This window comes from Salmonella sp. SAL00670 (genome assembly GCF_046552235.1).
Lineage (GTDB): Bacteria > Pseudomonadota > Gammaproteobacteria > Enterobacterales > Enterobacteriaceae > Salmonella > Salmonella enterica.
The window spans coordinates 1-115,343 of record NZ_JBGDUO010000001.1; the positions used below are offsets into that span (position 1 = coordinate 1).

At 52.7% G+C, this 115,343-nt stretch carries 108 protein-coding genes, 5 pseudogenes and 1 riboswitch; of the genes and pseudogenes, 65 read left to right on the forward strand and 48 right to left on the reverse strand.

Features of this window, described 5'->3' with window-relative positions; genetic code table 11:
• From ACLJRS_RS00005 to ACLJRS_RS00020, 4 genes are all read left to right on the forward strand, one after another.
• Positions 1-216: sodium ion-translocating decarboxylase subunit beta (locus tag ACLJRS_RS00005; RefSeq protein ID WP_020979010.1), on the forward strand; the 216-nt coding region annotated here is incomplete at its 5' end.
• 118 nt (positions 217-334) lie between these two features.
• A complete protein-coding gene (locus ACLJRS_RS00010; RefSeq protein ID WP_001005993.1) occupies positions 335-1,033 on the forward strand; it encodes a triphosphoribosyl-dephospho-CoA synthase in 699 nt (232 codons plus the stop codon).
• A 379-nt stretch (positions 1,034-1,412) separates the two neighbouring features.
• The gene (locus tag ACLJRS_RS00015; RefSeq protein WP_000128337.1) at positions 1,413-2,492 is read left to right on the forward strand and encodes a FecCD family ABC transporter permease; all 1,080 of its coding nucleotides are present in this window, start codon (positions 1,413-1,415) and stop codon (positions 2,490-2,492) included.
• On the forward strand, positions 2,492-3,268 hold the full coding sequence (locus tag ACLJRS_RS00020) for an ABC transporter ATP-binding protein (RefSeq protein ID WP_001214706.1): 777 nt from the start codon (positions 2,492-2,494) through the stop codon (positions 3,266-3,268). Before ACLJRS_RS00015 ends, ACLJRS_RS00020 begins: the two co-directional genes overlap by 1 nt.
• A 90-nt stretch (positions 3,269-3,358) precedes the next feature.
• Here ACLJRS_RS00020 and gpmA read toward each other — a convergent pair whose 3' ends face one another.
• The 8 genes from gpmA to modE form a co-directional block, all read right to left on the reverse strand.
• Entirely contained in the window at positions 3,359-4,111 is a 753-nt protein-coding gene (gene gpmA / locus ACLJRS_RS00025) for a 2,3-diphosphoglycerate-dependent phosphoglycerate mutase (protein WP_000301554.1), read from the reverse strand.
• 223 nt (positions 4,112-4,334) lie between these two features.
• Positions 4,335-5,375 (reverse strand): galactose-1-epimerase, encoded by a 1,041-nt coding sequence (gene galM / locus ACLJRS_RS00030; RefSeq protein ID WP_000931428.1) that lies wholly within the window; start codon positions 5,373-5,375, stop codon positions 4,335-4,337.
• Positions 5,369-6,517 carry a galactokinase gene (galK, locus tag ACLJRS_RS00035; protein WP_001049367.1) on the reverse strand — a complete coding sequence of 383 codons (1,149 nt, stop codon included), beginning with the start codon at positions 6,515-6,517 and terminating at the stop codon, positions 5,369-5,371. Before galK ends, galM begins: the two co-directional genes overlap by 7 nt.
• 2 nt (positions 6,518-6,519) lie before the next feature.
• Positions 6,520-7,566, reverse strand: coding sequence for a galactose-1-phosphate uridylyltransferase (galT, locus tag ACLJRS_RS00040; RefSeq protein WP_000187473.1), 1,047 nt, complete (start codon positions 7,564-7,566; stop codon positions 6,520-6,522).
• Positions 7,567-7,576: 10 nt separating this feature from the next.
• Positions 7,577-8,593, reverse strand: coding sequence for a UDP-glucose 4-epimerase GalE (gene galE / locus ACLJRS_RS00045; RefSeq protein ID WP_001265427.1), 1,017 nt, complete (start codon positions 8,591-8,593; stop codon positions 7,577-7,579).
• Positions 8,594-8,815: 222 nt separating this feature from the next.
• Positions 8,816-9,724, reverse strand: coding sequence for a DUF2167 domain-containing protein (locus tag ACLJRS_RS00050; RefSeq protein WP_000885513.1), 909 nt, complete (start codon positions 9,722-9,724; stop codon positions 8,816-8,818).
• Between the two features lie 170 nt (positions 9,725-9,894).
• Positions 9,895-11,370, reverse strand: a complete 1,476-nt coding sequence (gene modF, locus ACLJRS_RS00055) for a molybdate ABC transporter ATP-binding protein ModF (RefSeq protein WP_410957730.1) — start codon at positions 11,368-11,370, stop codon at positions 9,895-9,897.
• 67 nt (positions 11,371-11,437) lie between these two features.
• Positions 11,438-12,226 carry a molybdenum-dependent transcriptional regulator gene (modE, locus tag ACLJRS_RS00060; RefSeq protein ID WP_001147416.1) on the reverse strand — a complete coding sequence of 263 codons (789 nt, stop codon included), beginning with the start codon at positions 12,224-12,226 and terminating at the stop codon, positions 11,438-11,440.
• Positions 12,227-12,354: 128 nt separating this feature from the next.
• Between modE and ACLJRS_RS00065 the strand changes: the two genes are divergently transcribed.
• The 4 genes from ACLJRS_RS00065 (at position 12,355) to modC (ending at position 15,194) form a co-directional block, all read left to right on the forward strand.
• Positions 12,355-12,504, forward strand: coding sequence for an AcrZ family multidrug efflux pump-associated protein (locus ACLJRS_RS00065; protein ID WP_000891513.1), 150 nt, complete (start codon positions 12,355-12,357; stop codon positions 12,502-12,504).
• Positions 12,505-12,670: 166 nt separating this feature from the next.
• A complete protein-coding gene (gene modA, locus ACLJRS_RS00070) occupies positions 12,671-13,444 on the forward strand; it encodes a molybdate ABC transporter substrate-binding protein (protein WP_000951416.1) in 774 nt (257 codons plus the stop codon).
• A complete protein-coding gene (modB, locus tag ACLJRS_RS00075; RefSeq protein ID WP_000604026.1) occupies positions 13,444-14,133 on the forward strand; it encodes a molybdate ABC transporter permease subunit in 690 nt (229 codons plus the stop codon). The genes modA and modB overlap by 1 nt, the downstream gene beginning before the upstream one ends.
• Positions 14,134-14,135: 2 nt before the next feature.
• Positions 14,136-15,194 (forward strand): molybdenum ABC transporter ATP-binding protein ModC, encoded by a 1,059-nt coding sequence (gene modC / locus ACLJRS_RS00080; RefSeq protein ID WP_000891706.1) that lies wholly within the window; start codon positions 14,136-14,138, stop codon positions 15,192-15,194.
• Here modC and ACLJRS_RS00085 read toward each other — a convergent pair whose 3' ends face one another.
• Complete coding sequence (locus tag ACLJRS_RS00085; protein ID WP_001670695.1) at positions 15,195-16,013, reverse strand: pyridoxal phosphatase; 819 nt, start codon at positions 16,011-16,013, stop codon at positions 15,195-15,197. It abuts the gene before it with no gap.
• A 163-nt stretch (positions 16,014-16,176) separates the two neighbouring features.
• On the opposite strand from ACLJRS_RS00085, the gene pgl reads away from it, so the two are divergent.
• Complete coding sequence (gene pgl, locus ACLJRS_RS00090) at positions 16,177-17,172, forward strand: 6-phosphogluconolactonase (RefSeq protein ID WP_000815468.1); 996 nt, start codon at positions 16,177-16,179, stop codon at positions 17,170-17,172.
• A 143-nt stretch (positions 17,173-17,315) separates the two neighbouring features.
• Here pgl and ACLJRS_RS00095 read toward each other — a convergent pair whose 3' ends face one another.
• Positions 17,316-18,599: a putative acyl-CoA thioester hydrolase gene (locus ACLJRS_RS00095; protein WP_001094776.1), complete on the reverse strand. Its 1,284-nt coding sequence runs from the start codon at positions 18,597-18,599 to the stop codon at positions 17,316-17,318.
• Between the two features lie 237 nt (positions 18,600-18,836).
• Here ACLJRS_RS00095 and hutI point away from each other — a divergent pair, with 237 nt between their 5' ends.
• From hutI to hutH, 5 genes are all read left to right on the forward strand, one after another.
• Complete coding sequence (gene hutI / locus ACLJRS_RS00100; RefSeq protein WP_001249506.1) at positions 18,837-20,060, forward strand: imidazolonepropionase; 1,224 nt, start codon at positions 18,837-18,839, stop codon at positions 20,058-20,060.
• Positions 20,057-20,998 carry a formimidoylglutamase gene (hutG, locus tag ACLJRS_RS00105; protein ID WP_410957731.1) on the forward strand — a complete coding sequence of 314 codons (942 nt, stop codon included), beginning with the start codon at positions 20,057-20,059 and terminating at the stop codon, positions 20,996-20,998. Before hutI ends, hutG begins: the two co-directional genes overlap by 4 nt.
• A gap of 44 nt (positions 20,999-21,042) precedes the next feature.
• The gene (locus ACLJRS_RS00110) at positions 21,043-21,768 is read left to right on the forward strand and encodes a histidine utilization repressor (RefSeq protein ID WP_000287405.1); all 726 of its coding nucleotides are present in this window, start codon (positions 21,043-21,045) and stop codon (positions 21,766-21,768) included.
• A gap of 196 nt (positions 21,769-21,964) precedes the next feature.
• Positions 21,965-23,650 carry a urocanate hydratase gene (hutU, locus tag ACLJRS_RS00115; protein WP_001115210.1) on the forward strand — a complete coding sequence of 562 codons (1,686 nt, stop codon included), beginning with the start codon at positions 21,965-21,967 and terminating at the stop codon, positions 23,648-23,650.
• Between the two features lies 1 nt (position 23,651).
• A complete protein-coding gene (hutH, locus tag ACLJRS_RS00120) occupies positions 23,652-25,172 on the forward strand; it encodes a histidine ammonia-lyase (RefSeq protein ID WP_001095242.1) in 1,521 nt (506 codons plus the stop codon).
• Between the two features lie 84 nt (positions 25,173-25,256).
• Here hutH and ACLJRS_RS00125 read toward each other — a convergent pair whose 3' ends face one another.
• Both ACLJRS_RS00125 and bioA read right to left on the reverse strand, forming a co-directional pair.
• Complete coding sequence (locus ACLJRS_RS00125) at positions 25,257-25,733, reverse strand: kinase inhibitor (RefSeq protein ID WP_000767403.1); 477 nt, start codon at positions 25,731-25,733, stop codon at positions 25,257-25,259.
• Between the two features lie 57 nt (positions 25,734-25,790).
• Entirely contained in the window at positions 25,791-27,080 is a 1,290-nt protein-coding gene (bioA, locus tag ACLJRS_RS00130; protein ID WP_000205503.1) for an adenosylmethionine--8-amino-7-oxononanoate transaminase, read from the reverse strand.
• A gap of 86 nt (positions 27,081-27,166) precedes the next feature.
• On the opposite strand from bioA, the gene bioB reads away from it, so the two are divergent.
• From bioB to slrP, 7 genes are all read left to right on the forward strand, one after another.
• On the forward strand, positions 27,167-28,207 hold the full coding sequence (gene bioB / locus ACLJRS_RS00135; RefSeq protein ID WP_000090729.1) for a biotin synthase BioB: 1,041 nt from the start codon (positions 27,167-27,169) through the stop codon (positions 28,205-28,207).
• The gene (gene bioF / locus ACLJRS_RS00140) at positions 28,204-29,361 is read left to right on the forward strand and encodes an 8-amino-7-oxononanoate synthase (protein ID WP_000118945.1); all 1,158 of its coding nucleotides are present in this window, start codon (positions 28,204-28,206) and stop codon (positions 29,359-29,361) included. Before bioB ends, bioF begins: the two co-directional genes overlap by 4 nt.
• Positions 29,345-30,100, forward strand: coding sequence for a malonyl-ACP O-methyltransferase BioC (gene bioC, locus ACLJRS_RS00145; RefSeq protein WP_000079906.1), 756 nt, complete (start codon positions 29,345-29,347; stop codon positions 30,098-30,100). Before bioF ends, bioC begins: the two co-directional genes overlap by 17 nt.
• A complete protein-coding gene (gene bioD, locus ACLJRS_RS00150; RefSeq protein WP_000167217.1) occupies positions 30,093-30,779 on the forward strand; it encodes a dethiobiotin synthase in 687 nt (228 codons plus the stop codon). Before bioC ends, bioD begins: the two co-directional genes overlap by 8 nt.
• Positions 30,780-31,429: 650 nt before the next feature.
• Positions 31,430-33,451 carry an excinuclease ABC subunit UvrB gene (uvrB, locus tag ACLJRS_RS00155; protein WP_000042502.1) on the forward strand — a complete coding sequence of 674 codons (2,022 nt, stop codon included), beginning with the start codon at positions 31,430-31,432 and terminating at the stop codon, positions 33,449-33,451.
• 308 nt (positions 33,452-33,759) lie between these two features.
• Positions 33,760-33,933: a hypothetical protein gene (locus tag ACLJRS_RS00160; protein WP_001539544.1), complete on the forward strand. Its 174-nt coding sequence runs from the start codon at positions 33,760-33,762 to the stop codon at positions 33,931-33,933.
• A 7-nt stretch (positions 33,934-33,940) separates the two neighbouring features.
• Positions 33,941-36,208 (forward strand): SPI-1 type III secretion system effector E3 ubiquitin transferase SlrP, encoded by a 2,268-nt coding sequence (slrP, locus tag ACLJRS_RS00165; protein WP_410957732.1) that lies wholly within the window; start codon positions 33,941-33,943, stop codon positions 36,206-36,208.
• Positions 36,209-36,299: 91 nt separating this feature from the next.
• Here the strand turns inward: slrP and yvcK are convergent, their stop codons facing one another.
• Positions 36,300-37,208, reverse strand: coding sequence for a uridine diphosphate-N-acetylglucosamine-binding protein YvcK (yvcK, locus tag ACLJRS_RS00170; RefSeq protein ID WP_001246037.1), 909 nt, complete (start codon positions 37,206-37,208; stop codon positions 36,300-36,302).
• 264 nt (positions 37,209-37,472) lie between these two features.
• Positions 37,473-37,617: riboswitch (molybdenum cofactor riboswitch) on the forward strand.
• Between yvcK and moaA the strand changes: the two genes are divergently transcribed.
• From moaA to ACLJRS_RS00215, 9 genes are all read left to right on the forward strand, one after another.
• Positions 37,605-38,594: a GTP 3',8-cyclase MoaA gene (gene moaA, locus ACLJRS_RS00175; RefSeq protein WP_023258600.1), complete on the forward strand. Its 990-nt coding sequence runs from the start codon at positions 37,605-37,607 to the stop codon at positions 38,592-38,594. (Overlaps the previous riboswitch by 13 nt.)
• A gap of 21 nt (positions 38,595-38,615) precedes the next feature.
• Positions 38,616-39,128 carry a molybdenum cofactor biosynthesis protein B gene (gene moaB, locus ACLJRS_RS00180; protein WP_000084604.1) on the forward strand — a complete coding sequence of 171 codons (513 nt, stop codon included), beginning with the start codon at positions 38,616-38,618 and terminating at the stop codon, positions 39,126-39,128.
• Positions 39,129-39,130: 2 nt separating this feature from the next.
• Positions 39,131-39,616, forward strand: a complete 486-nt coding sequence (gene moaC / locus ACLJRS_RS00185; protein ID WP_000080894.1) for a cyclic pyranopterin monophosphate synthase MoaC — start codon at positions 39,131-39,133, stop codon at positions 39,614-39,616.
• A complete protein-coding gene (gene moaD, locus ACLJRS_RS00190) occupies positions 39,609-39,854 on the forward strand; it encodes a molybdopterin synthase sulfur carrier subunit (RefSeq protein ID WP_000598596.1) in 246 nt (81 codons plus the stop codon). The genes moaC and moaD overlap by 8 nt, the downstream gene beginning before the upstream one ends.
• 1 nt (position 39,855) lies before the next feature.
• Entirely contained in the window at positions 39,856-40,308 is a 453-nt protein-coding gene (moaE, locus tag ACLJRS_RS00195) for a molybdopterin synthase catalytic subunit MoaE (protein WP_000545202.1), read from the forward strand.
• Positions 40,309-40,355: 47 nt separating this feature from the next.
• Positions 40,356-41,060, forward strand: a complete 705-nt coding sequence (locus tag ACLJRS_RS00200; protein ID WP_000373611.1) for a Bax inhibitor-1 family protein — start codon at positions 40,356-40,358, stop codon at positions 41,058-41,060.
• A 145-nt stretch (positions 41,061-41,205) separates the two neighbouring features.
• Entirely contained in the window at positions 41,206-41,913 is a 708-nt protein-coding gene (locus ACLJRS_RS00205; RefSeq protein WP_000529065.1) for a Bax inhibitor-1 family protein, read from the forward strand.
• Positions 41,914-41,936: 23 nt separating this feature from the next.
• Entirely contained in the window at positions 41,937-42,545 is a 609-nt protein-coding gene (locus tag ACLJRS_RS00210) for a hypothetical protein (protein ID WP_077906102.1), read from the forward strand.
• Positions 42,546-42,552: 7 nt separating this feature from the next.
• Positions 42,553-43,113 (forward strand): hypothetical protein, encoded by a 561-nt coding sequence (locus tag ACLJRS_RS00215; protein ID WP_001052196.1) that lies wholly within the window; start codon positions 42,553-42,555, stop codon positions 43,111-43,113.
• Positions 43,114-43,115: 2 nt separating this feature from the next.
• Here the strand turns inward: ACLJRS_RS00215 and ACLJRS_RS00220 are convergent, their stop codons facing one another.
• From ACLJRS_RS00220 to ACLJRS_RS00230, 3 genes are read right to left on the reverse strand one after another with little or no spacing between them, the layout of a single operon-like run.
• On the reverse strand, positions 43,116-44,078 hold the full coding sequence (locus ACLJRS_RS00220; RefSeq protein ID WP_001129817.1) for a YbhN family protein: 963 nt from the start codon (positions 44,076-44,078) through the stop codon (positions 43,116-43,118).
• Positions 44,078-45,319 (reverse strand): cardiolipin synthase ClsB, encoded by a 1,242-nt coding sequence (clsB, locus tag ACLJRS_RS00225; protein ID WP_000649639.1) that lies wholly within the window; start codon positions 45,317-45,319, stop codon positions 44,078-44,080. The genes ACLJRS_RS00220 and clsB overlap by 1 nt, the downstream gene beginning before the upstream one ends.
• Entirely contained in the window at positions 45,316-46,074 is a 759-nt protein-coding gene (locus tag ACLJRS_RS00230) for an endonuclease/exonuclease/phosphatase family protein (RefSeq protein WP_000192039.1), read from the reverse strand. Before ACLJRS_RS00230 ends, clsB begins: the two co-directional genes overlap by 4 nt.
• 132 nt (positions 46,075-46,206) lie before the next feature.
• Here ACLJRS_RS00230 and ACLJRS_RS00235 point away from each other — a divergent pair, with 132 nt between their 5' ends.
• Positions 46,207-46,617, forward strand: a complete 411-nt coding sequence (locus ACLJRS_RS00235; RefSeq protein WP_000871970.1) for a YbhQ family protein — start codon at positions 46,207-46,209, stop codon at positions 46,615-46,617.
• On the opposite strand, the gene ACLJRS_RS00240 is transcribed toward ACLJRS_RS00235, so the two are convergent.
• The 5 genes from ACLJRS_RS00240 to cecR form a co-directional block, all read right to left on the reverse strand.
• Complete coding sequence (locus tag ACLJRS_RS00240) at positions 46,579-47,685, reverse strand: ABC transporter permease (RefSeq protein ID WP_000469050.1); 1,107 nt, start codon at positions 47,683-47,685, stop codon at positions 46,579-46,581. The two genes, ACLJRS_RS00235 and ACLJRS_RS00240, sit on opposite strands and share 39 nt — an antisense overlap.
• A gap of 115 nt (positions 47,686-47,800) precedes the next feature.
• Positions 47,801-48,931: an ABC transporter permease gene (locus tag ACLJRS_RS00245; protein WP_000045765.1), complete on the reverse strand. Its 1,131-nt coding sequence runs from the start codon at positions 48,929-48,931 to the stop codon at positions 47,801-47,803.
• Positions 48,924-50,660 (reverse strand): ATP-binding cassette domain-containing protein, encoded by a 1,737-nt coding sequence (locus ACLJRS_RS00250; protein WP_001287612.1) that lies wholly within the window; start codon positions 50,658-50,660, stop codon positions 48,924-48,926. Before ACLJRS_RS00250 ends, ACLJRS_RS00245 begins: the two co-directional genes overlap by 8 nt.
• Positions 50,653-51,648, reverse strand: a complete 996-nt coding sequence (gene hlyD / locus ACLJRS_RS00255) for a secretion protein HlyD (RefSeq protein ID WP_000743431.1) — start codon at positions 51,646-51,648, stop codon at positions 50,653-50,655. Before hlyD ends, ACLJRS_RS00250 begins: the two co-directional genes overlap by 8 nt.
• Positions 51,648-52,322: a transcriptional regulator CecR gene (gene cecR, locus ACLJRS_RS00260; RefSeq protein ID WP_001027526.1), complete on the reverse strand. Its 675-nt coding sequence runs from the start codon at positions 52,320-52,322 to the stop codon at positions 51,648-51,650. The genes hlyD and cecR overlap by 1 nt, the downstream gene beginning before the upstream one ends.
• Positions 52,323-52,551: 229 nt before the next feature.
• On the opposite strand from cecR, the gene rhlE reads away from it, so the two are divergent.
• From rhlE to ybiB, 3 genes are all read left to right on the forward strand, one after another.
• Positions 52,552-53,913, forward strand: a complete 1,362-nt coding sequence (rhlE, locus tag ACLJRS_RS00265) for an ATP-dependent RNA helicase RhlE (protein WP_410957733.1) — start codon at positions 52,552-52,554, stop codon at positions 53,911-53,913.
• A 207-nt stretch (positions 53,914-54,120) separates the two neighbouring features.
• Positions 54,121-56,265: an ATP-dependent DNA helicase DinG gene (gene dinG / locus ACLJRS_RS00270; RefSeq protein WP_001218675.1), complete on the forward strand. Its 2,145-nt coding sequence runs from the start codon at positions 54,121-54,123 to the stop codon at positions 56,263-56,265.
• Between the two features lie 29 nt (positions 56,266-56,294).
• Entirely contained in the window at positions 56,295-57,269 is a 975-nt protein-coding gene (gene ybiB, locus ACLJRS_RS00275) for a DNA-binding protein YbiB (RefSeq protein ID WP_000386483.1), read from the forward strand.
• A gap of 155 nt (positions 57,270-57,424) precedes the next feature.
• Here the strand turns inward: ybiB and ybiJ are convergent, their stop codons facing one another.
• Both ybiJ and ACLJRS_RS00285 read right to left on the reverse strand, forming a co-directional pair.
• Entirely contained in the window at positions 57,425-57,685 is a 261-nt protein-coding gene (gene ybiJ / locus ACLJRS_RS00280) for a DUF1471 family protein YbiJ (protein WP_000849089.1), read from the reverse strand.
• 284 nt (positions 57,686-57,969) lie between these two features.
• Positions 57,970-58,236, reverse strand: coding sequence for a DksA/TraR family C4-type zinc finger protein (locus ACLJRS_RS00285; RefSeq protein ID WP_000146330.1), 267 nt, complete (start codon positions 58,234-58,236; stop codon positions 57,970-57,972).
• A 204-nt stretch (positions 58,237-58,440) separates the two neighbouring features.
• On the opposite strand from ACLJRS_RS00285, the gene rlmF reads away from it, so the two are divergent.
• Entirely contained in the window at positions 58,441-59,367 is a 927-nt protein-coding gene (rlmF, locus tag ACLJRS_RS00290) for a 23S rRNA (adenine(1618)-N(6))-methyltransferase RlmF (protein ID WP_001275967.1), read from the forward strand.
• On the opposite strand, the gene ybiO is transcribed toward rlmF, so the two are convergent.
• The 6 genes from ybiO to rhtA all read right to left on the reverse strand — a co-directional run bounded on the left by ybiO (position 59,364) and on the right by rhtA (position 66,143).
• Positions 59,364-61,586, reverse strand: coding sequence for a mechanosensitive channel protein (ybiO, locus tag ACLJRS_RS00295; protein ID WP_001267714.1), 2,223 nt, complete (start codon positions 61,584-61,586; stop codon positions 59,364-59,366). The two genes, rlmF and ybiO, sit on opposite strands and share 4 nt — an antisense overlap.
• 118 nt (positions 61,587-61,704) lie before the next feature.
• A complete protein-coding gene (glnQ, locus tag ACLJRS_RS00300; protein ID WP_000569093.1) occupies positions 61,705-62,427 on the reverse strand; it encodes a glutamine ABC transporter ATP-binding protein GlnQ in 723 nt (240 codons plus the stop codon).
• The gene (glnP, locus tag ACLJRS_RS00305; RefSeq protein ID WP_001159076.1) at positions 62,424-63,083 is read right to left on the reverse strand and encodes a glutamine ABC transporter permease GlnP; all 660 of its coding nucleotides are present in this window, start codon (positions 63,081-63,083) and stop codon (positions 62,424-62,426) included. Before glnP ends, glnQ begins: the two co-directional genes overlap by 4 nt.
• Before the next feature lie 143 nt (positions 63,084-63,226).
• Positions 63,227-63,973 (reverse strand): glutamine ABC transporter substrate-binding protein GlnH, encoded by a 747-nt coding sequence (gene glnH, locus ACLJRS_RS00310; protein ID WP_000838671.1) that lies wholly within the window; start codon positions 63,971-63,973, stop codon positions 63,227-63,229.
• 476 nt (positions 63,974-64,449) lie between these two features.
• On the reverse strand, positions 64,450-64,953 hold the full coding sequence (gene dps, locus ACLJRS_RS00315; RefSeq protein ID WP_000100805.1) for a DNA starvation/stationary phase protection protein Dps: 504 nt from the start codon (positions 64,951-64,953) through the stop codon (positions 64,450-64,452).
• A gap of 302 nt (positions 64,954-65,255) precedes the next feature.
• The gene (gene rhtA, locus ACLJRS_RS00320; RefSeq protein ID WP_001119551.1) at positions 65,256-66,143 is read right to left on the reverse strand and encodes a threonine/homoserine exporter RhtA; all 888 of its coding nucleotides are present in this window, start codon (positions 66,141-66,143) and stop codon (positions 65,256-65,258) included.
• A 353-nt stretch (positions 66,144-66,496) separates the two neighbouring features.
• Between rhtA and ompX the strand changes: the two genes are divergently transcribed.
• A complete protein-coding gene (gene ompX / locus ACLJRS_RS00325; RefSeq protein WP_000716763.1) occupies positions 66,497-67,012 on the forward strand; it encodes an outer membrane protein OmpX in 516 nt (171 codons plus the stop codon).
• 62 nt (positions 67,013-67,074) lie between these two features.
• On the opposite strand, the gene ACLJRS_RS00330 is transcribed toward ompX, so the two are convergent.
• Both ACLJRS_RS00330 and mntS read right to left on the reverse strand, forming a co-directional pair.
• A complete protein-coding gene (locus ACLJRS_RS00330; RefSeq protein WP_001089322.1) occupies positions 67,075-68,655 on the reverse strand; it encodes a phosphoethanolamine transferase in 1,581 nt (526 codons plus the stop codon).
• 264 nt (positions 68,656-68,919) lie between these two features.
• Positions 68,920-69,048, reverse strand: coding sequence for a manganase accumulation protein MntS (gene mntS, locus ACLJRS_RS00335; protein ID WP_001670439.1), 129 nt, complete (start codon positions 69,046-69,048; stop codon positions 68,920-68,922).
• A 185-nt stretch (positions 69,049-69,233) separates the two neighbouring features.
• Here mntS and mntR point away from each other — a divergent pair, with 185 nt between their 5' ends.
• Both mntR and ACLJRS_RS00345 read left to right on the forward strand, forming a co-directional pair.
• Entirely contained in the window at positions 69,234-69,707 is a 474-nt protein-coding gene (mntR, locus tag ACLJRS_RS00340) for a manganese-binding transcriptional regulator MntR (RefSeq protein ID WP_000533542.1), read from the forward strand.
• Complete coding sequence (locus ACLJRS_RS00345; protein ID WP_000050086.1) at positions 69,704-70,816, forward strand: anion transporter; 1,113 nt, start codon at positions 69,704-69,706, stop codon at positions 70,814-70,816. The genes mntR and ACLJRS_RS00345 overlap by 4 nt, the downstream gene beginning before the upstream one ends.
• Before the next feature lie 43 nt (positions 70,817-70,859).
• On the opposite strand, the gene ldtB is transcribed toward ACLJRS_RS00345, so the two are convergent.
• Complete coding sequence (ldtB, locus tag ACLJRS_RS00350; protein ID WP_001056405.1) at positions 70,860-71,780, reverse strand: L,D-transpeptidase; 921 nt, start codon at positions 71,778-71,780, stop codon at positions 70,860-70,862.
• Between the two features lie 218 nt (positions 71,781-71,998).
• Here ldtB and ACLJRS_RS00355 point away from each other — a divergent pair, with 218 nt between their 5' ends.
• Positions 71,999-73,591 (forward strand): ABC-F family ATPase, encoded by a 1,593-nt coding sequence (locus ACLJRS_RS00355; RefSeq protein WP_000961479.1) that lies wholly within the window; start codon positions 71,999-72,001, stop codon positions 73,589-73,591.
• A gap of 608 nt (positions 73,592-74,199) precedes the next feature.
• Positions 74,200-74,943, forward strand: a complete 744-nt coding sequence (locus ACLJRS_RS00360; RefSeq protein WP_077905610.1) for a DUF4261 domain-containing protein — start codon at positions 74,200-74,202, stop codon at positions 74,941-74,943.
• Positions 74,944-74,971: 28 nt separating this feature from the next.
• Here the strand turns inward: ACLJRS_RS00360 and ACLJRS_RS00365 are convergent.
• A pseudogene (locus ACLJRS_RS00365) lies at positions 74,972-75,700 on the reverse strand (Cof-type HAD-IIB family hydrolase); the annotation flags it as partial.
• On the opposite strand from ACLJRS_RS00365, the pseudogene ACLJRS_RS00370 reads away from it, so the two are divergent.
• A pseudogene (locus tag ACLJRS_RS00370) lies at positions 75,691-75,774 on the forward strand (hypothetical protein); the annotation flags it as partial. The pseudogenes ACLJRS_RS00365 and ACLJRS_RS00370 sit on opposite strands and share 10 nt — an antisense overlap.
• A 121-nt stretch (positions 75,775-75,895) precedes the next feature.
• On the opposite strand, the gene ACLJRS_RS00375 reads toward ACLJRS_RS00370, so the two are convergent.
• Positions 75,896-77,161 carry a DUF1479 domain-containing protein gene (locus ACLJRS_RS00375; RefSeq protein ID WP_410957734.1) on the reverse strand — a complete coding sequence of 422 codons (1,266 nt, stop codon included), beginning with the start codon at positions 77,159-77,161 and terminating at the stop codon, positions 75,896-75,898.
• A gap of 261 nt (positions 77,162-77,422) precedes the next feature.
• On the opposite strand from ACLJRS_RS00375, the gene ACLJRS_RS00380 reads away from it, so the two are divergent.
• Positions 77,423-78,232 (forward strand): Cof-type HAD-IIB family hydrolase, encoded by an 810-nt coding sequence (locus ACLJRS_RS00380; RefSeq protein ID WP_000217910.1) that lies wholly within the window; start codon positions 77,423-77,425, stop codon positions 78,230-78,232.
• 77 nt (positions 78,233-78,309) lie between these two features.
• Here ACLJRS_RS00380 and ACLJRS_RS00385 read toward each other — a convergent pair whose 3' ends face one another.
• The 4 genes from ACLJRS_RS00385 to moeA form a co-directional block, all read right to left on the reverse strand.
• Entirely contained in the window at positions 78,310-80,742 is a 2,433-nt protein-coding gene (locus tag ACLJRS_RS00385) for a glycyl radical protein (protein WP_000192661.1), read from the reverse strand.
• A gap of 5 nt (positions 80,743-80,747) precedes the next feature.
• Positions 80,748-81,647, reverse strand: a complete 900-nt coding sequence (locus ACLJRS_RS00390; protein ID WP_000576954.1) for a glycyl-radical enzyme activating protein — start codon at positions 81,645-81,647, stop codon at positions 80,748-80,750.
• A 277-nt stretch (positions 81,648-81,924) separates the two neighbouring features.
• Positions 81,925-82,674 (reverse strand): molybdopterin-synthase adenylyltransferase MoeB, encoded by a 750-nt coding sequence (gene moeB, locus ACLJRS_RS00395; protein ID WP_000829278.1) that lies wholly within the window; start codon positions 82,672-82,674, stop codon positions 81,925-81,927.
• Positions 82,674-83,909 (reverse strand): molybdopterin molybdotransferase MoeA, encoded by a 1,236-nt coding sequence (gene moeA / locus ACLJRS_RS00400; RefSeq protein WP_000395782.1) that lies wholly within the window; start codon positions 83,907-83,909, stop codon positions 82,674-82,676. The genes moeB and moeA overlap by 1 nt, the downstream gene beginning before the upstream one ends.
• A gap of 202 nt (positions 83,910-84,111) precedes the next feature.
• On the opposite strand from moeA, the gene iaaA reads away from it, so the two are divergent.
• From iaaA to gsiD, 5 genes are read left to right on the forward strand one after another with little or no spacing between them, the layout of a single operon-like run.
• Positions 84,112-85,053: a beta-aspartyl-peptidase gene (gene iaaA / locus ACLJRS_RS00405; protein ID WP_001030503.1), complete on the forward strand. Its 942-nt coding sequence runs from the start codon at positions 84,112-84,114 to the stop codon at positions 85,051-85,053.
• Positions 85,054-85,063: 10 nt separating this feature from the next.
• Positions 85,064-86,935 carry a glutathione ABC transporter ATP-binding protein GsiA gene (gsiA, locus tag ACLJRS_RS00410; RefSeq protein ID WP_001120582.1) on the forward strand — a complete coding sequence of 624 codons (1,872 nt, stop codon included), beginning with the start codon at positions 85,064-85,066 and terminating at the stop codon, positions 86,933-86,935.
• A 32-nt stretch (positions 86,936-86,967) separates the two neighbouring features.
• The gene (gsiB, locus tag ACLJRS_RS00415) at positions 86,968-88,506 is read left to right on the forward strand and encodes a glutathione ABC transporter substrate-binding protein GsiB (RefSeq protein ID WP_000191442.1); all 1,539 of its coding nucleotides are present in this window, start codon (positions 86,968-86,970) and stop codon (positions 88,504-88,506) included.
• Positions 88,507-88,566: 60 nt separating this feature from the next.
• Positions 88,567-89,487 carry a glutathione ABC transporter permease GsiC gene (gsiC, locus tag ACLJRS_RS00420; RefSeq protein WP_000936064.1) on the forward strand — a complete coding sequence of 307 codons (921 nt, stop codon included), beginning with the start codon at positions 88,567-88,569 and terminating at the stop codon, positions 89,485-89,487.
• A 2-nt stretch (positions 89,488-89,489) separates the two neighbouring features.
• On the forward strand, positions 89,490-90,401 hold the full coding sequence (gene gsiD, locus ACLJRS_RS00425; RefSeq protein WP_001236024.1) for a glutathione ABC transporter permease GsiD: 912 nt from the start codon (positions 89,490-89,492) through the stop codon (positions 90,399-90,401).
• 90 nt (positions 90,402-90,491) lie between these two features.
• On the opposite strand, the gene rimO is transcribed toward gsiD, so the two are convergent.
• Positions 90,492-91,817 (reverse strand): 30S ribosomal protein S12 methylthiotransferase RimO, encoded by a 1,326-nt coding sequence (rimO, locus tag ACLJRS_RS00430; protein ID WP_000073317.1) that lies wholly within the window; start codon positions 91,815-91,817, stop codon positions 90,492-90,494.
• A 230-nt stretch (positions 91,818-92,047) separates the two neighbouring features.
• Here rimO and bssR point away from each other — a divergent pair, with 230 nt between their 5' ends.
• From bssR to ACLJRS_RS00470, 8 genes and pseudogenes are all read left to right on the forward strand, one after another.
• Positions 92,048-92,431, forward strand: a complete 384-nt coding sequence (gene bssR, locus ACLJRS_RS00435) for a biofilm formation regulator BssR (protein ID WP_000259648.1) — start codon at positions 92,048-92,050, stop codon at positions 92,429-92,431.
• Between the two features lie 102 nt (positions 92,432-92,533).
• Positions 92,534-92,819 (forward strand): annotated as a pseudogene (locus tag ACLJRS_RS00440) (IS4 family transposase); the annotation flags it as partial.
• Between the two features lie 325 nt (positions 92,820-93,144).
• A complete protein-coding gene (locus ACLJRS_RS00445) occupies positions 93,145-93,660 on the forward strand; it encodes a CoA ester lyase (protein WP_001521476.1) in 516 nt (171 codons plus the stop codon).
• Positions 93,661-93,682: 22 nt separating this feature from the next.
• Positions 93,683-94,432, forward strand: a complete 750-nt coding sequence (locus ACLJRS_RS00450; protein WP_001521753.1) for an electron transfer flavoprotein subunit beta/FixA family protein — start codon at positions 93,683-93,685, stop codon at positions 94,430-94,432.
• A gap of 10 nt (positions 94,433-94,442) precedes the next feature.
• Positions 94,443-95,390: an electron transfer flavoprotein subunit alpha/FixB family protein gene (locus ACLJRS_RS00455; RefSeq protein WP_000157776.1), complete on the forward strand. Its 948-nt coding sequence runs from the start codon at positions 94,443-94,445 to the stop codon at positions 95,388-95,390.
• A gap of 32 nt (positions 95,391-95,422) precedes the next feature.
• Complete coding sequence (locus ACLJRS_RS00460) at positions 95,423-95,620, forward strand: hypothetical protein (RefSeq protein ID WP_001200424.1); 198 nt, start codon at positions 95,423-95,425, stop codon at positions 95,618-95,620.
• A gap of 63 nt (positions 95,621-95,683) precedes the next feature.
• On the forward strand, positions 95,684-96,847 hold the full coding sequence (locus ACLJRS_RS00465) for an acyl-CoA dehydrogenase family protein (protein ID WP_000835399.1): 1,164 nt from the start codon (positions 95,684-95,686) through the stop codon (positions 96,845-96,847).
• A gap of 448 nt (positions 96,848-97,295) precedes the next feature.
• Positions 97,296-98,981 (forward strand): electron transfer flavoprotein-ubiquinone oxidoreductase, encoded by a 1,686-nt coding sequence (locus ACLJRS_RS00470; RefSeq protein ID WP_001000302.1) that lies wholly within the window; start codon positions 97,296-97,298, stop codon positions 98,979-98,981.
• A 5-nt stretch (positions 98,982-98,986) separates the two neighbouring features.
• Here the strand turns inward: ACLJRS_RS00470 and ACLJRS_RS00475 are convergent, their stop codons facing one another.
• The gene (locus ACLJRS_RS00475) at positions 98,987-99,877 is read right to left on the reverse strand and encodes a LysR family transcriptional regulator (protein WP_000545335.1); all 891 of its coding nucleotides are present in this window, start codon (positions 99,875-99,877) and stop codon (positions 98,987-98,989) included.
• Positions 99,878-100,141: 264 nt separating this feature from the next.
• Entirely contained in the window at positions 100,142-100,567 is a 426-nt protein-coding gene (locus tag ACLJRS_RS00480; RefSeq protein ID WP_000287110.1) for a GntP family permease, read from the reverse strand.
• 346 nt (positions 100,568-100,913) lie between these two features.
• On the opposite strand from ACLJRS_RS00480, the pseudogene ACLJRS_RS00485 reads away from it, so the two are divergent.
• Positions 100,914-101,117 (forward strand): annotated as a pseudogene (locus ACLJRS_RS00485) (IS1 family transposase); the annotation flags it as partial.
• Positions 101,103-101,605 (forward strand): annotated as a pseudogene (locus ACLJRS_RS00490) (PQQ-dependent sugar dehydrogenase); the annotation flags it as partial. The pseudogenes ACLJRS_RS00485 and ACLJRS_RS00490, both read left to right, overlap by 15 nt.
• Here ACLJRS_RS00490 and ACLJRS_RS00495 read toward each other — a convergent pair.
• Positions 101,602-102,228 (reverse strand): glutathione S-transferase family protein, encoded by a 627-nt coding sequence (locus ACLJRS_RS00495; protein WP_000631905.1) that lies wholly within the window; start codon positions 102,226-102,228, stop codon positions 101,602-101,604. The pseudogene ACLJRS_RS00490 and the gene ACLJRS_RS00495 sit on opposite strands and share 4 nt — an antisense overlap.
• 243 nt (positions 102,229-102,471) lie before the next feature.
• On the opposite strand from ACLJRS_RS00495, the gene dacC reads away from it, so the two are divergent.
• Entirely contained in the window at positions 102,472-103,674 is a 1,203-nt protein-coding gene (gene dacC / locus ACLJRS_RS00500) for a serine-type D-Ala-D-Ala carboxypeptidase (protein WP_000195712.1), read from the forward strand.
• A 45-nt stretch (positions 103,675-103,719) separates the two neighbouring features.
• On the opposite strand, the gene deoR is transcribed toward dacC, so the two are convergent.
• A complete protein-coding gene (gene deoR / locus ACLJRS_RS00505; RefSeq protein ID WP_000450104.1) occupies positions 103,720-104,478 on the reverse strand; it encodes a DNA-binding transcriptional repressor DeoR in 759 nt (252 codons plus the stop codon).
• A 71-nt stretch (positions 104,479-104,549) separates the two neighbouring features.
• Positions 104,550-105,158, reverse strand: coding sequence for an undecaprenyl-diphosphate phosphatase (ybjG, locus tag ACLJRS_RS00510; RefSeq protein ID WP_001531378.1), 609 nt, complete (start codon positions 105,156-105,158; stop codon positions 104,550-104,552).
• A 312-nt stretch (positions 105,159-105,470) separates the two neighbouring features.
• Between ybjG and ACLJRS_RS00515 the strand changes: the two genes are divergently transcribed.
• Positions 105,471-106,703: an MFS transporter gene (locus tag ACLJRS_RS00515; RefSeq protein WP_001181284.1), complete on the forward strand. Its 1,233-nt coding sequence runs from the start codon at positions 105,471-105,473 to the stop codon at positions 106,701-106,703.
• A 53-nt stretch (positions 106,704-106,756) separates the two neighbouring features.
• Here ACLJRS_RS00515 and ACLJRS_RS00520 read toward each other — a convergent pair whose 3' ends face one another.
• Together ACLJRS_RS00520 and ACLJRS_RS00525 are read right to left on the reverse strand one after the other, a co-directional pair.
• Positions 106,757-107,572: a Cof-type HAD-IIB family hydrolase gene (locus ACLJRS_RS00520; RefSeq protein ID WP_000023548.1), complete on the reverse strand. Its 816-nt coding sequence runs from the start codon at positions 107,570-107,572 to the stop codon at positions 106,757-106,759.
• On the reverse strand, positions 107,569-108,780 hold the full coding sequence (locus tag ACLJRS_RS00525; protein ID WP_000217420.1) for an MFS transporter: 1,212 nt from the start codon (positions 108,778-108,780) through the stop codon (positions 107,569-107,571). Before ACLJRS_RS00525 ends, ACLJRS_RS00520 begins: the two co-directional genes overlap by 4 nt.
• 167 nt (positions 108,781-108,947) lie before the next feature.
• Between ACLJRS_RS00525 and ACLJRS_RS00530 the strand changes: the two genes are divergently transcribed.
• Entirely contained in the window at positions 108,948-109,568 is a 621-nt protein-coding gene (locus ACLJRS_RS00530) for a TetR/AcrR family transcriptional regulator (RefSeq protein ID WP_000661871.1), read from the forward strand.
• Between the two features lie 116 nt (positions 109,569-109,684).
• Here the strand turns inward: ACLJRS_RS00530 and ACLJRS_RS00535 are convergent, their stop codons facing one another.
• Positions 109,685-111,370, reverse strand: coding sequence for an aspartate:alanine antiporter (locus ACLJRS_RS00535; protein ID WP_001024853.1), 1,686 nt, complete (start codon positions 111,368-111,370; stop codon positions 109,685-109,687).
• A gap of 270 nt (positions 111,371-111,640) precedes the next feature.
• Between ACLJRS_RS00535 and ACLJRS_RS00540 the strand changes: the two genes are divergently transcribed.
• Positions 111,641-112,018, forward strand: coding sequence for an inner membrane protein YbjM (locus ACLJRS_RS00540; protein WP_000680850.1), 378 nt, complete (start codon positions 111,641-111,643; stop codon positions 112,016-112,018).
• Between the two features lie 31 nt (positions 112,019-112,049).
• Here the strand turns inward: ACLJRS_RS00540 and ACLJRS_RS00545 are convergent, their stop codons facing one another.
• Positions 112,050-112,313, reverse strand: coding sequence for a GrxA family glutaredoxin (locus ACLJRS_RS00545; protein WP_000495513.1), 264 nt, complete (start codon positions 112,311-112,313; stop codon positions 112,050-112,052).
• Between the two features lie 169 nt (positions 112,314-112,482).
• On the opposite strand from ACLJRS_RS00545, the gene ACLJRS_RS00550 reads away from it, so the two are divergent.
• The 4 genes from ACLJRS_RS00550 to ACLJRS_RS00565 all read left to right on the forward strand — a co-directional run bounded on the left by ACLJRS_RS00550 (position 112,483) and on the right by ACLJRS_RS00565 (position 115,011).
• Positions 112,483-112,773, forward strand: a complete 291-nt coding sequence (locus tag ACLJRS_RS00550; RefSeq protein WP_001259137.1) for a YbjC family protein — start codon at positions 112,483-112,485, stop codon at positions 112,771-112,773.
• Positions 112,757-113,479 (forward strand): nitroreductase NfsA, encoded by a 723-nt coding sequence (gene nfsA / locus ACLJRS_RS00555; RefSeq protein WP_000075300.1) that lies wholly within the window; start codon positions 112,757-112,759, stop codon positions 113,477-113,479. The genes ACLJRS_RS00550 and nfsA overlap by 17 nt, the downstream gene beginning before the upstream one ends.
• Positions 113,480-113,536: 57 nt before the next feature.
• On the forward strand, positions 113,537-114,439 hold the full coding sequence (rimK, locus tag ACLJRS_RS00560; RefSeq protein WP_000684361.1) for a 30S ribosomal protein S6--L-glutamate ligase: 903 nt from the start codon (positions 113,537-113,539) through the stop codon (positions 114,437-114,439).
• Between the two features lie 95 nt (positions 114,440-114,534).
• Positions 114,535-115,011: a YbjN domain-containing protein gene (locus ACLJRS_RS00565; RefSeq protein WP_000624810.1), complete on the forward strand. Its 477-nt coding sequence runs from the start codon at positions 114,535-114,537 to the stop codon at positions 115,009-115,011.
• Positions 115,012-115,343 lie beyond the last annotated feature (332 nt).

A 115,343-nucleotide genomic window follows, 5' to 3' on the forward strand; every position in this document is an offset into this window, starting at 1 on the left:
CTGCTGAACCTGTGCAGTAAGAACAAAATCAACCCGCTGATTGGCTCCGCCGGCGTGTCGGCAGTGCCGATGGCGGCCCGCGTATCGAACAAGGTGGGGCTGGAGTCGGACCCGCAGAACTTCCTGCTGATGCACGCGATGGGCCCGAACGTGGCGGGGGTGATTGGTTCGGCCATTGCGGCGGGCGTGATGCTGAAGTACGTGCTGGCGATGTAAATCTGTTCCTTTCCCGGAGGCGGCGCGTTGCGCCTGTCCGGGCTACCGGATTGCATGGATCTGTAGCCCGGACAGATGCGCAGCATCGCCTCCGGGAATGTCCCATAAGGAGACTTTGATGAATGAAACCATAGCATTTCGTCCGGAAGGCCGGGCGTCGACAAAAGATGTGGTTGTCAATTATACGCTGGCGTCACTGGACGAGCTTGAACAACTGCACCCGGCGCTGAATCTGCTGGCGCACCCGTCAATCGTCCGTGGCAGCCATGATTTCTTTGTCCGTTGTTATGACGCGGGCGTACAGCATGCGCAGGCCGGGGCGGCTGAAACGGTAGCGGTTTTGCCTGATTCGCTGCCACAAGAACGGCAAAGGAGCGGGCTGCTGTGTGCCGCAGCAGGTCGTCTGGATGCCCTGCGCCAGCCGCTGACGCACAATCGTTTATGTGACCTGGCCAGTCAGTTCTGTGCTGGCATGGCAGATGTTGACAGCGAAACCCGCAGCGGTTTTTATACCGTGCGCAGCATATCGCTGCCGGTTTACCGGCGGCTGTTGCGGGATCAACATTCTCACGGTGTCTGCCTGCAGCAGGCTCTGCTGCACCTGCTGGCCTGGAAGAGCGATTCTCCCTGGGCGCGGCAGCAGGCGCAGCGGCTGCTCTGGCAGGGCGGCGTGCTGGGCGATAAAGGTGAGTTTGCGCTTATGACGCTGGATGATGAACTGCGGGAGCGCCAGATTGAGTGGCCCGGGTTGTGGTCGCTGCTGGCCGTCACCGGGTTTCTGGCGAAATTCCCTGCCGGGCCGATATTTGCTGACTGAAAAATGAGGACTGCTGACAATTATCTATTGTGTTGGCATTTCTGCGAGAGGCAGCTAGCGCTTTGCCTGACTTACGAAATGAGAATATCAACAGATTACGTACTTTTTGTAGGTCCGTGGTTGGAACATTGCCACCTGGTTACACGTTGTCAGCAGCCTCAAGCGTGGATGGCTCCACGCTTTTTTTGTCTATGGAAAACCCCCAGCCAGGCCCTGTCTCTTGATCAGGAGATCTGATCAAGAGACAGGGCTATGCCGGAGGATATTTATTGGAAACCGGTGAGATAGGCCACCGTGTCATTAATCGAAATATAAATAAATATATAACGAAATAATTCGGCGCTATAATTCTCCTCTGATTAATAACGTAGCCCGAACCATGACCTGTCAGGACAAATCACTTTTAGCCCCCGGTTTCGCTTCCACGCCCGTCATTCCGCGCTATCGCCAGCTCATACGCAAACGGGCCGTGCTCATGTTAGCTATTGCGCTGGCGATGATGGCTTCACTGATGGTGGATGTAACCTGTGGGTCTTCTGGTTTACCGCTCAGTGCGCTGTGGCAGGCGTTTTTTCAGCCGGAAAAGGTGAATGCGGGCATACACGTTATTGTCTGGGATATCCGCTTACCCTATGCCCTGATGGCCCTACTGGTTGGCATGGCGTTAGGGTTAGCGGGCGCCGAAATGCAAACCATTTTAAATAATCCGCTGGCGACGCCGTTTACCCTCGGCGTATCGTCCGCGGCGGCTTTTGGCGCTGCGCTGGCGATTGTGCTGGGGATCGGTATTCCCGGTATTCCTGCCGCCTGGTTTATCCCGGCCAATGCGTTCATCTTTGCGCTTTTATCCGCGTTACTCCTGGACGGTATTACCCGTTGGACAGGCGTCGCCGCATCCGGAGTGGTGTTGTTCGGTATTGCGCTGGTATTCACCTTTAACGCGTTGGTCGCCATTATGCAGTTTGTGGCTGATGAAGATACGCTGCAGGGGCTGGTATTCTGGACGATGGGGAGCCTGGTCCGCGCGTCGTGGGAAAAATTGGGCGTACTGGCCGTGGTGTTTATTGCTGTGCTTTTTTGCGCGTTACGAAGCGCCTGGCAACTCACGGCATTACGTCTGGGCGAAGAGAGGGCGATGAGCTTTGGGATTCATGTCCGCCGTTTACGCCTGCTGTCATTGTTGCGTATCAGCTTGTTATCAGCGCTGGCGGTAGCTTTCGTCGGGCCGATTGGTTTTATTGGTCTCGTTGCACCGCACATTGCACGAATACTGTTGGGGGAAGATCACCGTTTCTACCTTCCGGGCAGCGTGCTGATAGGCGGGCTGGTGTTATCGCTGGCCTCTATTGCGGCGAAAAATAGTATTCCGGGCGTCATGGTGCCGGTGGGGATTGTCACCTCGCTGGTCGGGGTTCCGTTCTTTTTAAGCATTGTATTGCGACATCGGGGGAGTCTCTGATGCGCGGGTTAATGCTCCGCTCATTTAGCGCCGGCTATTCCACTCAGCCGGTTATTGCAGATCTCAACGTTCCCTTACTGCCGCGCGGGAAAATTACCATTTTGCTGGGGCCGAACGGCTGTGGTAAATCGACGTTACTACGTTCGCTGGCCGGGCTGAATAACGCCGACGGCGAGGCGCTGCTTGATGGCGAAGATCTCATGTCGTTATCGTTTGCCGAGCGGGCGCAGAAAGTTGTGTTTTTGCCGCAGTCATTACCGCAGGGCGTACATCTGCATGTACTGGAGTCGATTATCGTGGTACTGCGGGCATCAGGCGGCAGAGACAATGCGCAGGGCAGAGCGCAGATACTGGCTATCCTTGAGCAATTGGGCATAACGCATCTGGCGTTGCAGTATCTCGACCAGCTTTCCGGCGGTCAGCGGCAGTTAGTGGGTCTGGCGCAATCACTGATTCGTCGCCCTGAACTTCTGTTGCTGGATGAGCCGCTCAGCGCGCTGGATTTAAACTATCAGTTTCACGTAATGGATCTCGTGCGTCGGGATACCCTGGCGCAAAATAGGGTGACGATAGTCGTGGCGCATGACATTAATATTGCACTGCGTCATGGTGACCATGTCCTGATGCTAAAAGACGGCAGGCTGGTCGCCAGCGGCGCGCCGGAGACGATGATTACTGCGGAGCGTCTGGCTGAAGTGTACCGGGTACGAGGACGCGTGGAGCGCTGTTCGCAGGGGAAATTGCAGGTGGTGCTGGACGGCGTGATCGCTGTTTAAGACATATTGCCTGATGGCGCTGCGCTTATCCGGCCTACCCATTGCTCGTAGGCCGGATAAGGCAGTTATACCGCCATCCGGCAAAGGTGATTACTTCGCTTTACCCTGATTCGCCACGGCAGCCGCTTTCGCAGCGATCTCGTCAGCGTTGCCCAGATAGTAATGTTTGATCGGCTTGAAGTTTTCGTCGAACTCATACACCAGCGGCACGCCGGTCGGGATGTTTAACTCAAGAATCTCATCTTCACTCATGTTATCCAGGTATTTCACCAGCGCACGCAATGAGTTACCGTGAGCGGCGATGATCACGCGCTCACCGCTCTTCATACGCGGCAGGATGGTGTCGTTCCAGTAAGGAATAACGCGGTCGATGGTCAGCGCCAGACTTTCGGTCAACGGCAGCTCTTTCTCGCTCAGTTTGGCATAACGTGGATCGTGACCCGGATAACGCTCATCATCTTTGGTCAGTTCCGGCGGCGTCACGGCAAAACCGCGGCGCCACTGCTTAACCTGCTCGTCACCATATTTTTCTGCCGTTTCCGCTTTATTCAGCCCCTGCAACGCGCCATAGTGACGTTCATTGAGTTTCCAGGATTTTTCCACCGGTAGCCACGCCTGATCCAGTTCATCCAGTACGTTCCACAGCGTATGGATAGCGCGTTTCAGTACGGAAGTGTAGGCAAAATCAAAGCTGAAACCTTCTTCTTTTAGCAGTTTACCCGCTGCTTTTGCTTCGCTTACGCCTTTTTCAGACAGGTCAACATCATACCAGCCGGTGAAACGGTTCTCTTTGTTCCATTGACTTTCACCGTGACGTACCAGAACCAGCTTAGTTACAGCCATACTCTCACTCCTATAAATCATATGTAATGATAATAATTCTCATTATATTGCCGCGAGGTGTTGGCGGCAATGCTTACGCATAACCATAGCGAAAATAGTGGCGCAGTGTAAGGTTCTTGTGAACTCAGAGTTGCGATTTTGTCTTTAAGTGGTGGAGGTTTGAGCAGGGCAATGGCGCGTAGGCCCGATAAGCTTGCGTCATCGGGCATGTAGCGGCATATCGTTAGAACGGAATAAACTGATACTCGGTCAGGCTGGCGTACTCCTCGCCAGGGCGAAGGATACAGTCAGGCTGCGGCCATTCAGGATGATTCGGGCTGTCCGGCAGCAGTTCGCTTTCCAGCGCCAGCCCTTGCCAGTCGGCATAAGGTTCCGGTCCGCGGGAAGGTGTACCCGCCAGATAATTGCCGGAATAAAACTGTAACGCCGGGGCGGTGGTGTAAACCATCATTTGTAGCTTTCCATCCTGTGACCACAGACGGGCCGCCGGCTTTTTGCCATCACCCTGCGTCTGTAGCAGGAAAGCATGATCGTAGCCTTTAACCTTGCGCTGATCGTCATCGGCGAGAAATTCACTGGCAATGACTTTTGGCATCCGGAAGTCAAACGAGGTATTGGCTACCGATTTTAGCCCCTGGCGTGGAATACCGGATTCATCTACCGGCAGATACTCATCCGCCAGAATTTGCAGCTTATGCTGGCGCACGTCGGTCCGATCGCCGTCCAGATTAAAATAGACGTGGTTGGTCAAATTCACCGGACAGGGCTTATCGACCGTTGCCCGGTAGGTGATGGAGATTCTATTGTCATCGGTCAGACGATATTGCGCCGTGGCGCAAAGATGGCCAGGAAAGCCCTGGTCGCCGTCATCAGAGGTGAGCGCGAATAATACCTGGCGATCGTTCTGGTTCACAATTTGCCAGCGGCGCTTGTCAAAGCCTTCCGGTCCGCCGTGTAGCTGGTTCTCGCCCTGGCTTGGGCTTAACTGTACGGTTTCGCCGGCAAACGTATAGCGGCTATTGGCGATACGGTTCGCGTAACGGCCAATAGAGGCGCCGAGGAACGACGTCTGTTCAGGGTAGTGTTCCGGGCTGGCGCAGCCCAGCAATGCTTCCCGAACGCTGCCGTCAGACAGCGGAATACGGGCGGAAAGAAGAGTGGCTCCCCAGTCCATCAGCGTTACCACCATCCCTGCGCTGTTGCGCAGGGTTAGCAGGCGGTACGGTTGACCATCGGGGGCCAGTGCGGGCGTTTCATTTAGCACTGTCCTGCTCCTTGTGACGGTTTGCATACATAAAAGGTTTCTTTGATTCCGGTTTTCGCTTCGTACTGTTGCGCAACGGCCTGCCGAACAGCGGGAACCAGATCTTCCGGGATCAGTGCGACAACACAGCCGCCAAAGCCGCCGCCGGTCATGCGCACGCCGCCTCGATCGCCGATGGTCGCTTTGACAATGTCTACCAGCGTGTCTATCTGCGGGACGGTAATTTCGAAATCATCGCGCATTGAGGCATGGGACTCCGCCATCAGTTGGCCCATACGTTGCAAATCACCTTTCTCCAGCGCGCTTGCCGCTTCAACGGTGCGCGCATTTTCGCTCAATACATGGCGAACGCGTTTTGCGACTACCGGGTCCAGTTCGCTGGCGACGGCATTGAACGCCTCAAGGCTGACATCGCGCAGGGCCGGCTGCTGGAAGAAACGGGCGCCGGTTTCGCACTGTTCACGACGGGTATTATACTCGCTGCCTACCAGCGTGCGCTTAAAGTTACTGTTGATGATCACCACGGCGACACCTTTCGGCATGGAAACCGCTTTGGCGCCGAGCGTACGGCAATCAATCAGCAACGCATGATCTTTTTTGCCGAGCGCAGAGATGAGCTGATCCATAATGCCGCAGTTACAGCCGACAAACTGGTTCTCGGCCTCTTGTCCGTTGAGCGCAATTTGCGCGCCGTCCAGCGGCAGGTGATAAAGCTGCTGGAAGACTGTGCCCACCGCCACTTCCAGCGAGGCGGAGGAGCTTAACCCGGCGCCCTGCGGCACATTGCCGCTGATGACCATATCCACGCCGCCAAACGCGTTGTTACGCTGTTGCAGGTGTTTCACTACGCCGCGCACATAGTTAGACCACTGCTGGCTATCGTGGGTCACGATCGGCGCATCCAGTGAAAATTCGTCCACCTGATTGTCGTAATCGGCGGCAATCACCCGTACGGTACGATCGTCGCGCGGCGCACAGCTAATTACGGTCTGGTAATCGATAGCGCAGGGCAGAACAAAACCATCATTGTAATCAGTGTGCTCGCCGATCAGATTGACGCGGCCTGGCGCCTGAATCGTGTGGGTAGCAGGGTAGCCGAAAATTTCAGCAAACAGCGCGCGCGTTTTCTCTTTCAGATTCATTTTTATACTCCGGATTCGCGAAAATGGATGTCGCTGACCGCGCGCAGGCGTTCAGCCGCTTGTTCTGCGGTTAAATCACGCTGGGTTTCCGCCAGCATTTCATAGCCGACCATAAATTTACGGACGGTCGCAGAGCGCAGCAGCGGCGGGTAAAAGTGTGCGTGCAACTGCCAGTGTGCGTTTTCTTCACCGTTAAACGGCGCGCCGTGCCAGCCCATTGAGTAGGGGAAGGAACACTGAAACAGGTTGTCATAACGACTGGTCAGCTTTTTCAACGCCAGCGCCAGAGAGTCGCGCTGCTCGTCGCTTAAATCGGTAATGCGCAGGACATGCGTTTTGGGTAACAGTAGCGTTTCGAACGGCCACGCCGCCCAGTAAGGCACCACCGCCAGCCAGTGTTCGGTTTCGACCACGGTGCGGCTGCCGTCCGCCAGTTCTCGCTGGACATAATCCACCAGCATTGGCGAACGCTGTTCGGCGAAATAGGCTTTTTGTAAACGATCTTCGCGTTCGGCCTCATTCGGCAGGAAGCTGTTGGCCCAGACCTGTCCATGCGGATGCGGGTTCGAACAGCCCATCGCCGCGCCTTTATTTTCAAAGACCTGCACCCACGGATAGGTTTTGCCTAACTCGGCGGTCTGCGTCTGCCAGGTTCTGACGATTTCCGTCAGCGCGGGCAGGCTCAACTCCGGCAGCGTTTTACTGTGATCGGGAGAAAAGCAGATCACGCGGCTGGTGCCGCGCGCGCTCTGACAGCGCATCAGCGGATCGTGGCTGTCCGGCGCATCCGGCGTATCGGCCATCAGCGCCGCGAAATCGTTAGTAAAGACGTAAGTCCCTTTGTAATCGGGATTTTTATCGCCGGTGACACGCGTATTGCCCGCACACAGGAAGCAGTCCGGATCGTGGGCCGGCAGCATTTGCTGAGACGGCGTTTCCTGCGCCCCCTGCCAGGGGCGTTTTGCGCGATGCGGCGAAACCAGAACCCACTGGCCGGTAAGCGGGTTATAACGGCGATGCGGATGATCGATGGGATTAAATGGGGTCATAACAACGTCCTTAATCTGGGTATCCCTGCGGATGGCGTGACTGCCAGTGCCAGGTGTCCTGCGCCATTTCGTCAAGCGTGCGGGTGACGCGCCAGTTCAGCTCGCGATCGGCTTTGCTGGCATCCGCCCAATACGCCGGGAGATCGCCGTCGCGACGCGGCGCGAAGTGGTAATTAATGGGTTTACCGCAGGCTTTACTAAAGGCGTTGACCACATCCAGGACGCTACTGCCGACACCCGCGCCGAGGTTATAAATATGTACGCCGGATTTGTCCGCCAGTTTTTCCATCGCCACGACGTGCCCGTCGGCTAAGTCCATAACGTGAATGTAATCGCGTACGCCGGTGCCATCCTCGGTCGGGTAATCGTTGCCGAAAACGGCGAGCGATTCGCGACGACCCACGGCGACCTGGGCGATATAGGGCATCAGGTTATTCGGAATACCTTGCGGATCTTCTCCCATGTCGCCCGACGGGTGCGCGCCGACCGGGTTGAAATAACGCAGCAGCGCAATACTCCACTCCGGCTGGGCTTTTTGCAGATCGGTGAGGATCTGTTCTACCATCAATTTACTTTTGCCGTAGGGGCTTTGCGGCGTGCCGGTAGGAAAACTTTCGACGTAAGGAATTTTGGGCTGATCGCCATAAACGGTGGCAGAGGAGCTAAAAATAAGGTTTTTAACGTTGGCCGCACGCATGGCGCTGACCAACCGTAGCGTACCGTTGACGTTGTTGTCATAGTACTCCAGCGGCCTGGCGACCGATTCGCCGACGGCTTTCAGGCCGGCAAAGTGAATCACGGTATCAATCGCGTGATCGTGCAGAATTTCGGTTATAAGCGCTTCGTTGCGAATATCGCCTTCGACAAAGGTCGGGTGCTTACCGCCCAGACGTTCAATAACGGGCAGCACGCTGCGCTTGCTGTTGCAGAGGTTATCGAGGATGACGATGTCATGACCATTTTGCAGCAATTGTACGCAGGTATGACTTCCAATGTAACCGCTACCACCTGTAACCAATACTCTCATAATTCGCTCCGTTAAGCCTATGGTATGGAATAACCATAGCATAACAAAGATGCGAAAAGTGTGACATGTAATAAATTAGTGGAATCGTTTACACGCTGGTGATTTTACGCATTTATATCAATTAAATGATTACAAATCATCTGGCTTGAGAATGCTTCTGCTTTTTATCCGAAAAAAAGGCGCGTTACGCGCCTGGGAATAAAACGGACGGGGCAGGAGCTGTCAGTCTTTTTTACGCGAGAGTAGCTTCCTGGCGAGCGCCCCGACAGCGACGACGCCGATGGCGGTCACTTTCCAGAATTTAAGCAACGCGATACCGAGCATAGCAAGCAGTCCTACTTTCTTGGCCGCGATACCGCCAATCAGCGCGGCGAGCCCATACTCCGCTATTTTGTCCGTTGATTCGTTGAAGTCAGCGTAGCGTTGTCCAGCGTTGAACTTGACGGAACTGAGAATTCTTTTCGCCAGAGGGATTTCGTGGTCAACAGAACCTCTGTCGGTCACCAGATTTAAAGAAAAATAGCCTTCACGTCCCAGCAGATAGGTGTTGTAGTTCACGCCTTGTTCATTCAGTGGTTCGTTGGTGCCGATATCCTGGATGGCGGCGGACCAGATCAGACGATGATTGGTTGCATCGTAGGTAGGCTTCTCGATCCAGCCAATAATTTCTATCGGCTCAATGCCTTTTGCAATACGATCTTTATTCGCTTCTTTTGTGCCTTTGCGCAGGTTATCCATTAATTCATCGGCATCCCAATTTTTTGCATCATCATCTTTTACATAACCAGAATCATCATATTCGATAGAAATAAATCCATTCATTTCCTTTTTAAATACGAGACCGTAAAAATATTCATCGTCAACATAGTTACCAATTTCACGCATAAATACCGCCGCTTCTTTTGCGGGTATCCAGGTAAATCCTTCCGGCAGATTAAGCGTGGCTTTATCACCTAAACTAATCTTTGTCGGACCCGCAACGGCGGCGCGACTCATGCCTTCAACAGCGACCTCAACAGCGGTTTTACGCGCTTCCTGCGCAGCGGTCGGCTTTTGCTCAGCATAACTGCTGGGGCAAAATAAAATAGCTGCCAGTAAAAATAGTATTATTTGTGGAAAACGAAAAGCCATAATGAATCCCTTATATTCACATACGACATCATTATCGAAAATTTCAGGATTATTATGACAATGAGGCGGTCAGCGATTCAAGAGATAGTAAGCTTATCGACCGTTATTATTATTCTTAATAAAAGGAGAGTGGTTCCAGAATGGCGCGCGGCGCCATTCTGATAATACATTTAATTATTGCATCGTCCGGAAACGTACTTATAACGTTCGCCCTCTGGTACAAATTCCAGCCGGTGGGTAATACAGGCAGGCGCATCCTCTGCATGATGGGAAACGAACAGCAGTTGGGTCTCTCCCTGGCGAATTAATACATCTACAAAACGGCGTACCAGTTGGCGGTTCAGCGGGTCCAACCCTTGCAGCGGCTCATCCAGAATCAACACTGTCGGATGCTTAACCAGCGCGCGCACGATCAGCGCCAGCCGCTGCTGTCCCCAGGAGAGACTGTGGAAGGGGGTATCCGCCGTACGCTTATCGATTCCCAGAATATCCAGCCACTGTTGCGCCAGTTTTCGTTGCCTGTCTGAAACGGCCTGGTAAATGCCGATAGAATCGAAATAGCCGGAGAGAATGACATTGCGCACCGTGGTACTGACGCGGTAATCCAGATGTAAACTGCTGCTGACGTAGCCGATATGTTTTTTGATATCCCAGATTGTTTCGCCGCTTCCTCGCCGCCGCCCGAACAGCGTAAGATCGTTGCTGTAGCCTTGCGGATGATCGCCAGTAATAAGGCTAAGCAACGTAGACTTACCCGCTCCGTTAGGACCGACGATCTGCCAGTGTTCGCCCGGATTGACTCGCCAGCTTAGGTGGTGGAGGATAGGGCGATCGTTATACGAGACTATGCCATCGTTAAGTACGATCCGTGGTTCGCCATCGGGTAACGCATGGCGGGCGGAAGGTTCGTCCGGTTCGGGTAATTGTACGTCGGTCAGACGCTCGCTGTGCGCGAGTTGAGCGACCAACGCCCGTTGCAGTAACTCTGTCGTCGTTCCGGTCTCCGCCAGCGTACAGTCGGCAAGCACGCCGGCAAACTGCACGAAGTCCGGGATTTCATCAAAACGGTTGAGTACCAGCGCCAGGGTCATACCCGCCTGGTTCAACGCCGTCAGGCGTTGCGCCAGTTGTTGACGGGCGGTCACGTCAAGCCCGTCGAACGGTTCATCAAGGATCAATAACTCCGGCTCAGACATCAGCGCCTGACACAGCAGCGCTTTTCGCGTCTCGCCGGTAGAAAGGTATTTAAAACGCCTGTCGAGTAAAGCGGAAATGCCGAACTGCTGCGCCAGTATCGCACAGCGGGCAGGATGGTGAACATCATCCTGAATAATTTCCGCGGTAGTGCGCCCGGTATCGTCTTCGCCAGGACTGAGCATATCGGTGTTATTACGTTGCCATTCATCGCTGACCAGCTTTTGCAATTGTTCAAAGGACAGACGAGTAATGCGGGTAAACCGACACTGGCGCTCGCCTGTTAATAATGGCAGTTCACCCGCCAGCGCGCGGGCGAGCGCCGACTTTCCGCTCCCGTTAGCCCCAACGAATGCCCAGCTATCGCCCGCATTGAGCGTCAGCGAATCCAGATGAAGTGTTTTTGTATCGCTCAGACGAAACGTGCCTTGCGAAATTTGCAACGATGACATTTTGCATCCCATTTTTTGCAGCGATGAATGACAGGGATACGTCTTTCGGCAACGGATGTCAATGTGCTTAGCACAACGTTGCAATAATCACTCTGTCCGCATTAAACCAGGCAATCACGTCATCGCCTTCCTTTAACGTGGCGGCATCCGCAGTCGGTATCGTGGCGCACAGCGTCTGGCCGTCCGGCAGCGCCATCAACACTTCACACTGTTCCGCGCCGCGCTCGATATGGCTGATCGTTCCCGACAACTGATTGTCAGCGGCGCGCGCAACGGCTGCATCCCGGGTAATGCCAACCCATGGCGCTTTTAGCAGGATCAGCACTTCTTTACCTTCCTCCAGGCCGAGACGCTCGCCGCTTTGCGCCGTCAGCGCGACTTTGAGCCGCGTTTTGCCGTCGGCCAGCAGCACGTCGACATGCTGTTGCACCTGATCGCGATCGCGGGCGGTAATGGTGCCGAACCACTGATTTCGGGCGCTGGTTTGCAGTGAAAAGCGGGAGATAGCGGCCAGCAGACTGTCAAGCGGCAGGGCGTCATCGTCGCTTAACACATCGAACGCTTTTTGCTGAATTTGACCCAGCAAATCGTAAAGCTGGATCAGACGCTGGCCATAGCGGGTTAATACCGCGCCGCCGCCGCCTTTGCCGCCCGTTGCGCGTTCAACCAGCATATGTTCGCTAAGCTGGTTCATGTCGTTTATCGCATCCCAGGCGCTCTTATAGCTGATTCCCGCGTCTTTCGCGCCCTGACTAATCGAGCCGGAAAGAGCAATGTGTTTCAGCAGAGAGATACGTCGGGGATCGGCAAAAAGCTTTTGCTGAAGTTTCAGGGTAAGAAGGATTTCGGCCTGCATAACCAGCTCCTGGTAAAAAGACTATTGTGACTGAAAAGCGCGTCAGCGCAAAGCCGACCGCACAAAAGGGGAGTGCTTTTCTGTGTGATGCGGTTAAAATACAAAAAGGACTATATCTGGAGTTGCCCATGTTAGAGTTATTAAAAAGTCTGGTATTCGCCGTCATCATGGTACCGGTAGTGATGGCCATCATCCTCGGTCTGATTTACGGTCTGGGTGAGGTGTTCAACATTTTTTCCGGTATCGGTCAGAAAGACCAGTCCAGACAGAACCGCTGATTTCCCCAAACGCCCGCTCAGTCGGGCGTTTTTGTTACTCAAGATCCTGCTTTTCCTGCCGATATTTTCTGTGTTTAATCGTTAATGGGTATGAATAACCGCTGGGAAACCCCTGAGATTATCGTTATATTGTCGTTTACATAACGAAACGCACAAGGAGTTACAGATGGCGCATTCCTGGTTACGCCTGGTCGCAGGGGCAACATTATCTTTCGTCATCGCCGGTCATGCGCTGGCGGATGAAGGCAAGATCACCGTATTTGCCGCCGCGTCGCTAACGAACGCGATGCAAGACATTGCGGCAGAATATAAAAAAGAGAAAAATGTGGATGTGGTCTCCTCATTCGCTTCCTCTTCAACGCTGGCGCGCCAGATAGAAGCGGGCGCGCCGGCGGATCTGTTCATCTCTGCTGACCAGAAATGGATGGATTACGCCGCCGATAAAAAAGCGGTGGATACCACGACGCGCGAAACATTGCTTGGCAATAGCCTGGTGGTGGTGGCGCCGAAAGCCAGCGAGCAGAAACCGTTTACCATCGACAACAAAACGGACTGGATTCGTCTGTTGAACGGCGGGCGTCTGGCAGTGGGCGATCCGCAACACGTACCGGCGGGAATTTATGCCAAAGAAGCGCTGCAAAAGCTGGGCGCATGGCAAACGCTTGAACCGAAACTGGCGCCGGGCGAGGATGTGCGCGGCGCGTTGGCGCTGGTCGAACGTAACGAAGCGCCTTTGGGCATTGTATACGGTTCTGATGCGGTTGCCAGCAAGGGGGTCAACGTGGTGGCGACGTTCCCGGAAGATTCACATAAAAAAGTGGAATACCCCATCGCTATCGTGGAGGGGCATAAAAATGCGACCGTCAGCGCGTTCTATGATTACCTGAAAGGACCGCAGGCCTCGGCAATCTTTAAACGTTATGGATTTACGACGAAGTAATGATACTGACCGATCCAGAATGGCAGGCTGTCCTTCTTAGCCTGAAAGTGTCTTCCCTGGCCGTGCTGTTTAGCCTGCCGTTTGGGATCTTTTTTGCCTGGTTACTGGTGCGATGCCGGTTTCCGGGCAAAGCCTTACTTGATAGTGTCCTGCATCTGCCGCTGGTGCTGCCGCCGGTGGTGGTCGGCTATCTGCTGCTGGTGTCGATGGGGCGACGCGGGTTTATTGGCCAGTGGCTGTATGACTGGTTCGGTCTCACGTTTGCCTTTAGCTGGCGCGGCGCCGTGCTGGCGGCGGCGGTGATGTCCTTCCCGCTGATGGTGCGGGCCATTCGGCTGGCGCTGGAGGGGGTGGATATCAAGCTTGAACAGGCCGCCAGAACGCTGGGCGCCGGGCGCTGGCGCGTTTTTCTGACTATCACCTTACCGCTTACCCTGCCGGGCATTATTGTCGGTACGGTGCTGGCGTTTGCCCGTTCGCTTGGCGAATTTGGCGCGACCATTACCTTTGTTTCTAATATTCCGGGCGAAACCCGCACCATACCTTCCGCCATGTATACCTTGATCCAGACGCCGGGCGGGGAGAGCGCGGCGGCGAGGCTGTGCGTGATTTCGATTGTATTAGCGCTGATTTCGCTGTTGATTTCTGAATGGCTGGCGCGGATTAGCCGTGAACGGACGGGGCGCTAACCATGCTGGAGCTTAATTTTTCCCAGACGCTGGGAACGCACTGTTTAACCCTCAACGAAACGCTGCCAGCCAGTGGGATCACGGCTATCTTTGGCGTCTCCGGCGCGGGAAAAACCTCGCTGATTAATGCCATCAGCGGTTTGACTCGCCCGCAAAAAGGACGCATCGCGCTGAATGGCCGGGTGTTGCATGACGCGGAAAACGGTATCTGTTTAACGCCGGAAAAGCGCCGCATCGGTTATGTTTTCCAGGATGCGCGCCTGTTCCCTCATTACAAAGTACGCGGCAATTTGCGCTACGGCATGGCGAAAAACATGACCGGTCAGTTTGATAAGCTGGTGTCGCTGCTGGGAATTGAAGCGTTGCTTGATCGCCTGCCGGGGAGCCTGTCCGGCGGAGAAAAACAGCGCGTAGCGATAGGCCGGGCATTGCTCACCGCCCCGGAGTTGCTGCTGTTGGACGAACCGTTGGCCTCGCTGGATATCCCGCGTAAACGCGAATTACTGCCGTACCTGCAACGGCTGGCGCGAGAAATCAATATTCCCATGCTGTATGTCAGCCATTCTCTCGATGAAATTCTCCACCTGGCGGATAAAGTCATGGTGCTGGAGGATGGACAGGTTAAAGCGTTTGGCCCGCTGGAGGAGGTCTGGGGAAGCAGCGTTATGCACCCGTGGCTGCCGAAAGAGCAACAGAGCAGTATTCTGAAAGTCAGCGTGCTGGAGCATCACCCGCATTATGCCATGACCGCTCTGGCGCTTGGCGACCAGCACCTGTGGGTAAATAAACTCAATCAGCCGCTGCAATCCACACTGCGTATTCGTATACAGGCGTCGGATGTCTCGCTGGTACTACAGCCGCCGCAGCAGACCAGTATCCGCAACGTATTGCGGGCAAAAGTGGCGAATTGTTATGACGATAACGGACAGGTGGAAGTCCAGCTTGAGATAGGCGGCAGAACGCTGTGGGCGCGAATAAGCCCGTGGGCCAGGGATGAGCTGAATATCAAGCCTGGCCTGTGGCTTTACGCGCAGGTGAAAAGCGTTTCTATCACCGCCTGACTATAGCAGGTGGGTGTAAATAAATTTGGCGATGCTATCGGTAGTGTTATCGCCGATCACGACGTCAGCGCGCGCTTTCACCGCCTCATCGGCGTTGCCCATCGCAACGCCGGTGCCTGCCGCCTCCAGCATACTGATGTCGTTGTAGTTATCGCCGAAAGCGATCACATTTTTCATTGACCCTCCCTGCGCTTCTATCCACTGGGTAAGGCGCTTGCCTTTACTGTTGCCTTTGCGCGCGATATCCACCTGATCGTGCCATGACCATTCGCACTCCAGGCCAAGCGCCTGTTCAATATGCTGACCGAACCGCTGTAGCCTGGGAATATCTTCATCGGTAAGCGCAAACTTCCACACGGCATTCACGTCGCGCGCCGCCTGCGCCAACGAAGAGACCTGTGCAAAGGTCGGACGTTGCTCCGGAGGCAAGGTCTGCGCCCACCGGGAGGTACGCACGACGTGACCGGTTGGGTGTTCGTAAAGCATAGCGTCATCAACATACATCAGGCCGTGAATCTGATGCTCATCCAGTAAATCAATCAACTGCAACGCCTTATCCACGGGCATAGGATCGGCATCCAGGACAGTTTTAGCTTGATAATCATACAAATAGGTGCCGTTGCAGCAAATAGCAGGTGTTTCCAGCGCCAGCGCCTGATAAAAAGGATGAATAGCAACGTGATGGCGACCCGTGACAATGATAAGTTGAAAGCCCGCCTCTTTGGCGCGTGATAGCGCTTCAAGCGAGGAGGGGAGTAAGGTTTTATGCGGGGTTAATAATGTTCCGTCTAAATCGAGGGCAATCACGCGTGCAGTCATAATTTTTTCCAGATTAAGAGTAATAATTCCGTCTGTCGGCATGGTACACCGGGACGGTAAGCAGACAAAATTCTGCGTCTGAATTCAGCATTCGCCGTCAAAAGCGACTACGTTAAGCTGTGTCCTGTTATTGCAGCTACATGCCATATGCAAAGGAGTATTCATGAAACAAACAGTCTATACCGCCAGCCCTGAGAGTCAGCAAATTCACGTCTGGAGCCTGAACCACGAAGGGACGCTGACGCTGGTGCAGGTCGTGGATGTGCCCGGTCAGGTTCAGCCGATGGTGGTCAGTCCGGATAAACGCTACCTCTATGTCGGCGTGCGCCCGGAGTTTCGTGTCCTGGCGTATCGTATTGCGCCGGATGATGGCGCGCTGACGTTTGCCGCCGAATCCGCCCTGCCGGGTAGCCCGACCCATATTTCTACCGATCATCATGGTCGTTTTGTCTTTGTCGGATCGTATAACGCCGGTAATGTCAGCGTGACGCGCTTACAGGATGGCCTGCCGGTTGAGTTGGTGGATGTGGTGGAGGGGCTGGACGGCTGCCACTCGGCAAATATTACGCCTGATAACCGTACCCTGTGGGTGCCTGCGCTAAAACAGGATCGCATTTGTCTGTTTACGCTAAGCGATGACGGCCATCTGGTGGCCCAGGAGCCGGCGGAAGTAAATACGGTTGAAGGGGCAGGCCCGCGTCATATGGTCTTCCACCCGAATCGACAATATGCGTATTGCGTCAATGAACTGAACAGTTCGGTGGATGTCTGGCAGCTTAAAAATCCGCATGGCGAGATAGAGTGCGTGCAAACGCTGGATATGATGCCCGCCGATTTTTCCGATACCCGCTGGGCGGCGGATATTCATATTACGCCGGATGGACGGCATCTGTATGCCTGTGACCGCACCGCCAGTCTGATTACCGTCTTTAGTGTCTCCGAAGATGGCAGCGTACTGAGCGTTGAAGGCTTCCAGCCGACGGAAGCCCAACCGCGCGGCTTTAATATCGACAATAGCGGAAAATACCTGATTGCAGCGGGTCAAAAATCACATCATATCGCGGTCTATGAAATTACGGGCACTCAGGGGTTGCTGACGGAAAAAGGCCGTTATGCCGTCGGCCAGGGGCCAATGTGGGTTGTAGTGAACGCGTACTAAAGCGCTGTGTGCCGGAGGGCGGCGGGCTGGAGCTCATCAAGGCGGGATGCCTGATTAATTTCAATAAACATCGCTTGCAGTAAAACCACGGGCCGCCACATCTGCTGCGGCGGCCCGTTTATAAGCCTGAACCGGAACGGCGATTACTGCTTAGGTTCCGCCACCACTTTACTGCCTACACCGCGGTTGTTGTATTCCCACATGCGGTTGTAGTTCGTGTCGTTCAGATTACGCTGCACCTCGTCTTTGTCATCCACGGTTCCCGTATTTCCGGCAAACGGACGTTTCGAGATGACCGCGTCGGCCCACGGTTTGGCAACGTTGAAGCCCTCGTTAATCACGCTGTCGCGGATCACGACCTGACCGTTGGTGTTGGCGTCGACATCCAGCGAGCGGCCAAGCTGCGCAACGCCATCGCCGGAGGCGTTAAAGCGGCTGTTGATCGCCAAAAAGCCATAGTAAATATTGGACAGCGTCGCCGGGGCGAAGACGTAGGCTTCCTGCTGTGTGCGGGAGTTGACGACCTGGAAGTTGGTGTTATCGAACACCACGGCGCCGCGTCCGGAAACCATATCCACATCGCCTTCAATATAGCTGTTCGTCACCAGCGTACGTGGCTGGCGATCGGTTTGCAGACGGTTCTGCACGCCGCTGTTGGTCACAAAGAAGGTGTTCTGGCGGCCAAGGATATTGACCTTGTTAATCTGGACTTTGTCGCCATCGGTACGCAGCGCCACCGCCGGATGGTTTCCGGCATCGACGCTGTCGCCCAGCGTGTTCTCGATGGTCAGATTTTGTAGCTGCAGACCGTTATTCTGCGACCAGAACGCGGCAGAACACATCACACCGATCGTCGCGGCGTGTTTGCTTTGGCAGTTATCGAACATATACCAGGCGGGTTTACCAGGCATATATTTCCCGCCGGGATTCACCGCGCGGCGCCAGTCAGCGACACTCATTTCACCATCAATCGCCATCCCAATTTTCACATCGATCGGTTTTTCACCGGTCCCGTACAGGGTCAGACTTCCCGGCGCGGCGGGAACATACACGGTCCCCTGATAGTCGCCCGGCATAATAGCAATGTACTGGCGTTTGTTCGTACGTTTCACCATTGCCGCATCGACCGCGGCCTGAATTGAGGTGTGCGTAACGCCTGGCGTACCTGCCGGCCCCACCACAAAGTCAGGCTGTGCGGGCAGGGTAATCGGCGACGGCGACCACGGGGCGGTATTCGGCGTCAGGGAGGCAAAATAGCGCGCCGCAACGAAGTTTTTCGCTTCATTTGCCGACAGAATTGGGCGCGAGGCGGTGCCAGGCGCGGTTTGATCGGAAGGGATCTGATCGGGTGGCGTAGAGCTACAGGCGCTCAGCGTCACGCCAAAAGCCAGTGCCAGCGCCAGACGGGAAACCGATAATGTATTCACAGGTTGCTCCGGGCTTGAAAAAGTTAAATGACATCCATTGAAGCCTGCTTTTTTATACTAAGTTGAACGAAACGGGAAGGCGAAAAGGTAAAAAGTTCCTTTTCAGGCTGGAAACACCTGTCGCATCAGATAGTTTTATCACAATTAAGCAACAACTTTCGCGCTTTGAGTTGACAATCCGGAGCAGAAAGAAAATAAATGTCTATACAACCCATGACAGGCAAGAGAGCGACAGGAATGCGGCAACTTTTACGGGGCGATACTGTCTGGCGAAACATCAGGCTGGCGACAATGGACCCGCAGCGGCAAGCCCCGTACGGGCTGGTGGATAACCAGGCGCTGATTGTACGCGAAGGGCATATTTGCGATATCGTGCCAGAGACGCAGCTTCCTGTCAGTGGGGACAATATCCATGATATGCAGGGACGACTGGTAACCCCGGGACTTATCGATTGCCACACGCATCTGGTGTTTGCCGGTAACCGCGCCGCAGAGTGGGAGCAGCGGCTTAACGGCGCGTCATACCAGCATATTAGCGCTCAGGGCGGCGGCATTAACGCGACGGTATCAGCAACCCGCGCCTGTGCGGAGGAGACGCTCTACCTGCTGGCGCGCGAACGCATGATGCGCCTTGCCAGCGAAGGCGTTACGCTGCTGGAGATTAAATCCGGCTATGGCCTGGAGCTGGCGACAGAAGAAAAGCTGTTGCGCGTTGCTGCAAAACTTGCCGCCGAAAACGCTATCGACATTAGCCCCACGCTATTGGCCGCTCATGCTACGCCAGCGGAGTATCGTGACGACCCGGACGGCTACATCACTCTGGTCTGCGAGACGATGATTCCGCAGCTCTGGCAAAAAGGGTTATTTGATGCGGTAGACCTCTTTTGCGAGAGCGTCGGCTTTAATGTGGCCCAGAGTGAGCGCGTGTTGCAGACGGCGAAGGCGTTAGGTATTCCCGTTAAAGGCCATGTTGAGCAGCTTTCGCTGTTGGGCGGCGCGCAGCTGGTGAGTCGTTATCAGGGTTTATCGGCGGATCATATCGAATATCTTGATGAAGCGGGCGTCGCGGCGATGCGTGACGGCGGTACTGTCGGCGTGTTGTTGCCCGGCGCGTTTTATTTTCTGCGCGAGACGCAGCGCCCGCCGGTTGAACTGCTGCGCCGCTATCAGGTGCCTGTCGCCGTCGCCAGCGATTTCAATCCCGGCACCAGCCCGTTTTGCAGTTTGCATCTGGCGATGAATATGGCCTGCGTACAGTTTGGTCTGACGCCGGAAGAGGCATGGGCGGGCGTTACGCGCCATGCCGCTCGCGCGCTGGGAAGACAGGCGACGCATGGGCAGATCAGGGCCGGCTACCGGGCGGATTTTGTGGTGTGGGATGCTGAACAGCCGGTAGAGATAGTGTATGAGCCGGGGCGTAACCCTTTATATCAGCGGGTATACAGAGGAAAAATCTCATGACGCAATGGTATCCGGCTTCTCCGGCGCTCTGGCAGGGGCGCGATGACAGTATAGAAGCGCCGGATGCGCGGCGTCTGTTTCAGACCGTCACGCGCAGCGAGACCTTTTCCCCCGAAAACTGGCAGCAAAAGATAGCGTTAATGGGATTTGCCTGCGACGAGGGGGTAAAACGCAATGCAGGGCGTCCCGGCGCGGCAGGCGGCCCGGACGCGTTGCGTAAAGCGCTGGCGAATATGGCCAGCCACCAGGGACATGAACGGCTGGTGGATTTAGGCAATTGGGTTGCGCCGACGCCCGATCTGGAAGGCGCGCAGCAGGCCTTGCGCAATGCGGTAAGCCGCTGTCTGCGGGCCGGGATGCGCACGCTGGTGCTGGGCGGCGGGCATGAAACCGCGTTTGGACACGGCGCGGGGGTGCTGGACGCGTTTGCGCAGGAAAGCGTAGGGATCATTAATCTTGATGCGCATCTGGATCTCCGTCAGACCGACCGGGCAACATCCGGGACGCCGTTTCGTCAACTGGCGCAGCTATGCGACGCGCAGAGCCGCGCGTTTCATTATGCCTGTTTCGGCGTGAGCCGTTCGGCGAATACGCAGGCGTTGTGGCGGGAAGCGCAGTGGCGGAATGTTACCGTGGTGGAGGATCTTGACTGCCATGACGCGCTGGCGCAGATGACGCAGTTTATCGACAAGGTGGATAAAATTTATCTAACTATCGATCTCGACGTATTGCCTGTCTGGGAAATGCCGGCCGTCTCCGCTCCCGCAGCGCTGGGCGTGCCGCTGATACAGGTTCTGCGTTTAATTGAGCCGGTTTGCCGCAGCGGAAAATTACAGGCGGCGGATCTGGTTGAATTTAATCCACGCTTTGATGAAGATGGCGCAGCGGCGCGCGTGGCGGCGCGGCTTGGCTGGCAAATCGCGCACTGGTGGCGTTAATCTGTCATCCAGAAAACACTCTCCGCATAAGGAAGGCTTCACGCATGTATTCATCCCGCTCCCGTTCTGCGCCTGCGCCTTTTTACGAAACGGTGAAACAGGACATCTGTAAAAAAATAGCCGACGGCGTCTGGCTGCCGCACGATCGCATTCCGTCGGAAGCTGAACTGGTCGCCCAGTATGGCTTTAGCCGAATGACCATCAACCGGGCGCTGCGTGAGCTGACGGATGAAGGGTGGCTGGTGCGTTTACAGGGCGTGGGGACGTTTGTCGCCGAGCCGAAAGGCCAGTCCGCGCTGTTTGAAGTCCGCAGTATCGCCGAGGAGATTGCCGCCCGCCGTCATCAGCATCGTTGTGAGGTGCTCACGCTGGAGCGCGTGCGGGCAAACGCCATCCAGGCCAGCGCTCTCAACGTCAATGAGAGCGATGTCATTTTCCATTCCATCATGGTGCATTATGAAAACGATCTGCCGGTACAAATTGAAGATCGCTGCGTGAATGCGGATATTGCCGTGGATTACCTGACGCAGGATTACCGTCAGACCACGCCGCACGCTTATTTGTCGCGGATCGCGCCGCTAACGGAAGGGGAACATATTGTGGAGGCGGTGCGCGCCACGGCGCAAGAGTGCGCGTGGTTAACTATCAAAGAGCATGAGCCCTGTCTGCTCATTCGGCGTACGACCTGGTCCGCGTCGCGGATTGTTTCTCACGCCCGCTTACTTTTCCCCGGGTCGCGCTACCGGCTACAGGGACGATTTATCTCCTGAGCGGGCCGCTGCCGGAAAACGTGATTGCTGACACAATATAACAAAATTGTATCATTTTTGTTAATTCTATTCTTGTGCTTACTTGTATAGACAAGTATATGTCTGATTCTTATCTGTGGGTCTGCGGCGGTGCCTGATAGTAGCGTTTTTGCGTTATTTGGCGATGGCAGACCGATAATAATGAGGAGTCATTGCTATGCCTGAAAGCAAGTATCGTCAGCAGACTATCCGCGCGCCCAGAGGCACGGTATTAACGGCGAAAAGCTGGCTGACAGAAGCCCCGCTGCGGATGTTAATGAATAATCTCGATCCTGACGTGGCGGAAAATCCGCATGAGCTGGTGGTCTACGGCGGGATTGGTCGCGCCGCGCGCAACTGGGAATGCTATGACGCTATTGTTGATGCGCTCACCCGGCTGGAGGCGGACGAAACGTTGCTTATTCAGTCTGGCAAACCGGTCGGCGTATTTAAAACGCACGACAACGCGCCGCGGGTATTAATCGCCAACTCCAACCTGGTTCCCCACTGGGCGACATGGGAACACTTTAACGAACTGGATGCGAAAGGGCTGGCGATGTACGGTCAAATGACGGCCGGAAGCTGGATCTATATCGGCAGTCAGGGAATCGTGCAGGGAACATACGAAACCTTTGTCGAGGCGGGGCGTCAGCACTATAACGGTACGCTGGCGGGACGCTGGGTGCTGACCGCCGGACTGGGCGGCATGGGCGGCGCGCAACCGCTAGCCGCGACGCTGGCTGGAGCGTGTTCGCTGACGATTGAATGCCAGCAAAGCCGTATCGATTTTCGTCTGCGTACTCGCTACGTGGATGAGCAGGCCGCCACGCTGGATGACGCGCTGGCCCGCATTACGCGCTACACCCGCGAGGGGAAAGCCGTGTCCGTCGCCCTGTGCGCGAACGCGGCGGATATCCTGCCGGAACTGGTTAATCGCGGCGTGCGCCCGGACCTGGTGACCGATCAGACCAGCGCCCACGATCCGCTACATGGCTATTTACCCTCCGGCTGGCGCTGGGAGGAGTATCAGAAAAACGCGCAATCCGATCCCCACGGGACGATGCAGGCAGCGAAACGTTCCATGGCGGCGCATGTTCGGGCGATGCTGGCGTTCAGTAAAATGGGCGTGCCGACCTTTGACTATGGCAACAATATTCGCCAGATGGCGAAAGAGATGGGGGTGGAAAACGCCTTTGATTTTCCGGGATTTGTGCCAGCCTATATTCGTCCGCTGTTCTGTCGTGGCATCGGGCCGTTTCGCTGGGTGGCGCTGTCCGGCGATCCGCAGGATATCTATAAAACCGATGCCAAAGTCAAAGAGATAGTGGCTGAGGATAAACATCTGCATCACTGGCTGGATATGGCGCGCGAGCGCATTCATTTTCAGGGGTTACCGGCGCGTATCTGCTGGGTAGGCCTGGAGTGGCGGCAAAAACTGGGGCTGGCGTTCAACGAAATGGTGCGTTGCGGCGAGGTATCCGCGCCCATTGTGATTGGCCGCGATCACCTGGATTCCGGCTCTGTCGCCAGCCCTAACCGTGAAACCGAAGCGATGCGCGACGGTTCCGACGCGGTTTCCGACTGGCCGCTGTTAAATGCGTTGCTGAATACCGCCAGCGGGGCGACATGGGTATCGCTCCATCATGGCGGCGGGGTGGGAATGGGGTTTTCGCAACACGCCGGTATGGTGATTGTCTGTGATGGCACTGACGAGGCCGCCGCGCGTATTCGCCGCGTGTTACACAACGATCCGGCGACGGGCGTCATGCGCCATGCCGATGCCGGATATGATCTCGCGGTGGAATGCTCTGTTGAGCAAGGTCTGAATTTACCGATGGTTGCGGCGACGCAGGGGAAAGGCTGATATGAACACCATGACACTCACTCCGGGGCAGTTAAGCCTCTCTCAACTGTACGATGTCTGGCGTCATCCGGTACAGCTTCGGCTGGACGCCAGCGCCATTGACGGCATTAACGCCAGCGTCGCGTGCGTCAATGATATCGTTGCCGAAGGGCGTACCGCCTACGGCATCAACACCGGTTTCGGCCTGCTGGCGCAGACGCGCATCGCTGATGAAGACTTGCAAAATCTACAGCGATCGTTGGTGCTGTCTCACGCCGCGGGCGTAGGCGACCCACTGGATGACGCGATGGTGCGTCTGATCATGGTATTGAAAATCAATAGCCTGGCGCGCGGGTTTTCCGGAATTCGGTTGAGCGTGATAGAAGCGCTCATCGCTCTGGTGAATGCCGGCGTGTATCCGCTGATTCCGGCAAAAGGCTCGGTTGGCGCGTCGGGCGACTTAGCGCCGCTGGCGCATCTGTCGCTGACGCTGCTTGGCGAAGGAAAAGCGCGCTGGCAGGGCGAATGGCTTCCGGCGCAGACGGCGCTAAAAAAGGCCGGACTGGAGCCTGTCGCGCTGGCGGCCAAAGAGGGGCTGGCGCTGCTTAATGGCACCCAGGCATCAACGGCCTTCGCGCTGCGCGGTTTGTTTGAGGCACAGGAGTTATTTGCCTCCGCCGTTGTCTGCGGCGCGCTGACTACCGAAGCCGTACTGGGATCGCGCCGTCCTTTTGATGCGCGCATTCATGCCGCGCGCGGACAACAGGGGCAAATTGACGTCGCGCGGTTGTTCCGGCACCTGCTGACCGATACCAGCGCCATTGCTGAATCACATCACCACTGTCATAAAGTTCAGGACCCGTATTCCCTTCGCTGCCAGCCGCAGGTAATGGGCGCTTGTCTGACCCAGTTACGTCAGACGAAAGAGGTACTGCTGGCTGAGGCCAACGCGGTATCCGATAATCCGCTGGTCTTTGCCGATGCGGGGGAGGTGATCTCCGGCGGTAACTTCCATGCTGAACCGGTTGCCATGGCGGCGGATAATCTGGCGCTGGCGATAGCGGAAATCGGCGCGCTATCGGAGCGGCGCATCGCGCTGATGATGGATAAACATATGTCGCAGTTACCGCCGTTCCTGGTGAAAAATGGCGGCGTTAATTCCGGTTTTATGATTGCCCAGGTCACCGCCGCGGCGCTCGCCAGCGAGAATAAAGCGCTGGCGCACCCGCACAGCGTGGATAGCCTGCCGACCTCGGCGAATCAGGAAGATCATGTCTCAATGGCCCCGGCGGCAGGGCGGCGACTCTGGGAAATGGCGGCGAATACCCGCGGCATCATTGCCGTGGAGTGGCTGGCGGCCTGTCAGGGGATAGATTTACGGGAAGGGTTAACCTCCAGCCCGTTACTGGAACAGGCGCGGCAGACACTGCGCGAGCGGGTGGCGCACTATACGCAGGATCGTTTTTTCGCACCCGATATTGAGTGTGCGACGGCGCTGCTGGCGCAAGGCGCGTTACAGCGTCTGGTGCCGGACTTTATGTGAATGCTGCCGAATGGCGCGGCGCTTATTCGGCTTACCCAACCCGTTGGCAGGGTAAGACGTTTACGCCGCCATCCGGCACAGCGTTTAACTGAACATCGCCGTGATCGAGGCGCTGGCGAGCGAATGGAAATGCACGTTAAAGCCGACCATCGCGCCGCTGGCGTCTTCATCAACGTCAAGACGCTCGACGTCCAGCGCGTGAACCGTAAAGATATAGCGGTGCGTTTCCCCTTTAGGCGGCGCCGCGCCGCCGTAGCCCGCTTTACCGAAATCGGTACGCGTCTGAATGACGCCGTCTGGTACGGCCACCAGGCCTGAGCCGAACCCCTGGGTCAGTACGCGCGTATCCGCCGGGAGGTTCACCACCACCCAGTGCCACCAGCCGGAGCCGGTCGGCGCGTCGGGATCGTAACAGGTCACGACAAAACTTTTGGTGCCCATCGGCACGTCGTCCCAGGCCAGATGCGGCGAAATATTATCGCCATCATAGCCCATACCGTTAAAAACGTGGCGATGAGGAAGTTTATCTCCATCGCGCAAATCGTTGCTGATAAGTTTCATGCGCTCTCCTTTTGACTCACCAGAAGTGTAGCCAGAAGCAGCATCGCTTACCGCTGATTAATGGCTAAAAAATGTTTCATTGTGTACCGCGTCATTGACCGCCTGGGTCAAACGGCGCAGTTGATCCGGACGAATAATGTAGGGCGGCATCAGGTAGATTAGCTTGCCGAACGGCCTGATCCAGACGCCTTGCCCGACGAAGAAGCGTTGAAGCGCCGCCATATTGACCGGATGCGTGGTTTCAACCACCCCAATCGCACCCAACACCCGCACATCCGCCACCCAGGGCGAACTTTGCGCGGGGGCTAACTCAGCGCGTAACTGAGACTCGATAGACGCCACCTGCTGACGCCATTCGCCGCTTTCCAGCAGCGTCAGGCTGGCGCAGGCGACGGCGCAGGCCAGCGGATTCCCCATAAACGTCGGGCCATGCATAAAACACCCCGCCTCGCCGTTGCTAATAGTCTCTGCAACCTGGCGTGTCGTGAGCGTTGCCGAGAGGGTCATGGTGCCGCCGGTTAACGCTTTGCCGAGACACAGAATATCCGGTGCGATCCCGGCATGCTCGCAGGCGAACAGTTTGCCGGTACGGCCAAACCCGGTGGCTATTTCATCGGCAATCAGCAGAATGCCTTCGCGATCGCACATGTTACGAATACGCCTGAGCCATTGTGGATGATATATGCGCATCCCGCCCGCGCCCTGAACGATAGGTTCCAGAATCACGGCGGCTATTTCATGACGATGCGCGGCCATCAGGCGGGCAAATGGCGCGATGTCGCTTTCATCCCATTCGCCATCCATCCGGCTTTGCGGCGCCGGCGCGAACAGATTTTCCGGCAGATAGCCTTTCCACAAGCTGTGCATGGAGTTATCCGGATCGCACACCGACATCGCGCCGAACGTGTCGCCATGATAACCGTGGCGAAACGTCAGAAAACGCTGACGCGATTCGCCGCGCGCCTGCCAGTATTGCAGCGCCATCTTCATGGCCACTTCTACCGACACCGAACCAGAGTCGGCCAGAAAGACACACTCCAGCGGCTCAGGCGTTATCGCGACCAGCTTACGGCACAGATTCACCGCAGGTTGATGGGTTATGCCGCCGAACATGACATGCGACATGGCGTCAATTTGCGCTTTCATCGCCGCGTTCAATTGCGGGTGGTTATAACCATGAATGGCCGCCCACCAGGAGGACATCCCCTCAATCAGGCGTTCGCCCGAGGCGAGAACCAGCTCGCAGCCTTCGGCCCGCTCAACGGGATATACCGGCAGCGGCGAGGTCATGGAAGTGTAAGGATGCCAAATATGGCGTTTATCGAAGGCCAGATCGTCCGTTGTCATAATCGACTTGTAAACCAAATTAAAAAGATTTAGGTTTACGAGTCTACACCATATCAAAAACAAACAACATATTTTGGAGAAGCCCGATGGCTCGCCACCCACGCTGGACACTGTCGCAAGTAACCGAATTATTTGAAAAACCACTGCTGGAATTGCTGTTTGAAGCGCAGCAAATTCATCGCCAGCATTTCGATCCGCAGCAGGTACAGGTTAGTACGCTGCTGTCGATCAAAACCGGCGCCTGCCCGGAGGATTGTAAATACTGCCCGCAGAGCTCGCGCTATAAAACCGGGCTGGAAGCCGAGCGTTTAATGGAAGTAGAGCAGGTACTGGACTCCGCCCGTAAAGCGAAAAACGCTGGTTCGACCCGCTTCTGTATGGGGGCGGCCTGGAGGAATCCGCATGAACGCGATATGCCTTATCTGGAGAAGATTGTACAGGGCGTCAAAGCTATGGGGCTGGAAACCTGTATGACGCTCGGCATGTTGAACGAGAGCCAGGCGCAGCGTCTGGCTAACGCCGGGCTGGATTACTACAACCACAACCTCGATACCTCGCCGGAGTTTTACGGCAATATCATCACTACCCGTACCTATCAGGAGCGCCTCGACACGCTGGAAAAAGTCCGTGAAGCAGGGATTAAAGTGTGCTCCGGCGGCATTGTGGGTCTGGGCGAAACGGTTACCGATCGCGCCGGACTGTTGTTGCAGTTGGCGAACCTGCCGACACCGCCGGAAAGCGTGCCAATCAACATGCTGGTGAAGGTAAAAGGCACGCCGCTTGCGGATAACGATGACGTGGATGCGTTTGATTTTATTCGTACTATCGCCGTGGCGCGCATCATGATGCCGACCTCATACGTGCGTCTTTCCGCAGGGCGTGAACAGATGAACGAGCAGACCCAGGCGATGTGCTTTATGGCCGGGGCGAACTCGATTTTCTATGGCTGCAAATTGTTAACTACGCCAAATCCGGCAGAGGACAAGGATCTGCAGTTATTCCGTAAGCTGGGGCTGAATCCGCAGCAGACCAGGGTGCTGGCGGGCGATAACGAGCAGCAGCAACGTCTGGAGCAGACGCTGATGACGCCTGACACCGATGATTATTACAACGCGGCAGCCTTATGAGTTGGCAACAACGCGTCGACGATGCGCTGACGGCGCGTCGGGCGACGGATACGTTGCGCCGCCGCTATGTGGTGTCGCAGGGCGCCGGACGCTGGCTGGTAGCGAACGGGCGACAGTATCTTAACTTCTCCAGCAATGATTACCTCGGCTTAAGTCAACACCCGCAGATTATTCGCGCCTGGCAACAGGCAGCGACGCGTTTTGGCGTCGGCAGCGGCGGGTCGGGTCATATCAGCGGTTATTCCGTGGCGCACCAGGCGTTAGAGGTGGAACTGGCGCAATGGTTAGAATATCCACGCGCGCTGCTGTTTATCTCTGGCTTTGCGGCGAATCAGGCGGTCATTACCGCCTTAATGAAAAAAAATGACCGGATTGTGGCCGACAGGTTGAGTCATGCTTCCCTGCTGGAGGCCGCCAATCTGAGTCCGGCGCAGCTTCGCCGCTTTATCCATAACGATACGCAGCATCTGTCGCGTTTACTGCAATCGCCCTGCGTGGGTCAGCAACTGGTGGTGACAGAAGGTGTATACAGCATGGACGGCGACAGCGCGCCGCTGGCGGAAATCCAGCACATTGCCCGCAGGCATCATGCCTGGCTGTTGGTTGATGATGCGCACGGCATCGGCGTGACTGGCGATGAGGGGAGGGGCACCTGCTGGCAACGGGGGGTGAAGCCTGAGTTGCTGGTGGTGACTTTCGGTAAGGGATTTGGCGTCAGCGGCGCAGCGGTGCTCTGCTCGGAAAGCGTCGCGGATTATCTGCTGCAATTCGCCCGTCATCTGGTTTACAGCACCAGTATGCCGCCCGCCCAGGCGCAGGCGTTAAGCGCCTCGCTGGCGGTGATCCGTAGCGATGAAGGTCGTGAACGGCGCGAAAAACTCGCCGCTCTGGTTCAGCGCTTTCGGGCCGGCGTTAACGCGTCCCGATTTACGCTACTGAATGCCCATAGCGCCATCCAGCCGTTAATCGTGGGCGATAACAGCCGTGCATTGCGCCTGGCGGAGGCGCTGCGTCAACAAGGATGCTGGGCGACGGCAATTCGCCCGCCGACGGTGCCTGTCGGTACGGCGCGCCTGCGCTTAACGTTAACGCAGGCGCATGAAGCGTGCGATATCGACCGTCTGCTGGAGGTGCTGCATGGCGCAGGTGAATAAGCAGGCTATTGCGGCGGCGTTTGGCCGGGCCGCATCGCAATATGAACAGCACGCCTCTTTACAGCAACACAGCGCGGATGCGCTGCTGACGCTGTTGACAGGCCGCCAGTTTGCCAGTGTGTTGGACGCAGGCTGCGGCCCCGGACGTATGAGTCGTTACTGGCGAGAGCGGGGGAGCGAAGTGACCGCCCTGGATTTTTCGCTGCCGATGCTGCAACAGGCTCGCGATCGTCAGGCGGCGCATCACTATTTGCTGGCGGATATCGAAGCGATTCCCCATGACGCCGAAGTTTTTGACCTGGCCTGGAGCAACCTGGCGGTCCAGTGGTGTGGCGATTTACGTGATGCGTTGAGCGAGTTGTATCGGGTTGTACGGCCCGGCGGCGTGGTGGCGTTTACCACCTTGTGCCAGGGGTCGTTGCCGGAGCTGCGTCAGGCATGGCAGGCCGTCGATAATCGCGCTCACGCGAATAGCTTTTTGCCGGAAGAGGCCATTGACCACGCGCTACGCGGCTGGCGGGCGTCTCGTCATACTCAGGCGATGACATTGTGGTTTGAGGATGCCCTGAGCGCGATGCGTTCGCTCAAAGGCATTGGCGCCACCCATCTTCATGAAGGGCGGGAGACGGATGTATTAACCCGCGCCCGGCTTAGACAGATTCAACTGGCATGGCCGCAGCGGCAGGGGAAATATCCGCTGACGTACCACCTTTTTATGGGAGTGATTGAACGTGACTAAACGCTATTTTGTGACCGGTACTGATACTGAAGTCGGTAAAACGGTCGCCAGTTGCGCCTTATTGCAGGCCGCAACGCAGTTAGGTTATCAAACCGTAGGCTATAAGCCCGTCGCTTCCGGCAGCGAAATGACAACCGACGGGCTACGCAATAGCGATGCCCTGGCCTTGCAGCGTAACAGCAGCCTGCCGCAACCTTATTCCGCTATCAATCCTTATACTTTTGCCGAGCCTACTTCTCCCCACATCGCTAGCGCCGACGAAGGCCGGGCGATAGACGCGGCGGTGTTATCACGCGGATTACGAACGCTGGAGGCGCAGGCAGACTGGGTGTTGACAGAAGGGGCGGGCGGCTGGTTTACACCGCTCTCTGCCACGCTGACGTTTGCCGACTGGGTACAGACGGAGCAGCTGCCGGTGATTCTGGTTGTTGGCGTCAAGCTGGGCTGTATTAATCACGCCATGCTGACGGCGCTGGCGGTAGAACAGGCCGGATTACCACTTGTCGGATGGATAGCCAACGACATACAGCCGCCGGGCGCGCGTCATGGTGAATATCTCGCGACGCTTCGCCGCGTCATACCGGCCCCGCTGTTAGGGGAAATCCCGTGGCTGGGCATTTCTCCATCGCAGGCGGCGACAGGACAGTATCTGGACCTCAGCCCCCTGGAACGCGCCTGACCGCGCTTAAAAACCGCCTTCTTGCAGGATCTGACGATCCTGCTGTTCTTTCGCCAGACCCTCCTGACGTCTCCATGCTAAAAATGTGCAAAATGTGAGCGTCTACGCCTCAATTTTTCCCTTCTCGTTAGCTAATAATCTGCCAAAAATAGCGATAATTTTTTTTTATCGCCCGGCGAAAACGTCAAGGGCTGATTTTGCCAGGCGGCAGGGGATACGGGCTGGAAGCAGTTATCCACTATTCCTGTGGATAACCTTGTGTATTAGAGTTAGAAAACACAACGTAAGCGAGAGGCGACGCGGCCTGCGACTAAATTGGCGCGAAAGACGGCTTGAGAAAATATCCCTTTTCAGACAGCAAGTTATATAAAATCAATGGTTGTAAAGGAAGGGGGATACGTTGACATAAAACTTTCATCATCCGACTTGACAAATGTTAAAAAAGACTCTGGTCTGGGGATAACCAGCACACTGCTGGAATTTTACCCCGCGACTGTCTATGTTTTACCTCTAAATAGCGTGGGGTATCTGCCGATAGCCATTATACACTGGAGCGTTACTGTTTTTTCATCCAGTATTTTTTATTGGCAATATTCACCGTCGAGAGTAAAATTACACCCCTGCCCGCTCACTCCTTCAGGTAGCCGCTCATGAGTAAACCGTTCAAACTGAATTCCGCTTTTAAACCTTCTGGCGATCAGCCGGACGCTATACGTCGTCTGGAAGAGGGGCTGGAGGACGGGCTGGCGCATCAGACGTTATTGGGCGTGACCGGCTCCGGGAAGACATTCACCATTGCCAACGTCATTGCGGACTTGCAGCGGCCAACGATGGTGCTTGCGCCCAATAAAACCCTGGCGGCGCAGCTCTACGGCGAAATGAAAGAGTTTTTCCCGGAAAACGCGGTGGAGTATTTCGTCTCCTACTATGACTACTATCAGCCGGAAGCGTATGTGCCAAGTTCGGATACGTTTATCGAAAAAGACGCTTCGGTAAACGAACATATTGAGCAAATGCGGTTGTCGGCAACGAAAGCGTTGCTTGAGCGACGCGATGTCGTGGTGGTGGCTTCCGTGTCCGCGATTTACGGTCTGGGCGATCCGGATCTCTACCTGAAAATGATGCTGCATCTGACGGTGGGAATGCTGATTGACCAGCGCGCGATTTTGCGTCGGCTGGCGGAATTGCAATACACCCGTAACGATCAAGCTTTTCAGCGTGGTACCTTTCGCGTGCGCGGCGAAGTGATCGACATCTTCCCGGCTGAATCTGACGACATCGCGCTACGCGTTGAGCTGTTTGATGAAGAAGTGGAACGCCTGTCGCTGTTCGACCCGTTAACCGGGCAGGTAGAGTCAACGGTGCCACGTTATACTATCTATCCCAAAACGCACTACGTGACGCCGCGCGAGCGTATTCTGCAGGCGATGGAAGAGATAAAAGATGAGCTGGCGGACAGGCGTAAGGTCTTGCTGGCAAATAATAAGCTGCTTGAAGAGCAGCGATTAAGCCAGCGCACGCAGTTCGATTTAGAGATGATGAACGAGCTGGGCTACTGCTCAGGCATTGAAAACTATTCCCGCTTTCTGTCGGGCCGCGGGCCGGGCGAACCGCCGCCAACCTTGTTCGATTATCTGCCCGCCGACGGACTGCTGGTGGTGGATGAGTCTCATGTCACCATCCCGCAGATAGGCGGCATGTACCGCGGCGACCGGGCGCGCAAAGAGACGCTGGTCGAGTATGGCTTCCGTCTGCCTTCGGCGCTGGATAACCGTCCGCTGAAGTTTGAGGAGTTTGAAGCCTTAGCGCCGCAAACTATCTATGTTTCCGCCACGCCCGGCAACTATGAGCTGGAAAAATCTGGTGATGAGGTGGTGGATCAGGTCGTGCGACCGACCGGGCTGCTGGACCCGATTATTGAAGTGCGTCCGGTGGCGACCCAGGTGGACGATCTGCTGTCCGAAATTCGTCAGCGTGCGGCCATTAATGAGCGTGTCCTTGTCACTACGCTTACCAAACGGATGGCGGAAGATTTGACCGAATATCTGGAAGAGCACGGCGAGCGCGTGCGTTACCTGCACTCAGATATTGATACCGTGGAGCGGATGGAAATCATCCGCGATTTGCGTCTGGGCGAGTTTGACGTTCTGGTGGGGATTAACCTGCTGCGCGAAGGGCTGGATATGCCGGAAGTCTCGCTGGTGGCGATTCTGGACGCCGATAAAGAGGGCTTCCTGCGCTCCGAGCGCTCCCTGATTCAGACCATAGGGCGCGCGGCGCGTAACGTTAACGGTAAAGCGATTCTGTATGGCGATAAAATCACGCCGTCGATGGCGAAGGCGATTGGCGAAACCGAGCGACGTCGCGAGAAGCAGCAGAAGTACAACGAAGAGCACGGTATCACTCCGCAGGGGCTGAACAAAAAAGTGGTCGACATCCTGGCGCTGGGGCAGAACATTGCGAAAACCAAAGCGAAGGGGAAAGGCAAGGGCCGTTCTACGGCAAAAGCCGGAATTGTCGAACTGGATATGACGCCGAAAGCGTTGCAGCAGAAAATTCATGAACTGGAAGGGCAAATGATGCAGCACGCGCAAAATCTGGAGTTTGAAGAAGCCGCGCAAATTCGCGACCAGTTGCACCAGTTACGCGAGTTGTTTATCGCGGCGTCCTGACAATGTGTCGATCGCCAGCGAGTCATCGTTACCATGGCTCGCTTTTGAGAATTTCAGTGCAATAGTCAGGGCTAAGTCAGTCAGGAATGAAAAACAGTGACAGGCTTTGACTAACGAGATTGTCGAAGAACTCAAAACATCAATGGGGTAGCTAGTTTAATCACAACTGAAGAAAATTAGCGTTGAGGCTGAACCCAACGCTAATTTTCCCTCTCTCCTCGGCTATGAAAAAAAACGCCCCGTATTATCGGTATAGCTATCCTCATGATCGTCATTTTAATCTTATGTGAGTTCGTTGAAAGCGTGTCATGGCAACAGATTACATCATTCTACTTAAAAAAGAGGTGATGGAAGCGCGAGCATTTATAAGTCAAGCGCTGCAAATACTGAATGATTTGTCCGAAATAATGACGACTATGGCCTCTTGTTTAAAGTTGAGAATATCCTTATCTGTTACTTTAGGTTACGTTCAGATCAGGTAGGGAAAATATGTTTAATATTACTAATATACAATCTACGGCAAGGCATCAAAGTATTAGCAATGAGGCATCAACAGAGGTGCCTTTAAAAGAAGAGATATGGAATAAAATAAGTGCCTTTTTCTCTTCAGAACATCAGGTTGAAGCACAAAGCTGCATCGCTTATCTTTGTCATCCACCTGAAACCGCCTCGCCAGAAGAGATCAAAAGCAAGTTTGAATGTTTAAGGATGTTAGCTTTCCCGGCGTATGCGGATAATATTCAGTATAGTAGAGGAGGGGCAGACCAATACTGTATTTTGAGTGAAAATAGTCAGGAAATTCTGTCTATAGTTTTTAATACAGAGGGCTATACCGTTGAGGGAGGGGGAAAGTCAGTCACCTATACCCGTGTGACAGAAAGCGAGCAGGCGAGTAGCGCTTCCGGCTCCAAAGATGCTGTGAATTATGAGTTAATCTGGTCTGAGTGGGTAAAAGAGGCGCCAGCGAAAGAGGCAGCAAATCGTGAAGAAGCCGTACAACGGATGCGTGACTGCCTGAAAAATAATAAGACGGAACTTCGTCTGAAAATATTAGGACTTACCACTATACCTGCCTATATTCCTGAGCAGATAACTACTCTGATACTCGATAACAATGAACTGAAAAGTTTGCCGGAAAATTTACAGGGAAATATAAAGACCCTGTATGCCAACAGTAATCAGCTAACCAGTATCCCTGCCACGTTACCGGATACCATACAGGAAATGGAGCTGAACATTAACCGTATTACTGAATTGCCGGAACGTTTGCCTTCAGCGCTTCAATCGCTGGATCTTTTCCATAATAAAATTAGTTGCTTACCTGAAAATCTACCTGAGGAACTTCGGTACCTGAGCGTTTATGATAACAGCATAAGGACACTGCCAGCACATCTTCCGTCAGGGATTACCCATTTGAATGTGCAGAGTAATTCGTTAACCGCTTTGCCTGAAACATTGCCGCCGGGCCTGAAGACTCTGGAGGCCGGCGAAAATGCCTTAACCAGTCTGCCCGCATCGTTACCACCAGAATTACAGGTCCTGGATGTAAGTAAAAATCAGATTACGGTTCTGCCTGAAACACTACCTCCCACGATAACAACGCTGGATGTTTCCCGTAACGCATTGACTAATCTACCGGAAAACCTCCCGGCGGCATTACAAATAATGCAGGCCTCTCGCAATAACCTGGTCCGTCTCCCGGAGTCGTTACCCCATTTTCGTGGTGAAGGACCTCAACCTACAAGAATAATCGTAGAATATAATCCTTTTTCAGAACGAACAATACAGAATATGCAGCGGCTAATGTCCTCTGTAGATTATCAGGGACCCCGGGTATTGTTTGCCATGGGCGACTTTTCAATTGTTCGGGTAACTCGACCACTGCATCAAGCTGTCCAGGGGTGGCTAACCAATCTCGAGGAGGAAGACGTCAACCAATGGCGGGCGTTTGAGACGGAAGTAAACGCGGCAGCCTTCAGCATGTTTCTGGATCGTCTTAGCGATACGCAGAACACCCGACACCCGGATTTTAAGGAACAAGTCTCCGCCTGGCTAATGCGCCTGGCTGAAGATAGCGCACTAAGAGAAACCGCATTTATTATAGCGATGGGTGCAACGATAAGCTGTGAAGATCGGGTCACACTGGCATACCACCAAATGCAGGAAGCGACGTTGGTTCATGATGCTGAAAGAGGCGCCTTTGATAGCCACTTAGCGGAACTGATTATGGCGGGGCGTGAAATCTTTCGGCTGGAGCAAATAGAATCGCTCGCCAGAGAAAAGGTAAAACGGCTGTTTTTTATTGACGAAGTCGAAGTATTTCTGGGTTTTCAGAATCAGTTACGAGAGTCGCTGTCGCTGACAACAATGACCCAGGATATGCGATTTTATAACGTTTCTGGTATCACTGAGTCTGACCTGGACGAGGCGGAAATAAGGATAAAAATTGCTGAAAATAGGGATTTTCACAAATGGTTTGCGCTGTGGGGGCCGTGGCATAAAGTGCTGGAGCGTATAGCGCCAGAAGAGTGGCGTGAAATGATGGCCAAAAGGGCTGAGTGTATTGAAACGGATGAGTATCAGAGCCGGGTCAATGCTGAACTGGAAGCGTTAGGAATAGCAGGTGATCCTGACGCAGAGCGCATGGCTGGAATGCGGATAATGGAAGAGATCAATCAGACCCTCTTTACTGAGATCATGGAGAATATATTGCTGAAAAAAGAGGTGAGCTCGCTCATGAGCGCCTACTGGCGATAGCTGAACGCAGTTTATCAGAAGAGGGAGAGAGCCTGTTTACCCTTCGGTGTAAACAGGCTTCTGATAAGCGCAGCGTCGTCGGTAAACGGGCTTAACCCAACGCCTGTAGCGCTTTTTCCAGCGCATTATGTAATAACTGACGATCGTGGCGATAGGGGATATCGCTGGCCTCCAGCACTTCCTGAATCACCAGCCGATCGTTCACCGCACTGACGTCAACTTGCGGTCCAACCACCACCGCGTCAATAACCTTTTTGCCAATATATTGCTCCATCATTGCCAGCTTATCGACCAGCGTTAAACTGGCGGCGGGCAGACTCAGTTCGCGACCCAGATTGCCGATATACACCATTGGCGCTGGGGTGCGCCGCAGCGCCTGCGCCAGTTCATCCAGCAACAGGCAAGGCATCAGGCTGGTATAAAAACTGCCAGGGCCAATCAGAATCAGATCCGCGTCATTAATGGCCTGTACCGCTTCCCGCGTCGCCGGAACGTTTGGCGTTAACATGATCTCCTGCGGCGGCGTCGCTAACTGATCGATATTCACCTCGCCATAAATCTCATGCCCCTGTTCGTCAATCGCCATCAGATCTACCGGTAGCTCCGACATCGGGATCAGCTGCGCGTCCACTTTAAGCAGATTACGAATTAAATTAATCGCTTCCAGAGGCCGCACGCTCAGGTGATCTAACGCCTTTAACATCAAATTTCCGAGGTTATGACCAGAAAGTTCGCCATTACCGCCAAAACGATACTCAAACATAGCGGACGCGACGCTAGGTTCGGTAATTAACTGATTCAGACAGTTGCGCATATCGCCCCAGGCGATCCCGCCTTCCGAGCGGCGAATACGGCCAGTTGACCCCCCGTTATCTGTGGTAGTCACAATGCCGGTCAGGCGCGAACCTAATGAAGAAAGCGAGGAGAGGACGCGTCCTAATCCATGCCCTCCGCCGAGGGCAACGACACGATCAAGGTCAGCCAGCGTACGATTGCGCATAAAAATTCCTGAAGTCAAATAAGCAGCGCTACAGTAGCGCAAGTCGCGGGTTTTCAGCAATTAGCCGACCGGCTAAAAGACAATTAATTATTCCCGACTACCCCTTTATAGCGAGGGCGTTACCACGGCTAAATGATATATATCAATGTAAAAGTGTGATTTTCACGTATTCTGTCGCTAAATAGCACGATCATATCGCTATGTATATGTTTATATAGCGAAAGCGTGATGGCGAAATTGTCATTTACACGCTAGTATCGGCGTAACCACAGTAAACACTCTAGCCTCTGCACCTGGGTCATTTTTGATACGGTGCTTTGGCCGTGACAACGTTTAACGTTTGCCACCAGGGCGCAGGAAGAAATGACTCCGCCTCCCGTATTTGGAAAGGTGTACATGGCTTCACAACTTACCGATGCTTTCGCGCGTAAGTTTTACTACTTGCGTTTGTCGATTACCGATGTGTGTAACTTTCGTTGCACCTACTGCCTGCCGGATGGCTACAAACCTGGCGGCGTCACTAACAACGGTTTCCTTACCGTCGATGAAATTCGTCGCGTTACGCGCGCTTTTGCCAGTCTTGGCACGGAGAAGGTGCGTCTTACCGGCGGCGAGCCTTCATTACGCCGCGATTTTACCGACATCATTGCCGCCGTGGGTGAAAATGATGCTATTCGCCAGATTGCGGTGACCACTAACGGTTATCGACTGGCGCGCGATGCCGCGAACTGGCGCGAAGCGGGGCTGACGGGCGTCAATGTTAGCGTGGATAGCCTGGATGCGCGTCAGTTCCATGCGATTACCGGTCAGGACAAATTCCGCCAGGTGATGGCGGGCATCGATGCCGCCTTTGACGCCGGTTTCGAAAAGGTGAAAGTCAACACCGTGCTGATGCGCGACGTGAATCACCATCAGTTGGATACCTTCCTTGCCTGGATTCAGCCTCGCCCCATTCAGCTACGCTTCATTGAACTTATGGAGACGGGCGAGGGGAGCGATCTCTTCCGCAAACATCATATTTCGGGTCAGGTATTACGCGACGAGCTGATTAAGCGCGGTTGGATCCACCAGCTCCGCCAGCGCAGCGATGGCCCGGCGCAGGTTTTTTGTCATCCCGATTACGCCGGTGAGATCGGCCTCATTATGCCGTATGAAAAAGATTTCTGCGCCACCTGTAACCGCCTGCGTGTTTCGTCCATCGGTAAGCTGCATTTATGTCTGTTTGGCGACGGCGGCGTGAGTTTACGCGACCTGTTACAGGATGACGCGCAGCAATACGCGCTTGAGGAACGTATTTCCGACGCGTTGCGGGAGAAAAAGCAGACCCATTTCCTTCACCAGAGCAATACTGGTATTACGCAAAATTTATCTTACATTGGCGGTTAATCCTTAATAAGGAGATTTCAGATGAGTCAGGTCAGCGCTGAATTTATCCCGACCCGCATCGCTATTCTTACTGTTTCCAGCCGACGCGGCGAAGAAGACGACACCTCCGGTCATTATCTGCGTGATTCGGCGCAGGAGGCCGGGCATGAAGTGGTGGCGAAAGCCATCGTTAAAGAGAACCGTTACGCGATTCGCGCCCAGGTTTCCGCCTGGATCGCCAGTGATGAGGTGCAGGTCGTATTGATAACTGGTGGGACCGGTTTGACCGAAGGCGATCAGGCGCCGGAAGCGCTGTTGCCGCTGTTCGATCGTGAAGTGGAAGGATTTGGCGAAGTGTTTCGCATGCTCTCGTTTGAAGAGATCGGCACCGCAACTCTGCAGTCGCGCGCGGTAGCTGGCGTGGCGAATAACACCTTGATTTTCGCCATGCCGGGCTCCACAAAAGCGTGCAGAACCGCATGGGAGAATATCATTGCGCCGCAGCTGGATGCCCGTACACGCCCATGTAATTTTCACCCTCATTTAAAGAAATAACGATGTCGCAATTAACCCATATAAACGCCGCAGGCGAAGCGCACATGGTGGACGTTTCCGCTAAAGCGGAAACCGTTCGTGAAGCGCGGGCGGAAGCATTCGTTACCATGCGTAGTGAAACGCTGGCGATGATTGTTGATGGCAAACACCACAAGGGCGATGTTTTCGCCACCGCCCGAATTGCCGGTATTCAGGCCGCCAAACGCACCTGGGAGCTGATCCCGCTGTGCCACCCGCTACTGCTAAGTAAAGTGGAGATTCAGCTTCAGGCCGAGCCGGAGCATAACCGCGTGCGTATTGAGTCTCTGTGCCGTCTGACCGGTAAAACCGGCGTCGAAATGGAAGCGTTAACCGCGGCGTCCGTCGCGGCGTTAACCATCTACGACATGTGCAAAGCGGTACAAAAAGATATGGTAATTGGTCCGGTGCGCCTGCTGGCGAAAAGCGGCGGCAAATCGGGGGATTTTAAGGTGGATGCGCATGATTAAGGTGCTTTTCTTCGCCCAGGTTCGCGAGCTTACAGGAACTGACGCGCTGGATCTTCCAGCAGATTTTTCCACCGTTGAGTCGCTGCGACAGCATCTGGCGACAAAGAGCGATCGTTGGGCGCTGGCGCTGGAAGACGGCAAGCTGTTGGCGGCGGTCAACCAGACGCTGGTCAGTTTTGACCATCCGCTGACGGCGGGCGATGAAGTGGCGTTTTTCCCGCCAGTCACGGGGGGCTAACATGCACGAAACGCGAATTGTAGTCGGCCCTGCGCCGTTTAGCGTCGGGGAGGAATATTCCTGGCTGGCGGCGCGCGACGAAGACGGCGCGGTCGTCACCTTTACCGGAAAAGTGCGCAATCATAACCTGGGCGATAGCGTTAAGGCGCTGACGCTGGAGCATTATCCCGGCATGACTGAGAAAGCTCTGGCGGAGATCGTCGCAAAGGCGCGTTCCCGCTGGCCGCTGGGGCGGGTCACGGTGATTCATCGCGTTGGCGAATTATGGCCGGGCGATGAGATTGTGTTTGTCGGCGTCACCAGCGCGCACCGCAGTAGCGCGTTCGACGCCGGTCAGTTCATTATGGATTATCTGAAAACCCGTGCGCCGTTCTGGAAGCGTGAAGCCACGCCGGAAGGCGATCGCTGGGTCGAAGCGCGCGACAGCGACCAGCAGTTGGCGAAACGTTGGTAGCAGAATGTGATACGCTTTAGGGTATCATTTCCACACAGGAGTTCATCATGGACAGATTTCCACGATCTGATTCAATAGTGCAGGCACGGTCCGGCCTGCAGACCTATATGGCGCAAGTGTATGGCTGGATGACGGTCGGACTGTTACTGACCGCGTTTATCGCGTGGTATGCGGCTAATACGCCAGCCGTCATGATGTTTGTCTTTTCCAGTAAGATCACCTTCTTTGGCTTAATTATTGCCCAGCTTGCGCTGGTGTTTGTTCTGTCGGGACTGGTGCATAAACTTAGCGCCGGAATGGCGACGACGCTGTTTATGCTCTATTCGGCGCTAACCGGATTGACGTTATCCAGTATTTTTATCGTTTACACCTACTCCTCTATCGCCAGCACGTTTGTGGTGACGGGGGGAATGTTTGGCGCCATGAGCCTGTACGGGTACACCACTAAACGCGATCTTAGCGGTTTCGGCAACATGCTGTTTATGGCGCTTATTGGTATCGTTCTGGCGTCGCTGGTCAATTTCTGGCTGAAGAGTGAAGCGCTGATGTGGGCGGTAACCTATATCGGGGTGGTGGTGTTTGTCGGTCTGACCGCCTATGACACGCAGAAACTGAAAAATATCGGCGAGCAAATAGATACCCGCGATAGCGCTAATCTGCGTAAATATTCGATTCTCGGCGCGTTAACGCTGTACCTGGACTTTATCAACCTGTTCCTGATGTTACTGCGTATTTTTGGTAATCGCCGCTAATTATAGCGATCTCTTAAAATCCTGGCCCTGCGCCAGGATTTTTTTAGGACTATATTTAGGGCGAAACAGCATAAATATCTTAGAAATGTTTTCCTGCGCTTGCCATTCTTATCACCGTGATCATGTGAAGAGTGATAAATGACAAGTGGGACCTCTGGCTGCAATACGTATACGGCAAATAGCATTTATTCCCGCGACAATGTTATCCCTTACCTATTGGTATACTGCGTTGGGACTATGGTGTACCGCCGGCATTATATGGTTAACGTTGTATACTCATTTTTTGATAACTCACGTTCAACCTGTTGTTGTTTTGTGGATATCAGCACTTTTGCTTGGCCTGGGGTATGGGGCCGTTACCTGTGTTTTCCGCTTTGGCACTGTTGTCGTAACGTTGATATATATTGCCATCATTACACTTACCGGCGTGTCATTAGCTTACCTTTTCTCAGGTGGCGTGACCATTTTCGTGATTGTTGGAATCATGTTTAGTCTTAATGCCTTATTTATTTTCTACCTGAATATCAGTTCTGGTCTATTCAGGCCGTTAATTTTTATGGCGGTAAGCGGGATCATCGCTGCGATAGTTGTCAATAGCCTGGTGGCCAGTAGCACTCTGGTCTGGATAGTCAGTATGCTGACGGTATTGGTATGGACATTGATTACAGCACTAGAAAAATCGACACTTCATGGTTATGCCCGCATATTATACCACAGCGAGTTTTCATCCCTGTCTCGTTGCGCTTTATTTGGCGCGCTGACGCTTTACCTTGGCATTATTAATGCTGTGGTTACGCTGTGTCGTTATATCATTTTGATGATTCTGGAAATACTATTATCTTTCAGGCCGTAGGCGTTGCAGGTTTTTTATTCAGGTTGGTGATGATGGGTATAATGAGTAAATTATGTGGCAAACAATTTTGGTTAGCGTTTTGTGAAGCTAAAGACGTCACTCGCGCCATTAAAAATGGCGGCGAGGATTTTAATCAGAAATGCCCGCCAGCGCTGATTTCTCATTTCATTACCGGATTTTCATGGGAACATTCATTACCTAATCCTGCGCCTGTTTGCGCGTTTAGTTTTATGCTTCTTGTGGGAGGTGTGTGCAGTGCGCATTTTGTTTTTGATAAGTTTATCCTGTATTGGCCACTAAATATAATTATTTATTTTGGCAGTGCTATAGGTATGATGCTATGTGTTATGGCTGAGGTATGGCTTATTGCCAAAGGTTTTATCCTGGGGTTGCGCCTCTGCGTTTTACTGTTTTTATTAAATATTATGCTCTGCGGTACTGGATTATTTGACGTGTTGTGCCATCAAAATAGCGAACTAAAGAGTGATCTGGTTATCGCGATTATTATGGTTGTGCTTTGCCGCTGGGTGATGAATGGCGAAACGTTTACAATGATGATTCGTTTCTGCCTGGGGCGTCGATTAGTGCGAGTCGCATTACAAAAATATCTCACCTCACAGACAAGGAAATGATAAGCCCATGAACCTGATGACGTGGCTAACAGGAAAAACACTGGCGGAGCTGGTGAAAAAAGGGCAGTTGATCCCGCCAGAAATTAAGTTACCTGTGTATCCGGCCAGCCACTACAAAAAAAACTGGTATGAACAAGGTATTCCTCACGGAGGCGTTATTGGGCTTACGGCGATCATGATGACGATGACATGGATCGTCAGTATAAACATGGTTATTGCGCAGTTTGAGCTGCACAATAAAAAGCATCTGGAGCTGGTCTTCTTCCTGGCCGTGGGCTATATCGCTTTTCTTACCCCGTCAAATCAGCTCCTGCTTAAAGGAAGAATGAGCGGGGTCATTATTTACCGCTATGCGCTATTACTGGCCATTATTTCCGTTACGTTGGCAACGTTCTGTACCCTGTCATCAGTATTCATGGGCGAGTTCCACGAAGTGCTCCTGCTGCTGTTTAGCTGGTCATTGCTGCTTTTTTCCCGCTTACAGATGAATACGTCTTTTTTCTCAGCATATGTTTATTTTTACCGGATAAAACGCGTTGTGCTGGAAAGCGAAAACGCGTCTGCTTAAATTTATTTCGCCATCGCCCGCTCGTTTTTCGCCCGCAGCTTCTTCGCCCGGCTCTCCAGGATCAGATAGCACACCAGCGCCAGCAACAGGGGAATAAAATAGTAAAGCACGCGGTATGCGAGCAGGGCGGCGATAATCGTGCCTTGCGACGTATGTTCGCCCGCCAGCAACGCAAGGAATACGGCCTCCAGTACGCCGATGCCTGCCGGAATATGCACGATGACGCCCGCGATACTGCTCACCAGCAGTACGCCCAGTACAAAGAAATAGTTCACATCCTGACCCATCAGCAGCCAGATGATGGCGCCCATCGCCATCCAGTTCGCGCTGGAGATTGCCATCTGCGCCAGTGCGAATTTCCATGACGGCAGCACCAGTTTCTGCCCTTTAATCGTCATATGCCGCCGCTTCGCAAAGGCGCAAAACCACAGATAGACCGCGATAATCAACAATAAAACGATACCGAGAATACGTAGCGTGCCTTCATCGATATACCAGTGGTCGGGAAGCTGGACAATGCCGAAGGTAAAAATGATGCCACCAAGCAGAATATAGCCCAGCCAGTTAGTGGTAATGCTGAGTGAGAAAATACGCGTGATAGTACTGCCGGGCAACCCGAGGCGAGAGTACAGTCGGTAACGCATCCCGATCCCGCCGACCCAGGTGCTGAGCGTCAGGTTAAAGGCATAGCAGACGAACGATACCAACATCACCTGTCGCTTCGCCAGTTTATGGCCGCAATAAAGCCGTCCAAGCAGGTCGTAGCAGCCGTACAGAAGATAGCTAACGATCACCAGTCCTACAGCGCTTAAAAGCGCCGTGCGGTTATAGTCACGGATGACGGTCCAGACATCGCCCCAGTCGACCTTTTTAGCATAAACCACCAGCAGAACGACGACCGCAATAAAAAACAGCCAGGTCAGCACTTTTTTAGCCAGCCGCCAGCGCGGATGCGATTTAGCCATTAGGGCTTCACTCCTGTATTTTCTGGATCAACGCGATCCTGGGTTTCCATTTCTGGCTGGGCAGGCGGGGGAACCTGCGCCAGATGCGGGGTATGCGCAGGTAGCCAGCCGACCAGCGCCGGGAAATGACGTAAAAAGTGGAACGCCAGCACGCTTTTGGTCAGGTTCCACCAGGTGCGTTTCGGCAGCATAGACTCATCGACCTGCTTACAATCATTCACGATGATGCCTTGTAAATTATCGCGCAGGGTCTGGTTAAAAGTACGATCGTGAATGATCAGGTTAGCTTCAAGGTTAAGCGACAGGCTGAGCGGATCGAGATTACTCGACCCTACCGTGGCCCAGTGATCGTCCATCAGCGCCACTTTGCCATGCAGCGGACGTCGTCGGTATTCATAAACCTGCACACCGCCCTTCACCAGATAGTTATAGAGCAACCGCGCGCCGACTTTGACTATCGGCATGTCTGGTTCCCCCTGGACAATCAGTTTTACGCTCACGCCACGGCGGGCGGCTTTACGCATTGCGTGGAGCAAGCGATAGCCGGGGAAAAAATAGGCGTTAGCGATAATCACCTCACGCTTTGCCTGGGTCAGCATTTTCAGATAATGACGTTCGATATCGTCGCGGTGCTCTTCGTTATCTCGCCAGACAAACAGCGCCTGCGCTTCGCCGGGGTGGCGGTTTTCTTCGGCCTGATGATGGCGCTTCCACCAGCGGCGCGCGGGGCTTTGCCCCGGCAGATTCTCGACTTCGAATTGCAGGATATCGGCCACTACAGGCCCTTCGACCCGTACCGCGTAGTCTTGTTTCGCCTGCGGGCCGTAATCCGACATATGTTCGGCGGAGTAGTTAATGCCGCCGACAAAGGCAATACGATCATCAATCACCACAATTTTGCGGTGCATTCGGCGGAAGATATTGGTTCGCAACCCCAGTAGACGCGGGCGGGGGTCGTAATAGCGAAAAATCACGCCCGCTGAGGTCAATTCGCCGACAAACGCGTCGCTGAGATCGGGAGAGCCGTAGCCGTCGAGTAATACTTCGGCTTTTACGCCGCGCTGTGCGGCTTTTAGCAGAGCGGCATGGAGTTTTTTACCCACCTCATCTTCAAACAAGATAAAGGTTTCCAGAATGATTTTTTGCTGTGCCTGAGCGATAGCCTCAAACACGGCAGGATAGAACTGGTCGCCGTTTTCCAGTAGCTGAATTTGATTACCTTCACGCCAGCCGCATTTCATAGATGGATCTCCGCGCTAAGGGGGGCATGGTCTGATAAATGTCGCCAGTTCCGCAGCGGTAGCGCCGTAGGAGAACTGGCGTTCGCATTCTTGACGTAAATACGATCGAGTCGCAGCAGCGGCATACTCACCGGGAATGTGCGCGCCGGTCGGCCATGGGCACGGGTGAATATCTCCTCCAGCCCGGCCGCGTTTAATGGCGGGCCGGCCTTTTGCCGCCAGTCATTAAAGTCTCCGGCCACCAGCACCGGTTCTGATTCCGGCAAGGCATTCACCCATCCCGCCAGCATGGTTAACTGCGCCTGGCGGTGGCTCTCCCGCAGGCCGAGATGTACGCACATGACGTGGATAGGGCGGTTGAGCATGGGCGGCGTAATGCGGCAATAGAGCACGCCGCGTTTTTCGCTACCGCCGACCGAGACGTCGCGATTTTCATAATGTTCAATGGGATAGCGAGAAAGAACCGCGTTACCGTGGTGGCCTTCCGGATAGACCGCATTGCGGCCATAGGCGAAATCGCTCCACATGGTGTCGGCCAAAAATTCATAGTGGGTAGTGTCCGGCCAGTTTTCGATATGCAGCGGATGTACTTCATGCGCGCCCATCACTTCTTGCAGACAGACGATATCGGCGCCGACCGTTCTGACAGCGTCGCGCAGCTCCGGCAGGATGAAGCGTTTATTAAAGGCGGTAAAACCTTTGTGCGTATTAATTGTGAGCACTTTGAATGAAAAATTTCGCGTGTGTTGAGTCATTTTCTTCCTGTCCGCGTCACTATCCTGATTGAAATAGTGTAGTCGTCGTCACAAAAAGATGCGGTCTTACGGAATTTTCCGTAAAGTTCGGTACTCTGAATAATGAGAGAAAAATGCTTCAGGAGAAAAGCCATGAAGTGGCAACAACGCGTTCGTGTCGCAACCGGCCTCGGTTGTTGGCAGATTATGTTGCATTTACTGGTAGTGGCGATGCTGGTAATAGGCTGGATGAGCGGCACATTAGTGCGCGTCGGCCTGGGATTATGCGTGCTTTATGGCGTGACGGTACTGCTGATGCTGGCGTTGCAGCGCCATCATGAGCAACGCTGGCGCGATGTGGCGGATGTGCTGGAAGAGCTGACTACCACCTGGTACTTCGGCACCGCGCTGATTGTCCTCTGGCTGCTATCCCGCGTATTGCAAAACAATGTCTTGCTGGCGCTGGCGGGGCTGGCTATCCTGGCCGGGCCCGCCGTGGTCTCGCTACTGGCGAAAGATAAAAAGCTACATCACTTTGCGTCTAAACATCGCATACGCCGCTGAACCCGTGGTGGCCGCTATCACCAGTAGCGGCCACAAACTTCCCCAGACAATTCCCAGACTTGCATCCTTAAGATAAATTTGCTTGGTAATATCAGTAAAGTGGCGGATAGGATTTATCCACGTCAGGTTTTGCAGCCAGACCGGCATATTTTCCACCGGCGAGACATAACCCGAGAGCAAAATCGCCGGCATCATAAAGACAAAGACGCCGATAAACGCCTGCTGTTGCGTGGCGCAAAGCGATGATATCAGCAAGCCAAAGCCTACCAGCGACAGCCCGTAAATCACCATCGTGAAATAAAACAGCGCTAACGAACCGGCGAAGGGAATTTGGTATGCCCAAATGCCGATAGCCAGCACGATCGTGGCCTGGAAGGTCGCGACAATCAGCGCCGGCACCGCTTTACCAACGAAAATCTGCCAGGTGGTGAGCGGAGAGACCAGCAGCTGATCCAGAGTGCCTTGTTCACGCTCGCGGGCGACGGACAGCGAAGTGACGATCATCACGCCAATAGTGGTGATCATGGCGATCAGCGAGGGCACCACAAACCACTTGTAGTCCAGATTCGGGTTATACCAGTTGCGTACCACCAGTTCGCTATTGTTGGGCTTTGGCTTGCCGTCCATCAATGTCTGCTGATACTCCTTGACGATCTGTTGCAGATAATTGGCGGCGATTTGCGCGCTGTTGGAGTTACGTCCATCAAGAATGAGTTGCATCGGCGCAGGCTGGAAGGTATCCAGATTCCGCGAGAAATCCGCCGGGAAGCGTACCAGCAGCAGCGCTTTTTGCGTATCGATAGTCGGCTGGATCTCCTGCGGACTGTTCAGCAATAGCACATGGGTAAACGCTTTCGCGCGGGCAAAGCGCTGGGTAAGTTCTACCGAATGTTTGCCGTTATCTTCGTTATAGATGGCGATAGTCGCGTTAGTGACTTCAAGCGTCGCGGCGAACGGAAACAGGATGACCTGAATCAGCACCGGCAGAATCAGGATCGCGCGCGTTTGCGGTTCGCGTAAAAGCGATTGCAGTTCTTTGCGAATTAACGTCCATAAACGATGAAACATGCCCGTCCTCTCAGTCCAGTTTGCAGGCCTGATAAGCAAAGCGTATCAGGCATAATACCGGATGGCGGCGTGAACGCCTTATCCGGCCTACGACGACAATTATCCATACACATAGTTAATCCAGCCGTCGTTTGGTTTTTAGCCACGTCAGGCCAATAAACATCACCGCCGAGGCGATTAAAAACAGTACGTTAACGCCTAACACGACCGGAATATTGCCGGCCAGAAACAGACTTTGTAGGGTGCTGACAAAATAGCGCGCCGGAATAATATAGGTCACCGCGCGGATCACCGCAGGCATACTGTCTATCTGGAAGATAAATCCGGACAGCATAATCGAGGGCAAAAACGCGGCGTTCAGCGCCACCTGCGCGGCGTTAAACTGGTTGCGAGTGATAGTGGAAATCAACAGCCCCATCCCCAGCGTACTCAGTAAAAACAGACTGGTGATGATAAACAGAATCACCAGCGAACCGCGATACGGCACGCCGAGAATAAACACCGATACCAGCATACAGAGCAGCATCGCCAGCATACCGAGAAAGTAATAGGGAATAAGCTTACACAGCAGCAGTTCAACACGCGTCACTTCGGTTGAGAGCAGCGCCTCCATCGTGCCGCGTTCCCATTCGCGGGCAACGACCAGCGAGGTGAGGATTGCGCCAATTACCGTCATGATAATGGTCACCGCCCCGGGAATAATAAAATGCTGACTGATCGCCGCCGGGTTAAACCAGTAGCGCGTCTGGACGTCGATGAGCGGTTCAAAGGTGTCGCCGCGATCTTCCGCCCGCTGCTGTTGCCAGATTTGCCAGATGCCTTCCACATAACCCTGAACGAAGTTGGCGGTGTTTGGCTCGCTGCCGTCGGTAATCACCTGAATCGGCGCGCTGTCACCGTCGCGCGCCATTTGCTGCGCGAAATCCACCGGAATCACCACCAGTCCGCGAATGCGTCCGGCCTGCATTTTTTCAATTAATTCATGGCGGTTATCGCTAATGGTCGCGTCGATATAGGGTGAACCGGTCATCGCATGAGTGAAATCCAGCGCCTCCTGGCTTTGTTGTTCAAGCAGAATCCCCACCCGCAGTTTGCTGGAGTCGAGGTTAATGCCGTAACCAAAAATAAACAGCAACAGCAGCGGGATCACCACCGCAATCAGCCAGCTACTGGGATCGCGCACGATCTGGCGCGTCTCTTTGACGCACAACGCACGCACGCGGCGCCAGGAGAGAGACTTACTCATGCGTATGCTCCTTATCCCAGTCATTGATGAGAGTGATAAAGGCCTGCTCCATCGTTGGATCGGCCTGTTGCTCATCGGCGGCCTGCGCTTTGAGATCGTCCGGCGTACCGCTGGCGATAAGCTTCCCGCGATAAACCAGTCCGATGCGATCGCAATATTCCGCCTCATCCATAAAGTGGGTCGTCACCATTACCGTGACCCCTTTTTCCACCATGCTATTAATATGCAGCCAAAATTCACGGCGGGTGAGGGGATCAACCCCGGACGTTGGTTCATCAAGGAATAAAATATCCGGTTCGTGCATCAGCGAGCAGGCCAGCGCCAGTCGCTGTTTAAAGCCCAGCGGCAGCGCATCGGTGGGATGCGACGCGATGCTTTTCAGACCAAACGCTTCACTCATGCGCTGAATTTTTTCATTTTGCGCGCGGCCCCGCAAACCGTAGACGCCGGAGAAAAAACGCAGGTTCTGCTCAACCGTCAGGTTGCCGTAAAGCGAAAATTTTTGCGCCATATAGCCCAGATGCTGACGGGCTTTGCCGGAGCTGACTTTCAGGTCCATATCCAGCACCAGCGCCTTGCCGGACGTCGGCACCAGCAGGCCGCACATCATTTTAAAGGTGGTTGATTTACCCGCGCCGTTCGGGCCGAGCAGGCCAAAAATCTCGCCGCGCTGTACGACGAAATTAACATGGTCCGTAGCCGCGAAATCGCCAAATTTTTTCGTCAGTTCCTGCGCTTCAATCACCGTTTCGCCGGCAGTGCCTTCAACCGTATGCAGGATTGAACCCAGCGGAGACTCCGAGGTTCCCGCTCCGCCAAGCAGATCGATAAACGCATCTTCGAAGCGCGGCGCGGTCTCATTGAGGGTGATTTCCGGCATCCCTTCGGCCTGACGAATATCTGCTGCGGTCGCCTCTTTTTTCAGGATCAGGCGTACCGAACGTCCCTGAATCATGCCGTCGCTCACCTGCGGCAGTCTGAGCGCTCTCTGTAGCAACTTACGGTTGTTTTCCTGTGGACTGCTCATCAGAAAGCTACGCCCGGCCATCGTTTGCGTCAGCGCTTTAGGTTCGCCCTGATAGAGCAGCTCGCCTTCATTCATCAGCAGCACATCGCGACACTGTTCGGCTTCGTCGAGGTAGGAGGTGCTCCAGAGGATTAGCATCCCGTCGCCCGCCAGCTCGTGGACCATCTGCCACAACTCGCGCCGTGAAATCGGGTCAACGCCAACGCCCGGTTCATCCAACAGCAGCACTTTCGGTTCGCCGACCAGCGTACAGGCCAGCCCCAGTTTTTGCTTCATCCCGCCGGACAATTTTCCTGCCAGACGGCCAGTGAAAGGGCCGAGGGCGGTAAACTCCAACAAACGGGCAAAGGTCTTTTCCCGTATCTCGCCGGTAACGCTGCGTAAATCGGCATAGAGATTAAGGTTCTCCATGACGGTAAGATCTTCATACAGACCGAATTTCTGCGGCATATAGCCCAGAACCGCGTGCAGCTCGCTGTCGTTTTGTATCGGGTCGAAGCCCAATACTGACGCGTTGCCGCCATCGGCTTTGAGCAGGCCCGCCAGCATACGCATCAGCGTGGTTTTTCCTGCGCCGTCCGGCCCTACCAGCCCGGTGACATAACCGGAATGAATGGTACAGTCGAGCGGCGCGACGGCGGGTTTATCCATTCCCGCAAAGCGCTTCGTCAGACCGTGCAGCGTAATAACGGCCTCACTCATGCCGTGCCTCGTCATTAAATTTCACCGTGACTGGCATCCCCTGGCGTAACGCATCGTCCGCATCGGTGACGATAATGCGCAGGCGATAGACGAGATCGGTACGCAGATCCGGCGTTTCGACGGTTTTCGGCGTAAATTCCGCGGTGGGCGAAACGAAACCAATCTTGCCGTGGTAAGGTTTGTCAGGACGACCGTCGGTATACAACAGAATGTCGCGCCCCGGTTGCGTCTGACTGAGGTTGCGTTCATCAACATAGGCGCGCACCCAGACGGGGCGGGTCAGCGAGAGCGTTAATACCGTGCTGCCGGCGTTCAGCATACTGCCAGGCTCGACCGCGCGGGTGAGCAAGGTTCCGTTGGCAGGCGCGATAAGCGTGGTGTCCTGCAAATCAAGCTGCGCCTGCGCCAGTTGGGCCTTTGCCTGTTCCAGGCTGGCTTTCGCCTGGGCGATATCCTGTTCACGATTACCGGTACGGTACTGGCTCAGTTTATCCTGCGCGGACTTCAGCGTCGCCTGCGCCTGATCGCGCGATGAGCGGGCGTTTTCCAGATCGTTAGCGGAAATGGTGCGGCTTTTCCACAATCCTTGCTGACGGTTATAAAAGTTTTGCGCGTAGTCATAGGCGGCTTGCGCCTGTCTGACGGCGGCGGCGGCCTGGGCTATCTCTTCATCGCGATAGCCTGCCAGCATCAAATCATATTGCGCCTGCGCGACCGACACGCCAGCTTTCGCCTGCATTAGCGCGTTTTCGTATGGCGCGTGATCCAGTTCGCCGAGCACCTGTCCGGCTTTGATGGCATCGCCTTCATCAACATTCAGCGACGCCAGCCTGCCGCCGACGCGAAAGCTGATATTGACGGTACGGATATCGACATTACCGTATAGCGTCAGCCCATCGTCCTGCCGACTTTGATACCACCAGGTTCCACCGGCAATCACAGCGACGATCGCTGCGATTGCCAGTCCGATAACGACAGGTTTTTTCATCAGTCCAGACTCCTTTGCGTTAAACCGTGCAGAATAAGATCGATGTGGCAGGTTACCGTCTGGTAAATCAGCTCCGCTTTTTCTTCATCAAACTGCGGCCAGCCGGTACGTAACAGAATAGTTTCTTTGCCGAGACGGAACGCCAGCACTTCGCCCAGTAAGGCATGGGTATGCAAAATCATGCGCGTATCATTGGCGTCGCAGCCGGTATAAGCGGCAACCAATCTTGTCAGATGGGTGTGCAACGGATCGATAACCTGTTCATGGACCAATTGATAGGCCGACGTGGGAGAGAGCTGCTCGCGTGAAATAAATTTGCTCAGGTTAACGGTGTCTTCCTGCGTCAGCAGCATAATCATGTTCTTGCAGGCGAGCAGAATGAGTTCGCGTATGGCGTCCCGGTCAGGGGCAGGCTGGCTAAACAGACGTTCCGCTTTTTCAGCATGGGGGCGAAATTTTTCGCCAAGAAAATCGGCAATCCACTGGGCGCAGGCGAGGTATAAATCCTCTTTTGAGCCGAAATAGTAAGTAATGGCGGCAATATTTTGCCCCGCCAGCGCGGCGATATCGCGCGTGGTGGCATGGAGGCCATACTCGCCAAACTGCGCCAGTGCGGCGGCAATGAGCTGACTTTTCGCCTGCTCGCCCTTGGTGGTCGTGGTGGAAATATTCATCACACGCCCTAAGTCTTAATCAATCGATTGATTAAGATTATGACTCATAATGGCACTTGTCCAGTGTGGTCGATTAATTTGTCTTTGCCACCTTTCGGGATAATTTATGCGCCGCATCACAAAAACTGCTACACTCCGCCCCTTCATGACATTGTGGTTTTTGTCATTCCAAATTTGAGCATCTCCCTGAAAACTACACCGGCAACGGTCGGGGCGGTCCGGAGTAGTTATGTCTTTTGATTCCCTGGGATTAAACCCTGATATCCTGCGCGCCATTGCCGAGCAGGGTTACCGTGAACCTACCCCTATTCAGCAACAGGCGATTCCCGCCGTGCTGGAAGGCCGCGATCTGATGGCCAGCGCCCAGACCGGAACCGGTAAAACGGCGGGTTTTACCCTGCCATTGTTGCAGCATCTGATTACCCATCAGCCGCACGCTAAAGGTCGTCGCCCGGTGCGCGCGTTGATCCTCACGCCAACCCGCGAGCTGGCGGCGCAAATTGGCGAAAACGTCAGAGATTACAGTAAATATCTCAACGTTCGCTCGCTGGTGGTATTTGGCGGCGTAAGCATCAATCCGCAGATGATGAAACTGCGCGGCGGCGTGGATGTGCTGGTGGCGACGCCGGGACGTCTGCTCGACCTGGAACATCAAAATGCCGTGAAGCTGGATCAGATTGAGATTCTGGTACTGGATGAAGCCGACCGTATGCTGGATATGGGCTTCATTCACGACATTCGTCGCGTGCTGGCGAAACTGCCGGCGAAGCGTCAGAATCTGCTGTTCTCCGCCACGTTCTCCGACGACATCAAAGCGCTCGCCGAAAAGCTGTTGCGCAACCCGCTGGAAATCGAAGTGGCGCGCCGCAACACGGCCTCAGAGCAGGTAACGCAGCACGTGCACTTTGTCGATAAAAAACGTAAGCGCGAACTGCTGTCGCAGATGATTGGCCAGGGCAACTGGCAGCAGGTGTTGGTCTTCACCCGCACCAAGCATGGCGCGAACCATCTGGCGGAACAGCTTAATAAAGACGGTATTCGCAGCGCGGCGATCCACGGTAATAAATCGCAGGGCGCACGTACCCGCGCGCTGGCCGATTTTAAATCCGGCGATATTCGCGTGCTGGTAGCGACGGATATTGCGGCGCGTGGTCTGGATATTGAAGAGCTGCCGCACGTGGTCAACTATGAACTGCCGAACGTGCCGGAAGATTATGTACACCGTATTGGCCGTACCGGTCGCGCGGCGGCAACTGGCGAGGCGCTGTCGCTGGTCTGTGTTGACGAGCATAAACTGTTGCGTGATATCGAAAAATTGCTGAAAAAAGAGATCCCACGCATTACGACGCCGGGCTATGAGCCGGACCCGTCGATTAAAGCGGAGCCGATTCAGAACGGTCGTCAGCAGCGCGGCGGCGGCGGTCGTGGACGCGGACAAAATCAGGGGGGAGCGGGGCGCAGTCAGCAGCCGCGACGTCAGGATAGTGGGGCAGCGAAGGCGAAACCAAAACCGCGCACAGGCGAGGGGAAACCCTCGGGCGACAAAGCACGTCCGCCGCGTCGCCCGCGCAGAATCACGCCTGCCCAGTAAATTTTATCCGGCAACATGCCCGGTAGCGCGACGCTTACCGGGCCTACGGACTATGCAAATACGTAGGCCGGATAAGGTGCTTGCACCGTCATCCGGCAAAATACACATCGCGTTGCGAGCCGCCTTCCAGAACCGGCAAAAAAGGTACTTCCCGCCCCTGAAATGTGCCACAATAGTGGCTGTTTATACAGTACTTCAGGTTTTCTCATGGCATTGACCGCTGCGCTGAAAGCGCAAATCGCCGCCTGGTATAAGGCGCTTCAGGAACAGATTCCCGACTTTATTCCTCGTGCGCCGCAGCGGCAGATGATTGCTGACGTCGCCAGAACGCTGGCCGGGGAAGAAGGGAGACATCTGGCTATTGAAGCGCCGACCGGCGTCGGGAAAACCCTCTCCTATCTTATTCCCGGTATCGCCATTGCCCGGGAAGAGCAAAAAACACTGGTGGTCAGTACCGCTAACGTGGCGTTACAGGATCAGATCTTTAGCAAAGATTTGCCGCTGCTACGAAAAATCATCCCCGATCTGCGCTTTACCGCCGCCTTTGGCCGCGGGCGTTACGTGTGTCCGCGAAACCTGGCGGCGCTCGCCAGTAGCGAGCCTACGCAGCAGGATCTGCTCGCCTTTCTTGATGACGAACTGACGCCTAACAACCAGGAAGAGCAAAAGCGTTGCGCCAGGCTGAAAGGGGATCTTGACGGTTACAAATGGGATGGTCTGCGGGATCATACCGACATTGCTATTGACGACGATCTGTGGCGGCGATTAAGTACCGATAAAGCCAGTTGTCTGAACCGCAACTGTCACTATTACCGCGAATGTCCATTCTTTGTCGCCCGACGTGAAATACAGGAAGCGGAAGTCGTGGTGGCGAATCACGCGCTGGTAATGGCGGCGATGGAAAGTGAAGCCGTACTGCCGGAACCAAAGCATCTGCTGTTGGTACTGGATGAAGGTCATCATCTGCCCGATGTCGCTCGCGATGCGCTGGAGATGAGCGCGGAAATTACCGCCTCCTGGTATCGCTTGCAACTGGATCTGTTCAGCAAACTGGTGGCGACCTGCATGGAGCAATTTCGCCCTAAAACCACGCCGCCGTTAGCGAACCCTGAGCGACTTAACGCCCATTGCGAGGAGGTATACGAACTGATCGCCTCGCTCAATGCCATTCTTAATCTGTATATGCCCGCAGCGCAGGAGGCGGAGCACCGTTTTGCAATGGGCGAGTTGCCTGATGAGGTCATGGAAATCTGCCAGCGACTGGCGAAGCTGACCGAGACGCTGCGTGGGCTGGCGGAATCCTTTCTCAACGATCTCAGCGAAAAAACCGGGTCGCACGATATTGTGCGTTTGCATCGGGTGATTTTACAGATGAACCGGGCGCTGGGAATGTTCGAGGCGCAAAGTAAATTATGGCGGCTGGCTTCGATGGCGCAGTCTTCAGGCGCGCCGGTGTCCAAATGGGCGACGCGTGAAATACGCGAAGGGCAACTCCACGTCTGGTTCCATTGTGTCGGTATCCGCGTCAGCGATCAGCTGGAAAGATTGTTATGGCGCAGCGTACCGCACATTATTGTCACCTCGGCGACACTGCGCTCGCTCAATAGCTTTTCGCGCCTGCAGGAAATGAGCGGCTTAAAAGAAAAAGCCGGCGACCGCTTTGTGGCGCTGGATTCGCCGTTTAATCATGTGGAACAGGGGAAACTGGTGATTCCTCAAATGCGCTACGAACCCACTATTGATAACGAAGAGCAGCATATTGCCGAAATGGCGGCCTATTTTCGCGAGCAACTGGAGAGCAAAAAACATCATGGTATGCTGGTACTGTTCGCCAGCGGGCGGGCGATGCAGCGTTTTCTGGAGCATGTCGCTGATGTACGCTTACTCCTCCTGGTCCAGGGCGACCAGCCGCGTTACCGGCTGGTAGAGCTGCACCGTAAACGGGTGGAGAGCGGCGAACGTAGCGTGCTGGTTGGGCTTCAGTCTTTTGCCGAAGGGCTGGATCTTAAAGGCGAGCTGCTGACGCAAGTCCATATCCATAAAATTGCCTTTCCGCCGATCGACAGCCCGGTCGTGATCACCGAAGGCGAATGGCTAAAAAGCCTGAATCGTTATCCGTTTGAGGTACAAAGCTTACCAAGCGCGTCTTTTAATTTAATTCAGCAGGTAGGGCGATTGATCCGTAGCCACGCCTGTCGGGGAGAAGTGGTCATTTATGATAAGCGTTTGTTGACCAAAAACTACGGACAGCGTTTACTGAATGCCTTACCTGTTTTTCCGATAGAGCAGCCTGCCGTGCCAGACGTTATAGTAAAACCAAAAGCAAAACCTGCACGCCGCCGACGGCGTTAATGCTGTGAGCACACTTCAAGGAGCTTTCAATGGATTATCGCAAGATCATCAAAGAGATCGGGCGAGGTAAAAATCACGCCCGCGATCTGGATCTGGATACCGCGCGCGGTTTGTATACCCGAATGCTGAATGGCGACATCCCCGACCTGGAAATGGGCAGTATATTGATGGCGCTGCGTATTAAAGGCGAAGGCGAAGCCGAAATGCTGGGCTTTTATGAGGCCATGCAGAATCATACCATCAAACTGACACCGCCCGCAGATAGGCCGTTGCCGGTCGTTATTCCCAGCTATAACGGCGCGCGTAAACAGGCGAATTTAACGCCGTTGCTGGCTATCCTGCTGCATAAATTGGGCTTTCCAGTTGTAGTACACGGCGTCAGTGAAGATCCGACCCGCGTACTGACGGAAACAATATTTGAGCTGATGGGGATTGTGCCCACCCTACACGGCGGACAAGCGCAGGCCAAACTGGACGGGCGCCAGCCGGTGTTTATCCCGGTGAGCGCGCTCTGCCCGCCGCTGGAAAAACAACTGGCGATGCGCTGGCGGATGGGCGTGCGCAACAGCGCGCATTCACTGGCCAAGCTGGCGACGCCATTTGCTGAGGATGCCGCGCTGCGTTTATCAAGCGTTTCTCACCCTGAATATGTCCCGCGTGTGGCGACCTTTTTTAGCCGCATTGGCGGGCGGGCTTTGCTAATGCATGGTACCGAAGGCGAAGTCTATGCCAACCCGCAACGCTGTCCGCAAATCAGCCTGATTGAGAGCCGTGGCGTGCAGGTACTGCATGAGCGTCAGAGCGACACGCACGACGAGCCGCTTTCACTGCCTGCGACTAAAGATCCTGAAATCACCGCGCGCTGGATTGAGCGCTGCCTTGCCGGCCATGAGCCGGTGCCGCAATCATTAAAAACGCAAATGGCCTGTTGTCTAGTTGCGACGAGAGAGGCGGCGACGTTAGAAGACGGGCTTGCGCGCGTCGAACAGGCTTTTAGCGAATAAAAAAAGCCCGTCCAGTGACGGACGGGCAAATAAGGGTAACAAACAGGGTTAATGAGGGTTGGAGCAGTGGGTCTGTTGGCAAACAGACGAGGGTAATACCCGTCAGAATTCAAACAACAGCGATGTTACAGCCTGAAATCTGGCGGGCAGGTTAATTATTTATAAATCACCGCAGTGCCGCTCATTTTGTCATTACCTACGGCGGAGGTGATGTTATAAGCGCTTGCGCCAGCAGCGGCGGCTTTTTCAGCCAGTTTAGCTTCCAGGCCATCCAGCGTGGTGGCGCCATCGGCAGACACTACGCCGATTTTATGCAGGTTTTGCGTCTGAGACGCGCTAACCGGTTCTGCGGCAAAAGCGCCAAAAGAAAGGGTGGAAAGCGCGATGGCTGCAACAGCATATTTAATGGTTTTCATGATTAATCTCTCGCAGGTTATTCTGTTTATGGGACGATGTTCCGTCGATGTGATGAGTATCACGGTTTTTTGCGAAAGATAAAATCGAATAGAATTGACTGCCTTGCTCAAAATTTTTGAATGACAAATAACCTATTGATTATTAATTAATTCAACGGTTGAATTTACCTTTCTTGTCATCTGGCTTTACAGAGTCGAGGTTAACGGCACATTCTGCGACGCAGAACGCTAAAAAGCATGAGCGTAAAGGAATGGATAATACTGGCGGTTTCGGTAAAGAAAAGTCAGCGTAACTGGCTGTCTTTTGAACCTCTACGATTATATCCTGAAAATGTTGCGTTATGTAAATCTTTCTCCTGTTGGCAGGCTATGCATAACCGAACGCCCGGCACGGCTTTACGCCGCGCTTCAGGGATAGGATCGCCGCAAGATTCGCATTCATCGCGACTTTCGCCGTGGGGAAGTTCGCCGCGAGCGCGGGCAACGGCATCTTCAATGGTATTGTTGATTTGTTCATTCACTGCGTCGTCATTTGCCCAGCCGGATGCCATCACGCTCTCCTGATTTTAGGGTACCTGAGGTTAAGTGTAGCGCCGTCAGGCGAAAAAATCGCATCGCGCGATCTTTTCAGACCATGAGCAGAGCCAATGTCATTCAGATATCCGATCAAACGAGCGAGGCAGGGAATTCGCGGTGGTATATTTACCCCGTGGCGTTATACGGGTATCTTACGCCGCTGCTAAAAGGAGAATGCCATGTCCGCCCAGAAACCGGGGTTACACCCGCGCAACCGCCATCAACACCGTTATGATCTCGCCGCACTGTGTCAGACCACGCCGGAATTGACGTCCTTTCTTATCCGCACGCCCGCCGGTGAACAGAGCGTTGATTTTGCTAATCCGCAAGCGGTAAAAGCGCTCAATAAGGCATTGCTGGCGCATTTTTATGCCGTCACACACTGGGACATTCCGCCAGGGTTTTTATGTCCGCCGGTGCCTGGTCGTGCGGATTATATCCATCATCTGGCGGATCTGCTTGGCGAAACGACAGGGAGTATTCCGGCGCAGGCAACTATTCTGGACGTGGGCGTGGGCGCCAATTGTATTTATCCGCTTATCGGCGTCCATGAATATGGCTGGCGATTTACCGGTAGTGAAGTCAGCGACGCAGCGATGTCCAGCGCGCAGGCTATTATTCAGGCTAATACGGGGTTAAGCCGCGCCATTCGTCTGCGTCGGCAAAAAGATCCGGCGGCCATTTTTACCGGTATCATTCATAAAAATGAATCTTATGACGCAACGCTTTGTAACCCGCCTTTTCACGACTCCGCCGCCGCAGCCCGCGCGGGCAGCGAGCGTAAGCGCCGCAATTTGGGGCAGAATAAAGATGATGCGCTGAACTTTGGCGGTCAACAGCAGGAGCTATGGTGCGAAGGCGGCGAAGTCGCCTTTATTAAAAAAATGATTGCTGAAAGCCAATCCTTCCGCCGTCAGGTGTTGTGGTTTACGACGTTGGTGTCGCGCGGCGAGAATTTACCGCCGCTTTACCGGGCGTTGACGGAGGCTGGCGCGGTGAAAGTGGTGAAAAAAGAGATGGCCCAAGGGCAAAAGCAAAGCCGCTTTATTGCCTGGACCTTTATGGATGACGACCAGCGTCGCCGTTTTATCACCCGTAAACGCTAAATCGTCGGTTCGCGCGGCGGCAGTGAATCAGGCGGCGGGGCGCCGGCGGGGGCGGGCAGAACCTGATACGTTTGCACCGGCGCGCGCACATTAGCCAGATCAAAATGCTTTTTCACCTGGCTATCAAGGGCAAAACGCACCGTCCACTGCTTGAGCGGTAGCGTGGTGAACGACACGCGTAAAGTAAACGCCGTGTTCGTTAAACCGACAATACCGGCGAACGTGGGTTCGCCGATAATCAGCCCGCGAATATCCTCCGTCTGCATCAGCGCCGTTACCGCGTCTTTCAGCGCCTGATTCGCTTTATCCGCATCCTCATGGCGATCCACGTCATAGTTGGCGACAACAGAGCCGATACCGCGCACAAAGTTGGCGAAAGTGGTGATCGAGGACCACGGGATAATATGGTATGCCCCGGTATCCTGCCGCACGCCGACGGAACGAATCGACATTCTTTCGACCGTCCCCGTCAGCGGGCCTATGGTGACTAAGTCGCCGGTATTCATCCCGTTTTCAAACTGAATAAAAACGCCGGTAATAATATCTTTCACCAGAGTTTGCGAACCGAAAGAGATAGCCAGACCTAACGCGCCCGCGCCAGCCAGCAATGGCGCGATATTGACGCCGATTTCCGATAACACGATCATGATGGTTATGGTACTGATAATCACTGCCAGCGCATTGCGGAACAGCGTCAGCAGCGTGCGCGTGCGGGCGCTGGGTAGCGGGCGACCATGAATATCGGAGGCCAGGCGATTCTCAATCAGACTGGCGAGAATCGTCCATCCCACGGCGGAGAAGAATAAGATTAACGCGATACGGATGAGGATATCGACCATCTTTTCCCCCGCGCCATAATGTAGCCAGTGCCAGAAATCGAATAATCCCCAGGCGTTGAGCAACAGCATAACGGCGACGCAGACGGTCAAAAAGCGTGCGACTTTTAGCGCCGAGGAGAGCCAGCCGTTAAGCCGCTTTTGTAATTCCGGGTAATTGCGCTGCGTATGGGGCGACAGGGTGATGGTTTTCGCTATCCAGCGGGTAAACATACCGGAGATAAACGCGGCGATGCCAATAATCGCCAGACTGCGCACGGTCGCGCCCATCATAAACTTCAGGCTATTGCCTGGGTCGAATAACGAGAAGAAAAACAGCACGATAAAGTAAGCGCTGGCCAGCCAGTGCCACACCAGCGCAAAGGCGCGGATAAACAGGCTAAAAAAGGCTAATGATCGTTCCGCCAGACTTAATAAATGTTGCGTAATCTCCGCTTTGTTTTTAAAGATCAGGTACAGCGCCCAGATGGTGATGCAGAGCATGATCGCCACATTAGCCATCGCGCCAACCTGAACATTCACCTGGTTGGAAATAATCGGAACGGCAACAATTAGCCCGTAGCCAATCAAACTGCTAAGGGAACTCATACGGCGATTCCAGTAACGCGCTGTCGCATCCTGAATCGCGAATGGGCGTAATTCCGGTACATTAGGGCAAAAAATAAGCCGCAGAATCGCTTTAAAGAACTCTATCAGCGCGAAGGCATTCAGGAACAGGCTTTGCTGAAAAGCGATAGTTCGACTTCCCGCATGGAAATTATCACTGAGCATCTGACCGATAAATAAGGTGAGCGCCAGTAGCAGCAGGTCGATAATAAACGCGCCGACGATCATCGCCGGGAGCTGTAACCAGTTGCTGCGTTCACGGTTTTTCTTGCGCGCCCACAGGCCCATTTTTCGATATAACGGCAGGGCGCAAAGCCGTATCACGCTATAAAAACCAAATACCGCGGCGGCCAGAAATAAAAAGTGGGTTAACGCGTTGGTGAAGGTTTGCGAGTTAAACGGTTTGTGCGGCGCATCGGTGATGTTGCGATAAAGCTGGGCGAAACGGGTAGCGAAAGCATCGCCGTACTGACGGGTAACGGTGGTGACGTTCTCCAGTACCGTTTTCTCATCTTTGGCCGCAGGCGGCACAAGCGCTGGCGCCGGCTCGGTCGGCGGCGTGGTTGAGGCTTCGCGGAGTTGCGCTATCAATTCGTTACGTGAAGCCTCGTTCTCCAGTACGTCAGCCAGGGCCGCATAGGCCGCTTTTTTTTGTTCAGGACTGGGCTCTGGCGCTGCTTGCTGGCTGGTTGATGTCCCCGTGGTCACGCCGGGTATGGCGACCGCATGGGCAGGCGCGCCCAGTAGACAAAAAAGGATGAACAGGGTCCACCGCATGACTCCTCCAGTGAGAAAAGAGACGCAAAACACTAAGTATAGATGGCGCAGGGGAGGGAAAATGAAATGGGACTATTCCATGATGCCCTTCCTGCCGCAGGGCAGGAAGGGCGATATCTCAGGAGACGTGCTGTAAAAATTCCTGTAAACGTGGGCTTGGCGGGTTTTCGATCAACGCCTGCGGACTGCCATCTTCGGCAATACGGCCTTTATCGATGAAAATCAGCCGTGAGGCGACTTTTTCGGCAAAGCCGATTTCGTGAGTCACAATGACCATGGTCATGCCTTCTTCCGCCAGATCCTGCATGACTTTCAGCACTTCATGGCGCAGTTCAGGGTCCAGAGCGGAGGTTGGCTCGTCAAAGAGCATCATTTTCGGCTTCACTGCCAGCGCTCGGGCAATAGCGACGCGCTGTTGTTGACCGCCGGAAAGCTCGGAGGGGTAGTGGTGCGCCCGTTCCGCCAGTCCAACTTTCGCTAACAGAGCTTTCGCCTGTTTTTCCGCTTCTTCTTTCTTTACGCCGCGCACGCGCAGAGGACCGAACATCACGTTTTCGAGCGCGGTCAGATGCGGGAACAGATAAAACTGTTGAAACACCATGCCGGCTTCCTGGCGAATCAGCCGTTCGTCTACTTTAGGATCGTTGACTTTCAGACCATCGACAATCAGATCGCCGGAGGTGATCTCTTCCAGTTTATTGATACAGCGTAATAACGTGGATTTACCCGAACCGGAAGGGCCGATAATCACAACCACTTCGCCCTGACGGATGTTTAAATCAATGTTATGTAGCACCTGGGTGGGGCCAAAGTGCTTGGAGACGTTTTTAAATTCAATCACAGGATTTTCATCCTTCTTTCAAGACGACGCAAAATAAAGCTCAGCACCAGCGTAATGATCAAATAGAAGACGGCCACGGCGCTCCAGATTTCCAGGGCGCGAAAGTTACCGGCAATAATTTCCTGGCCCTGACGGGTCAGCTCGGCTACGCCGATAACAATAAACAACGAGGTGTCTTTGATGCTAATGATCCACTGATTGCCCAGCGGCGGCAGCATACGGCGCAGAGCAAGCGGTAAAATAACATGGCGGATGGTTTCCCGGCGAGAAAGGCCCAGCGCCAGACCCGCTTCGCGAAAACCTTTGTGAATGGATAGTACTGCGCCACGAGTAATTTCCGCGATATAAGCGCCGGAGTTAATCATAATTGTCACGACCGCTGCGCTGAATGGATCAATACGCAAATCATTAAATGCCATCGGCAGGGCAAAGTAGATAAACATGACCTGGACAACGATGGGCGTGCCGCGAATAATTTCAATGAAAACCAGGGCGATGTGGTTGGCGAACCAGCCGCCAAACGTACGGGCAAAACCTGCCGCCAGTCCAATAACCAGGCCGCCAGCCAGACCGAGGACCGAGATCCACAGGGTCATTTTAGCGCCCTCAAGCAAAAGCGGAATGGCGGGCCAGATGGCGCTCCAGTCAAACTGCATATGTCGTTCCTGTTACCGTGGTGTAAATAGTCAAATGCTCTATCCGGCGCGGAAATGGCGGAAAGTGTCTTATCCGTCACGGAAAGAGCTGTAGGCCCGGTGAGCGTCCTCACTACCGGGCCACAAGCCAACATCAGGTCGTTTTATTTAGGTTCTGTACCGAACCATTTTTTGTAGATTTCGTTATAGGTGCCATTCTCACGCAGCGTTTTCAGCGCGCCGTTGACTTTCTCGCGCAGTTCATCGCTGCCTTTCGGGAAGGCAACTCCGTATTGCTGTGCTTCCAGCGATTCGCCTACCGCCTTGAACTGGCCGTTGCCTGCGGTTTTGATAAAGTACAGGATGTTCGGCGTATCGTGCAGAACGGCGTCTGCGCGGTTGGTGCCTAATTCCATGTACGCGTTATCAATGTTCGGGAACTGACGCAGGTCTTTGGTTTTGATATTCGCTTTCGCGTAATCCACCGACCCGGTTCCGCTCTTCACGGCAACGACTTTGCCATCGAGGTCTTTAACGCTTTTAATGTCGTTATTGTTGGCTTTCACCATCACGAGCAGACCGCTTTTGTAATAGCCATCGGAAAAGTCGATCGCTTTTTTACGCTCGTCCGTAATCGTAATACCCGCCAGCGCCAGATCGATATTTTTGGTTTGTAATGCCGGAATAATGCCGCTGAAATCCATCGGTTTCAGGGTGTAGTCCAGCTTCAGTTCTTTCGCGATAGCGTCCCACAGATCAACATCAAAACCGACGTATTTGTCGCCCTGTTTAAATTCAAACGGAACGAACGCCGTATCGGTTGCTACAACGAGTTTCTTATCCGCGGCGTGCGAAGACACCGCAAAAGCCAGGGTAAGTGCAGCCAGTGAAACTTTTAATAGAGACTTCATAGCATTTCCTTTTCTATCCACGGGGCGATCCCCTGCGAGAACATGTAGCGTAATGAAAAAATCATGCCAATTATGTAACTCATTGTTTTAACAGAAGCGTGAATCATTTCTGTGCACAATAAGTCGGGCAAAACCAGTATGCCGCACCGTTTTGGGGCACTGATTTAGTGCATGAATAACAAAGTAGAGATACAGGGTCTATTTAGCGTAAAAATTGTTGTTAAAACAATCTTTAATTAACGATTGTGTGATGTAATTATTACAAATAATTCACTTTTATCGGAGGGGAGTACAAGACGTGTGCACTATTTAAGTGCAAAACCCCTGTGCCAGGCAGGGGTATAGGGATGACTTATATACCTGTGTACATCAAGTTGCAGGTGCGTTCGCTTCAGTGACCGACGGAAGTCAGGCTTCTGCGGATTCGCTGCGTTTGTACCTTCCTGCAACTCGAAGTATTCAGGGTAGAGATAGATTTATTCGATGTTGGATTCGATAAACCACAGGAATTTATCGAGGTCGCGTGATGCGGCGGTAAAGATATCGGCAGTGTCTTCATCTTTGGCTTCACCGATAGCTTTGCGAACATCATTAGCGACAACAGCGTAGCGATCGGCCAGTTCTTTTAAGTGATCCTGCACGTTATGGATGTCGAGCGGATAGCTTTTCAGTGGAGTTTTGCTGTTGATAACTTGCGTGGTGCCTAACGCCACACCGCCAAGCTGTACGGCGCGCTCGGCCATAGTATCCAGATGATCGGTCAGTGCGGTACGGAAGCCATCCAGCATCTCATGAACGGCAATAAAGTTAGCACCGCGCATGTTCCAGTGGGCCTGTTTCGTGATCAGCGACAGGTCAATGAACTGGATCACCTGACGATTAAGCAACTCAACCGTCGCTTTTTTATCGCTCTCTGATACATCGTTACGGGTATAAAGCAGATTAGACGCTTTTGTTTTTACCAGTTTAGCGGTACTCATAATCTCATATCCTCTTGATGTTTGTGTCCCAGGTAATTAACGAAAATAAGTATAGCACCGGTTTTTAACTTTGCTTTTTTGAATTTACCTATCACTTTAATAGTACAGACAAGATTTAATATTTATTTTGATTAAAAATCAACTGGTTAGACGAGTTTGCTGTTTGGTGGGTAATAATTCTCATTTTAATGTAAAAAATGAGAAAAAATATGACAAAAAATGACGAAGTAATAGCGCAATAATAAAAGGTGAATAACGAGGTGATATTCTGCATGATTATGCACATCATGCAGAATAAGAAACTATTTTACGTCAACTTGTTTAATTTGCGGTTCGCGTCGAATCGTTAGGGTAGATCCCATTGAAGCGGCAATGATGGCGCACAGGGCCAGGATTTGTATGCCCGTAAGCGTTTCGCCCAGAAAAATCATCCCGGAAACGGCGGCCAGCGCGGGTTCCATGCTCATCAGCGTACCGAAGGTGCGGGTTGGCAGGCGCGTCAGCGCAATCATTTCCAGTGAATAAGGCAGCGCCGTAGAAAGCACAGCGACCGCTAACCCTAAGGGAAGAATCGACCAGTGCCATAGCGCATCGCCAGCCTGAACTGCGCCAATCGGCACGAAAATGATGGCGGCAATCAGCGAGCCTACCGCCACCGTGGCCGGACCATGTTCCGCGCCTGCTCGCTGGCCGGTAAGAATATAGACAGCCCAACAGGCACCAGCGCCGAGCGCTAACGCGGCCCCGGTAAGATCGACGTGAGACATATCTTGTCCTAATGGCAGCAGGAACCAGAGTCCAAGCACAGCCAGTACGACCCAAATAAAATCTACCGGACGCCGGGATGAAAACAGCGCGACCGCCAGAGGGCCGGTAAATTCCAGCGCGACCGCAATACCCAACGGCACCGTCTGAATCGACAGATAGAATAGATAGTTCATCCCGCCCAGCGACAGACCATAAAACAGTAAAGGCAGCCGCTGCTCTTTGGCAAAATGCAAACGCCAGGGTTTGAAAAAGGCGATAAGGATAAGCGTTCCCAACGCCAGACGAAGCGCCGTTACACCCGGCGCGCCGACAAGAGGAAATAACGATTTTGCCAGTGAAGCGCCACTCTGAATAGAGGACATGGCAATGAGCAAAACCAAAATGGGCAACCAGACTGGTAGTTTACGTGTTGACCCCGGCATCCTTTCTCCTGTCAAAAAATGTCAGTACGAGTAAAGGTGGCAGTGTAATGGAAATTCCCCGGAGCGCTTGAGGATTCGTTGAAAAAAAATTTCCAGGATTCCATAAAATGAACTTAAATTGATGGATAAATAGACTGTTAGTTTAGGAATAATCTGGATGAATGTATCGCGCCACACGCGCATTATTGGTGCAATCAGCCGGAAAAGTGATGTTAATTGAATAAGATAGCGCGATATGGAAACGTTCTGTTACATGAAAGGCGCCCTTAGACACCGTGAATCGCAAAGAGTTTCCCATTAATTTTTGATATATTTAAAACTTAGGACTTACTTGAAGCACATTTGAGGTGGTTATGAAAAAAATTGCATGTCTTTCAGCACTGGCCGCTGTTCTGGCTTTTTCCGCAGGTACTGCAGTAGCTGCTACTTCTACCGTTACCGGTGGTTACGCTCAGAGCGACGCGCAGGGCGTAGCGAATAAAATGAGCGGTTTCAACCTGAAGTATCGTTACGAGCAGGACGACAACCCGCTGGGCGTAATCGGTTCCTTCACCTACACCGAAAAAGATCGTACTAACGGTGCGGGCGATTACAACAAAGGTCAGTACTACGGCATCACTGCCGGCCCGGCTTACCGTCTGAACGATTGGGCGAGCATCTACGGTGTAGTCGGTGTGGGTTACGGTAAATTCCAGACGACCGATTACCCAACCTACAAACATGACACCAGCGATTATGGCTTCTCCTATGGCGCTGGTCTGCAATTCAACCCGATGGAAAATGTTGCTCTGGACTTCTCTTACGAGCAGAGCCGTATTCGTAGCGTTGACGTTGGCACCTGGATTGCTGGCGTAGGTTACCGCTTCTAATCACGTCGGTGAAAATGAAAAATCCGCCTTTCGGGGCGGATTTTTTTTGCCTGAAACGTGCATTATTTTAGTGAAAAAATATCGCTGCCCAGATGGTTATAGTCCACTTTTTGTAATTTGAAATTGGTGATATAAACGGGCCCGGCTTTCTGTTCCGAAATAAATCGATAGCGATTTTTGATCTCTTTAGCGCTAATTCCTGTCCATTGCGAGAAAAAACTCAGGAAATCGTTCGCGGAACGGCGAGCTTTAATGATCCGATGCGCTTTACTGTCGCTGGATAGCACCATAAACGGCACCTGGAAGTTTTGCTGGAATTTGTCGTCATGCGCCAGGTACTGTACCGCTTTGCCGCGTTCTTTAAACGCCAGCCCGTGATCGGAGAAATAGACGAGCGAAAAACTGTCGCCGCTATGACGAAGCTGAGTATAGAGCTGACGGAGCAAATTGTCGGTTTGCGTCATGGTGTATAAATAACAAGACGTCTCTTTCGACTGGACAAACGTCGCGTATTTTCCCTGAGTACGGTCGCAGGCCTGGGGATGCGATCCCATTAAATGCAACACAATCAACTGCGGTTGCGTGCGTTCTGTCGCCAATACCTGCGCCGTCATGGTTAACAGCGCGTCGTCGCGAGTATTTTTATCCGCTTCAAAATCGCCGTTTTTCAGGAAATGCGCTTCATCGGCGCGTTTGGCGATACTGGCGATGGCCGTGTCGTATTCGCCGATTTGCCCCTGATTGGAAAACCACCATGTCTGAAAACCGGCGCGGTTAGCCAGCGTGACGAAATTATCCTGATACTGTGGTTTGTTAACCACCACGCGATTGAGCGTTAAACCGAGCGATTTTTGCGTTGAGCCGCTGGCGGCGATGTAATCCATAAAGAAGTCGCCATTCACATGGCTGGCGAAGGGGGTATTATCCCAGTGGCCGCCGAAAGCGCCCATGGCATCCCGTCGCGCGCTTTCACCAATCACCACGACATAGATGTGATATCTGGGTTTCACCGCAGTAACCGTCCAGCTATCTTTTATGCCGGATAGCTGCGCCATACGGTGCTGCTCTTCAATGACTTCGTTGTTATTGACGATAACGTCTTTGGCGAAGCGAAAAACCGGATAGCCGGTATCAATAACCTTAAAAACGCCGCCCCAGGCCAGATTTTGTATCGGCGCGACGAAAAATGCCGCGACGCTGATCAGCAGGCACAGGCTGTCGAGGCTATTCCAGCGCGGCCTGACCTCTTCTTTTCGGCGGCGAAGCGCAATAATACCCAGCGCAAAAATAAAAAGTCCGGTCAGGTAGCTATACCACGGGAAGATGGTCAGGATTTCGCTCGACTCTTCCATATTGGTGGAGTGCAGCGCCAGCAGCGTATTAAAGTTCGGCGCGCCGTAAGCCTGGCCAAAGGGAAAATAGCAAGCGGCTACCAGCGAACAGATGCCGAGCAGCGCTTTTTGTCCGCGGGGCAGGTAGCGCCAGAGCAACAGCAACAGGCAGGTAAACGCCGCGGTATAAAGCAGGCTAAAGGGGTAGCCGAGCGCGAGGTTAATCAGCAGCGACTGTAAAAAGTAGAGGCCCGCCCACGGGCTTACAGCCCGACGACGGGCCAGAAGTGAATCGATAAGGGTTGAATTCATATGCCACTATTGCAAAAACGCCATGTGCTAACCCTGGCGCGAAGGGTCATTACCTGCCTGATTATGCGTAAAAAAGGTATTGGGTTCGCAACGGCGAGTCGCAAAATATTCAGGGCTGCCAGAAGATAGAGCGTGCGGGTAAGAAGGTCAACCGCCGGAAAGAAAATGTTTTGCGAAGAGAATAGCAAAACCACAAAAAAACAGGGGAAATGGGCGCCATTTCCGTTGAGGATGCAAAATAAAGCGGCGTACCGCACCGCCGCGTTATTTCGTGGAAGGGTTATCCTGCTCCGGTTTGCCGTTGAGCATATCGCACAACATAGAGAGCAGCATTAACCGGACTTTAAAGGGAGAGTGACTGAACACGCGTATACACCTCTTAAATTCGTTCATATAAACCTCCTGATGTTTCTATCCCATCGATCCGTGAGGGATGTCTGCATTACATACAGATATAGCACAGGCTATGTTTTATAGCTATTGCTAAAACGTTAATTTTTTGTGCCCGGACAACTCTGGTTTACAATGAGCGCTCTGTCAGCTGACGCGTTAACGCGTCACAGAAACGAGGAAGCAAAATGGGTCGTCGCGCAGGTACGCCAACAACAAAAAAAGTGACGCAATTGGTGAACGTAGAAGAACACGTTGAAGGATTTCGTCAGGTCAGAGAGGCGCATCGCCGTGAGTTGATAGACGATTACGTTGAGCTGATTTCCGATTTAATTATTGAGGTAGGGGAAGCGCGTCAGGTGGATATGGCGGCTCGGCTCGGCGTCTCCCAGCCAACTGTGGCCAAAATGCTTAAGCGCCTGGCATCGTTAGGATTTATTCAAATGATCCCCTGGCGCGGCGTTTTTCTGACGCCGGAAGGGGAGAAGCTGGCGCAGGAAAGCCGCGAGCGGCACCAAATTGTCGAAAATTTTTTACTGGTATTAGGCGTAAGTCCGGAGATCGCGCGTCGTGATGCGGAAGGGATGGAACACCATGTCAGCCAGGAGACATTGGATGCCTTTTTGGCCTTCACTCAACAGCATGGAACATCTGCAGAATGAGTCTGGCCTTTTTACGGGCGCTGCGGCGTGACCGTTTTTTTCAGTTGTTGATCATTGTGGGGATGGCGTTAAGCCTGTTTGTTCCTTTTGCGCCCCGCGCCTGGCCTGACGCGATTGACTGGCACACCATTATTACCCTCAGTGGGTTAATGTTGCTCACTAAAGGCGTTGAGCTGAGCGGCTATTTTGATGTGCTGGGACGCAAGATGACGCGCCGATTTCATACCGAGCGGCAACTGGCGATGTTCCTGGTGCTGGCTGCGGCGGCGCTGTCGACCTTTCTGACAAACGATGTCGCGCTGTTTATCGTTGTGCCGCTGACGATAACGTTAAAAAAACTGTGCGCGATACCGGTCAACCGATTGATTATTTTTGAAGCGTTGGCGGTGAACGCCGGTTCGCTGCTGACGCCTGTCGGTAATCCGCAAAATATTCTGTTATGGGGACGCTCCGGCTTAAGCTTTGCTGAATTTAGCGGGCAAATGGCGCCGCTTGCCGTCATGATGATGCTGACGTTACTGCTCCTGTGCTGGTTTTGTTTTCCGGGTAGGGCGTTACAGTATCATACCGGTACGCGTTCGCCGCAGTGGCAGCCCCGTCTGGTGTGGAGTTGCCTGGCATTATATGTCGTTTTTCTTACCGCGCTGGAGCTCAGGCAAGAGTTATGGGGACTGGTGTTGGTGGCGGCTGGGTTTATTGTGCTGGCGCGCAGGGTGATAGTCAGCGTGGACTGGACGCTGCTGCTGGTATTTATGGCGATGTTTATTGATGTCCATCTGCTAACGCAATTGCCGGCGTTGCAGGGCGTTTTCAACCAGGTTGGCGCACTGTCTCACCTGGGGCTTTGGCTAACCGCTATCGGCCTGTCGCAGATTATCAGTAATGTGCCCAGTACCATTCTCCTGCTGAACTATGTACCGGCCTCGACGCTGCTGGCGTGGGCGGTGAATATCGGCGGGTTTGGTCTGCTGCCGGGGTCGCTGGCAAATCTTATTGCTTTACGGATGGCGAACGATCGCCGAATCTGGTGGCGATTTCATTTCTATTCGCTGCCGATGCTGGCATGGGCGGCGCTGGTGGGATATGGATTATTGCAACTGATGCCGTAAGAGAAGCCCGATAGTATCTATCGGGCTTCGCAGGCAGAGTCTGTCAGTTCAGACGAACCGGCACCCCGGAACGATCCTGAACTGCCTGTTGTACGACGGTCTGATCAACGTCAGGCTCGTTGGTGACGGCCAGGATACTCTTATTAAGCGTGATCGGCACCGCTTCCTTACCTTCAAACTGCGCTTCCGTCGTTGACAGCGGGTTATGCACCTCAATGTAACGGCTACCGTCCGGCTCGGTGGTGGCTTTTACCGGTTCATCGATAAACTGCACGCGGGTACCGACCGGCACATTTTCAAACAGGAATTTGATATCGTCGTTGCGCAGACGTACGCAGCCGTGGCTCACGCGAAGCCCGATGCCGAAGTTGGCGTTGGTGCCGTGAATAGCATACAGGCGACCGATGTACAGCGCGTACAGGCCCATCGGGTTATCCGGGCCCGCAGGCACGACCGCAGGCAGCGGCTCGCCGGCGGCGCGATATTCAGCGTGCATTTTTGCCGTAGGCGTCCAAGTCGGACCGGCTTTTTTACGTTCAACTTTGGTCGTCCAGTTGATAGGCGTGTCTTTACCTAACTGACCGATCCCAATCGGCAGGACGATAACGGTGTTTGTGCCTTTCGGGTAGTAATAGAGGCGCATTTCCGCGCTATTGATGATAATGCCTTCGTGTACGGTATCCGGCAGGATCAGCTGCTGCGGAATATTCAGCACGGTACCGCCCTTCGGCAGGAAGGTATCCACGCCCGGGTTGGCTTCCAGCATGTTGGACAGCCCCATCTGATACTCCGCGGCAAAATACTCCAGCGGCTGGGTATTGCCCTCAGGAACGGTGATGACCTGATTTTGCCCAATTAAACGGCTACCATCGGTAGGCAGCGGGTAAGTGACTGCTGAGGCTGTTTTACAAAAACCAACTACAGCGAAAGCCGCCGCGAAAAGCGTTGTTAATTTCATATTCATGTTATGCGAGATTCTGTGCCAAGCAGGCTAGTAGGTTGAGAATTCTGTCATGTTGGGAGCGCATTATAGGTGCATTCCAGTAAACAGGGAATTCAGATGTGTACGAAATCACGTTTTTTTCCCTTACGGTTCAGTGTAGCCCTTTGTACAGGGCGCGATCTTATTTCAGACTTGTGGCATAATAAGCGGTTTGTCACATCTTTTTTCAGGATAAGCCTGTGTTAGTTTCCAGCAACGTTACCATGCAGTTCGGCAGTAAGCCGCTGTTCGAAAACATTTCCGTCAAATTTGGCGGCGGCAACCGTTACGGCCTGATTGGCGCCAACGGTAGCGGAAAGTCCACTTTTATGAAAATCCTCGGCGGCGACCTGGAGCCGACGCTGGGCAATGTTTCCCTCGATCCGAATGAGCGCATCGGTAAGCTGCGTCAGGACCAGTTCGCTTTTGAAACATTCACCGTACTTGATACTGTCATTATGGGGCATGGCGAACTGTGGGAAGTCAAGCAGGAGCGCGACCGTATCTACGCCTTGCCGGAAATGAGCGAAGAAGACGGCTATAAAGTCGCCGATCTGGAAGTAAAATACGGCGAGATGGACGGTTATTCCGCTGAGGCGCGCGCGGGCGAACTGCTGTTGGGGGTGGGCATCCCGCTGGAGCAGCATTACGGTCTGATGAGTGAAGTCGCGCCAGGCTGGAAATTGCGTGTGCTGCTGGCGCAGGCGTTATTCTCTAATCCGGACATCCTGTTGCTCGACGAACCGACCAACAACCTGGATATTGATACTATCCGTTGGCTGGAGCAGGTGCTGAACGAGCGCGATAGCACGATGATCATCATTTCGCACGACCGTCACTTCCTGAACATGGTTTGTACGCATATGGCGGATCTGGATTACGGCGACTTGCGCGTCTATCCGGGTAACTATGATGAGTATATGACGGCGGCGACCCAGGCGCGTGAACGTCTGTTGGCCGATAATGCGAAGAAAAAAGCGCAAATTGCCGAGCTGCAATCTTTTGTTAGCCGTTTTAGCGCCAATGCCTCTAAATCGCGTCAGGCAACGTCGCGCGCGCGGCAGATTGATAAAATCAAGCTGGAAGAGGTGAAAGCCTCCAGCCGTCAGAACCCGTTCATCCGTTTTGAGCAGGATAAAAAACTGTTCCGTAACGCTCTGGAAGTGGAGGCGCTGACGAAAGGTTTTGATAACGGTCCGCTGTTTAAAAATGTCAATTTGCTGCTCGAAGTCGGGGAGAAGCTGGCGGTACTCGGCACCAATGGCGTGGGTAAATCTACGCTGCTGAAGACGCTGGTTGGCGATCTGGACGCCGATCACGGCACCGTTAAATGGTCGGAAAACGCGCGTATTGGTTACTACGCGCAGGACCACGAATATGAATTCGAAAATGACCTGACGGTGTTTGAATGGATGAGTCAGTGGAAACAGGAAGGCGACGACGAGCAGGCAGTGCGCAGTATTCTGGGCCGCCTGCTATTTAGCCAGGATGATATCAAAAAGCCTGCGAAAGTCCTCTCCGGTGGCGAGAAGGGCCGTATGCTGTTCGGCAAACTGATGATGCAAAAGCCGAATATCCTGATCATGGACGAACCGACTAACCACCTGGATATGGAGTCGATCGAATCGCTGAATATGGCGCTGGAGCTGTATCAGGGCACGCTGATCTTTGTTTCGCACGACCGTGAGTTCGTCAGCTCGCTGGCAACCCGCGTCATTGAAATTACGCCGGAGCGCGTGGTGGACTTCAGCGGCAACTACGACGATTATTTGCGTAGTAAAGGGATCGAGTAAGTTATTGTCTGTAGCCCCGATAGCGTCGGGGTTACAGAATGTTAACAAGGTAATTTTTATTTTTTCCGAATGCAATGTGAAAATTATATATACTCTTAGAGCCTATCCCATTAGGGCTATTTTACTTGCCATTTTGGACCTGGGCAGTGCTCGCCAAAACGCGTTAGCGTTTTGAACGCCGCTAGCGGCGGCCCGAAGGGCGAGCGTAGCGAGTCAAACCTCACGTACTACGTGTACGCTCCGGTTTTTGCGCGCTGTCCGTGTCCAAACTGGCTGCGCCAATAACGCCTGGTGGGATAGGCTCTTAATATTCTATTTTAAAATTAAATGAAAGAAGAGGATCTATCATAAAAATTGCGAATATATTTTGTGGTAAACATATTGTAATGTTATTTTCTTTATAAGAATTCAAGTGCTATTTTATATTCCTTTATTGTTCAACAAAAGGAATAAATATGAGCATTTTGGAACGCTTTTTTGGCCGTAAAGAAAAAAACTCATCTAATATACAAGGTGTTTTAGTAGCGAATGCTGAAATTGATAACCCACTAAGTTTAGTTGTTGTATTTGATACTCTCCCGGAAAATAATTCAAAAGAACTCACCCGCTTGTTGCGTAATTATCATTCCAGTATGAAACAGGCAACGTGTGAACTTGTCCCTGAACTGGATTTTTTTGGTTTAGCAGGATGGGGTAAGCATGTAATATCGATGGTTGGATTTAAAACGCCTTACCCTCAGGAATCAATCGAACAATGCGTCGCGCCAGCTCATTATCCCCAGGAAGTAAAAGAGCAAGTACGGGCAACCAGTGCAAATATTATTTTATATTATAAGGGGTATGATACTTCACCTTTAGAGCAATATGTTGCGTTGGCTGTGGTTGCAGGTGCATTAAGTAGCATGGGGGCTGTCGCTGTATTAAATGAATCGGCTCACACTTCATTACCTGCGGGGGTATTTAAGTCTCAGGAGTTGGGTAAGCATAGTCTGGAAATGTTGCGTGAAGGTTTCCCGCTGACCTCTCTATTTTGTGGATTTGTGAAATATGAAGTTGAGGATATCGAAGGCGTATGGATGCGTACCTATGGTGCTGATTGCTTTGGGCTACCAGATTTCGCAGCACACGCACAAGGTCATCACGAAGGGCAAAAATATTCTGATATTTTCAATAATGTTCTGCGTTACCTGCTTGAAAGTGGAGCAGAAATGGCTGCCGGGCATACCATGCAAGTCGGTAAAACGACATTTATGAAACTGCGCGATCCCCTTGACGATGAATATTACTTACAGGGGCCTGGAACCACATTAGTGGTTGAACTGATTGAAGAAGATGAGTGTAATGCTCATTGAGAAATCGGGGCAATTGCCCCGACTCTCGTTAAAGTGTAAACGGCACTTTATTTTCCAGCACCGCCTGAATCACATTCAGTGCGCCTTCATGCTTATTATTATCGGTAGCGTAACGGGCGATTTGTTTAATGTTTTCTGCGGCATTGTCCATCGCAAAGGAATAATGCGCCATTTTTAGCATCTCTGCGTCATTGCCGCTGTCGCCAATCGCTACCATATTTTGTGGCGACAGATCCCAGCGTTTGAGTAACCGCGAAATACCGTTTGCTTTATGCAGGCCGGGAATAATCAGATCGATAAAGCCAAAACCACTTGTGACGGGCTTCATAATGCCATCGAGCGTAACGTGTAGTTTGTCGATCATTAACGGGATTTGTTCATCCGGTAGGTTGAGCGAAAACTTGAACAGTACGTCATCAATCTCCTGATAATCTTTTACGGGTTTCAGGCGATGGTTGTGTTTTGCCATCAGGGTAACGAGTGCTTCTGGCGCATTTTCGCTGACATATGCACTTTGCAGACCGCAGGCGACAAAATTAAGTTGCTTATATTTCAGCAACTCGCCAATAACAATCCGCGATTCATGCCGGGTCAGTTCGCCGTGGAACAGTTGCTTGCCATGTTCGTAAACCAGTGCGCCGTTTTCCGCGACAAAAGAGATCTCATCCTTTAGCTCAGGAAAGAACGAAATAAGCTGGTAATACTGATTACCGCTGGCGACAACGAACTCAATGCCGCGCTTTTTCAGTTCCTGAAATTACGCCGGAGCGCGTGGTGGACTTCAGCGGCAACTACGACGATTATTTGCGTAGTAAAGGGATTGAAAGCTAAACACTGACGCCCGGTGGCGCTGTGCTTACCGGGCCTACGTATCCTGGCGCGTAGGTTCGGTAAGACGGGTGCGCCCAGGCAAAGGGCACACCGCAGGTGAGCGGGCAGGGCGGTACGACCGTCAAACGTCCATACCTAATGCCCGTTTACCGTGAATATTCAGATCGCGCAGCGTGAAACGCCCTTCCCAGGTGGTTTCATAGTCCTCGGGCGGGAAATCGCCCGGTGATGCGCCTGTCTCCAGCGCCGCTTTCACCTTACGCGCATAGGCCAGATTTTTCTCACACATTGGCGCGGCAGGAATGTACATCACATTGCCCCAGCCCTGCTGATTTTCGACGGGGGCGACGGAGTGGATGACATCGCAATGCCACCACACGGAATCCCCGGCTTCCAGCGGCGGAATGCTGGTTAACGCCGCCATCAGTAAAGGATGCCACTGTTCAGAAATCGGCAGCACCCGGCCCGGCGCGACGCCGCATAATTCATCTTCCGGGACATCATCCAGCAGCGGGCGCAGCAGAATATACGCCATCGCCTCCGGGATAGGGACGACATGAAGCAACCCCTGACCGGGCAGCATATCGGAGAGCGCGGTCCAGCCCTGGAAGGTGCGAAATACCGAGCATTTTGTGGTGTTATCCACCGTGTACTCTTCAACGTCGGTACGGTGCGCCGCATTCCACGGATCGTACTGCTCGACGTTGCCGTTAAACACGCTGGCGAATACCTGCTGATAGGCTGGCAGCAGCCAGCGTTCCAGCGCGCCGGAGTCGGTATGCGCTCCCAGTCCTTTGGATGTGGTGCCCGGCGGGCGGCGACGGATGCGATCCGGGTAAATGATGCTGATATCCGGATTAAACCATCGCTTGCCGTCGTGCTCTACCTGCCACAGACGGTTGAGGAACGACTGCGCCAGCGCCATCTCTTCACTTTGGCGGGCCTGCATTTGCGCCTGCGACCAGTAGACAGGATAGATTTCAGGCCGGGAGGCGCTCAGCGTACCGAAAAAATTATCCCCCGGTCCTTTATACACCTCGTCAAAATGGTTCTTGTCCAGATAGTCGAGCATCGACTGGTCCCATGCCAGCGCCTGTTCGCGTGGAAAATGACCTTTAATCACCGCGCACCCGCGGCGCTTAACCTCGGCGCGGGTGGCATCGCTAATGTTGCCCATCGCCAGTTCGCTAAAAGGGATAATTGGCCATACCGGCTGCCCCTGCGCCTTCAGATCGTTAATTTCCGCCACCCGGGCTGCTATGGTGGCGCTCAAACGGTCGAACACCGCCTGTACGTCGCCGATTTGCGCGCGTAGCGCCTGCTTCATCTGACGAATGGCCGCTTTTGGGTCGGCGGGCAGCGTTTCGTGGGTAAAAGGAGTTGTCATATCAACCTCACCATCCTTCGTTCGAAAGTAAAATTAGTTACATCTGATACTTTAAGTTAAAATAAGGTTAATGCAAGTTTAAAATATTGCAGGAGCGCACAAAGAGGGAAGCGAGAGGAAAACGTAAGGTGGCCAGGACGCCTTAATGTCTTATGCGGCTATTCCTTTCGTTCAGCCACTTTTCATTCGAAATAAATTTGTGGTTCTGCTCACATTGTTATTAAAATGTTTCTGGTCGCAGTTACAGCCAGGAGCTTAAGTATGACCGTTAACGTTGTCGTTACCGATATGGACGGCACTTTTCTCGACGATGCCAAGCAGTACGATCGTGTACGCTTCATGGCGCAATACCAGGAACTGAAAAAACGTAATATCGAATTTGTGGTCGCCAGCGGTAATCAGTACTACCAGTTGATCTCCTTCTTCCCCGAGCTGAAAGACGAAATTTCCTTTGTCGCAGAAAATGGCGCGCTGGTGTATGAACATGGCAAGCAGTTGTTTCACGGGGAGCTAACCCGGCATGAATCGCGGATTGTGATTGGCGAACTGCTGAAGGATAAGCAGCTTAACTTCGTCGCCTGCGGTCTGAAAAGCGCTTATGTCAGCAAAAACGCTCCCGAGACTTTCGTGGCGCTGATGGCCAAACATTATCACCGCCTGCAGCCGGTAAACGATTATCACGACATTGACGATATCCTGTTTAAGTTCTCCCTGAATTTGCCCGATGAACAAATTCCGCTGGTTATCGACAAACTGCACGTATCTTTGGATGGCATCATGAAGCCCGTCACCAGTGGCTTCGGTTTTATCGACCTGATTATCCCGGGACTGCATAAAGCGAATGGCATCAGTCGTCTGTTAAAGCGCTGGAACAGGTCGCCACAGAATGTCGTCGCCATTGGCGACAGCGGTAATGATGCGGAAATGTTGAAAATGGCGCATTACTCTTTTGCCATGGGCAATGCCGCAGACAATATCAAAGCGCTTTCACGTTATCACACTGATGATAATAACCATCAAGGCGCGCTCAACGTCATTCAGGCCGTGCTTGACGGCACCGATCCCTTCTGATTAACAGGCCTGCGTAGGCCTGTTAAGCGTAGCGCCATCAGGCAGTTCGGACATATTGCCGATGGCGCCAGGGCAAATTACAGCATATGTTCGGTACGGGCGATGATATCGTCCTGCGCGTCCGGTGACAGCGCGGTGAAGAAGGCGGAGTAGCCTGCCACACGCACGACCAGATCGCGGTACTGGTCCGGATGTTTTTTCGCATCCAGCAGCGTTTCGCGTGACACGATGTTGTACTGAATATGCCAGCCTTTATGCACCTCAAAGAACGTCCGTAGCAGAACCATCAGTTTCTGTTTGTCGGATTCGTTTTCCAGCGTCGTTGGGTTCAGTTTCTGATTGAGCAGCACGCCGCCGAGAATGGAACCGGTAGGTAATTTGCCTACGGAACCAATCACCGCCGTCGGGCCGAGATGATCCGTACCTGATGCAGGGCTTGCGCCTTCCGCCAGCGGTGTATGCGCTTTGCGACCATCCGGGGTAGCCATAGTCGCGGCGCCAAACGGCACGTTTGCTGAGATAGAGGACGTACCGGCGTAATAGTTGCCGCCCACAGGGCCACGACCGTAGCGCGGGTTATGGTATTGCTTCAGCTCATCAATATAGGTCTGATAAGCGCGCGCCAGCAGGGTATCGACACTGTCATCGTCGTTACCGTACTTCGGCGCGCCGTTAATCAGACGCTGGCGCAGCTGCTCATGGGTCAGCCCGTCAAAGTCATCGGCCAGCGCGGCGGCAAGCTGCTGTTGACCGATAACGCCCTGTTCGAAGACCAGTTTTTTCACGGCGGCGAGGCTGTTGCCCAGGTTGGCGATACCGACCTGGAGACCGGATACCCAGTCATATTTAGCGCCGCCTTGCTTGATACTCTTCGCGCGTTCAATACAGTCATCTACCAGCGCTGAGCACAGAATATCGTGGACGTTCTCTTCCAGCATGGTGTCGACCACATACTCAATTTCGATCGATTTGCGCGTGTAGTAGCGAATTTGGGTATCCCAGGCGGCCATCACTTCGTCAAAATTGTTAAAGTTGCCTGCGGAGAGCGCCTTTTCCTGCGGCAGAAATACCTTGCCGCTGGTGGCGTCGCGACCGCCTTCCAGCGCCGCCAGCATGACGCGGGCGAAGTTAATAAAGCTCATGCCGGTGCAGCGATAACCCCATTTCCCGCCGACGGCGGTTTCGATACAGCCGATCGCCGCGTAATCGTAAGCGTCCTGTGGTTCGATCCCCAACTTGATAAATTCCGGGATGACGATTTCATCATTGTTAAACGCCGGCATCCCAAAGCCGCAGCGGATGACCTGGACGCAGGCGTCAAGGAAATCGTTACTCATTCCGGCGTGATAACGCACACTGAGGTTGGGCTGGGTAGAACGCAGACGTCCACAGGACTCCAGAATGGCGTAAGACAGCGGATTCACTGCGTCCATTGGCTGACCGTTGATGAGATTCTGACCGCCAATGGTGACGTTTTGATATAGCGGGCTGCCTGCGGAAGCTTTGGAGTGCGAACCGGAGCGGATCTTGTTTACTTCCAGCAGTTTCAGCCAGCAGCTGTGCAGCAGTTCAATGGCGTGCTCACGATCCAGAGTCTGGTTTAGTTCGACATCGCGACGATAATAGGGGTAAAGATACTGGTCCATACGACCAAATGACACCGAGTGACCGTTAGACTCAATTTGTAGAATCAGTTGGATGAAGTAGCACAATTGCAGTGCTTGCCAGAAGGTCTGCGGCGGTTGGTGGGCGATCACCTCGCAGTTTTCGGCGATGGTAAGTAGCTCTTTACGACGGCTTTCACGGGACTCTTCGCCTGCCATCTGGCGCGCCAGCGCGGCAAAGCGCGTGATGTGCTGGCTTACCGCATCCAGCACAATATCAATCGCCTTCAGGAACTGCTCGCCATGCAGATCTTCCAGCACGGTAAGGTTGATGCGTGAGCGGCGCTCGGCGACTTTATCGCGCAGGCCATCAAGCCCTTTTTCCAGCAGCAGCGGGAAGTTCACCGCCAGGTGCGCGTCACCGGAAGTCATATTACCTTCGGCTTTGATAATGCCAGTCGCCAGAAGCCCTTTTTGTTCATCGGTAAACATGCCGTAGCAGCGATCCTGGACGGTTTGACCGCGCCACCACGGACAGACGTCGTGCAGAATACGTTTGTTTTCTTCACTTACGGAAAAACCTGCGCCGGGCCGGTCTGCCAGGTCGTCGATCTCTTTTTCAATCCACGAGACGGTATATTCCGGGAAAATCGGCGCGGCGCGGACTTCACTTGCCTGGTTGCCGACGATCAGTTCATCGTGTTTTATCCAGATAGTGCGTTCCGCCAGGTGATGGGCCAGCGCCAGCGCGCGGCGTACCGGAATCGGTTTATCCAGATGCTGCTGATACATTTCGGTATAATGCTGCGCGCGCTCGGTACAGACCGGCGGTTTCACGATATGTACCAGCGCGGTTTTGTGCGCCTTAATGCGGTCACTGAGCGTGTCCAGTTTCAGTTGGGTCATGATAATTATCCTCGTAGGGTCGCGGTTAAACCTTTTTGGCAGGCGTACTTCTGGGCAAAATCAAGTAACGCCGGCGCATCCAGTGGTTTATCCGGGGCATGATAGGGCTGACTGAGTAAGTGGTATTTATTGATGCCCAGCGTGTGGTAGGGCAGAAAATGAATTTCCCCGACGTGCAGTTCGTCGGCGGCAAAGTCGGTAATGGCTTTAATGGTCTCCTCATCGGCATTAAATCCCTGAATCAGCGGGACGCGAATCACCATTTTTTTGCCCGCGGCGGCGAGTTTCCTGAGATTTTCCAGCACCCGCGAGGCGCTGCCATCGGTCCACTGCTTAAACGGCCCGTCGGCGACATGCTTCAAATCAGCCAGAAACAGATCGATATAAGGCAGTGAGGGCGCAATGTATTTCCATGGAACATGCAGACAGGTCTCAACCGCTGTATGAATACCGGCGTCATGGCTGGCTTTAAACAGCTCTGCCGCCAGTTCCGGCTGCATAAACGGTTCGCCGCCAGAAAGCGTAAGACCGCCGCCGCTGCGATCGTAAAAAGGTTTATCGCGCAGTACCGTCGCCATGATCTCATCCACGCTTTTTATTTCGCCGCACACGGTTAACGCCTGTGTGGGGCAGCAATGCGCCAGGACTGAAAAATGGGCGTCGGTCAGTTTCTCGCGATGGATGAGCAGGCCGTTTAGCGCGCGCTCAATGACGTCCGGCGCGGCTTGCGCGCACAGGTCGCATCCTTCAAGACACAGCCGCGCGTCGTATAACAGATCCTGAGCGCGGGCGCGGCTTTCCGGGTTCTGGCACCAGCGACAGCCCAACGAACAGCCTTTGAGAAATACTACGGTACGGATACCGGGGCCATCGTGGGTAGAATAGCGCTGAATATTGAAGATCATAAACGGCCTCTCTTATTTCATATAAAGATTAAATTACTTTCGAATGAAAGTTATCTTGATGTGCGTCAACGAATGGAGAGGTTCTGACAAAGAGGCGTTAAATGAGGTACAACATCACGGTTTGAGGTTGTGGTATGGCGTTTAAGATGATGCCGCGCTGCTTGAGCCGATCGTCAGTCGGAGCTTGGGTAAGCTGGCTTTGCGTCTGATGACAGTAATTATCTGTTGATACAGCACGGCCATAAACCGTGCTTCGGTATGTTTATCCGTAAAGTGGCTACTGTCCGCAGACTTCACAGCCGGGGTTGCGTATCAACTTCATTTCGCGGAACTGACAGGTCATCGCATCGTACATGACGATTTTTCCGCTAGCGGGCTGACCGTAATGCGCCAGCAGCTTAATGGCCTCCATTGCCTGTAGCGAACCGATCACGCCAATCAGTGGCGCCATCACCCCTGCCTCTACGCAGGTCAGAGCGTTTTCGCCAAACAGACGGCTCAGGCAGCGGTAACAGGGTTCGTTTTCCCGATACGTAAAGACGGTAACTTGTCCTTCCATACGAATTGCCGCGCCGGAGATTAGCGGCACTTTCGCGGTATAGCACCCGGCGTTAAGTTGATTACGTACGCTAACGTTATCAGTACAGTCCAGTACCAGCGAATGCCCGGCAATCAGGCTGGTCATAGCGTCGTCGTCCAGCCGCGCGTTAACGGGCGTAATGGTAATATGCGGGTTGATTCGCGCCAGCGCGTCGCGGGCGGACTCAACCTTTGGCTGCCCGACCGTGGCGTCGCTGTGCAAGGTTTGACGCTGGAGATTGGAAACGGAAACGGTATCAAAATCGAGTAGCGTCAGTTGCCCGACGCCAGCGCCGGCCAGATACTGCGTTGCCGCGCAGCCGAGTCCGCCCAGCCCGACCACTAATACCCGCGCATCTTTTAACGCTTCCTGCCCTTCAAAATCGAAGCCGCGCAGAATAATTTGTCGGTTATAGCGCAGCATCTCCTGGTCGCTAAGTTCCGCCATTACAGGCCTCCGAACAGAGCATTAAACGGCTCGACTTCCACCCATTCTCCCGGCTCAACATTGCCGCGTTCACGCTCCAGCACAATAAAGCAGTTGCCCAGACTAAACGAGCTGAAAATATGTGAACCCTGGTGTCCGGTGGTCGTGACCTCCAGTTCGCCGTTGGCGCTACGTTGCAGGATGCCGCGCTGGAAATCGAGACGCCCTGGCGTTTTCTTCAGACGAGATGTTGTGCGTACACGCTGGCGCGGCGGTACAGCGCTTGCCGTATTGCCGCCAAGCTTCGCCAGTAAGGGCTGAACCAGTTGATAAAAAGTGAGCGCCGCAGAGACTGGATTCCCCGGCAGGCCACAGAACCAGCTATTACTGAGCTTGCCGAAGGCAAACGGTTTGCCTGGCTTGATAGCCAGCTTCCAGAAGGCGATTTCGCCCAGCTCCTCAAGGATGGTTTTGGTATAGTCCGCTTCACCAACCGAGACGCCGCCGGAGCTTATCACTACATCGGCCTGGCTGTCGGCGTCGATAAACGCGGCGCGAAGCTTACCGGGATCGTCAGGAATAATGCCTAAATTGATCACTTCGCAGCCAAGCTGTTGCAGCATCAAATGTATAGTTAGACGGTTAGTGTCATAAATTTGTCCCGCCTCCAGCGGCTGGCCCGGAAGCTGGAGCTCGTCGCCGGTCGAGAACAGCGCTACGCGCACTTTACGTACAACCTGTGCATCGGCAATTCCCAGCGACGCCAGCACTGGCAGTTCGGCAGTAGTCAGGCGCGTACCGGCCGGAAAGACCACCGCATCCTGGCGAATATCCTCGCCGCGGCGGCGGATGTTTTGTCCGCAACGAACATCGGCGGTAAAACGCACGCCGTCATCGGTTTGTTCCGTCTGCTCTTGCATAACTACCGCCTCGCAACCTGTCGGCACCGGGGCGCCGGTCATAATGCGAATGCAGGTGCCCGCAGGCCACTCTCCCTGGTAAGGCTGACCGGCAAATGCTTTGCCGGCGACGGGCAGCGGCTTATCGGCGGACAAATCCGCCATACGTACCGCATAACCATCCATAGCTGAATTATCAAAGCCGGGAACATCGAGGGGAGAAACGATATCGGTCGCCAGGATGCGGCCAAAGCAGTTCACCAGCGGCAACGTTTCTACGGCGGTGAGCGGGGTAATACGTGAAAGCATCTGTGTCAGCGCCGTTTCAAGCGGCATCAATCCGGCGGAAAATTCCATGAACATACTCCTGCGAGGCAAAATCGAATCCGGCTATTATGTCAGAAAACAGTGGCGGGCAGTATGCTACCTCGGTCTTAGAGACGGCCTTGCGCCTTTACATACCTTACGCATCTTTCTATATTCAAAAATCGAATGAATAACTCACAACAATTCTGATAGTTATAGTAAAAGTTGTGTGCCACCGTAATGGACCCTAAAAATGAATAAAGCAGTGATTGCGATTCACGGCGGCGCAGGCGCGATTGCTCGCGCGCAAATGAGCCATGAGCAGGAGCTACGCTATATCCAGGCGTTGTCAGAGATTGTTGAAAGCGGGCAAAAGATGCTGGAAGCGGGTGACAGCGCGCTTGATGTAGTGACGGAAGCGGTGCGTCTGCTGGAAGCGTGTCCGCTCTTCAATGCGGGTATCGGCGCGGTCTATACCCGAGACGGGACTCATGAACTGGATGCCTGCGTGATGGACGGCAATACCCTGAAAGCCGGAGCCGTCGCGGGCGTGAGTCATGTTCGCCATCCTGTGCTCGCCGCCAGGCTGGTGATGGAGCGCAGCCCGCATGTACTCATGGTGGGGGAAGGGGCGGAAAACTTTGCCTTTTCACAGGGGATGGCGCGCGTTTCGCCGGATATCTTTTCCACCCCGGCGCGTTACGAGCAATTGCTGGCGGCGCGTGCGGCGGGCGAAATGGCGCTCGATCACAGCGGCGCGCCGCTGGACGAAACGAAAAAAATGGGTACAGTCGGCGCGGTGGCGCGGGATAAATTCGGCAATCTGGCGGCGGCAACGTCTACCGGCGGGATGACCAATAAATTGCCCGGGCGCGTCGGCGACAGCCCGCTGGTCGGCGCCGGGTGTTATGCCAACAACGCCAGCGTCGCCGTTTCCTGTACCGGAACGGGAGAGGTCTTTATTCGCACGCTCGCGGCTTACGATATCGCCGCATTGATGGAATATGGCGGACTCAGCCTTGCCGACGCCTGTGAGCGCGTGGTGATGGAAAAATTACCGGCGCTGGGCGGCAGCGGTGGATTAATCGCCGTTGATCACGAAGGTAATGTCGCGTTGCCGTTTAACAGCGAAGGGATGTATCGCGCCTGGGGATATGCCGGGGATACGCCTACCACAGGAATTTACCGGGAATAAGGAGCCGCAGGTGCCGCACAGCGATGAACTGGATAGCCGCGATGTTCTGTCCGTCAGTGGCCTGAATATCGCGTTTCACCACGAAGGGCAACAGGTAGACGCCGTGCGTAATGTGTCATTACGCCTGAAGCGTGGAGAGACTCTGGCGATTGTCGGCGAGTCGGGCTCGGGAAAATCGGTGACGGCGCTGGCGTTAATGCGGCTGATTGAGCAGTCGGGCGCGAACGTGCGCTGCGGCGAAATGCTGTTGCGTCGGCGTAATCGCCAGGTGATTGAGCTGTCTGAGCAGAGTGACGCGCAGATGCGGCGTGTGCGCGGCGCGGATATCGCCATGATTTTCCAGGAGCCAATGACCTCGCTCAACCCGGTATTTACCGTTGGCGAGCAAATTGCCGAATCTATTCGTTTGCATCAGGGCGCCAGCCACGAAGAGGCGCTGGCGGAAGCGAAACGTATGCTCGATCAGGTACGGATCCCGGAGTCGCAGGCGATTTTATCGCGTTATCCGCATCAGCTTTCCGGCGGGATGCGCCAGCGAGTCATGATCGCGATGGCGCTATCCTGCCGTCCGGCGGTATTGATTGCCGATGAACCCACCACGGCGCTGGATGTCACTATCCAGGCGCAAATTCTGCAACTTATCAAAGTGTTGCAGCAAGAGATGTCGATGGGCGTGATTTTTATCACCCACGACATGGGCGTCGTGGCGGATATCGCCGATCGCGTACTGGTGATGTATCAGGGCGAGGCCGTGGAAACCGGCAGCGTAGAGCAGATTTTCCATGCGCCGACGCATCCTTATACCCAAACGTTACTGGCCGCCGTCCCTCAGCTTGGCGCGATGCGCGGCCACTCGCTGCCACGCCGTTTCCCGTTGATTTCCGCTGACGAACTGGCCCTTTATGAATCGCAGATTGAGCAAGACACGGTGGTGGAAGGCGAGCCTATTCTCCAGGTTCGGGGGCTGGTGACGCGATTCCCGCTGCGTAGCGGTCTCTTTAACCGCGTTACGCGTGAAGTTCATGCCGTTGAGAATATCAGTTTCGATCTCTGGCCCGGCGAAACGCTATCGCTGGTGGGCGAGTCCGGTAGCGGAAAATCGACGACCGGACGCGCGCTGCTGCGGTTGGTTGAATCCCGGCAGGGGGAGATTATCTTTAACGGCCAGCGCATTGACACGCTGTCTGCGGGTAAACTCCAGCCGTTGCGCCGCGATATTCAGTGTATTTTCCAGGACCCTTACGCCTCGCTCGACCCGCGCCAGACCGTGGGGTATTCCATTATGGAACCTTTACGGATTCATGGTCTGGGGCAGGGGGACGCTGCGGCAAAGCGCGTGGCCTGGTTGCTTGAGCGTGTCGGATTACGTCCTGAACATGCCTGGCGTTATCCGCATGAGTTTTCCGGCGGTCAACGTCAGCGCATCTGCATTGCTCGCGCGTTGGCATTGAATCCTAAAGTGATTATTGCCGATGAGGCGGTCTCCGCGCTGGATGTTTCCGTTCGCGGGCAGATCATTAATTTACTGCTCGATTTACAACGGGAAATGGGGATCGCCTACCTGTTTATTTCGCATGATATGGCGGTCGTGGAGCGAATTAGCCATCGCGTGGCGGTGATGTATCTTGGTCAAATTGTTGAGATGGGGCCGCGGCGCGCCGTTTTTGAAAATCCGCAGCATCCTTATACGCGTAAATTGATGGCGGCGGTGCCGGTTGCCGATCCCTCCAGACACCGGCCGCGGCGCGTTCTGCTATCAGATGATATACCCAGCAATATTCATAAACGTGGCGAAGAGACGCCCGCCGTTTCATTACAGTTGGTCGGGCCGGGACATTATGTTGCGCGGCCGCTGCAGGATAATGCGCTCTCGCGCTTATAACATTCAGACAGGCAGGGTTTCAGGAGAACAACATGACGCAATTTATTACGCATAAATGGCTGGCGGCGCTGGGACTGGCCTCATCCATTGCGGCTTTTCCGGCCCTGGCGGCCAAAGATGTGGTGGTGGCGGTAGGGTCTAATTTCACCACGCTCGATCCGTATGACGCCAACGATACGCTCTCGCAGGCGGTGGCGAAGTCATTTTATCAGGGGCTGTTTGGCCTGGATAAAGACATGAAGGTAAAAAACGTCCTGGCGAAAGGCTATACCGTTTCTGATAACGGTCTGACCTACACCATTACCCTACGACAGGGGGTGAAATTTCAGGACGGCGCGGATTTTGATGCGGCGGCGGTGAAAGCGAATCTCGATCGCGCCAGCAATCCGGATAACCACCTCAAGCGTTATAACCTGTATAAAAATATCGCAAAAACGGAGGTTGTCGATCCGGCAACGGTAAAAATTACCCTGAAACAGCCGTTCTCCGCTTTCATTAATATTCTGGCGCACCCGGCGACGGCGATGATCTCGCCGCAAGCGCTGGAAAAATATGGCAAGGATATTGGTTTTCATCCGGTCGGTACCGGTCCATACCAGCTTGAAACCTGGAATCAGACCGACTTTGTCAAAGTGAAAAAGTTCGCCGGTTACTGGCAGCAGGGCTTACCCAAGCTGGATTCTATTACCTGGCGTCCGGTTACTGACAACAATACCCGCGCGGCGATGCTGCAAACCGGCGAAGCGCAATTTGCTTTTCCTATCCCTTATGAGCAGGCCGCGTTACTGGCGAAAAATAAAAACCTCGAACTGGTCGCCAGCCCGTCCATTATGCAGCGTTATATCAGTATGAATGTGACGCAGAAGCCGTTTGATAATCCTAAGGTGCGTGAGGCGTTGAATTACGCTATCAATCGTCAGGCGCTGGTTAAAGTGGCGTTTGCCGGATACGCCACGCCGGCGACGGGCGTGGTGCCGCCGTCGATAGCCTATGCGCAAAGCTATCAGCCGTGGCCCTATGATCCGGCTAAAGCGCGCGAACTGTTGAAAGAGGCGGGGTATCCAGACGGTTTCAGTACCACGCTGTGGTCATCGCACAACCATAGCACCGCGCAAAAAGTGTTGCAGTTTACCCAACAGCAACTGGCGCAGATTGGCGTTAAAGCCCGGATAACCGCGATGGACGCCGGCCAGCGCGCCGCGGAAGTCGAGGGCAAAGGGCAAAAAGAGAGCGGCGTGCGAATGTTCTATACAGGCTGGTCGGCGTCGACGGGCGAAGCTGACTGGGCGTTATCGCCGCTCTTCGCATCACAAAACTGGCCGCCGACGCAGTTTAATACCGCTTTTTACAGCAACAAGCAGGTCGACAGCGATTTGGCGGCGGCCTTAAAGACCAACGATCCGCAGGAGAAAACACGATTGTACAAAGAGGCGCAGGATATTATCTGGAAAGAGTCGCCCTGGATACCGTTGGTGGTGGAGAAATTGGTTTCTGCGCACAGTAAAAATTTGACCGGTTTCTGGATTATGCCGGATACCGGTTTCAGCTTTGACGATGCGGATTTGAAGTAAGTAATGCGATGGGGCTGGATGGCGCGCGCGTTGTCCGCCATCCGGTAAAAGGTTCGTGTGATGCTTAACTATGTTCTCAAGCGCCTGCTGGGATTAATTCCTACGCTGTTGATTGTGGCAGTGCTGGTGTTTTTATTTGTTCATTTGTTGCCCGGCGACCCGGCGCGGCTGATAGCCGGACCGGAAGCCGACGCGCAGGTGATCGCGCTGGTTCGTCAGCAGCTGGGGCTTGATCAGCCGCTTCATGTCCAGTTTTGGCATTACATCACCCATGTTTTACAAGGCGATTTCGGGACGTCAATGGTTTCCCGCCGCCCGGTTTCTGAGGAGATCGCCAGCCGCTTTTTGCCGACGCTGTGGCTGACGATAACCAGTATGATATGGGCGGTGCTGTTTGGCATGGCGATCGGCATCGCCGCCGCCGTGTGGCGTAATCGCTGGCCTGACCGGTTAGGAATGACGCTTGCCGTGACCGGCATTTCTTTTCCGGCTTTTGCGCTGGGAATGTTGTTAATGCAGATTTTTTCCGTGGATCTGGGCTGGCTACCGACCGTGGGGGCGGATAGCTGGCAACATTATATTTTACCTTCCCTGACGCTTGGCGCGGCGGTGGCATCCGTCATGGCGCGTTTTACGCGCTCCTCGTTTGTCGATGTCCTGAGCGAGGATTACATGAGGACCGCGCGGGCGAAAGGCGTCAGTGAAACGTGGGTGGTGTTAAAACATGGCCTGCGCAATGCAATGATCCCGGTCGTCACCATGATGGGACTGCAATTTGGCTTTTTGCTTGGCGGCTCGATCGTCGTTGAAAAAGTGTTTAACTGGCCGGGGCTTGGGCGATTACTGGTCGACTCCGTCGACATGCGCGACTACCCCGTGATTCAGGCAGAAGTGCTGCTGTTTTCTCTGGAATTTATTCTTATCAACTTAGTGGTGGATGTTCTCTATGCCGCCATTAATCCGGCTATCAGGTATAAGTAAGGATGCGATTATTTAACTGGCGCCGTCAGGCGATTTTACATGCTATGCCGGTGGTAAAACCCGACCAGATACGCACGCCGTGGCGGGAGTTCTGGCGTCGTTTTCGCCGCCAGCATGTCGCGTTGGTCGCCGGGGGATTCGTACTGGCGTTAATTCTGGTGGCGATTTTTGCCCGTTGGCTGACGCCCTACGATGCGGAAAACTATTTTGACTACGATAGCCTGAACAATGGCCCCTCTTTGCAGCACTGGTTTGGCGTTGACTCGCTGGGAAGAGACATCTTTAGCCGGGTTCTCGTTGGGGCGCAGATCTCACTGGCGGCGGGCGTGTTCGCGGTATTTATCGGCGCGATAATCGGTACGGTGTTGGGATTACTGGCGGGATATTATGAAGGCTGGTGGGATCGTTTTATTATGCGCATTTGCGATGTGTTGTTCGCCTTCCCCGGCATTTTGCTGGCGATTGCCGTTGTGGCGGTGTTAGGCAGCGGTATTGCTAATGTGATCGTTGCGGTGGCGATTTTTTCTATTCCGGCGTTTGCTCGTCTGGTGCGCGGAAATACCCTGGTCTTAAAACAGCAGACGTTTATTGAGTCTGCCCGCAGTATCGGCGCCAGCGACACGACGATTTTGTTTAGCCATATATTGCCGGGAACGGTCTCGTCAATTGTGGTTTTCTTTACGATGCGTATCGGTACGTCAATTATTTCCGCGGCAAGCCTGTCATTTCTCGGATTAGGCGCGCAGCCGCCAACGCCGGAGTGGGGAGCGATGCTCAATGAAGCGCGGGCGGATATGGTCATCGCGCCGCACGTAGCGCTCTTCCCGGCGGTGGCGATTTTCCTGACTGTGCTGGCGTTTAACCTGTTAGGCGACGGGTTGCGCGATGCGCTGGACCCGAAGATTAAGGGGTAAGCCAGCCCGGTGGCGTTGACGCCTGGCGGGCCTGGAACGGTCTCGTCAGGCGGGATAACACATCCGGCACCCGCGCCGGGGGAGGTGGCGTTAAACCCGACTGCCCCACAAATCATATTCGTCGGCGTTTTCCACTTTCACGCGCACGATATCGCCCGGCTTGACGTTGGTTTCGCCGTTCAAATAGACCGCGCCGTCAATTTCCGGCGCATCCGCCATGCTACGCCCGATAGCGCCTTCTTCGTCAACCTCATCGACGATCACCAGAATTTCGCGGCCCACTTTTTCCTGCAAGCGCTCAGCGGAGATTTGCTGTTGCAGTTGCATAAAGCGGTTCCAGCGCTCTTCTTTCACCTCTTCCGGCACCTGATCCGGCAGCTCATTCGCGCCTGCGCCTTCCACCGGGCTGTACTTGAAGCAGCCTACACGATCGAGGCGCGCCTCTTTCAGGAAGTCGAGCAGCATCTGGAAGTCTTCTTCCGTTTCGCCGGGGAAGCCGACAATAAAGGTGGAGCGTAGGGTCAGTTCCGGGCAGATTTCGCGCCACTGCTTAATGCGCGCCAGCTGGCGGTCAACGGAACCAGGACGTTTCATCAGTTTAAGAATCCGCGGGCTGGCATGTTGCAGCGGAATGTCCAGATAAGGCAGGATTTTGCCTTCCGCCATTAGCGGAATCACATCATCAACGTGTGGGTAGGGGTAGACGTAGTGCAGACGTGTCCAGACGCCCAGTTTTGATAACTGTTCGCACAGGCTCACCATACTGGTTTTCACCGGTTCGCCATTATGGAATCCGGTGCGGTGCTTCACATCTACGCCGTAGGCGGAGGTATCTTGCGAAATCACCAGAATCTCTTTGACCCCGGCATCAACCAGACGTTTCGCTTCGCTTAATACGTCGCCAATCGGACGGCTGACCAGATCCCCGCGCATCGACGGGATGATGCAGAACGTGCAGCGGTGATTACAGCCTTCAGAAATTTTCAGATACGCATAATGGCGCGGCGTCAGTTTTACACCCTGTTCCGGTACGAGGCTTAAAAATGGATTGTGCTTCGGCTTCGGTACGTAATGATGTACGTGCTGCAGAACTTGCTCATAGCTATGCGGCCCGGTGATTTCCAGTACTTTCGGATGCACTTCGCGGATCTGATCTTCTTTTGCGCCCAGGCAGCCGGTGACGATTACCTTACCGTTTTCGTTCAGCGCTTCGCCAATGGCTTCCAGCGACTCTTGTACCGCGCTGTCAATAAAGCCACAGGTATTAACGATAACCATATCCGCATCGTCATAGCGTGGCACAACGTCATAGCCTTCGGTACGCAGCTCAGTCAGGATGCGTTCCGAATCAACGAGGTTTTTCGGACAGCCCAGGGAAACGAAGCCGATCTTTGGCTGGTGGGTTACATTACTCATAGCTTAAAAAGTGTTCATTTATTGGAATGGTCAGGGCAGGGATTCTACAGATATCCGAACAAAAATTGTATCGCAATCTCATCGGGAGCGGCGGCATCAACCGTTGTGGTTATCAGCAAAAGGTGAAAAAGGGCAATTCTAAGAAAATTCTTGATCTCTGACACCCATTTGTCTAAAAAACGACCATACTATTAAGTTGAACCCTGGTAGAAAAGAGGAGGAAAAAAGGTATGGTCGTTGACAGACTGAGAACCGATCTTCTCAACAAGCTGATAAACGCGCGTATCGATCTTGCCGCTTATCTGCAATTGCGAAAAGCGAAGGGGTATATGTCAGTCAGCGAAAGTGACTCTCTGCGTGACAATTTTTTTGAACTGAATCGCGAGCTCCACGATCAATCCTTACGGCAGGGACTGCATCTCGATCAGGAAGAGTGGAACGCGCTGCGCCGTGCCGAAGGCGCGCTTGCAGCCGCCGCCGTTTGTTTAATGAGCGGACACCATGATTGTCCGACCTTTATTGCCGTCAACGCAGATAAACTTGAAAACTGTCTGACAACTTTGACGCTGAGTATTCAGAGTCTGAAAGCACATTCACCGCTTACACAGGTCTGAATAAGGGGGAGGCGACTCCTGAGGAATCCCCAGCAAACCAGGACAGGCATAGTGTTATGTGATCTAATTGATTGCGCTAACACTTTCAAGGAAATCATCACTATGCCTGCTCGTTCATTATGCCAAAAATCCTTTAAAAATATACTGGAGCCTTTGCACCTTTACCGCCGTCAATCTCTTATTGAGGCTACCAGTGTAGTGATTAACGGTGCATCTCTTACACTTATTCAGTATTGGGCGTGATTTGTCAGGAGTAGCATCGGTCAGGCACAAGATAAAACGTATCGATCGACTTCGGGGAAAGTCTCACTTGCAGAATGAAGTTTCAGATACTTTTTCAGCGTGTTACTAAAAAATCACGGAGGGAATGACCCGGGTTGTCATGCTCTCCTATATGCCAGCCTGTTTTCCGCCAAAGGTGACTAAATTCGGTTCACCAGACAATCGTTGATGTTCTTAGGGAACGGTATAGTCGAATTCACTCCTGAAACAGGTACGGAATGTCGGCCGTTTACTATTCTGAAACGTTATTTATATCAAATAATTAAATTTTATTTTTATCTTTGTTATTGTAACAATAAATTACATGTTTCTTTCTGTTATCAGCGAACCTGAACCAATTTTAATGGGGGGTTAGATAAAAGCTAATTCAGAAAATTATTTTTTTAAGATATATTGAATTATCAGATGCTCCATTCAAATGAGAGACGAGAATGCAAACGTTAGAACGGTTTTTTCTTTTCGTTACGGGGGACCAACCTGAACGATTTGAAAAAGCAAATAGCAGTTGTGCTGATAGCGTAATCCTTGATTTAGAAAATGCGGTGTCATCTGAGAAAAAAATAATTGCCAGAGAAAATGCTCTGAATTTCATGAGTAATGATGAAAAAGTACTGATTGCTGTACGTGCAAAAATTGTAATAACTTCACGCCTGGCTGGATCATATCCTTCTGTTGACGGTATCACAACTGAATTTATGAAAAACGAGTTGACAATACAAAATGCTATTCACTCCTGTAAAATGGGGTTCAGTGGCAAGGTATGTATTCACCCTCCACAAATTTCACATGTAAACAGAGCATTCAGCTATTTAAAACAAGAAATCGAGTGGGTTCCCCAGATTATGCGACTGGCTCAATATCCCCATGGAGCATTCAGTCATGAAGGGCAAATGGTGGATAAACCGTTACTGGAAAAAGCAAAAAGGATTTTGGCTCATAGCATTTAGTAAATATATGAAGGAGTCACCAATGAAAGCTTTAGTTTGTGTAAAACAAGTTGTCGATCATAACGTTAGAATTAGAATAAAGCGAGATCATTCTGATGTTGATATTTCTGATTCAAAACTCAGTATCAATCCATTTGATGAAATTGCAGTTGAAGAAGCAGTACGTTTAAAAGAACGGGGATTAATCAGTGAGGTTGTTGTAGTGTCTATAGGAAACACAGGTGTAGGGGATGTATTGCGTACAGCACTGGCAGCAGGGGCAGACAGGGCAATACACATATTAACAAAAAACTCTCTTACACCACTAATTGTGGCCAAAACTATCACCGCTATTACCCGGAATGAAAAACCCGATATTATATTATTAGGCAAGCAAGCTATTGACGATGATTGTAATCAGGTAGGCCAAATGCTGGCAGCATTACTCGATCTTCCCCAAGCCACTAATGTTAGTGAAATTACTATTTCTGATAATTCATTAACTGCTGTTCGTGAGGTTGATGGAGGATTAGAAACGTTAAATTTATCCCTGCCTGCAGTACTCACTACAGATCTACGTCTGAATACACCGAGGAATATCAGCTTGCCGAATGTTATTAAAGCCAAAAAGAAACCTGTTAAGGAGATAGATTTCGATTCACTTGGTATTAACCCGTCATCCAGATTGACTATTATTAAAGTTGATGAGCCAGCAAGAAGGAAAGCAGGCATAATCGTTCCAGATATTAACACGCTGCTAGATAAATTAAAAAACGAAGAAAAAGTAATTTAAGGAGGAAAATATGGCTTCTTTAGTTATTGCTGAACATAACGGCAATACTCTTTTACCTTCAACACTCAGTACTATCACTGCGGCAAAAGCCATTAATAGTGATATAGATATACTTATGTTAGGATATGGTATAGAAAGTATTGCAGTTAAAGCCAGTCATATTCAGGGGATATCCACTGTATTTGTTGCTGACAGCCCACTATTCGAACACCTTCTGGCAGAGAATGTGGAAAAACAGATCAGCTATTTTTTGAATAGTGGGAAAAATCATTATCAGTCCATTCTTTTTCCTGCAAGCTCTTTTGGAAAAAACTGTGCGCCACGCTTAGCAGCAAAACTTGATGTATCTCAGATTAGTGATATTACGCGTGTCATTGATCAACATACCTTTGAACGTCCAATCTATGCGGGTAACGCTATTGCCACAGTACACAGTGATGATGAATATAAAGTGATAACTGTTCGTCCTACCTCATTTGCGGCTGCGGTTGCGGAAGATGAGGGAAAAGCCCCCATTGAATTTACAGAGGTTGTTCTTGGTTCAGATCAGGTAAAATTTATTAGCCAACATGTTAATAAAAGTAACCGTCCAGACTTACAATCCGCCAGAGTTGTAGTATCAGGTGGACGAGGAGTAGGAAGTGCACAGGCATTCAAAGAACTTGTTGATAACCTGGCAGATAAATTAGGCGCTGCCGTGGGGGCAAGCCGGGCTGCTGTAGATGCTGGTTATGCACCAAATGATTATCAGATTGGCCAGACCGGAAAAATCGTTGCGCCTCAACTTTATATTGCTCTGGGAATTTCTGGCGCCATACAACATCTTGCCGGGATGAAAGAGTCAGGCGTCATTGTCGCTATTAATAAGGATCCTGACGCTCCTATCTTTTCTATTGCGGATTATGGTTTGGTAGCTGATATTTTCAAAGCTGTACCTGAACTTATCGATAAATTATAAATCATATTTTTTCCTCCTTAAAGGTAACTTTTATGCAATATACTGATATTCAAATTTGGCAGCCTGGCATTCTGCGCAACACCGATTATCTTAACCCCGGTCCCGCTAAGCTGCTGGCCGCCACTCTGGATAAAGACATCAAAATCTTTAAAGAGGGGGGGCGTTCTGCCAGAATTATGGCACTGGCTCTATTTTCTTCCTGTCGACCGCCAGTCAGATCTATCTGCTGATGGTCATCCGATAAAAGGTCATTTTCTACCCCCTGTTGGCGCTGGTTTATTGAGGAAAAAATTATGAAAAGTATTGAAAGGGATAAATATCAGGATATTCGTGATGCGGTTCGTTCATTATGTAGTGAATTTGATGATAAATATCACCGTAAGATAGATGAAGCAAAAGCCTATCCTGAAGAGTTTGTTAATAAACTAACCAAAGCTGGTTGGCTGGCTGCGCTCATCCCGGAGGAATTTGGAGGGTCAGGGCTTGGTTTAACTGAAGCATCTATTATCATGGAAGAGATCAATAGATCGGGTGGAAACTCTGGAGCCTGCCATGGTCAGATGTATAACATGAATACGTTGTTACGTCATGGATCCGATAAACAGAAAGAATTCTGGCTGCCACGGATAGCTACTGGTGAATGGCGCCTGCAGTCGATGGGCGTCACAGAACCCACAGCAGGTACAGATACCACCAGAATTAAAACTACAGCTGTAAAAAGAGAAGACCGGTATGTGATAAACGGACAAAAAGTCTGGATTTCACGTGTTCAACATTCAGACTGGATGATTCTTCTGGTTCGAACTACTCCGCTTGCAAATGTAAAACGTAAATCCGAAGGGATGTCTATTTTCATGGTTGATATTAAAGAAGCTATGAAAAATGGAATGACAGTACGACCTATTCCCAATATGGTCAATCATGAAACCAACGAGCTCTTTTTTGACAACCTGGAAATTCCCGAAGAAAATCTTATTGGTGAAGAGGGTATGGGTTTTCATTACATACTTGATGGTTTAAATGCAGAGCGTACCTTGATTGCGGCAGAATGTATAGGCGATGGATATTGGTTTATGGATCGTGTTACCCGCTATACCTGCGAGCGTGAGGTTTTTGGTCGTCCCATTGGTCAGAACCAGGGGGTGCAGTTTCCTATTGCAGAAGCATTTATTGCAGTGGAAGCGGCTAATCTGATGCGTTTTAAAGCGTGCGAGCTTTTTGATCAGCATCTTGATTGTGGAGCACAGGCTAATATGGCGAAATACCTTGCTGCGAAAGCCAGCTGGGAAGCAGCCAATGCCTGCCTGCAATTTCATGGTGGATATGGTTTTGCCTGTGAGTATGATATCGAACGAAAGTTTAGAGAAACACGTTTATATCAGGTTGCTCCCATATCTACCAACCTGATCCTGAGCTATATCGCTGAGCATGTGCTGGAGATGCCACGTTCATTCTGATGTCAAATCAATTGGAAAAATATTATGAAACAGTTACCTCTGTCCGGAGTCATTATAGTCTCGATTGAACATGTCATTGCCGCTCCCTTCTGTACCCGACAGTTGGCTGATTATTTCTCGCGGGTAACTATAATAGAATGCCAAGAAAATAGGGACTTTTCCTGCAATTATGATGAACGGCTTAAAAATGATTTGTGTATATTCTTTTTCATCTGAGGGAGAAAGCTAAATATAAATGTTATGGAATGCTTCATCATCACCGACATTTTTTTAATAGTTGATAACTGGCTATATAGTCTTATAGACACCTTTTTCTAAGGTTGAACATTCCTATACCATTTCATCTGTTTTATCACTATGATATTTATTTCATTGGTTACAATATGAATGCAATTTTATTTACATAATATAGCTGTTCCTACGGTGCTGAAAAATTAAGGAGTTAATAATGAACGATACACTTTCTAATACCCAGCAATCACGTGAGACAATAGAATGTGATGTTCTTATTGTGGGAGCAGGACCCGCCGGATTATCTGCAGCTCTTAAACTTAAATTACAGGCAAATGACGCAGGAAAAGAACTGTCCATTATCGTCCTTGATAAAGGAGCTGAGCCTGGTTCTCATATTCTCAGTGGGGCAGTCATGGATCCCCGAGCGCTGAATGAACTAATTCCTGATTGGCAGGAAAGAGGCGCACCCATTAAACAGCCTGTTACTCAGGATAAATTACTGTTACTGACGAATGAAAAATGTATTAATTTGCCGGATGCATTGATTCCTGATAATTTTCGCAACCATGGAAACTTTATCGTAAGCCTCGGTAATCTCATTAAATGGCTCGCCGGTCAGGCAGAAACGTCAGGCGTGGATATTTATGCAGGCTTTTCGGCAACTGAGATACTGTATGATCAGGATACTAACATTATCGGTGTAGTAACTGGTGATATGGGACGTCATCGGGATGGCAGCAAGAAAGAGGGGTTCCTGAGTGGAATAGAAATTCTGGCAAAATATACAATTTTTGCCGAAGGGGCCCGCGGTAGTCTGGCTAAAGAACTGATCAAAAAATTTCATCTTGATACAGGCAAAGCACCCCAGAGTTTTAGCATAGGCATAAAAGAGTTGTGGGAGGTTCCATCAGACCAGTCCCATCCGGGGCTTGTAATTCACACCACAGGTTGGCCTCTGGATAAAGAGTCGTTCGGGGGTGGGTTTCTCTATCATCTTAATGATAATAAAATTGCACTAGGTTTGGTTGTGGGACTTGATTATTCAAATCCCTGGTTAAGCCCTTTTCAGGAAATGCAGCGCCTGAAAACACACCCTTCTATACGCAAATACATTGACCGGGGTAAGCGTATTGGTTATGGCGCAAGAGCAATCAATAACGGCGGGATTGCGTCTATGCCTGATCCCTGTTTACCTGGTGGTCTGCTGATTGGTTGTAATGCCGGTACGCTCAATGCAAGTAGAATCAAGGGCATCCATACAGCTATCAAAAGTGGCATGATAGCGGCTGACGCTATATTTAATGCTTTGCTGGACAACAGGAAAAACGACATACTGACAGAATATCAAACATTACTGCGACAGAGCTGGCTTTGGCAGGAACTGGAAAATGGTAGTAATTTCAAACCCTGGTTTAAAAAAGGGCGTGTGATAGGTTTTATCATGAGTGGCATTGAGCATTGGCTGCTTCCCCGAATGGGTATAAAAAAAATCCCCTGGCGTGTAAAAAATAACCGACCGGACAATATCACTCTGCAACCGGCCAACAAAAGCCAGAAAAAACTGTACGACAAACCTGACGGTAAACTGACGTTTGATATTTTGTCATCCGTCTATCTCAGTAACACCTGGCATGATGACGACCAGCCAGTACATTTGAAAATCAGTGATCAGAATATCCCTATATCCATTAATCTGGATATTTATGGTGGCCCCGAAGAACGATATTGCCCTGCCGGAGTATATGAATTTTTACAGGATAGTGAAACACAAAATATGCGTCTGCAAATAAATTCACAGAACTGTATTCACTGTAAAGTTTGTGACATTAAAGATCCTAAACAAAATATAACCTGGACTACGCCTGAAGGTGGCAACGGACCAAATTATACAGGGATGTAACGCTATCACTCAGTCTGAGCTGTGAGCATAGTAACCAGTTTTTGTGTGAAGCCGGGTAATTTGTCAAAGCTTCTGGCGCAGATTTGTAATTTTCTTAATGACCAAAATTCATCAAGATCAATAATCGAAAATTCATGCAACTGACGCAAACGGGATGCAGCAGAGTGAGGCATTATACCAATGCCCACTTTTGCTTCAACCATACGGCAAAATGTTTCAAAGTTGCCGACCTGTATTCTAATTTTCAGTTTAGATGGTACTAGTTCTGCCTTTTTTCGGATAAATTCAAACATTCCTGTCCCTTCAGGCAGGCTGATTTGTTCATATTGAATTAATTCATGAAAGGTCACGCTTTTTCTGTCAGCAAAGGGATGGTCTGTCGCGGTGATAAGCACTAGCCTATCAGTACGGAACGGCAGTATTTCAAGATTATCTGTTGTAATATTACCAGCAACAATTCCGAGATCAGTTTTCCCCTCAATAACAGAACGTACAATTTCCGGACTTGGATACTCCCTGAGATCAATATTCACATCGTTATATAGTGTAAGGAAATGGCTCAACAATGGGGGGAGATACTCTGCAATAGCAGTTATACTGGAAAATATTCTGACATGTCCTTTGATGCCTTTAACATGCTCCTGCATATCGCTACGTAACATTTCCATTTGATTCACAATAAGGCTGGCGTGGTGTTTAAATGTTTCACCAGCAGAGGATAACGTTATCCCCTTGCTACTACGATACAGCAATCTCAGATTGATACTCTGTTCAAGATTACGTATACGCACGCTACCAGATGCGGCAGACATGTAAGTTTTTTCCGCTCCACGTGTTAAGCTCCCTTCTTCACTGATAGCAAGGAATAATTTTAAATCTTTTATATCAAAGTGCATCGTTGTGGCTCATAATTAACGTATAATACAGTGTGCTGCTTTTTTATAGACTCAGTCAGACTGAGTATTTCGGCCTATCCGAATTCCTGTCACGTCGAGATAACTACAAAATGTAGGCTGACGGTGTCACCGCCCTACCATGATCCGGGGCGGATCTGGTAGGACGCTGGTGACCGCTGACAGGGGGTCAGGTCAGACATATTGTCGGAACCGTTGTAACGTAGATGCTAATACCTGCTCCCCGTGGTCATCAGGTTAACCCGTTTACAGCGGTTTTTTCAGCCCCGGCAGATTTATCATAAACTGATCACCGTAAATATGTGGAATCAGCCAAGTAAAGAACAGATTGGCAAACGCCACCACAAACAATGATACGCCTCCATAGGTCAATAAAGCGCATACAAGAATAATCATCGGCATGGCTTTGTTCTGGCCCACCATACAGGTCACAGCACTGACAATTGAGTAGTAAAAACCAGCAAATTCAATCAGCTTGCCAAATACTGCCCCCAGCAGAAAGACAGGAAAATAAAGTTTTACAAAACCGATCAACTTATCCATAAATATATCACTGAAAACCGGGGCGACCGTCACTGGACGGGTGAACAGAACTGCGCCAAGTGCTACCAGCGGAGCAAAAAGGATCACACTGTAACCACGATAAGCGACCAGCATCAGTAATGAATACATTCATTGTCTTATCTCGCTAGCATGACTACCCATTTTATCCATGTTATGCAACAGCTTGTGTCATATTTTTCTGATCTCCATTTTAGATCAGACAGGCTATTACTCAGGGATTCCGGCGCGAAGAATGGAACATACTCTAAAAAGTACTCGGCGGATTCAAGTCGGTATCACTCCGTTAATAATCTTTATTCTCGACCCGCTGCATGTTGATTTTATGGTTAAACGCCGTTCTCTTATTCATCGCAGGAGTAAACCATCATGACATGCAGTGAAATCCCCAGAAAACGATCATGTATTCAATCGGTGATTATCGTTTCGAATACCGACTTTTATCGCAGGATTTATGATGGCTAAAGTCGATGTGAAATGCCCGTTTTGCGCGCAAACGGCATCCGTTAAAAAGTATGGTCCGGGGAGTGCAGGGCACCAGCATTACCGCTGTCAGGCATGTTGCCGCAGCTTTCAGGTCGACTATGAATACCGCGCCTGTCAGCCCGGCATGAAAGAGCAGGTTGTTGATCTTGCCATGTACAATGCCGGTATTCGTAATCCGCAGGGACTGGCAGTCAATCCCTGGAGCGGCGCGCTATGGCTGCATGAACACGGTCTGCGCGGCGGCGATGAAATTAACATACCGAAAAAAGGCAAAAATTATGGCTGGCCGCTGGCCACATGGGGCGTCAACTATAGTGGTCTGAAAGTGCCGGAAACCAAAGGTGAAATTGTCGAAGGAACGGAGCAGTCGGTTTACTACTGGAAGGATTCTCCGGCAATTAGCGGGATGGCCTTTATATCAGCGACGTTTTTGTGCCGTGACGGCATAAACTGTTTATCGGCGCGCTAAAAGATAAAGAGGTTATTGTGATGCGCGTCAATGGCAATACGGTGACGGAAGAAGACTGTATTTTGAGTGACAGAAAGCAACGTATCTACGATGTGCGTGTCGGACCTGACGGCTACTTATATGTGTTAACCGATGAGTCCGACGGGCAGTTACTCAAGGTAAGTCCTTCACTTGAGGCCGCGGCTACGCGTTAGGTGACTGGGATCATCACCACTTTGCGAAAAGCAGGGCGCTCGGTAAGCTGTTGATACCAGCGTTCCAGATTCGGGCGCGGCGTCCACTTCAGACCCACGTTCAACAGGTTATAGACGAAAGGCGCAATGGCGATATCGCCGGTGCCGAAGTTGTCTCCGGAGAACCACGGCTGGTGGACCAGAGCGTCATCAAGCAGCGCAAACAGGCCATCACACTTTTCGATACCGGCTTCAATTGCCGCCTGGTCGCGTTTTTCCGGCGGGGTTCTGACCAGTCCCATCAGGATCACGCGGTGCGCCGGGCTTAACGTTTGATTCGCCCAGTCCATCCATTTTTCGCCCTCCGCACGCCGCGCCGGATTATCAACCCATAGCCGGTTCTGGCCGTATTGCGCCGCCAGATAGCGGACAATGGCATTGGATTCCCACAATAACAGGTCGGTTTCATCATCTTTAAGCAGCGGCACCAGCCCATTAGGATTCATCGCCAGATAGTCGGCATCCTGGTTAACGCCGAATTTTCCACCTGCCAGAATTTGATCGTATGGCAGTTCCAGCTCTTCAAGCGTCCACAACACTTTTTTAACATTAGTCGAGTTGTTCCGGCCCCACAGCGTAATCATATTAACCCCTTCTGTTTTATCAGGATGATGACAGTAATCGGCCTACCGTGAGATAAACCTAACATTTACACAATGGTCTGTAAAAAAATCGTTATGAAGGAAGCGTAACGGGATGTTATTGCATAAACTTTAAAAACTTTACCAAGTTACGGTTTCTTTAACGTCGTGAGTGCGTTATTACTCACCGCACTTATTACACGGTGGTGTGACGTGTGTTTTTGGAATGGATACTCGGGTGGTACTATGACGCAATACGCTTCTTCCCTTCGTAGCCTCGCGGCAGGTTCGGTTCTCTTATTCCTTTTCGCTTCGCCTGTAAAGGCAGAGGAACAAACGATCGCGCCGCCGGGCGTTGATGCGCGAGCCTGGATCTTAATGGATTACGCCAGCGGTAAAGTACTGGCGGAAGGCAACGCCGATGAGAAACTCGACCCTGCCAGTTTGACAAAAATTATGACCAGCTACGTGGTGGGCCAGGCGCTGAAGGCAGGGAAAATCAAGCTGACCGATATGGTGACGGTGGGCAAAGATGCCTGGGCGACGGGGAACCCGGCGCTACGTGGGTCGTCGGTGATGTTTCTGAAGCCAGGCGATCAGGTGTCGGTTGCGGATCTTAATAAAGGCATCATCATTCAGTCAGGTAACGATGCCTGTATCGCGCTTGCCGACTACGTCGCCGGAAGCCAGGAGTCCTTTATCGGCCTGATGAACGCCTATGCGAAACGACTGGGGTTAACCAATACAACCTTCCAGACGGTACACGGTCTTGATGCGCCAGGGCAGTTCAGTACCGCTCGCGATATGGCGTTGCTCGGCAAGGCCTTGATTCACGATGTGCCTGACGAATACGCCATTCATAAAGAAAAAGAATTTACTTTTAATAATATTCGTCAACCGAACCGCAACCGCCTGTTGTGGAGCACCAATCTGCATGTCGACGGCATGAAAACGGGGACAACGGCTGGCGCTGGGTATAACCTTGTCGCCTCCGCCACTCAGGGCGATATGCGCCTGATCTCTGTCGTGCTGGGGGCGAAAACGGACCGTATTCGTTTTAATGAGTCAGAAAAACTGCTGACCTGGGGTTTCCGCTTCTTTGAAACGGTCACGCCGATTAAACCTGACGCGACATTCGTGACGCAACGGGTCTGGTTTGGCGATAAGCGTGAGGTCAATTTGGGGGCGGGCGATGCGGGGTCTGTGACGATTCCGCGTGGGCAGCTTAAAAACCTGAAGGCCAGCTTTACGTTGAACGAACCACAGCTCACGGCGCCGTTGAAGAAAGGGCAGGTTGTCGGCACCATCGATTTCCAGCTTAACGGAAAATCCATTGAGCAACGCCCGTTAATGGTGATGGAAAACGTCGAGGAGGGGGGATTTTTCAGCCGGATGTGGGATTTTGTGCTGATGAAACTCCATCAGTGGTTTGGCAGTTGGTTCTCGTAAAATAACCCCATTGCCGGGTGCGCGTCGCATCCGGCAAACCTGCGGTTAATACATCAGAGTAATTTGTTGCGCTTTAGCGTAGGCCACAAAGGCCTCGTCGGGACGGCGGTCGCTGATAATCGTATCAAAGCGTGATAATTCCCCCATCCGCGCCGGGCGTACCTTGCCGAATTTACTGTGATCCACCACCAGTACATGGCGCTGTGCCATTGTCATTGCCCAATGTTTTACCGGCAGCTCTTCCAGATTAAAGCAGGTAGCGCCTTTACTGGTATGAACGCCGGCGGCGGAATAAAACGCGATATCCGGACAAATATTGTTTAACGTTTCATGGAAATCAAGCGGTTTGAAAATGGCGTTGCTGGCGTGAAACTCCCCGCCGCTGAGGATGGCGCGGCAATGGGGTTTGTCCTGCAGCGCCAGAAAGGTATTAAGTGAATAGCACACCGCCGTAAAGGGAAGGTCATTATCAATGGCTTCAATGATCCACGGCGTGGTGGTGCCACAGTCAATAAATACCGTCTGATGGGCTTGTACCAGGCCCGCAGCCAACTGAGCGGCTCGGCGTTTTTCTTCCACCAGACGAGATTTTTGATCGCTTAACAGATAATGGCTGGCGCTGCGGGGCTCCAGTACGATATAGCCGCCCAGCAACACGACAGGCGCGCTTTTATGGTTCAGGTCGCGACGAATGGTCATTTCAGAGACGCCCAACAGGGTCGCGGCTTCTTTAAGATGAAGTTTATCGCTGCGTTTTAAGGCCTGCAGCAATTGACCAATACGCTCGTCGCGTCGCGTTTCCATAGTTCCCCTGGAGAGTTAAATAAGCGCTCCGCACCATACAGAGCGCTTAATATTACTCTTTTTTTCGCTGTTTAGTCACGTACCCAGCCTTTTCGAATGGGCAATGCGAAACAGAAACGGTAACAACGTTGCAGCGCCTGGTAGAGCGGCGCGCCGTACCATTGCCAGATCAGCTGTGCGCTCAGGCAGCCAAGCATCGCTACCAACAGCGCGCCAATCATATCTAACGGCCAGTGTACGCCGAGATAGACGCGCGACCAGGCGATGGTAATGGCTATCGCCATCATCACGATGCCTGACCAGAGGCGGTGCCAGAACAAAAACGCCAGCGCAAAGGTAAAAATCACCGTACCGTGATCGCTGGGGAACGAGTCATCGGCGGCATGATGCAGGAAGTTATAGCCGATATGATCGACAAAGGGACGGTCGTGCGGGAAAAGGTGTCCCATTGTCCAGGAGACCGCCAGACTGATAATCAGCGCGATGCCGATTTTAACGATCAGCTGGCGCTGGGCGCAGACCCGATCGCGGGGCCCCCACAGCCAGAGTACAACGGCTAAGAGCGGGACGATGTTGATGACATCTTTGGCGATAAAGATAGCGAGCGAAATCGTCCACTGCGCGGAATCAGGCGTGGCGTTAATAAAATAAAACAGCGAGTTGTTAAGGTTTTCCAGCATAACATCCAGGCTCGGAGCAATGAAATCAAAAGGGATAGCCAGCTCATCCCCGTGCAAACTGAGCATAAATGCAGCGTAACAGAGAGGAAAAGCAGTATTGTCTTATTTGGCGGCAACATGAAGAGATTTAAGACAATGGCATAAAATAAAGTTGATGATAACGGCGCAAACTTAAATTAACCTTAAAGTATGCAAGCGCTAAGTGGCTTTCTGTAAAAATGTGCGCTATTTCCCTTGCAGCCTCATAATTCGCTATCTCAGTTCCCCGACTTTCATTACACTCTGCGCGGTTTTTATTGGCGAAGAGATGGTATGCAGAATCGTTTACAATCAGGCGGCAGGCTGGGACGTCAGGCGCTGCTTTTTCCTCTCTGTCTGGTGCTGTACGAGTTTTCTACTTATATTGGCAACGACATGATCCAGCCGGGTATGCTGGCGGTGGTTGAGCAGTATCAGGCGGGCCTGGACTGGGTTCCGACGTCCATGACCGCTTATCTGGCGGGCGGTATGTTCTTACAGTGGCTGCTTGGCCCGTTGTCTGACCGGATTGGCCGTCGTCCCGTGATGCTGGCGGGCGTCGTGTGGTTTATTGTCACCTGCCTGGCGACGTTACTGGCGAAAAACATCGAACAATTTACCTTCCTGCGTTTTTTGCAAGGGATTAGCCTGTGTTTTATCGGCGCTGTAGGGTATGCCGCGATTCAGGAATCCTTTGAGGAAGCGGTATGTATAAAAATTACCGCGCTGATGGCGAACGTGGCGTTAATCGCGCCGCTACTGGGACCACTGGTTGGGGCGGCATGGGTGCATGTTCTGCCGTGGGAGGGGATGTTCATTTTATTTGCCGCACTGGCCGCTATCGCCTTTTTCGGACTACAGCGTGCAATGCCGGAGACCGCCACGCGGCGGGGCGAAACGCTGTCATTTAAGGCGCTGGGCCGGGATTATCGGCTGGTGATAAAAAACCGGCGGTTTGTCGCAGGGGCGTTAGCGCTGGGATTTGTCAGCCTGCCGCTGTTGGCCTGGATTGCGCAGTCGCCGATTATCATCATTAGCGGCGAACAGCTCAGCAGCTATGAATATGGTCTGCTGCAGGTGCCCGTTTTTGGCGCGCTCATTGCCGGTAATCTGGTGTTGGCGCGTTTAACCTCCCGACGTACGGTTCGCTCGCTGATCGTGATGGGCGGCTGGCCTATCGTCGCGGGGCTGATCATCGCCGCGGCGGCGACGGTGGTTTCATCCCATGCTTATTTATGGATGACGGCGGGATTAAGCGTATACGCTTTTGGCATTGGGCTGGCGAATGCCGGACTGGTGCGTCTGACGCTCTTTTCCAGTGATATGAGTAAAGGAACGGTCTCGGCGGCGATGGGAATGCTACAAATGCTGATTTTTACCGTTGGCATTGAAGTCAGTAAACACGCCTGGTTAAGTGGCGGCAATGGGCTATTTAGCCTGTTTAATCTGGCAAACGGTATTCTTTGGCTACTGCTGATGCTGGTCTTCTTAAAAGATAAGCGGACGGGGAATTTGCAAACAGTCTGAGAGAGCGGCTACGCCTGATAAGCTTTCTGTTATCAGGCGTAGAGAGGCATCCGCTAGACGTTGAACGGCGGCTCGTTGTTTAATACGCTGTCGATGATATCCAGCACGCCTTCCTGATTGTTCGATCCGGCGCGGTATTTCGCCGCCGCCGCGACCGCTTCGCTGGCGTGCGACATGGCAAAACTAAACCCGGCCTGACGCAGCATCTCAATATCGTTGCCGCCGTCGCCGAATACCACCACTTCACTATCATGAATGCCCCAGCGCTGCTGTAACAGACGCAGGCCGTTGGCTTTATGCACGCCGGGAATTATTAAATCAATACTGCCATAGCCGGTATGAACGGGGACCATGATATCGCCAATGGCGTCGTGCAGCGCCGCCTGTACTTCCGGTATCCGTTCATCGGTAATATTAAGGCCGAATTTGAAAAAAACATCGCTGATATTGTTGAAATTATCCACAAACTCCAGACGATGATAATACATTGCCGCAACGGCTTTTAACGCATCGTCGTACCGTTTCAGCGTGTAGGCGCTGTTTTTTCCACAGGCGATGATCTCCACATCGGCGCGTGTGAGCAGGTGTTCGACAACCGCCTGGAAGTCGGCTTTTGTCAGCTCGCCGTTAAAAATATCCTCGCCTTCGCTGACCACCCAGCCGCCGTTTTCCGCGACAAAAGCGATTTCGTGCGCAATTTCCGGAAAGAAGGAGATTAACTGGTAATACTGGTTGCCGCTGGCCACGACAAAGCGAATGCCTTGCCGCTTCATTTGTTGGTACTGCGCCATAAACCGGTCACGGTTATAGGTTTTTTGATCGCTCAGAAACGTGCCGTCCATGTCGACGGCGATTAATTTGATACTCATGCGTTATGCTCCATCACCGGTTGCGGAGTCGATACAGGTTTGGCGACGGCCTTCGCCACCAGCGCCGCCAGAATAACCAGCGCCAGCACAACCATCATGGCGCTGCGTAATCCATAATGCTCTCCCAGATAGCCCAACAGCGGCGGCCCGACCAAAAACGCCAGATAGCCGGTCGTGGCGACAACGCTCACGCGCGTCGGCGCGTCGGGACCGGTATCGCTGGCGGCGGAAATGGTCAGCGGGAAGCCGAGCGAAGCGCCTAAGCCCCAAAGAATGACCGAGACGCCGGCGACCCAGTCGCTATCGACAAAAATAATCAGGCCAATGCCCAACGCTCCCATCAACGCGCTGGCGCGAACAACCGTCACCCGGCTATAGCGGTCAATAAACCAGCCGCCGGTAAAGCGGCCAACGGTCATACCAAGCGTGAAACCGGCGTAGATCAGAGAGCCGGAGGTTGGGCTAAAACCGTGTCCGTCTACCATCAGTAGCGGTAGCCAGTCATTCGCAGATCCTTCGGCGAATGCCATTGCCAGCACCACCACGCCAATAAGCAAAAGCTGGATGTCCCGATAAAAAGGTAATCCTTTTTCCTGAAGGTGAGAATCTTCCGATGCGTTTTTACCCGTACCGTCAGGGATCGCCCGAATGGCGATGAAAATGGGCGCGATCGCCACGGCAGCCGCGAGGATGATATGGATGTTAGCCGGGACGCTTAATGCGGTTAACGCCATGCCGACACCAGCGCCCGCCAGCGTGCCGAAACTGTAAAAACCATGCATCATCGGCAGAACGGTTTTATTCAGCTCGCGTTCGACCGCCGCGCCTTCGACATTAATCGCCACTTCGGCGGCGCCAAAACTGGCGCCGAAAACGGCTAATCCAAGGGCAAAAATCAGCGGCGAGGCGCACCACAGCGCGACGCTAAGAATAACCATCCCGCCTACTGCGCAGGTCATCGTCGTGCGAATAACCTTCCGGGTGCCAAATCGTTTCACCAGCCAGGCGGAACAAAGAATACCGCTCATTGAACCGATAGAAAGCCCGAATAAGACCGCCCCCATTTCCGCGGTAGAGACGGAAAGAATATCCCGAATAGCAGGCGTTCGGGTTGCCCAGGAGGCCATCAGCAGTCCGGGTAAAAAGAAGAACATAAACAGCGCCCAGGTACGGCGTTTTAAGGCGTTACGTGAGGAGAGGACGGTCATAGCGTCAGGCCAGAAAATAGAAGCGAGAGGTAAACATTAGCAAGCTTGTGTACATTTGTACATATCGTCGTCATACTTCGTTGTGCAGACAGTTTTTGCTGTCTGTTTTTTCAGCGTAAGCGGCAGGCTACTATCGCCTGCATCCTGAATGAGATGTGGAACTCATCATGAAAGAAAATGCCGTAAGACGCGCCAATGATCCTAAGCGACGGGAAAAAATAATTCAGGCCACACTGGAAGCGGTAAAGACCTATGGCGTTCATGCCGTGACGCACCGGAAAATCGCCGCTATCGCTCAGGTGCCGCTTGGCTCGATGACCTACTATTTTGCCGGTATGGATGCGTTATTGAGTGAAGCTTTTACACTTTTCACCGAGAACATGTCGCGTCAATACCAGGACTTTTTTGCGCAGGTGACGGATGCGGAGGGGGCGTGCCAGGCGATAACGGAAATGATTTACGGCTCGCAGGTTACGACGCCGGATAATATGGCGTTAATGTATCAGTTATATGCCTATGCCAGCGATAAGCCAGCGTTAAAAATAGTCATGCAAAACTGGATGCAGCGTAGCCAGAATACGCTGGCGCAGTGGTTTGACGCACAGACCGCCCGCGCGCTGGATGCGTTTATCGAGGGGATGACGCTGCATTTTGTGACGGATCGAACGCCGCTGGCGCGTGAAGCGATTTTACAGATGGTAAAGCGAATCGCCGGAGAGCCAATGTCGTGTCACTCTGCGTCGGGCAACAAAAAACCCATCAACCTTGAACCGAAATGGCGGGGTTGATGGGCTCCACAAAATGGGGACATCAAAGAAAAGCAGTGGCAATAGGTATGACTGATGCTTTAACGAAAAGTTCGACCTATTGGCAAAATTTTTTCACTTAAAGGCAAACTTCAGTTTTATCCTAACCCCGGCCAGATGATGACAATAAGCGTCCCCGCCAGCGTTAGCAGAACGTTGGCGATGGCGTAAGTCCCCGCATAACCCAGCGCTGGAATATTACTGCGCGCCGTATCGCTAATGATTTCCATCGCCGGGGCGCAGGTACGCGCGCCCATCATGGCGCCGAACAGCAGCGCCCGGTTCATGCGCAGCACATAAGCGCCAAACAAGAAGCAGATCACCACCGGTACCAGGCTGACGACAAGCCCGGCGATCAGCATTTGTCCGCCGACCGCGCCCAGACCGTTGCTGATACCGCTGCCGGCGCTTAAACCAACGCCTGCCATAAACACCATCAAGCCGAATTCTTTCACCATATTAAGCGCGCCCTGCGGAATATAACCAAAGGTAGGATGGTTAGCGCGCAGGAAACCGAGCATGATCCCGGCGAACAGCAATCCGGCCGCGTTGCCGATGCCGAAACTAAAATTGCTGAACTGGAAGGTAATCATCCCGATCATTAACCCGATGATAAAAAAAGCGCAGAAGGCGAGCAGGTCCGTCACCTGACTATGAATCGAAATAAAACCAATGCGATCGGCAATGGTTTTTACGCGTCTGGCGTCGCCGCTCACCTGTAACACGTCGCCTTTATTCAGCACAACGTTATCGTCGATAGGCATTTCGATCTGGCTGCGGATGACGCGGTTAAGGAAGCAGCCATGATCGGTCAGCTTGAGCTGAGCGAGGCGGCGACCGACCGCATTGTGGTTTTTCACCACAATTTCTTCCGTCACGATGCGCATATCAAGCAGATCGCGATCAAACACTTCCTTACCATTACGGAAGCTGGGATCGAGCCTGGCGTGCGCGTCCGGATAGCCGACCAGCGCAATCTCATCGCCCATTTGCAGCACCGCATCGCCATCCGGGTTCGCCAGAATACCGTTACGGCGAATACGTTCGATATAGCAGCCTGTCTGGCGGTAAATACCCAGCTCGCGCAGGTTTTTACCGTCAGTCCAGGCCACCAGCTCCGGACCAACCCGATAGGCGCGGATAACCGGCAAATAAACTTTGCGATTAGCATCGGTATCCAGACCGCGCTCGCGAGCAATTTGCTGGGCGCTGGTTTGCAAATCCTGATGCTGTAGTTTAGGCAAGTAACGCGCGCCCACGATCAGACTGACCAGCCCAATCAGATAGGTCAGGGCATAACCCAGGCTCAGATTATCAAGAGCGGAGGAGAGTTGGGTGCTGGCGATGCCGGAATGTCGCAGGGTATCGCCTGCGCCAACCAGCACGGGCGTGGATGTCATTGAGCCGGCCAGCATACCGGCCGTCAGGCCGATATCCCAGCCGAATAGCTTACCAAGGCCTAAGGCGATTAGCAGAGCGCTACCGACCATGACCAGGGCAAGCATCAGATAATTTTTACCGTCGCGAAAAAAAATCGAAAAAAAGTTGGGGCCAGCCTCGACGCCGACACAAAAAATAAACAGCATAAATCCCAGATTTAGCGCGTCGGTGTTAATACTAAAGTGTTGCTGCCCTAATAATAGAGAGACCACTAAAACGCCAATGGAATTACCAAGTTGGACTGAACCCAGACGTAACTTGCCAAGACACAGGCCAAGAGCCAGGACCACAAATAATAACAGGATGTAATTCCCATTTAACAAATCTGCGACGTTTATATTCACGGAGACTAACTTCTTGTTTACGAGTAAGCTGTTGAAAGAAATGGTAATTTACGCTACTGTTTTTATCATGAATTAAGGGTGCAATCGTATTGCATACAGCATCCAAATAAAAACAACACAACAATATATCCTGCTAGTTTAATCTTATTGCGTACTAACGGCTATAAGAATCGTGCAGGTGTGTTTTTGGCATGGAATGCCACATGACTTTATCTGACTGGATGCCTCACGGCGGAAAGCGTGTTCGATAGAGAGTGTCAGGAGGAACGATTGAAACATAAACACGGGTGGGCAAGCGTTGTCTGCTGCTTTGTACTCTTTATTGTGGTGTGTCTTTCATTAACTATGCATGTACAAGGCGCTTTTCGCGCGGCAGGGCATCCTGAGATTGGACTGTTATTTTTTACGTTGCCTGGTGCGGTGGCCAGTTTTTGTTCTCACCGACGCGAGGTGATCCGACCGCTGATCGGGGCGATGCTGGCGGCGCCGTTTTGCCTGGTGTTAATGCGCGTGGTATTTATGCCTACCCGATCGTTTTGGCAAGAACTGGCGTGGTTATTTAGCGCCGTATTCTGGTGTGCGTTAGGCGCGCTCTGCTATTTGTTTATTAGCAGCCTGTTTAGCCACCGGCGAAAAAAACGCCGATAGCGCCCTCCGTCAGAGGGCGTTGCCAGAGCAATCAGGCGAAAAGATTCAGATTTTCTTTTGCCCATGCTTCAAAATCCGTACAGCCGCCGATATGTTTTTGATCGACAAAAATCTGCGGTACGGTTTCTACAGGTTTACCTACGGTTTTTTCCAAATCCGCTTTAGTAATGCCTTCAGCATGGATATCAATATAGCGGTAGTTGAAATCGTCGCGTTCTTTGCTCAGTTTTTCCGCCAACTCTTTTGCACGCACGCAATAAGGGCACCCTGGACGGCCAAAAATAACAGTAAACATATCTCTCCTCGAACATAAAGCCAGACGGCGAACAGGTGTTATCATGCCGCGATTTACGGCAGATGAAAAGCAGGTTACGCCTGTTCCTTTGATAACCCAGGGCTATATCTGTTAAGCACGCCGGACCAGAACGTTCTACACTGTGCGTCAGTTAACCGGGAGGCTTGATATGCGCACGATTGGCGTGTTACCCAAAAGCGTACTGATACTGGAATACCTCGGTATGATTTTGCTGGCGCTTGCTCTGCTATCGCTTAATCATTACCTTACGCTGCCCGCGCCGTTCAATACGCCGCTGGCTGGCGTATTGATGGTTTTCCTCGGCGTCGTGTTGATCCTCCCCGCCGCGGTGGCGATGATGTGGCGTATTGCGCAGTTACTGGCGCCGCAGTTGATGAAACGTCCACCCGACATTTCTTCCCGTTCAGATAGAGAAAAGCATAATGAGTCCGACCATTGAACTTCTTTGTGGCCATCGTTCTATTCGCCATTTCACCGATGAACCCGTGACTGACGCGCAGCGAGAGGCCATTATTGCCGCCGCGCGCAGCACGTCCAGTTCCAGTTTTTTACAGTGCAGCTCTATTATCCGTATTACCGATCGGGCGCTGCGCGAGGCGTTAGTGCCCCTGACGGGCGGGCAAAAGCATGTGGCGCAGGCCGCTGAGTTCTGGGTATTTTGCGCCGATTTTAATCGTCATTTGCAGATCTGTCCTGACGCGCAGCTGGGGCTTGCCGAACAACTGTTGCTCGGTGTCGTCGATACGGCGATGATGGGGCAAAACGCGCTGACGGCGGCGGAATCACTGGGGTTAGGCGGCGTGTATATCGGCGGCATCCGTAACAATATTGAGTCTGTTACCGAACTATTAAAATTGCCGAAGCATGTATTGCCGCTCTTTGGCCTGTGTTTGGGATGGCCTGCGGATAATCCGGATCTGAAACCGCGCCTGCCTGCCGAGCTTGTGGTTCATGAGAACCAGTATCAACCGCTTGATGAAAAGCTGCTGGCGCGCTATGACGAGCAGTTGGCTGAGTATTATCTGACCCGCGGCAGTAATACGCGACGCGATACCTGGAGCGATCATATCCGTCGCACCCTGATTAAAGAAAATCGCCCATTTATCCTTGAATATTTGCATAAACAGGGCTGGGCGACGCGCTAAAACCTGCGGGCCAGTGTATGATACGCGGGCTTTTCAGGGTTTTCAGCGAGGTGCAGGGTGAAAATTGCCATATTGTCCAGGGATGGAACGCTCTATTCTTGCAAACGTCTGCGCGAAGCGGCGATGCGGCGCGGCCATCTGGTCGAGATACTCGATCCTCTTTCCTGCTATATGAATATTAATCCGGCTGCGTCGTCGATCCATTACAAGGGGCGTCGTCTGCCCCATTTTGACGCCGTTATTCCCCGTATTGGTTCGGCCATTACCTTTTATGGTACCGCTGCGCTACGTCAGTTTGAGCTACTGGGTAGCTATCCGCTGAATGAATCCGTCGCTATTACCCGCGCGCGCGATAAGCTGCGATCGCTACAACTTCTGGCGCGCCAGGGGATCGATCTCCCCATTACCGGGATCGCCCATTCGCCGGATGATACCAGCGATCTTATTAAGATGGTTGGCGGGGCGCCGCTGGTCGTGAAGCTGGTAGAAGGCACGCAAGGGATCGGCGTGGTATTGGCGGAGACGCGTCAGGCTGCTGAAAGCGTTATTGATGCGTTTCGGGGGCTGAATGCCCATATCCTGGTTCAGGAATACATTGCCGAAGCTAAAGGATGCGATATTCGTTGTCTGGTCGTCGGCAATGAGGTTGTGGCGGCGATTGAGCGGTGCGCGAAAGCCGGTGATTTTCGCTCCAATCTTCATCGTGGCGGGGTGGCCAGCATCGCGACGATCACGCCTCGTGAACGGGATATCGCCATCAAAGCCGCACAAACGCTGGGGCTGGATGTGGCGGGCGTCGATATTTTACGCGCCGCGCGCGGGCCGCTGGTGATGGAGGTGAATGCCTCGCCGGGACTGGAAGGTATCGAAAAGACTACGGGCGTAGATATCGCGGGGCGAATGATTCAGTGGATAGAACGTCACGCTACACCTGAATTTTGCCTTAAAATCGGCGGCTAATCGCAATCGTGGATTCCGCCGTAGTACGAAGCACGCTTTTTGCGTAAGCTGTGCCGGTAATTTTTCATCGTCATCGTAAGAGGTAGCACATTATTATGATATCACTGGTCGTTCCCACTCTGGATACGTTGCGTCAATGGCTCGACGACCTGGGCATGAATTTCTTCGAATGTGATACCTGCCAGGCGCTGCATTTGCCGCATATGCAGAATTTTGACGGCGTCTACGATGCTAAAATCGATTTGGTGGACAACACCATTCTTTTTTCCGCGATGGCGGAGGTCAGGCCTTCCGCGTTGCTGCCGCTGGCGGCCGATCTCTCTGCTATCAACGCCAGTTCGTTGACGGTAAAAGCCTTTCTCGATATGCAGGATGATAATCTACCAAAACTGGTTGTGTGCCAGTCTTTATCCGTTATGCAAGGAGTCACCTACGAACAGTTCGAATGGTTTGTTCGCCAAAGTGAAGAGCAGATTTCTATGGTGATCCTTGAGGCCGGGGCGCATCAGCTTCTGTTTAACGCGGAAGAAGACGCGCAAAAAACCAGCGCAGTTGACCATTTTCTTCACTAATCCCTTCCGATAATCAGGCAGTCGCTGCCAGCGCGGCTGCTGTTTACGTTTTTTTATGCTGCTATTAACCTTTATTTAAAGAATTATTCACCTCCTTTCTGACCATTTCGCTTTATCACATAGACAAAACCTGCATAAAAAATTGATAAAAGGCGTTTTTTAATCTGGGCTATAGCCTCAAACCTTAGCTAAAGTTATTCTTGCGAAGCTTCTATAGCGAGCTTGATGGCAGGGAGGGCGACCTCTCTTCTTCATTTGTATCAAATGAAAAGGTATGCACATTTCAGGCATGTTTTAAACCACGCCTAATGGGTTCATTTGTTAACGGATTT

Coding starts and splice junctions, on each gene's coding strand:
- ACLJRS_RS00010 (WP_001005993.1), top strand. CDS start 335: ATGAATGAAACCATAGCATTTCGTCCGGAAGGCCGGGCGTCGACAAAA.
- ACLJRS_RS00015 (WP_000128337.1), top strand. CDS start 1,413: ATGACCTGTCAGGACAAATCACTTTTAGCCCCCGGTTTCGCTTCCACG.
- ACLJRS_RS00020 (WP_001214706.1), top strand. CDS start 2,492: ATGCGCGGGTTAATGCTCCGCTCATTTAGCGCCGGCTATTCCACTCAG.
- gpmA (WP_000301554.1), bottom strand. CDS start 4,111: ATGGCTGTAACTAAGCTGGTTCTGGTACGTCACGGTGAAAGTCAATGG.
- galK (WP_001049367.1), bottom strand. CDS start 6,517: ATGAATCTGAAAGAGAAAACGCGCGCGCTGTTTGCTGAAATTTTCGGC.
- galT (WP_000187473.1), bottom strand. CDS start 7,566: ATGACCCCATTTAATCCCATCGATCATCCGCATCGCCGTTATAACCCG.
- galE (WP_001265427.1), bottom strand. CDS start 8,593: ATGAGAGTATTGGTTACAGGTGGTAGCGGTTACATTGGAAGTCATACC.
- ACLJRS_RS00050 (WP_000885513.1), bottom strand. CDS start 9,724: ATGGCTTTTCGTTTTCCACAAATAATACTATTTTTACTGGCAGCTATT.
- modF (WP_410957730.1), bottom strand. CDS start 11,370: ATGTCATCGTTGCAAATTTCGCAAGGCACGTTTCGTCTGAGCGATACA.
- modE (WP_001147416.1), bottom strand. CDS start 12,226: ATGCAGGCCGAAATCCTTCTTACCCTGAAACTTCAGCAAAAGCTTTTT.
- ACLJRS_RS00065 (WP_000891513.1), top strand. CDS start 12,355: ATGTTAGAGTTATTAAAAAGTCTGGTATTCGCCGTCATCATGGTACCG.
- modA (WP_000951416.1), top strand. CDS start 12,671: ATGGCGCATTCCTGGTTACGCCTGGTCGCAGGGGCAACATTATCTTTC.
- modB (WP_000604026.1), top strand. CDS start 13,444: ATGATACTGACCGATCCAGAATGGCAGGCTGTCCTTCTTAGCCTGAAA.
- modC (WP_000891706.1), top strand. CDS start 14,136: ATGCTGGAGCTTAATTTTTCCCAGACGCTGGGAACGCACTGTTTAACC.
- ACLJRS_RS00085 (WP_001670695.1), bottom strand. CDS start 16,013: ATGACTGCACGCGTGATTGCCCTCGATTTAGACGGAACATTATTAACC.
- pgl (WP_000815468.1), top strand. CDS start 16,177: ATGAAACAAACAGTCTATACCGCCAGCCCTGAGAGTCAGCAAATTCAC.
- hutI (WP_001249506.1), top strand. CDS start 18,837: ATGCGGCAACTTTTACGGGGCGATACTGTCTGGCGAAACATCAGGCTG.
- hutG (WP_410957731.1), top strand. CDS start 20,057: ATGACGCAATGGTATCCGGCTTCTCCGGCGCTCTGGCAGGGGCGCGAT.
- ACLJRS_RS00110 (WP_000287405.1), top strand. CDS start 21,043: ATGTATTCATCCCGCTCCCGTTCTGCGCCTGCGCCTTTTTACGAAACG.
- hutU (WP_001115210.1), top strand. CDS start 21,965: ATGCCTGAAAGCAAGTATCGTCAGCAGACTATCCGCGCGCCCAGAGGC.
- hutH (WP_001095242.1), top strand. CDS start 23,652: ATGAACACCATGACACTCACTCCGGGGCAGTTAAGCCTCTCTCAACTG.
- ACLJRS_RS00125 (WP_000767403.1), bottom strand. CDS start 25,733: ATGAAACTTATCAGCAACGATTTGCGCGATGGAGATAAACTTCCTCAT.
- bioA (WP_000205503.1), bottom strand. CDS start 27,080: ATGACAACGGACGATCTGGCCTTCGATAAACGCCATATTTGGCATCCT.
- bioB (WP_000090729.1), top strand. CDS start 27,167: ATGGCTCGCCACCCACGCTGGACACTGTCGCAAGTAACCGAATTATTT.
- bioF (WP_000118945.1), top strand. CDS start 28,204: ATGAGTTGGCAACAACGCGTCGACGATGCGCTGACGGCGCGTCGGGCG.
- bioC (WP_000079906.1), top strand. CDS start 29,345: ATGGCGCAGGTGAATAAGCAGGCTATTGCGGCGGCGTTTGGCCGGGCC.
- uvrB (WP_000042502.1), top strand. CDS start 31,430: ATGAGTAAACCGTTCAAACTGAATTCCGCTTTTAAACCTTCTGGCGAT.
- ACLJRS_RS00160 (WP_001539544.1), top strand. CDS start 33,760: ATGGCAACAGATTACATCATTCTACTTAAAAAAGAGGTGATGGAAGCG.
- slrP (WP_410957732.1), top strand. CDS start 33,941: ATGTTTAATATTACTAATATACAATCTACGGCAAGGCATCAAAGTATT.
- yvcK (WP_001246037.1), bottom strand. CDS start 37,208: ATGCGCAATCGTACGCTGGCTGACCTTGATCGTGTCGTTGCCCTCGGC.
- moaA (WP_023258600.1), top strand. CDS start 37,605: ATGGCTTCACAACTTACCGATGCTTTCGCGCGTAAGTTTTACTACTTG.
- moaB (WP_000084604.1), top strand. CDS start 38,616: ATGAGTCAGGTCAGCGCTGAATTTATCCCGACCCGCATCGCTATTCTT.
- moaC (WP_000080894.1), top strand. CDS start 39,131: ATGTCGCAATTAACCCATATAAACGCCGCAGGCGAAGCGCACATGGTG.
- moaD (WP_000598596.1), top strand. CDS start 39,609: ATGATTAAGGTGCTTTTCTTCGCCCAGGTTCGCGAGCTTACAGGAACT.
- moaE (WP_000545202.1), top strand. CDS start 39,856: ATGCACGAAACGCGAATTGTAGTCGGCCCTGCGCCGTTTAGCGTCGGG.
- ACLJRS_RS00200 (WP_000373611.1), top strand. CDS start 40,356: ATGGACAGATTTCCACGATCTGATTCAATAGTGCAGGCACGGTCCGGC.
- ACLJRS_RS00215 (WP_001052196.1), top strand. CDS start 42,553: ATGAACCTGATGACGTGGCTAACAGGAAAAACACTGGCGGAGCTGGTG.
- ACLJRS_RS00220 (WP_001129817.1), bottom strand. CDS start 44,078: ATGGCTAAATCGCATCCGCGCTGGCGGCTGGCTAAAAAAGTGCTGACC.
- clsB (WP_000649639.1), bottom strand. CDS start 45,319: ATGAAATGCGGCTGGCGTGAAGGTAATCAAATTCAGCTACTGGAAAAC.
- ACLJRS_RS00230 (WP_000192039.1), bottom strand. CDS start 46,074: ATGACTCAACACACGCGAAATTTTTCATTCAAAGTGCTCACAATTAAT.
- ACLJRS_RS00235 (WP_000871970.1), top strand. CDS start 46,207: ATGAAGTGGCAACAACGCGTTCGTGTCGCAACCGGCCTCGGTTGTTGG.
- ACLJRS_RS00240 (WP_000469050.1), bottom strand. CDS start 47,685: ATGTTTCATCGTTTATGGACGTTAATTCGCAAAGAACTGCAATCGCTT.
- ACLJRS_RS00245 (WP_000045765.1), bottom strand. CDS start 48,931: ATGAGTAAGTCTCTCTCCTGGCGCCGCGTGCGTGCGTTGTGCGTCAAA.
- ACLJRS_RS00250 (WP_001287612.1), bottom strand. CDS start 50,660: ATGAGTGAGGCCGTTATTACGCTGCACGGTCTGACGAAGCGCTTTGCG.
- hlyD (WP_000743431.1), bottom strand. CDS start 51,648: ATGAAAAAACCTGTCGTTATCGGACTGGCAATCGCAGCGATCGTCGCT.
- cecR (WP_001027526.1), bottom strand. CDS start 52,322: ATGAATATTTCCACCACGACCACCAAGGGCGAGCAGGCGAAAAGTCAG.
- rhlE (WP_410957733.1), top strand. CDS start 52,552: ATGTCTTTTGATTCCCTGGGATTAAACCCTGATATCCTGCGCGCCATT.
- dinG (WP_001218675.1), top strand. CDS start 54,121: ATGGCATTGACCGCTGCGCTGAAAGCGCAAATCGCCGCCTGGTATAAG.
- ybiB (WP_000386483.1), top strand. CDS start 56,295: ATGGATTATCGCAAGATCATCAAAGAGATCGGGCGAGGTAAAAATCAC.
- ybiJ (WP_000849089.1), bottom strand. CDS start 57,685: ATGAAAACCATTAAATATGCTGTTGCAGCCATCGCGCTTTCCACCCTT.
- ACLJRS_RS00285 (WP_000146330.1), bottom strand. CDS start 58,236: ATGGCATCCGGCTGGGCAAATGACGACGCAGTGAATGAACAAATCAAC.
- rlmF (WP_001275967.1), top strand. CDS start 58,441: ATGTCCGCCCAGAAACCGGGGTTACACCCGCGCAACCGCCATCAACAC.
- ybiO (WP_001267714.1), bottom strand. CDS start 61,586: ATGCGGTGGACCCTGTTCATCCTTTTTTGTCTACTGGGCGCGCCTGCC.
- glnP (WP_001159076.1), bottom strand. CDS start 63,083: ATGCAGTTTGACTGGAGCGCCATCTGGCCCGCCATTCCGCTTTTGCTT.
- glnH (WP_000838671.1), bottom strand. CDS start 63,973: ATGAAGTCTCTATTAAAAGTTTCACTGGCTGCACTTACCCTGGCTTTT.
- dps (WP_000100805.1), bottom strand. CDS start 64,953: ATGAGTACCGCTAAACTGGTAAAAACAAAAGCGTCTAATCTGCTTTAT.
- rhtA (WP_001119551.1), bottom strand. CDS start 66,143: ATGCCGGGGTCAACACGTAAACTACCAGTCTGGTTGCCCATTTTGGTT.
- ompX (WP_000716763.1), top strand. CDS start 66,497: ATGAAAAAAATTGCATGTCTTTCAGCACTGGCCGCTGTTCTGGCTTTT.
- ACLJRS_RS00330 (WP_001089322.1), bottom strand. CDS start 68,655: ATGAATTCAACCCTTATCGATTCACTTCTGGCCCGTCGTCGGGCTGTA.
- mntS (WP_001670439.1), bottom strand. CDS start 69,048: ATGAACGAATTTAAGAGGTGTATACGCGTGTTCAGTCACTCTCCCTTT.
- mntR (WP_000533542.1), top strand. CDS start 69,234: ATGGGTCGTCGCGCAGGTACGCCAACAACAAAAAAAGTGACGCAATTG.
- ACLJRS_RS00345 (WP_000050086.1), top strand. CDS start 69,704: ATGAGTCTGGCCTTTTTACGGGCGCTGCGGCGTGACCGTTTTTTTCAG.
- ldtB (WP_001056405.1), bottom strand. CDS start 71,780: ATGAATATGAAATTAACAACGCTTTTCGCGGCGGCTTTCGCTGTAGTT.
- ACLJRS_RS00375 (WP_410957734.1), bottom strand. CDS start 77,161: ATGACAACTCCTTTTACCCACGAAACGCTGCCCGCCGACCCAAAAGCG.
- ACLJRS_RS00380 (WP_000217910.1), top strand. CDS start 77,423: ATGACCGTTAACGTTGTCGTTACCGATATGGACGGCACTTTTCTCGAC.
- ACLJRS_RS00385 (WP_000192661.1), bottom strand. CDS start 80,742: ATGACCCAACTGAAACTGGACACGCTCAGTGACCGCATTAAGGCGCAC.
- ACLJRS_RS00390 (WP_000576954.1), bottom strand. CDS start 81,647: ATGATCTTCAATATTCAGCGCTATTCTACCCACGATGGCCCCGGTATC.
- moeB (WP_000829278.1), bottom strand. CDS start 82,674: ATGGCGGAACTTAGCGACCAGGAGATGCTGCGCTATAACCGACAAATT.
- moeA (WP_000395782.1), bottom strand. CDS start 83,909: ATGGAATTTTCCGCCGGATTGATGCCGCTTGAAACGGCGCTGACACAG.
- iaaA (WP_001030503.1), top strand. CDS start 84,112: ATGAATAAAGCAGTGATTGCGATTCACGGCGGCGCAGGCGCGATTGCT.
- gsiB (WP_000191442.1), top strand. CDS start 86,968: ATGACGCAATTTATTACGCATAAATGGCTGGCGGCGCTGGGACTGGCC.
- gsiC (WP_000936064.1), top strand. CDS start 88,567: ATGCTTAACTATGTTCTCAAGCGCCTGCTGGGATTAATTCCTACGCTG.
- gsiD (WP_001236024.1), top strand. CDS start 89,490: ATGCGATTATTTAACTGGCGCCGTCAGGCGATTTTACATGCTATGCCG.
- rimO (WP_000073317.1), bottom strand. CDS start 91,817: ATGAGTAATGTAACCCACCAGCCAAAGATCGGCTTCGTTTCCCTGGGC.
- bssR (WP_000259648.1), top strand. CDS start 92,048: ATGGTCGTTGACAGACTGAGAACCGATCTTCTCAACAAGCTGATAAAC.
- ACLJRS_RS00445 (WP_001521476.1), top strand. CDS start 93,145: ATGCAAACGTTAGAACGGTTTTTTCTTTTCGTTACGGGGGACCAACCT.
- ACLJRS_RS00450 (WP_001521753.1), top strand. CDS start 93,683: ATGAAAGCTTTAGTTTGTGTAAAACAAGTTGTCGATCATAACGTTAGA.
- ACLJRS_RS00455 (WP_000157776.1), top strand. CDS start 94,443: ATGGCTTCTTTAGTTATTGCTGAACATAACGGCAATACTCTTTTACCT.
- ACLJRS_RS00460 (WP_001200424.1), top strand. CDS start 95,423: ATGCAATATACTGATATTCAAATTTGGCAGCCTGGCATTCTGCGCAAC.
- ACLJRS_RS00465 (WP_000835399.1), top strand. CDS start 95,684: ATGAAAAGTATTGAAAGGGATAAATATCAGGATATTCGTGATGCGGTT.
- ACLJRS_RS00470 (WP_001000302.1), top strand. CDS start 97,296: ATGAACGATACACTTTCTAATACCCAGCAATCACGTGAGACAATAGAA.
- ACLJRS_RS00475 (WP_000545335.1), bottom strand. CDS start 99,877: ATGCACTTTGATATAAAAGATTTAAAATTATTCCTTGCTATCAGTGAA.
- ACLJRS_RS00480 (WP_000287110.1), bottom strand. CDS start 100,567: ATGTATTCATTACTGATGCTGGTCGCTTATCGTGGTTACAGTGTGATC.
- ACLJRS_RS00495 (WP_000631905.1), bottom strand. CDS start 102,228: ATGATTACGCTGTGGGGCCGGAACAACTCGACTAATGTTAAAAAAGTG.
- dacC (WP_000195712.1), top strand. CDS start 102,472: ATGACGCAATACGCTTCTTCCCTTCGTAGCCTCGCGGCAGGTTCGGTT.
- deoR (WP_000450104.1), bottom strand. CDS start 104,478: ATGGAAACGCGACGCGACGAGCGTATTGGTCAATTGCTGCAGGCCTTA.
- ybjG (WP_001531378.1), bottom strand. CDS start 105,158: ATGCTGGAAAACCTTAACAACTCGCTGTTTTATTTTATTAACGCCACG.
- ACLJRS_RS00515 (WP_001181284.1), top strand. CDS start 105,471: ATGCAGAATCGTTTACAATCAGGCGGCAGGCTGGGACGTCAGGCGCTG.
- ACLJRS_RS00520 (WP_000023548.1), bottom strand. CDS start 107,572: ATGAGTATCAAATTAATCGCCGTCGACATGGACGGCACGTTTCTGAGC.
- ACLJRS_RS00525 (WP_000217420.1), bottom strand. CDS start 108,780: ATGACCGTCCTCTCCTCACGTAACGCCTTAAAACGCCGTACCTGGGCG.
- ACLJRS_RS00530 (WP_000661871.1), top strand. CDS start 108,948: ATGAAAGAAAATGCCGTAAGACGCGCCAATGATCCTAAGCGACGGGAA.
- ACLJRS_RS00545 (WP_000495513.1), bottom strand. CDS start 112,313: ATGTTTACTGTTATTTTTGGCCGTCCAGGGTGCCCTTATTGCGTGCGT.
- ACLJRS_RS00550 (WP_001259137.1), top strand. CDS start 112,483: ATGCGCACGATTGGCGTGTTACCCAAAAGCGTACTGATACTGGAATAC.
- nfsA (WP_000075300.1), top strand. CDS start 112,757: ATGAGTCCGACCATTGAACTTCTTTGTGGCCATCGTTCTATTCGCCAT.
- ACLJRS_RS00565 (WP_000624810.1), top strand. CDS start 114,535: ATGATATCACTGGTCGTTCCCACTCTGGATACGTTGCGTCAATGGCTC.